Origin of the sequence: Alkaliphilus flagellatus, from assembly GCF_018919215.1 — a bacterium.
In the GTDB taxonomy this organism is placed as follows: domain Bacteria; phylum Bacillota; class Clostridia; order Peptostreptococcales; family Natronincolaceae; genus Alkaliphilus_B; species Alkaliphilus_B flagellatus.
Genome location: NZ_JAHLQK010000005.1, coordinates 115344 through 230686 on the forward strand (window position 1 = coordinate 115344; position 115343 = coordinate 230686).

At 31.0% G+C, this 115343-nt stretch carries 116 protein-coding genes (1 of these 116 only partly in view); 104 read left to right on the forward strand and 12 right to left on the reverse strand.

Features of this window, described 5'->3' with window-relative positions; genetic code table 11:
* From KQI88_RS13260 to KQI88_RS13765, 102 genes are all read left to right on the forward strand, one after another.
* Nucleotides 1–444, forward strand: the 3' end of a protein-coding gene (locus KQI88_RS13260) for a beta-ketoacyl-ACP synthase III (protein ID WP_216418105.1). Its footprint begins 552 nt before the window's first position; only the last 444 of its 996 coding nucleotides appear in the window; its start codon lies off the left edge, out of view; the stop codon is at nucleotides 442–444.
* Between the two features lie 69 nt (nucleotides 445–513).
* Complete coding sequence (gene fabK / locus KQI88_RS13265) at nucleotides 514–1464, forward strand: enoyl-[acyl-carrier-protein] reductase FabK (protein ID WP_216418108.1); 951 nt, start codon at nucleotides 514–516, stop codon at nucleotides 1462–1464.
* A 2-nt stretch (nucleotides 1465–1466) separates the two neighbouring features.
* Entirely contained in the window at nucleotides 1467–2417 is a 951-nt protein-coding gene (gene fabD, locus KQI88_RS13270; RefSeq protein WP_216418109.1) for an ACP S-malonyltransferase, read from the forward strand.
* Nucleotides 2417–3163 (forward strand): 3-oxoacyl-[acyl-carrier-protein] reductase, encoded by a 747-nt coding sequence (fabG, locus tag KQI88_RS13275; RefSeq protein WP_216418509.1) that lies wholly within the window; start codon nucleotides 2417–2419, stop codon nucleotides 3161–3163. The genes fabD and fabG overlap by 1 nt, the downstream gene beginning before the upstream one ends.
* 155 nt (nucleotides 3164–3318) lie before the next feature.
* Nucleotides 3319–3549 carry an acyl carrier protein gene (gene acpP, locus KQI88_RS13280; RefSeq protein ID WP_216418111.1) on the forward strand — a complete coding sequence of 77 codons (231 nt, stop codon included), beginning with the start codon at nucleotides 3319–3321 and terminating at the stop codon, nucleotides 3547–3549.
* Between the two features lie 51 nt (nucleotides 3550–3600).
* On the forward strand, nucleotides 3601–4839 hold the full coding sequence (gene fabF, locus KQI88_RS13285) for a beta-ketoacyl-ACP synthase II (RefSeq protein WP_216418113.1): 1239 nt from the start codon (nucleotides 3601–3603) through the stop codon (nucleotides 4837–4839).
* 143 nt (nucleotides 4840–4982) lie between these two features.
* Nucleotides 4983–5702, forward strand: coding sequence for a ribonuclease III (gene rnc / locus KQI88_RS13290; protein WP_216418115.1), 720 nt, complete (start codon nucleotides 4983–4985; stop codon nucleotides 5700–5702).
* Entirely contained in the window at nucleotides 5695–6741 is a 1047-nt protein-coding gene (locus KQI88_RS13295) for an elongator complex protein 3 (RefSeq protein ID WP_216418116.1), read from the forward strand. The genes rnc and KQI88_RS13295 overlap by 8 nt, the downstream gene beginning before the upstream one ends.
* Nucleotides 6742–6919: 178 nt before the next feature.
* Nucleotides 6920–10504: a chromosome segregation protein SMC gene (gene smc, locus KQI88_RS13300; RefSeq protein WP_216418117.1), complete on the forward strand. Its 3585-nt coding sequence runs from the start codon at nucleotides 6920–6922 to the stop codon at nucleotides 10502–10504.
* 10 nt (nucleotides 10505–10514) lie between these two features.
* A complete protein-coding gene (gene ftsY / locus KQI88_RS13305) occupies nucleotides 10515–11882 on the forward strand; it encodes a signal recognition particle-docking protein FtsY (RefSeq protein WP_216418118.1) in 1368 nt (455 codons plus the stop codon).
* Between the two features lie 85 nt (nucleotides 11883–11967).
* A complete protein-coding gene (gene ylxM / locus KQI88_RS13310) occupies nucleotides 11968–12336 on the forward strand; it encodes a YlxM family DNA-binding protein (RefSeq protein WP_216418119.1) in 369 nt (122 codons plus the stop codon).
* A 23-nt stretch (nucleotides 12337–12359) separates the two neighbouring features.
* Nucleotides 12360–13706, forward strand: coding sequence for a signal recognition particle protein (gene ffh / locus KQI88_RS13315; RefSeq protein ID WP_216418120.1), 1347 nt, complete (start codon nucleotides 12360–12362; stop codon nucleotides 13704–13706).
* Nucleotides 13707–13736: 30 nt separating this feature from the next.
* Nucleotides 13737–13982, forward strand: a complete 246-nt coding sequence (gene rpsP / locus KQI88_RS13320) for a 30S ribosomal protein S16 (protein ID WP_012159320.1) — start codon at nucleotides 13737–13739, stop codon at nucleotides 13980–13982.
* A gap of 23 nt (nucleotides 13983–14005) precedes the next feature.
* A complete protein-coding gene (locus KQI88_RS13325) occupies nucleotides 14006–14236 on the forward strand; it encodes a KH domain-containing protein (RefSeq protein ID WP_212378219.1) in 231 nt (76 codons plus the stop codon).
* A gap of 108 nt (nucleotides 14237–14344) precedes the next feature.
* On the forward strand, nucleotides 14345–14848 hold the full coding sequence (rimM, locus tag KQI88_RS13330; RefSeq protein ID WP_216418121.1) for a ribosome maturation factor RimM: 504 nt from the start codon (nucleotides 14345–14347) through the stop codon (nucleotides 14846–14848).
* Entirely contained in the window at nucleotides 14845–15591 is a 747-nt protein-coding gene (gene trmD, locus KQI88_RS13335) for a tRNA (guanosine(37)-N1)-methyltransferase TrmD (protein WP_216418122.1), read from the forward strand. Before rimM ends, trmD begins: the two co-directional genes overlap by 4 nt.
* Nucleotides 15592–15715: 124 nt before the next feature.
* A complete protein-coding gene (rplS, locus tag KQI88_RS13340) occupies nucleotides 15716–16066 on the forward strand; it encodes a 50S ribosomal protein L19 (RefSeq protein ID WP_212378213.1) in 351 nt (116 codons plus the stop codon).
* Between the two features lie 76 nt (nucleotides 16067–16142).
* On the forward strand, nucleotides 16143–16985 hold the full coding sequence (gene ylqF / locus KQI88_RS13345; protein ID WP_216418123.1) for a ribosome biogenesis GTPase YlqF: 843 nt from the start codon (nucleotides 16143–16145) through the stop codon (nucleotides 16983–16985).
* A 33-nt stretch (nucleotides 16986–17018) separates the two neighbouring features.
* Nucleotides 17019–17630, forward strand: coding sequence for a ribonuclease HII (locus tag KQI88_RS13350; protein WP_216418125.1), 612 nt, complete (start codon nucleotides 17019–17021; stop codon nucleotides 17628–17630).
* Nucleotides 17631–17658: 28 nt separating this feature from the next.
* Entirely contained in the window at nucleotides 17659–18012 is a 354-nt protein-coding gene (locus KQI88_RS13355; RefSeq protein WP_216418127.1) for a YraN family protein, read from the forward strand.
* Nucleotides 18013–18139: 127 nt separating this feature from the next.
* Complete coding sequence (locus KQI88_RS13360) at nucleotides 18140–19672, forward strand: YifB family Mg chelatase-like AAA ATPase (protein ID WP_216418129.1); 1533 nt, start codon at nucleotides 18140–18142, stop codon at nucleotides 19670–19672.
* A 193-nt stretch (nucleotides 19673–19865) separates the two neighbouring features.
* Nucleotides 19866–20963: a DNA-processing protein DprA gene (gene dprA / locus KQI88_RS13365; protein WP_216418131.1), complete on the forward strand. Its 1098-nt coding sequence runs from the start codon at nucleotides 19866–19868 to the stop codon at nucleotides 20961–20963.
* A 74-nt stretch (nucleotides 20964–21037) separates the two neighbouring features.
* Entirely contained in the window at nucleotides 21038–23116 is a 2079-nt protein-coding gene (gene topA, locus KQI88_RS13370; RefSeq protein ID WP_216418133.1) for a type I DNA topoisomerase, read from the forward strand.
* Nucleotides 23117–23470: 354 nt separating this feature from the next.
* Complete coding sequence (gene codY, locus KQI88_RS13375) at nucleotides 23471–24253, forward strand: GTP-sensing pleiotropic transcriptional regulator CodY (RefSeq protein WP_216418135.1); 783 nt, start codon at nucleotides 23471–23473, stop codon at nucleotides 24251–24253.
* Between the two features lie 460 nt (nucleotides 24254–24713).
* Entirely contained in the window at nucleotides 24714–25109 is a 396-nt protein-coding gene (flgB, locus tag KQI88_RS13380; protein ID WP_216418138.1) for a flagellar basal body rod protein FlgB, read from the forward strand.
* 6 nt (nucleotides 25110–25115) lie between these two features.
* On the forward strand, nucleotides 25116–25559 hold the full coding sequence (gene flgC / locus KQI88_RS13385) for a flagellar basal body rod protein FlgC (protein WP_216418139.1): 444 nt from the start codon (nucleotides 25116–25118) through the stop codon (nucleotides 25557–25559).
* Between the two features lie 14 nt (nucleotides 25560–25573).
* Nucleotides 25574–25876: a flagellar hook-basal body complex protein FliE gene (fliE, locus tag KQI88_RS13390; protein WP_212378192.1), complete on the forward strand. Its 303-nt coding sequence runs from the start codon at nucleotides 25574–25576 to the stop codon at nucleotides 25874–25876.
* Nucleotides 25877–25900: 24 nt separating this feature from the next.
* The gene (gene fliF, locus KQI88_RS13395) at nucleotides 25901–27442 is read left to right on the forward strand and encodes a flagellar basal-body MS-ring/collar protein FliF (protein WP_216418140.1); all 1542 of its coding nucleotides are present in this window, start codon (nucleotides 25901–25903) and stop codon (nucleotides 27440–27442) included.
* 10 nt (nucleotides 27443–27452) lie between these two features.
* On the forward strand, nucleotides 27453–28472 hold the full coding sequence (gene fliG, locus KQI88_RS13400) for a flagellar motor switch protein FliG (RefSeq protein ID WP_216418141.1): 1020 nt from the start codon (nucleotides 27453–27455) through the stop codon (nucleotides 28470–28472).
* Nucleotides 28465–29262, forward strand: a complete 798-nt coding sequence (locus KQI88_RS13405; RefSeq protein WP_216418142.1) for a FliH/SctL family protein — start codon at nucleotides 28465–28467, stop codon at nucleotides 29260–29262. Before fliG ends, KQI88_RS13405 begins: the two co-directional genes overlap by 8 nt.
* A 4-nt stretch (nucleotides 29263–29266) precedes the next feature.
* Complete coding sequence (fliI, locus tag KQI88_RS13410) at nucleotides 29267–30580, forward strand: flagellar protein export ATPase FliI (RefSeq protein ID WP_216418143.1); 1314 nt, start codon at nucleotides 29267–29269, stop codon at nucleotides 30578–30580.
* Between the two features lie 11 nt (nucleotides 30581–30591).
* The gene (gene fliJ / locus KQI88_RS13415; protein WP_216418144.1) at nucleotides 30592–31032 is read left to right on the forward strand and encodes a flagellar export protein FliJ; all 441 of its coding nucleotides are present in this window, start codon (nucleotides 30592–30594) and stop codon (nucleotides 31030–31032) included.
* Nucleotides 31033–31043: 11 nt separating this feature from the next.
* Nucleotides 31044–32279 carry a hypothetical protein gene (locus tag KQI88_RS13420; RefSeq protein WP_216418145.1) on the forward strand — a complete coding sequence of 412 codons (1236 nt, stop codon included), beginning with the start codon at nucleotides 31044–31046 and terminating at the stop codon, nucleotides 32277–32279.
* Between the two features lie 137 nt (nucleotides 32280–32416).
* Nucleotides 32417–33859: a flagellar hook-length control protein FliK gene (locus tag KQI88_RS13425; RefSeq protein WP_216418146.1), complete on the forward strand. Its 1443-nt coding sequence runs from the start codon at nucleotides 32417–32419 to the stop codon at nucleotides 33857–33859.
* Between the two features lie 12 nt (nucleotides 33860–33871).
* Nucleotides 33872–34294 (forward strand): flagellar hook capping FlgD N-terminal domain-containing protein, encoded by a 423-nt coding sequence (locus KQI88_RS13430; protein WP_216418148.1) that lies wholly within the window; start codon nucleotides 33872–33874, stop codon nucleotides 34292–34294.
* Nucleotides 34295–34383: 89 nt separating this feature from the next.
* Entirely contained in the window at nucleotides 34384–34776 is a 393-nt protein-coding gene (locus KQI88_RS13435; RefSeq protein ID WP_216418150.1) for a TIGR02530 family flagellar biosynthesis protein, read from the forward strand.
* 81 nt (nucleotides 34777–34857) lie between these two features.
* Nucleotides 34858–36159, forward strand: a complete 1302-nt coding sequence (locus tag KQI88_RS13440; protein WP_216418152.1) for a flagellar hook protein FlgE — start codon at nucleotides 34858–34860, stop codon at nucleotides 36157–36159.
* A gap of 58 nt (nucleotides 36160–36217) precedes the next feature.
* Nucleotides 36218–36436, forward strand: a complete 219-nt coding sequence (locus KQI88_RS13445) for a flagellar FlbD family protein (protein ID WP_216418154.1) — start codon at nucleotides 36218–36220, stop codon at nucleotides 36434–36436.
* A 35-nt stretch (nucleotides 36437–36471) separates the two neighbouring features.
* A complete protein-coding gene (locus tag KQI88_RS13450; protein WP_216418156.1) occupies nucleotides 36472–37257 on the forward strand; it encodes a motility protein A in 786 nt (261 codons plus the stop codon).
* On the forward strand, nucleotides 37257–38009 hold the full coding sequence (locus tag KQI88_RS13455) for an OmpA family protein (protein WP_216418158.1): 753 nt from the start codon (nucleotides 37257–37259) through the stop codon (nucleotides 38007–38009). The genes KQI88_RS13450 and KQI88_RS13455 overlap by 1 nt, the downstream gene beginning before the upstream one ends.
* A gap of 20 nt (nucleotides 38010–38029) precedes the next feature.
* A complete protein-coding gene (locus tag KQI88_RS13460) occupies nucleotides 38030–38446 on the forward strand; it encodes a flagellar basal body-associated FliL family protein (RefSeq protein WP_216418161.1) in 417 nt (138 codons plus the stop codon).
* A gap of 15 nt (nucleotides 38447–38461) precedes the next feature.
* A complete protein-coding gene (fliM, locus tag KQI88_RS13465; RefSeq protein WP_216418162.1) occupies nucleotides 38462–39457 on the forward strand; it encodes a flagellar motor switch protein FliM in 996 nt (331 codons plus the stop codon).
* Nucleotides 39450–40610 carry a flagellar motor switch phosphatase FliY gene (gene fliY, locus KQI88_RS13470; protein WP_216418164.1) on the forward strand — a complete coding sequence of 387 codons (1161 nt, stop codon included), beginning with the start codon at nucleotides 39450–39452 and terminating at the stop codon, nucleotides 40608–40610. Before fliM ends, fliY begins: the two co-directional genes overlap by 8 nt.
* A gap of 108 nt (nucleotides 40611–40718) precedes the next feature.
* Nucleotides 40719–41081, forward strand: coding sequence for a response regulator (locus KQI88_RS13475; RefSeq protein WP_212378158.1), 363 nt, complete (start codon nucleotides 40719–40721; stop codon nucleotides 41079–41081).
* A gap of 1 nt (nucleotide 41082) precedes the next feature.
* Nucleotides 41083–41424: a flagellar biosynthetic protein FliO gene (locus tag KQI88_RS13480; protein WP_216418166.1), complete on the forward strand. Its 342-nt coding sequence runs from the start codon at nucleotides 41083–41085 to the stop codon at nucleotides 41422–41424.
* 46 nt (nucleotides 41425–41470) lie between these two features.
* Nucleotides 41471–42280, forward strand: a complete 810-nt coding sequence (fliP, locus tag KQI88_RS13485) for a flagellar type III secretion system pore protein FliP (RefSeq protein ID WP_216418168.1) — start codon at nucleotides 41471–41473, stop codon at nucleotides 42278–42280.
* Between the two features lie 10 nt (nucleotides 42281–42290).
* Nucleotides 42291–42560, forward strand: coding sequence for a flagellar biosynthesis protein FliQ (fliQ, locus tag KQI88_RS13490; protein ID WP_216418170.1), 270 nt, complete (start codon nucleotides 42291–42293; stop codon nucleotides 42558–42560).
* A 13-nt stretch (nucleotides 42561–42573) separates the two neighbouring features.
* A complete protein-coding gene (fliR, locus tag KQI88_RS13495; RefSeq protein ID WP_216418172.1) occupies nucleotides 42574–43368 on the forward strand; it encodes a flagellar biosynthetic protein FliR in 795 nt (264 codons plus the stop codon).
* A 4-nt stretch (nucleotides 43369–43372) separates the two neighbouring features.
* On the forward strand, nucleotides 43373–44461 hold the full coding sequence (flhB, locus tag KQI88_RS13500; RefSeq protein ID WP_216418174.1) for a flagellar biosynthesis protein FlhB: 1089 nt from the start codon (nucleotides 43373–43375) through the stop codon (nucleotides 44459–44461).
* Nucleotides 44462–44471: 10 nt separating this feature from the next.
* Entirely contained in the window at nucleotides 44472–46502 is a 2031-nt protein-coding gene (gene flhA / locus KQI88_RS13505; protein ID WP_216418176.1) for a flagellar biosynthesis protein FlhA, read from the forward strand.
* A complete protein-coding gene (gene flhF, locus KQI88_RS13510; RefSeq protein WP_216418178.1) occupies nucleotides 46503–47636 on the forward strand; it encodes a flagellar biosynthesis protein FlhF in 1134 nt (377 codons plus the stop codon). It abuts the gene before it with no gap.
* A 4-nt stretch (nucleotides 47637–47640) separates the two neighbouring features.
* On the forward strand, nucleotides 47641–48531 hold the full coding sequence (locus KQI88_RS13515) for a MinD/ParA family protein (protein WP_216418180.1): 891 nt from the start codon (nucleotides 47641–47643) through the stop codon (nucleotides 48529–48531).
* Between the two features lie 10 nt (nucleotides 48532–48541).
* Nucleotides 48542–49204 (forward strand): flagellar brake protein, encoded by a 663-nt coding sequence (locus KQI88_RS13520; protein ID WP_216418181.1) that lies wholly within the window; start codon nucleotides 48542–48544, stop codon nucleotides 49202–49204.
* A 1-nt stretch (nucleotide 49205) separates the two neighbouring features.
* On the forward strand, nucleotides 49206–50291 hold the full coding sequence (locus tag KQI88_RS13525) for a protein-glutamate methylesterase/protein-glutamine glutaminase (protein ID WP_216418182.1): 1086 nt from the start codon (nucleotides 49206–49208) through the stop codon (nucleotides 50289–50291).
* A gap of 4 nt (nucleotides 50292–50295) precedes the next feature.
* The gene (locus KQI88_RS13530; protein ID WP_216418183.1) at nucleotides 50296–52341 is read left to right on the forward strand and encodes a chemotaxis protein CheA; all 2046 of its coding nucleotides are present in this window, start codon (nucleotides 50296–50298) and stop codon (nucleotides 52339–52341) included.
* A gap of 44 nt (nucleotides 52342–52385) precedes the next feature.
* A complete protein-coding gene (locus tag KQI88_RS13535; RefSeq protein ID WP_216418184.1) occupies nucleotides 52386–52823 on the forward strand; it encodes a chemotaxis protein CheW in 438 nt (145 codons plus the stop codon).
* 12 nt (nucleotides 52824–52835) lie between these two features.
* Nucleotides 52836–53453 (forward strand): chemotaxis protein CheC, encoded by a 618-nt coding sequence (locus KQI88_RS13540; protein WP_216418185.1) that lies wholly within the window; start codon nucleotides 52836–52838, stop codon nucleotides 53451–53453.
* Entirely contained in the window at nucleotides 53454–53939 is a 486-nt protein-coding gene (locus KQI88_RS13545) for a chemotaxis protein CheD (protein WP_216418186.1), read from the forward strand.
* A gap of 41 nt (nucleotides 53940–53980) precedes the next feature.
* Nucleotides 53981–54709, forward strand: coding sequence for a FliA/WhiG family RNA polymerase sigma factor (locus KQI88_RS13550; RefSeq protein WP_216418188.1), 729 nt, complete (start codon nucleotides 53981–53983; stop codon nucleotides 54707–54709).
* Between the two features lie 23 nt (nucleotides 54710–54732).
* Nucleotides 54733–56538, forward strand: a complete 1806-nt coding sequence (locus KQI88_RS13555) for a FapA family protein (RefSeq protein ID WP_216418190.1) — start codon at nucleotides 54733–54735, stop codon at nucleotides 56536–56538.
* Between the two features lie 60 nt (nucleotides 56539–56598).
* A complete protein-coding gene (locus tag KQI88_RS13560) occupies nucleotides 56599–57045 on the forward strand; it encodes a hypothetical protein (protein ID WP_216418193.1) in 447 nt (148 codons plus the stop codon).
* A gap of 272 nt (nucleotides 57046–57317) precedes the next feature.
* Entirely contained in the window at nucleotides 57318–58016 is a 699-nt protein-coding gene (gene rpsB / locus KQI88_RS13565) for a 30S ribosomal protein S2 (protein WP_216418194.1), read from the forward strand.
* Between the two features lie 93 nt (nucleotides 58017–58109).
* Entirely contained in the window at nucleotides 58110–58760 is a 651-nt protein-coding gene (gene tsf / locus KQI88_RS13570; RefSeq protein ID WP_216418196.1) for a translation elongation factor Ts, read from the forward strand.
* A gap of 122 nt (nucleotides 58761–58882) precedes the next feature.
* A complete protein-coding gene (gene pyrH / locus KQI88_RS13575) occupies nucleotides 58883–59614 on the forward strand; it encodes a UMP kinase (protein ID WP_246579306.1) in 732 nt (243 codons plus the stop codon).
* A gap of 28 nt (nucleotides 59615–59642) precedes the next feature.
* On the forward strand, nucleotides 59643–60200 hold the full coding sequence (gene frr, locus KQI88_RS13580) for a ribosome recycling factor (RefSeq protein ID WP_216418200.1): 558 nt from the start codon (nucleotides 59643–59645) through the stop codon (nucleotides 60198–60200).
* Between the two features lie 2 nt (nucleotides 60201–60202).
* Nucleotides 60203–60391 (forward strand): hypothetical protein, encoded by a 189-nt coding sequence (locus KQI88_RS13585; protein ID WP_216418202.1) that lies wholly within the window; start codon nucleotides 60203–60205, stop codon nucleotides 60389–60391.
* Between the two features lie 40 nt (nucleotides 60392–60431).
* Nucleotides 60432–61190 carry an isoprenyl transferase gene (locus tag KQI88_RS13590; RefSeq protein WP_216418204.1) on the forward strand — a complete coding sequence of 253 codons (759 nt, stop codon included), beginning with the start codon at nucleotides 60432–60434 and terminating at the stop codon, nucleotides 61188–61190.
* Nucleotides 61191–61200: 10 nt separating this feature from the next.
* Nucleotides 61201–61989 carry a phosphatidate cytidylyltransferase gene (locus tag KQI88_RS13595; protein ID WP_216418206.1) on the forward strand — a complete coding sequence of 263 codons (789 nt, stop codon included), beginning with the start codon at nucleotides 61201–61203 and terminating at the stop codon, nucleotides 61987–61989.
* A 196-nt stretch (nucleotides 61990–62185) separates the two neighbouring features.
* Entirely contained in the window at nucleotides 62186–63331 is a 1146-nt protein-coding gene (locus KQI88_RS13600; RefSeq protein WP_216418208.1) for a 1-deoxy-D-xylulose-5-phosphate reductoisomerase, read from the forward strand.
* A 12-nt stretch (nucleotides 63332–63343) separates the two neighbouring features.
* Nucleotides 63344–64351, forward strand: coding sequence for an RIP metalloprotease RseP (gene rseP, locus KQI88_RS13605; protein ID WP_216418210.1), 1008 nt, complete (start codon nucleotides 63344–63346; stop codon nucleotides 64349–64351).
* Nucleotides 64352–64443: 92 nt separating this feature from the next.
* Nucleotides 64444–65490, forward strand: a complete 1047-nt coding sequence (gene ispG, locus KQI88_RS13610) for a flavodoxin-dependent (E)-4-hydroxy-3-methylbut-2-enyl-diphosphate synthase (RefSeq protein ID WP_216418212.1) — start codon at nucleotides 64444–64446, stop codon at nucleotides 65488–65490.
* Nucleotides 65491–65504: 14 nt separating this feature from the next.
* A complete protein-coding gene (locus tag KQI88_RS13615; RefSeq protein ID WP_216418214.1) occupies nucleotides 65505–66137 on the forward strand; it encodes a glycosyltransferase family 2 protein in 633 nt (210 codons plus the stop codon).
* Nucleotides 66138–66153: 16 nt separating this feature from the next.
* Nucleotides 66154–70479, forward strand: a complete 4326-nt coding sequence (locus KQI88_RS13620) for a PolC-type DNA polymerase III (RefSeq protein WP_216418216.1) — start codon at nucleotides 66154–66156, stop codon at nucleotides 70477–70479.
* Nucleotides 70480–70634: 155 nt separating this feature from the next.
* Nucleotides 70635–71099: a ribosome maturation factor RimP gene (rimP, locus tag KQI88_RS13625; protein ID WP_216418218.1), complete on the forward strand. Its 465-nt coding sequence runs from the start codon at nucleotides 70635–70637 to the stop codon at nucleotides 71097–71099.
* A 14-nt stretch (nucleotides 71100–71113) separates the two neighbouring features.
* The gene (gene nusA, locus KQI88_RS13630) at nucleotides 71114–72151 is read left to right on the forward strand and encodes a transcription termination factor NusA (protein WP_216418220.1); all 1038 of its coding nucleotides are present in this window, start codon (nucleotides 71114–71116) and stop codon (nucleotides 72149–72151) included.
* 13 nt (nucleotides 72152–72164) lie between these two features.
* A complete protein-coding gene (gene rnpM / locus KQI88_RS13635) occupies nucleotides 72165–72443 on the forward strand; it encodes an RNase P modulator RnpM (protein ID WP_216418221.1) in 279 nt (92 codons plus the stop codon).
* Nucleotides 72427–72735 (forward strand): L7Ae/L30e/S12e/Gadd45 family ribosomal protein, encoded by a 309-nt coding sequence (locus KQI88_RS13640; RefSeq protein WP_216418223.1) that lies wholly within the window; start codon nucleotides 72427–72429, stop codon nucleotides 72733–72735. The genes rnpM and KQI88_RS13640 overlap by 17 nt, the downstream gene beginning before the upstream one ends.
* Nucleotides 72736–72760: 25 nt before the next feature.
* Nucleotides 72761–74878, forward strand: coding sequence for a translation initiation factor IF-2 (infB, locus tag KQI88_RS13645; protein ID WP_216418225.1), 2118 nt, complete (start codon nucleotides 72761–72763; stop codon nucleotides 74876–74878).
* Between the two features lie 18 nt (nucleotides 74879–74896).
* A complete protein-coding gene (gene rbfA, locus KQI88_RS13650) occupies nucleotides 74897–75280 on the forward strand; it encodes a 30S ribosome-binding factor RbfA (RefSeq protein WP_216418228.1) in 384 nt (127 codons plus the stop codon).
* The gene (locus KQI88_RS13655; RefSeq protein ID WP_216418230.1) at nucleotides 75273–76235 is read left to right on the forward strand and encodes a DHH family phosphoesterase; all 963 of its coding nucleotides are present in this window, start codon (nucleotides 75273–75275) and stop codon (nucleotides 76233–76235) included. Before rbfA ends, KQI88_RS13655 begins: the two co-directional genes overlap by 8 nt.
* Entirely contained in the window at nucleotides 76232–77140 is a 909-nt protein-coding gene (truB, locus tag KQI88_RS13660) for a tRNA pseudouridine(55) synthase TruB (protein WP_334300611.1), read from the forward strand. The genes KQI88_RS13655 and truB overlap by 4 nt, the downstream gene beginning before the upstream one ends.
* A gap of 2 nt (nucleotides 77141–77142) precedes the next feature.
* Nucleotides 77143–78066, forward strand: coding sequence for a bifunctional riboflavin kinase/FAD synthetase (locus KQI88_RS13665; RefSeq protein ID WP_216418234.1), 924 nt, complete (start codon nucleotides 77143–77145; stop codon nucleotides 78064–78066).
* Nucleotides 78067–78170: 104 nt separating this feature from the next.
* Nucleotides 78171–78434 carry a 30S ribosomal protein S15 gene (rpsO, locus tag KQI88_RS13670; protein ID WP_212378079.1) on the forward strand — a complete coding sequence of 88 codons (264 nt, stop codon included), beginning with the start codon at nucleotides 78171–78173 and terminating at the stop codon, nucleotides 78432–78434.
* Nucleotides 78435–78591: 157 nt separating this feature from the next.
* Nucleotides 78592–80712, forward strand: a complete 2121-nt coding sequence (pnp, locus tag KQI88_RS13675; protein WP_216418236.1) for a polyribonucleotide nucleotidyltransferase — start codon at nucleotides 78592–78594, stop codon at nucleotides 80710–80712.
* Nucleotides 80713–80837: 125 nt separating this feature from the next.
* Nucleotides 80838–81569, forward strand: a complete 732-nt coding sequence (locus tag KQI88_RS13680) for a polysaccharide deacetylase family protein (RefSeq protein ID WP_216418238.1) — start codon at nucleotides 80838–80840, stop codon at nucleotides 81567–81569.
* A 63-nt stretch (nucleotides 81570–81632) separates the two neighbouring features.
* Nucleotides 81633–82892, forward strand: coding sequence for a M16 family metallopeptidase (locus tag KQI88_RS13685; protein ID WP_216418240.1), 1260 nt, complete (start codon nucleotides 81633–81635; stop codon nucleotides 82890–82892).
* Between the two features lie 177 nt (nucleotides 82893–83069).
* Nucleotides 83070–83327, forward strand: a complete 258-nt coding sequence (locus KQI88_RS13690; RefSeq protein ID WP_212378071.1) for a YlmC/YmxH family sporulation protein — start codon at nucleotides 83070–83072, stop codon at nucleotides 83325–83327.
* 180 nt (nucleotides 83328–83507) lie between these two features.
* Nucleotides 83508–84239, forward strand: a complete 732-nt coding sequence (locus tag KQI88_RS13695; RefSeq protein ID WP_216418242.1) for a ClpP family protease — start codon at nucleotides 83508–83510, stop codon at nucleotides 84237–84239.
* 313 nt (nucleotides 84240–84552) lie between these two features.
* Nucleotides 84553–86868: a DNA translocase FtsK gene (locus tag KQI88_RS13700; protein ID WP_216418244.1), complete on the forward strand. Its 2316-nt coding sequence runs from the start codon at nucleotides 84553–84555 to the stop codon at nucleotides 86866–86868.
* Between the two features lie 47 nt (nucleotides 86869–86915).
* The gene (gene mnmH, locus KQI88_RS13705; protein WP_216418246.1) at nucleotides 86916–87962 is read left to right on the forward strand and encodes a tRNA 2-selenouridine(34) synthase MnmH; all 1047 of its coding nucleotides are present in this window, start codon (nucleotides 86916–86918) and stop codon (nucleotides 87960–87962) included.
* Nucleotides 87963–88049: 87 nt separating this feature from the next.
* Nucleotides 88050–88586 (forward strand): CDP-diacylglycerol--glycerol-3-phosphate 3-phosphatidyltransferase, encoded by a 537-nt coding sequence (gene pgsA / locus KQI88_RS13710; protein ID WP_216418248.1) that lies wholly within the window; start codon nucleotides 88050–88052, stop codon nucleotides 88584–88586.
* A 166-nt stretch (nucleotides 88587–88752) separates the two neighbouring features.
* A complete protein-coding gene (gene recA / locus KQI88_RS13715; RefSeq protein ID WP_216418511.1) occupies nucleotides 88753–89799 on the forward strand; it encodes a recombinase RecA in 1047 nt (348 codons plus the stop codon).
* A 402-nt stretch (nucleotides 89800–90201) separates the two neighbouring features.
* On the forward strand, nucleotides 90202–91662 hold the full coding sequence (gene rny / locus KQI88_RS13720) for a ribonuclease Y (protein WP_408629727.1): 1461 nt from the start codon (nucleotides 90202–90204) through the stop codon (nucleotides 91660–91662).
* A gap of 168 nt (nucleotides 91663–91830) precedes the next feature.
* Nucleotides 91831–92091, forward strand: coding sequence for a stage V sporulation protein S (gene spoVS / locus KQI88_RS13725; RefSeq protein WP_212378060.1), 261 nt, complete (start codon nucleotides 91831–91833; stop codon nucleotides 92089–92091).
* 111 nt (nucleotides 92092–92202) lie between these two features.
* The gene (locus KQI88_RS13730) at nucleotides 92203–93021 is read left to right on the forward strand and encodes a PHP domain-containing protein (RefSeq protein ID WP_216418251.1); all 819 of its coding nucleotides are present in this window, start codon (nucleotides 92203–92205) and stop codon (nucleotides 93019–93021) included.
* 44 nt (nucleotides 93022–93065) lie between these two features.
* A complete protein-coding gene (locus KQI88_RS13735; RefSeq protein ID WP_330656236.1) occupies nucleotides 93066–93455 on the forward strand; it encodes a PadR family transcriptional regulator in 390 nt (129 codons plus the stop codon).
* A 92-nt stretch (nucleotides 93456–93547) separates the two neighbouring features.
* Nucleotides 93548–94741, forward strand: a complete 1194-nt coding sequence (locus KQI88_RS13740; RefSeq protein ID WP_216418253.1) for a pyridoxal phosphate-dependent aminotransferase — start codon at nucleotides 93548–93550, stop codon at nucleotides 94739–94741.
* A gap of 619 nt (nucleotides 94742–95360) precedes the next feature.
* The gene (locus KQI88_RS13745; RefSeq protein WP_216418255.1) at nucleotides 95361–95666 is read left to right on the forward strand and encodes a (2Fe-2S)-binding protein; all 306 of its coding nucleotides are present in this window, start codon (nucleotides 95361–95363) and stop codon (nucleotides 95664–95666) included.
* Nucleotides 95663–96763 carry an NAD(P)/FAD-dependent oxidoreductase gene (locus KQI88_RS13750; protein ID WP_216418257.1) on the forward strand — a complete coding sequence of 367 codons (1101 nt, stop codon included), beginning with the start codon at nucleotides 95663–95665 and terminating at the stop codon, nucleotides 96761–96763. Before KQI88_RS13745 ends, KQI88_RS13750 begins: the two co-directional genes overlap by 4 nt.
* A gap of 21 nt (nucleotides 96764–96784) precedes the next feature.
* Nucleotides 96785–97273, forward strand: coding sequence for a 4Fe-4S dicluster domain-containing protein (locus KQI88_RS13755; protein ID WP_216418259.1), 489 nt, complete (start codon nucleotides 96785–96787; stop codon nucleotides 97271–97273).
* Between the two features lies 1 nt (nucleotide 97274).
* Nucleotides 97275–97562: a (2Fe-2S)-binding protein gene (locus tag KQI88_RS13760; protein ID WP_216418261.1), complete on the forward strand. Its 288-nt coding sequence runs from the start codon at nucleotides 97275–97277 to the stop codon at nucleotides 97560–97562.
* A complete protein-coding gene (locus KQI88_RS13765; RefSeq protein ID WP_216418263.1) occupies nucleotides 97555–98703 on the forward strand; it encodes an NAD(P)/FAD-dependent oxidoreductase in 1149 nt (382 codons plus the stop codon). Before KQI88_RS13760 ends, KQI88_RS13765 begins: the two co-directional genes overlap by 8 nt.
* A gap of 84 nt (nucleotides 98704–98787) precedes the next feature.
* Here KQI88_RS13765 and KQI88_RS13770 read toward each other — a convergent pair whose 3' ends face one another.
* On the reverse strand, nucleotides 98788–100407 hold the full coding sequence (locus KQI88_RS13770) for a glycosyl hydrolase family 18 protein (RefSeq protein ID WP_216418265.1): 1620 nt from the start codon (nucleotides 100405–100407) through the stop codon (nucleotides 98788–98790).
* Nucleotides 100408–101170: 763 nt separating this feature from the next.
* On the opposite strand from KQI88_RS13770, the gene KQI88_RS13775 reads away from it, so the two are divergent.
* Nucleotides 101171–102292, forward strand: coding sequence for a tyrosine-type recombinase/integrase (locus tag KQI88_RS13775; protein ID WP_330656237.1), 1122 nt, complete (start codon nucleotides 101171–101173; stop codon nucleotides 102290–102292).
* 87 nt (nucleotides 102293–102379) lie between these two features.
* Nucleotides 102380–103000, forward strand: coding sequence for a transcriptional repressor LexA (lexA, locus tag KQI88_RS13780; protein WP_216418267.1), 621 nt, complete (start codon nucleotides 102380–102382; stop codon nucleotides 102998–103000).
* A 102-nt stretch (nucleotides 103001–103102) separates the two neighbouring features.
* Here the strand turns inward: lexA and KQI88_RS13785 are convergent, their stop codons facing one another.
* The 11 genes from KQI88_RS13785 to KQI88_RS13835 all read right to left on the reverse strand — a co-directional run bounded on the left by KQI88_RS13785 (nucleotide 103103) and on the right by KQI88_RS13835 (nucleotide 115301).
* Nucleotides 103103–104374: a methionine gamma-lyase family protein gene (locus tag KQI88_RS13785; protein WP_216418268.1), complete on the reverse strand. Its 1272-nt coding sequence runs from the start codon at nucleotides 104372–104374 to the stop codon at nucleotides 103103–103105.
* 50 nt (nucleotides 104375–104424) lie between these two features.
* The gene (locus tag KQI88_RS13790) at nucleotides 104425–104604 is read right to left on the reverse strand and encodes a hypothetical protein (protein ID WP_212378033.1); all 180 of its coding nucleotides are present in this window, start codon (nucleotides 104602–104604) and stop codon (nucleotides 104425–104427) included.
* A gap of 10 nt (nucleotides 104605–104614) precedes the next feature.
* On the reverse strand, nucleotides 104615–105175 hold the full coding sequence (locus KQI88_RS13795; RefSeq protein ID WP_216418269.1) for a hypothetical protein: 561 nt from the start codon (nucleotides 105173–105175) through the stop codon (nucleotides 104615–104617).
* Nucleotides 105156–105761, reverse strand: coding sequence for a GTPase domain-containing protein (locus KQI88_RS13800; protein WP_216418270.1), 606 nt, complete (start codon nucleotides 105759–105761; stop codon nucleotides 105156–105158). The genes KQI88_RS13795 and KQI88_RS13800 overlap by 20 nt, the downstream gene beginning before the upstream one ends.
* Nucleotides 105762–106730, reverse strand: coding sequence for an AAA family ATPase (locus KQI88_RS13805; protein WP_330656238.1), 969 nt, complete (start codon nucleotides 106728–106730; stop codon nucleotides 105762–105764).
* Nucleotides 106731–106845: 115 nt separating this feature from the next.
* Nucleotides 106846–107088: an RNA chaperone Hfq gene (gene hfq / locus KQI88_RS13810; protein ID WP_216418271.1), complete on the reverse strand. Its 243-nt coding sequence runs from the start codon at nucleotides 107086–107088 to the stop codon at nucleotides 106846–106848.
* A 40-nt stretch (nucleotides 107089–107128) separates the two neighbouring features.
* Nucleotides 107129–108070 (reverse strand): tRNA (adenosine(37)-N6)-dimethylallyltransferase MiaA, encoded by a 942-nt coding sequence (gene miaA / locus KQI88_RS13815; protein ID WP_216418272.1) that lies wholly within the window; start codon nucleotides 108068–108070, stop codon nucleotides 107129–107131.
* 12 nt (nucleotides 108071–108082) lie between these two features.
* Nucleotides 108083–109933: a DNA mismatch repair endonuclease MutL gene (mutL, locus tag KQI88_RS13820; protein WP_216418273.1), complete on the reverse strand. Its 1851-nt coding sequence runs from the start codon at nucleotides 109931–109933 to the stop codon at nucleotides 108083–108085.
* A gap of 11 nt (nucleotides 109934–109944) precedes the next feature.
* Complete coding sequence (gene mutS, locus KQI88_RS13825) at nucleotides 109945–112575, reverse strand: DNA mismatch repair protein MutS (protein ID WP_334300612.1); 2631 nt, start codon at nucleotides 112573–112575, stop codon at nucleotides 109945–109947.
* Nucleotides 112576–112755: 180 nt separating this feature from the next.
* A complete protein-coding gene (gene miaB / locus KQI88_RS13830; RefSeq protein ID WP_216418277.1) occupies nucleotides 112756–114168 on the reverse strand; it encodes a tRNA (N6-isopentenyl adenosine(37)-C2)-methylthiotransferase MiaB in 1413 nt (470 codons plus the stop codon).
* A 50-nt stretch (nucleotides 114169–114218) separates the two neighbouring features.
* Nucleotides 114219–115301, reverse strand: coding sequence for an HD-GYP domain-containing protein (locus KQI88_RS13835; protein WP_216418279.1), 1083 nt, complete (start codon nucleotides 115299–115301; stop codon nucleotides 114219–114221).
* Nucleotides 115302–115343: the final 42 nt, after the last annotated feature.

Sequence of the window (115343 nt, forward strand, 5' to 3'; positions counted from 1 at the left end):
GGAGCTGATGGTTCCAGTGGGGACTATTTGACACAGCCAGCAGGTGGTTCTCGAATACCAGCATCAATTGAAACTGTTGCAAATAACTTACATTATGTGCAAATGGACGGAAGTGAAGTATTTAAGTTTGCTGTGAGAATAATGGCAAAATCAACATTGCAGGCCATAGAAAGTAGCGGTCTTAAATTGAATGATATAGATTATATGATTCCTCATCAAGCTAATATTAGAATTATAGAAGCTGCTGCAAAGAGACTTAATCTGGATATGGATAAAGTATATGTAAATTTAAATAATTATGGGAATATGTCTGCAGCTTCTGTACCTGTTGCATTGGATGAAGCTGTTAGAAAAGGTAACATTAAAACAGGAGATATAGTGACCTTGGTTGCATTTGGTGGAGGTTTAACTTGGGGATCATCTGTAATTAGGTGGTATAAATAGTTTGTTATTAGAGGGTATATACTCTGTAGTTAAGACGTGAAGCAGGCATATTGTATTGGAGGCAAATATATGATTAAAAATAGACTTTGTGAAATATTAAATATTAAATATCCTATACTACAAGGTGGTATGGCTTGGGTTGCTACTGCGGAGTTGGCAGCTGCTGTTTCTGAGGCAGGGGGATTAGGTATAATTGGAGCTGGCAATGCTCCTGGTGAAATCGTAGAAAAGGAAATTTTAAAAGCAAAAAATATGACAAATAAACCTTTTGGTGTAAATATTATGTTGTTATCTCCTTTTGTTGACGAGGTAGTAGAAGTTGTTTGTAAAAATAAGGTTCCTGTAGTTACTACTGGTGCAGGGAATCCTGGAAGATTTATGGAGAAGTTTAAAAGTGTTGGTACAAAAGTAATTCCAGTTATCCCATCGGTTGCCCTTGCGAAGAGAATGGAGAGTCTGGGAGCAGATGCGGTCATAGCTGAAGGAACTGAAGCTGGTGGACATATTGGAGAAGTTACTACGATGGCACTGGTACCACAAGTTGTAGACATAGTTAGTATCCCTGTTATAGCAGCTGGAGGAATTGCTGATGGTAGAGGTCTATTAGCATCACTATCCCTAGGTGCAGAAGGAGTGCAGATGGGAACGCGATTTATTTGTGCAGAGGAATGCATAGCTCATAATAGGTATAAGGAAATGATAATAAATGCCAAGGACAGAGATGCAGTAGTTACGGCAAGAGTTACAGGTCACCCTGTAAGAGTGTTAAGAAACAAGCTAGTAAGAGAATTTAACAAATTAGAGAAAGGCGGAGCTACTGCGGAGGAAATTGAAGGACTTGGACAAGGAAAACTGAAAATAGCTGTAATTGATGGAGATATAGAAAGCGGATCTGTAATGGCAGGACAAATAGCTGGTATGATTACAAAAATTCAGCCCTGTAAAGAAATAATAGAAGAAATAATTTCAGATGCAAATGAGCAGCTTACTTTAGTAAGCAATCTCAATAGGGAGGCATAGTTATGGGGAAAATTGCATTTGTTTTTCCGGGTCAAGGTGCTCAATATGTAGGAATGGGGAAGGATTTTGTTGAAAATTTCCCAGTTGCAAAGAGTATTTTTGAAGAGGCTAGTGATGAAGTAAATATTGATATGAAGAAACTTTGTTTCGAAGGACCAGACGATGAATTGATGAAGACCGAAAATACCCAGCCAGCTATTTTAACTACTTCAATTGCTATGCTAAAGGTATTAGAAAATGAAGGACTTAATTGTCATATGACTGCTGGTCTAAGCCTAGGGGAATATACCTCCTTAGTTAAGTCAAATGTATTTTCATTTAAAGATGCAGTTAAATTGGTTAAAAAAAGAGGTAAATATATGCAGGAAGAAGTACCAATGGGAATAGGTACTATGGCGGCTATTTTAGGATTGAATAGAGATCAGATACAACTATGTATAGAAAAAGCTAGACAATATGGAATAGTAGAAGCGGCTAATTACAATAGTCCTGGACAAATAGTTATTTCTGGTGAAATAAAGGCAGTTGAGGCTGCTGTAAAAATGGCAGCAGAGCTTGGTGCTAAAAAAGCTGTTATATTACCTGTTAGTGCTCCTTTTCATTGTAGTTTGCTTAAAGGTGCTGGTGAAAAACTTCAACAAGATCTTGAGTTGTTAAAAATAAATGATCCAGAGGTTCCTGTTATAACTAATGTAGAAGCATCGATACTATCATCAAAATTAAAGGTTATACCTTCTTTAGTTCAGCAGGTAAGTAAATCCGTACTATGGGAAGACTCTGTTTCTTTAATGTTAGATGAAGGAGTAGATAATTTTATAGAGATTGGACCAGGTAAAGCCTTATCTTCATTTATAAAAAGAATAGCCAAGACTAAAGAAAAGAAGGTTAATATTTATAATGTTGAAGATGTAAACAGCTTTAAACAAGTATTACAAGTAAAATTGGAGGTGTAATTTTGAACTTAACAGGCAAAACAGCTTTAGTAACAGGGGGATCCAGAGGTATAGGTAGATCAATTGCTTTAGCCCTTGCTAATCAAGGTGCAAATGTTATTATAAACTACACAAGCAATGAAGAAAGTGCAGCAAAGGTTGTAGAAGAGATTGAAAGTTTTAATGTTAAAGCTTTAGCAGTGAAGGCAAACGTTTCAAATGCTGAAGAAATAAACGACATGATGGACAAAATAGAAGAAATGTTTGATGGAATTGATATCCTAGTAAATAATGCTGGAATTACACGCGATAACCTATTTATTAGAATGAAAGAGGAAGACTGGGATCAAGTAATGGATATAAATTTAAAAGGTGTATTCCTATGTACAAAGGCAGTTGTTAGAAAAATGATAAAACAAAAGTATGGTAAAATTATTAATTTATCATCAGTAGTAGGGGTTGTAGGAAATCCGGGTCAAGCAAACTACTGTGCATCAAAGGCTGGTGTTATCGGTTTTACTAAATCTTTGGCTAAGGAAATAGCAGGTAAAAACATTACAGTAAATGCAATTGCTCCAGGATTTATAGAAACCGATATGACAAAGGTTTTACCTGAAAATGTAAAGGAAAGTATGCTGGAAATTATCCCCATGAAGAAATATGGTAAGCCCGAAGACATTGCAAATCTAGTATTATTTTTAAGTAGTGACAATGCTAGCTATATTACTGGTCAAGTAATTCATGTTGATGGCGGTATGGCAATGTAAGTTTTTAAATACTCTAAAATAACAAAGGCTTCTATCGAAACTATTTAAACTAAAGAAGCATTTGTTGAAACGCATTTTACAGAAAGTGTATATTAAGTAGTTTTATACTTTCTTATGCGTTATAAAAAATATAAAACAATTAGGAGGAAATTTATATGTCATTCGAAAAGGTTGTTAAGATTATTGCGGGTCAATTAGGTGTAGAAGACGTTAGTGAAATTACTAGAACCACTTCTTTAATGAACGATTTAGAAGCAGACTCATTAGATGCTGTTGAAATAATTATGGAAATTGAAGATGAATTTGGTATTGAAATTCCAGATGATGAAGCTGAAAAGTTTAAAAATATTGGTGATATTGTTGATTATGTAGAGTTAAATAAATAGTAATATTAAATCCCGATATAATCGGGATTTTGTAATAAAGGAGGTAGCACTATGGAAAGAAGAGTAGTAATAACAGGCATTGGATGTATTACACCTGTAGGTACTGGAAAAGAAGAATTTTGGAAATCATTAACAATGGGTGTTTCTGGCATAGATTATATTACAAAATTCGATACAGAAGATTTTACTACCAAGATTGCTGCAGAGGTAAAAGATTTTAATGTTGAAGATTATATTGATAAAAGAGAAGCGAAAAAGATGGATCGCTTTACTCAATTTGCTGTTGCAGCTGCACAAATGGCGGTAAATGATGGCCAATTAAATATTGAAAAAATAAATGCTGAGCGTTTTGGAGTTATCCTAGGATCCGGCGTAGGTGGAATTGAAACATTGGAAGAACAGAGTAAGAAATTATTTGAAAAAGGTCCGAAGAGGGTTAGCCCATTTTTTATCCCCATGATAATATCTAATATGGGATCTGGCCAAGTATCTATTGCTCTAGGAGCAAAGGGGCCAAACACAACAATAGTTACCGCCTGTGCTGCTTCCACAAATGCTATTGGTGAAGCTTTCCGTACAATTCAAAAGGGTGATGCAGATATTATGATTACAGGTGGAGCTGAGGCTTCTATTACACCATTATCTATAGCTGGATTCTGCTCCATGAAGGCTATGTCAACTAATAATGATAATCCTAAAAAAGCTAGCAGACCTTTTGATGCCAATAGAGATGGATTTATAATGGGAGAAGGGGCAGGGATACTTTTAATAGAAGAGCTAGAACATGCCCTTGAGAGAGGCGCAACTATTTACGGAGAAGTTATAGGCTATGGTACAAGTGCTGATGCATATCATATCACTGCTCCTGCCCCAGGGGGTGAAGGAGGTGCTAGAGCTATGTCTAGTGCATTAAAGGATGCTAATATTAATTACGATAGCATAGACTATATTAATGCCCATGGTACAAGTACACCATACAATGATAAGTTTGAAACTGCTGCAATTAAAACTGTATTTAAGGATCATGCATATAAATTAGCCGTAAGCTCAACGAAGTCAATGACGGGTCATCTTCTAGGTGCTGCTGGCGGAATTGAAGCTATTGCATGTGTTATGGCGATTAAAGAGGGAATTATACCTCCTACAATTAATTATGAAACACCAGACCCAGAATGTGACTTGGATTATGTTGCTAATGTGGCTAAAAAGAGAGAGGTTAATTATGCCCTTTCAAACTCATTAGGTTTTGGTGGTCATAACGCAACTGTTATTTTTAAAAAATATGAATAGCCTTATATAAATATACTTATTATAGGAAGAAGGAAAAACTTCTTCCTATAATTTTTGCAATTTAAACAATATAATAGTACAATTAAAACAAATTTATTGTTGATTGTTATTAATACATATATAAGAAATGGTGGAGGTAAGAAATGAAATTAGATACAAGTCGTCTAGCACAAATAAAAGAATTTCAAAAGATAATAGGATATAAATTTAATGAAATAACTGTGATAAATGAAGCATTGACTCATAGCTCCTATGCTAATGAGAGTCGTAATAGATATATTCATAATAATGAAAGACTAGAATTTCTAGGAGACTCGGTTTTGAGCATTGTAGTTAGCGAGTATATTTATTTAAAATATAATACTTTACCTGAAGGAGAGTTGACGAAGGTAAGAGCTAATGTTGTATGTGAGCCTTCTTTAGCACACCAAGCTAAGAAAATAAAGTTAGGTAAATATCTGTTGTTAGGAAAGGGCGAAGAGGTGACAGGTGGAAGAGATAGAGTGTCCATATTAGCTGATGCCTTTGAAGCGGTTATAGGAGCTTTATATTTAGATGGTGGAATAGAAATAGCACGCAAGTTTATTTTGAACATGTTAGCACATAGTATAGAACTAGCTAGTACTGGAAGTTTATTTAGGGATTATAAAACTGATCTTCAAGAGTTATTGCAAAGAAAATATGATGATAAAATCAGTTATAAAGTAGTAAATGAAACTGGACCTGATCACAATAAAACCTTTGGGATTGAAGTAATATTAGGAGATCGAGTTCTTGGAGCTGGAGAAGGTAAAAGCAAAAAGGAAGCAGAACAAATGGCTGCGAAAAAAGCATTAGAGAAGGTGAATATGGAAGATGAATAAGAATAAGAATAAGAGAAAAATTATTATTCCTATATTTATACCTCACAAGGGATGTCCTCACGACTGCAGTTTTTGTAATCAAAAGAAAATCGCTGGAGAAGGAACTGATGTAACTGCCGATAAAGTTTCTCAAATAGTAAATCTTCAACTTGAAAATTTAAAAAAGGTAGATGGAAGTAAGGAAATAGCTTTTTATGGAGGAAGCTTTACGGGGCTACCAAAAGAACAACAAAGCCAGCTTTTAACAATTGCATATGAAAAGAAAAAGCAAGGACTAGTTAATGAAATTCGTATTTCAACAAGACCAGACTACATTAATGAAGAGATTCTTGATTTTTTACTAGATTACGGCGTTTCAATAATTGAATTAGGTGTACAATCAACAGACGATGATGTGTTAAATTTAAACAATAGAGGCCATTCAAGAAAAGATGTTTTTAGATCAGTATCTTTAATAAGACAAAGGAACATTCAGCTTGGACTTCAAATGATGGTTGGCTTATATGGTGATACGGAAGAAAAACTTCTAAAAACAGCAAGAGATATTATTGATTGCAAACCTGATTTTGTTAGAATATATCCAACAATAGTTATACAGGATACGTTATTAGAAAAATTGTATTTAGATGGAGTATACAAACCAATCAGCCTTAATGAGGCTGTTTATTTGTGCAAACAGCTAGTTTTAGAATTTAACAAAAATAATATACCTATTATTCGTCTGGGGCTTCAAGCAACGGAAGAAATATCTATAGGGAGGGGAATTGTGGCAGGTCCATACCACCCTGCCTTTCGAGAAATTGTAGAAACAGAAGTGTACAAAAATATTATAGAAAATAAAATAACAAAGAATGAGAAATTAGAAGGAATGGTACTAAATATATATTGCAATTCTAAAGACTGTTCAAAGGTTTCTGGTTATAATCAGTCTAATAAGCATTATTTTGAAAATAAGTATGGATTTAGAAAGATTAAAATTTACCCCTTAAGTAATATTCTAGCTGGAGAAGTAAATGTAGAGATAATAGCAGCTTTATGATAAAATAAGACTACATTCAGAGAGAACTTTTTCTCCCACTGAATGTTAAGTCGTTTCGTTCCAGGGTCTAACAATTCTCACTCCCTCTTGTATAAGAGGGAGTCTTAGAGTTGTTAGCTTCAGATGAAATATTTCAGTAACTATAATATGTAGCATATGTAATAATGGGGGGATATCTTTGCATCTTAAAAGATTAGAAATTCAGGGATTTAAATCCTTTGCTAATAAAATAGAAATTAACTTTGAGTCTGGCATAACTGGTGTTGTTGGACCTAATGGTAGTGGCAAAAGTAATATTTCAGATTCTATACGTTGGGTACTTGGAGAACAAAGTGCTAAAACCCTTAGGGGAAGTAAGATGGAGGATGTTATTTTCTCTGGAACTACTAGTCGTAAGCCCTTAGGTATGGCAGAGGTATCCATTACACTGGACAATAGTTCTAAAGCCTTACCGATTGATTATGGTGAGGTAACAATTACGAGGAGAGTCTATAGATCAGGAGAAAGTGAATATTATTTAAATAAGTCTTCCTGTCGTCTTAAGGATGTACGGGAGTTGTTAATGGATACTGGAATTGGAAAAGATGGATATTCTATAATTGGACAAGGTAAGATTGATGAAATACTGAGTAATAAATCAGAAGATAGAAGGCAAATTTTTGAAGAGGCAGCTGGTATAGTTAAGTATAAAACTAGAAAAGATGAAGCTGAAAAAAAATTATCTTCTACAAAGGAAAATTTACTAAGAGTTTTAGATATACTAAATGAACTAGAAGGCCAGTTAGGTCCTTTAGAGAAGCAGAGCACTAAAGCAAAAAAGTTTAAGGTATTAAAAGAAAAACTATTAAAATTGGAAGTGAATCTTTTTATTAAGGAAATAGACAAAATAGATGATGAACTAAAACATATATACGAACAGATAAATGTACTAAAAAAATCTATTGAAGAACAACAGGGACAAAAACAGTTTTATACTTCTAACTTGGAAGATTTAGAAAAGGTAATCAGCCAGTATGATATGGAAATATCTAATAAGCAAGATGAATACTATAATGTCCAAAAAATGATTGAAAAAATAGAAGGGCAGATCAATTTAAAAAAAGAAAAATCTAACAATAATGATTTAAACATAGAAAGAATTAAATTAGAAATAAAGGAGATTCAAGATACTCAAGCTGATGTTTCTAAAAAACTTGAAGAGAAACTAAAAGAGTTTAAAGATGTATGTATCGATTTAGATGATATTAAAGAGCGCCTTAATAATCAAAATAAAGAATATAATAATTTATATAATATCAATTCTCAAAAAGAAAAGGATTTAGAGGATTGTAAAACCTTTATTATAGATACCATTAACGAAATATCTGATCGAAAAAGTGAATCTAAAAGCTTAAAAACTTTGTTAGACACAATGGAAGAACGGATGGAACAAGTAAGCTTGGAGTATAGTGGGCATAAAGAGCAAATTGTAGAAAAAACCAAAGAGCTTAGCCTTCTTAATAATAGTTTACAGGAACTAGAAAAGGATAATAAAAGTATTGGAAATGATGTTATAGAAAAGAGTAATAAGAAAAATAGTTTAATAAAAAAGTTAAATGAAGTTTCAAGTGAGGTTAATGAACTTCAAAACAAAGGCAGGAATAAAGAAACTAGAAAAAATATTATAGAAGATATGGAAAAAGAACATGAGGGTTTTAATAAAAGTGTAAAAAACATCCTAATTGCCTGTGATAAAAACAAGGAACTAGGAAATGGTGTATTTGGCGCAGTAGCAGATCTAATTCAAGTACCAAAAGGATACGAGGTATCAATAGAGACTGCTTTAGGGCCAGCTCTTCAGTATATCGTAAGTGAAGATGAGAAGGATGGAAAGCGATTAATTGAATACTTAAAAAAATATAACTTAGGTAGAATTACGGTTTTACCATTAACAACTGTACAAGAACGATCTATTACTAATGATGAACTAAATATTATTAGAAACTTTAAGGATGCTGAAATAGCTTTTGATGTAATTACATTTGATGAAGAGTTTAAAAACATTTTTTCTAGCCTATTATCAAGGGTGTTAATTGTTCCGAACTTAGATAGAGGAATAGAAATTGCAAAGCTACTTAAACATAAATTTAAAATAGTAACTTTAGATGGAGATGTGTTAAATATTGGAGGTTCTTTAACTGGTGGAAGCATTTCTAGTAAAAGTAATAGTATTTTGGGGAGAAAAAGAGAATTAGAGGATTTAATCATAGAAATAGATATTATTAAAGATAAATTAAATATAAAGACAGAAGAGTATACTAAACTGGACAAAGAAATAAATGTTATCGCAGATGAAATAGATTTATTAAACACAAATTTACAAGAAAACCGAATTAAACTTGCTACTTTGTATAGTAATATAGAACAATGTACCAAAGAGAAAAGTCAATTAGAAAATCTATATAAGCACGCTGAAAATGAAATTGGGCAAATAGAAAATACGAAGAAAGAAACTACAAGCAGATATATAGCACTTGAAAGCGAAATAAAGAATTTAGAACTGGAAATTGAAAGTACTAAAACTAAAGCAAATGAAAATCAACAGGAATTAGTAGAAAAAAAACAACAATTAGACAGTATAAATAGTACACTTACTGAGTATAAGGTACAACTGGCGACTGTAGAGGAGCAAAAGAAGGCCTTTTTACAAGATATCGAACGGTTACAGCAATCTATTAAGAATAATGAAATAGCTTTAGAAAATAAAGAAGATCAATTAAAAGAAAATAACAAAATAAATGTACTTTGTGAAGACGAGATTAGTAGCCTAGCTAGTGAGTTAAATAAATTGTCATTGAAATTAAGAACATATGAAGATGAATTAAAAGAACATAGATCAAATAAAGAAAAATATCAGGTTAAAGAGGTAGAAGTTAAAAGGTTATTAAAACAAGTAGAATCAGTTTTATTAGAATTACAGGAGAGTATCCATAAGCTAGATGTTAAGAGAACTAGGTTAGAGATGCAACAACAGAGTTTTTATACCAGACTGTGGGATGAATATGAATTAACCTATAACGAAGCTTTAGATGTTAAAGAAGAAATTTCAGATATCAGTAATACAAGTAAAGAAATAAAGATATTAAAGGATCAAATAAAGGGTCTTGGCACCGTAAATATAGATTCTATAGATGAATATGAAAAGGTGAAGGAAAGATATGATTTTCTAAAGGGGCAGCAGGAAGATCTTAGTCAGGCACAGCAATCATTAGTTAAAGTAATTAGTGATATGGAACAAACTATGCAGAAACAATTTATAGATCAGTTTAAGATTATTAAGGAGAACTTTAATAATGTTTTTGTTAAGCTATTTGGTGGAGGCAAGGCTGATCTTATCCTGGAGAATGAGGAAGATGTATTAGAATGCGGTATTGATATAATAGCTCAGCCTCCGGGAAAAAAACTGCAAACATTATCTCTTTTATCCGGTGGAGAGAGGGCCTTAACAGCAATATCCTTATTATTTGCAATCTTATTAGTAAAGCCAAGCCCATTCTGTATATTAGATGAGATAGAAGCGGCGCTGGACGATGCTAACGTTTATAGATACGCACAATTTTTAGAAGAACTGTCTGAAGATACTCAGTTTATCGTTGTTACTCATAGAAAGGGAACAATGGAAAGTGCAGATGCACTATATGGAGTAACCATGCAGGATAGTGGTATATCAAGCTTAGTTTCAGTGAAACTCTCAGATAATAAAAAAGATGAAATAGCAAGTTAGGAGGAGTATTATGTTTAAAAAGTTTATTGATAAGCTTACAGGAAAAGATAAGAAAAAAGAATATTTGACTAAAGTAGAAGAAAATAATGAGGTTAATGAAGATAAAAAAAGTGATGAACAAATTGAAGATTATTTTAATAAGGAAGAAGCATTTCAGGAAACAATTGAAGAGAACATGGATGACAAAACTAAGCTAGAGGAGGTTGAAAAAACAGAAGAAACAAATGGGCTTCAAGAAGAAGTGCAGGAAAAAACTGACATACTTCAGTTAGAAGATATAGAGATCGAAATAGAAGATAAAATAGAGTTAAAGGAAGTACAAGAAGTAGAAGAAGAAGTAGAAGATGAAACTGGAAAAGTTGAAGAAGAAATAGAAGAAGAAATAGAAGAGGAAATAGAAGAGGAAATTGCAGAAGTTGAAGAAGAGATAAAAGAAGTAAAGGAAACAAAATCTAAATTTAATTTATTCAAAAGATTAAAAGAAGGGCTTTCTAAAACAAAAAGTGGTATTACGGATAGGGTGGATAATTTACTTAAATCCTATAAAAAAATAGATGAAGATTTATTTGAAGAACTTGAGGAAATTCTAATTACTTCTGATATGGGTGTTCAAACAACTATGGAAATAGTAGATGATCTAAGAGATAGAGTTAGGAAGGAAAAAGTTTCTGATCCTATTCAAGTAAAAGAGCTACTTATGGAAAAATTAACAGAAATATTAGAAGATCTACCAGGCTCCGAAATTAAAATTGAACCGTCACCTGCAATTATACTTGTAGTAGGAGTAAATGGAGTTGGTAAAACAACTTCCATTGGAAAGATGGCTCATCGTTTTAAAAGTGAAGGTAAAAAAGTGTTGTTGGCTGCTGGTGATACATTTAGGGCTGCTGCTATTGATCAATTAAAAATTTGGGGAGATAGGGTTGGAGTCGATGTAATAAGACACCAAGAAGAGGCAGATCCTGCTGCTGTTATATATGATGCTATTCAGGCGGCGAAGGCGCGAAACATTGATGTTCTTATATGCGATACTGCTGGTAGACTTCATAATAAAAAGAATTTAATGAATGAGTTAGGTAAAATATTTAAGGTTGTGGATAGGGAGTATGATGGTGCCTCAAAGGAAATATTACTGGTGCTAGATGCTACTACAGGTCAAAATGCTGTGCAACAAGCAAAAACTTTTAAAGAAGTAGCCCAAATTACTGGTCTTGTATTAACAAAGCTAGATGGAACTGCAAAGGGAGGGGTGGTTGTAGGTATAAGTAGAGAATTAAATGTTCCTGTTAAATTAATAGGTGTTGGGGAAAAAATGGAAGACTTGCAAGAATTTAACCCTCAAACTTTTGTTAAGGCAATATTTGGAGAAGAAGAATAAAATGCTTGACATAGGATTATTTTTATTATAAAATTACATCTGTAAAGTGAATATACTTTACAGATAACTAATAGGAAGTGCTGATATGTTACAAAAAACAGTTGAAATTTCGGTTTTGTATGATTTTTACAATCAAATGTTGACTGAAAAGCAAAGGGATATAGTAGATCTTTATTATAATCAAGATCTGTCTCTGGGTGAAATAGCTGATGAATTTAATATATCTAGACAAGCTGTTTATGATATGTTAAAAAGAACAGAAAGACTCTTATATCAGTACGAAGAAAAACTTGGTTTTATAAAATTATTGCAGACTAAAAATGAAAAAATCTTAACAATATTAGATAAAGTAATTGATTTAGAAAATGGACTAGAACTAAGTTCTTCTTCAGAACAATTACAAAAACAAATTAATGAAATTAAGTATGAATTAGATAGTTTTCTAAATAATTAAGCCCTGAGAAGGGAGGTATAAGGATGGTTTTTGAAGGTTTAGCAGAAAAGCTTCAAGATACATTTAAAAGATTAAAGGGTAAAGGTAAACTAACAGAAAAAGATGTAACAGAAGCTATGAGAGAAGTGAGACTTGCACTTTTAGAGGCGGATGTTAACTTTAAGGTTGTTAAAGAATTTGTAAACAAGGTTAAGGAAAGATCTATTGGATCTGAGGTACTAGAGAGCTTAACTCCAGCTCAACAGGTTATTAAAATAGTAAATGATGAATTAACTGATTTGATGGGGAAAGCTCAAAGTAAGATTAACTTTTCATCTAAGCCACCTACAATTATTATGCTTGTAGGTTTACAAGGTGCAGGTAAAACAACTACTACAGGTAAGTTAGCTGGTATGCTAAAAAAACAAGGAAAGAGACCTCTCTTAATAGCCGGTGACGTATATAGACCAGCTGCTATTAAACAGCTACAAGTTGTAGGAGAGAAGGTAGGAGTTCCTGTTTTTACAATGGGAGACAAACAAAGTCCTGTAGATATTGCTAAAGCTGGTATAGACCATGGTATTAATCATGGTAATGATGTTGTTTTAATAGATACTGCAGGTAGGCTTCATATTGATGAAGATCTTATGGGAGAGCTCCAAGATATAAGATCTACGGTGAAACCTCATGAAATTCTTTTAGTAGTAGACTCTATGACTGGACAAGATGCAGTAAATGTAGCGGAACATTTTAATGAAAAACTGGGTATCGATGGAGTTATTTTAACAAAGTTAGATGGAGATACCCGTGGTGGTGCTGCATTATCTGTTAGAGCTGTTACTAATAAGCCAATTAAGTTTGCTGGACTTGGAGAAAAACTTGATGATTTAGAACCATTTCACCCAGATAGAATGGCCTCAAGAATTTTAGGAATGGGTGATATGCTTAGTCTTATAGAAAAGGCACAGGAAAATTTTGATGCTAAAAAGGCTAAAGAACTTGAAAACAAAATTAAGAATCAGCAGTTTACTTTTGATGACTTTCTTGATCAGTTGCAGCAAGTACAACAGATGGGATCTATAGGTCAGCTCTTAGAAATGATTCCTGGTATGGGTGGTAAGCAACTCAAAAATTTAGATGTAGATGAGAAAGAGCTAGTATATGTTAAAGCAATTATTCAGTCTATGACTAAAGACGAAAGACAAAACCCAAGCATTATTAATGGAAGTAGAAGAAAGAGAATTGCAATAGGTAGTGGAACTTCTGTTCAGCAAGTAAACAAACTACTTAAACAATTTGACCAAACTAGAAAAATGATGAAACAGTTTACTGATATGGGTAAATCAGCGAAAAAAGGTGGAAAGTTTAAGATGCCTTTCTTCGGTAAATAATAAGCTTTATTTTTTAAAGGAGGTGAAAAAATGGCAGTTAAAATTAGATTAAAAAGAATGGGTGCACACAAAAAACCTTTCTATAGAATAGTTGTTGCTGATGCAAGATCTCCAAGAGATGGAAGATTTATTGAGGAAATCGGATATTACAATCCAGTTTCTGAACCTAAAGAAATCAAAATCAACAATGAAAAAGCAGAAAAATGGTTAAAAAATGGTGCGCAACCAACAGACACAGTAAAAGACTTATTTAAAAAGAATGGCATCATTGAGTAATTCCTTAATTAGGGGGTATATAAATGGGTCATTTAGTAGAAGTTATTGCTAAAGGATTAGTAGATAATCCTGACCAAGTGACTGTTACTGAAGTAGAAGGAAATCAATCTATTATTATAGAACTTAAAGTTGCCCCAGAGGATATGGGGAAGGTAATTGGTAAGCAAGGAAGAATTGCTAAGGCAATTAGAACGGTTGTTAAAGCTGCTGCCACAAAACAAAATAAAAGGGTAATTGTTGAAATTATTCAGTAAGGATTAGGGAAACCTAGTCCTTATTATATATATAATATGTTTTAAATATTGACTACGGTGTTTATAATGATACTAAATGATTTATTTGAGAAAAGGGTGTATGTATCTATGAAAAACATGCTACGAGTAGGCAAAATAACTAATACTCATGGTATAAGAGGAGATGTGAAGGTACTTCCTCTTACGGATTATATGGAGCGTTTTGAGGAGCTTGAATGGATTTATATAGATGGTTATAGAGAAAAGTTTTATATAGAAAATATAAAATATAAGCCAACTCTTGTTATTCTATCATTTAAAGGATATGAAGATATAAATTTAGTTGAAAAATTTAAGGATAAATATCTACTTATCGATGAAACACAACGAAGAGATTTGCCAGAGGATACTTATTATATTGCAGATATTATTGGACTTGATGTATATACAGTAAAAGATGAATATATTGGCAAGGTAAAGGATATAATCCAAACAGGTTCTAGTGAGGTTTATATTATAAAAAGTACAGATAATAAGGAAATTATGATACCGGCAGTTAAGGAGTTTATACCTGAAATCTCTTTAGACAAGAGAAAAATAGTTATTGATCCTATTGAAGGAATGATAGAATGATTATAAAGGTTATGACTTTGTTTCCAGAGATGTTTGTAGGTCCCTTGGGAAATAGCATTATTCAACGAGCAAAGGAAAATGGAATTGTTGATATTGCGTATATTAATATGCGTGATTATGCTGATAATAAGCATAAAAAGGTAGACGATTATCCATATGGAGGAGGCCCTGGTATGGTTATGACTCCACAGCCGATTTTTGATTGCTATAATGATATAGTGAACACATTAGTCACAGAAGAAAACCAAAGACCAAGGGTTATTTATCTGTCTCCAAAAGGTAAAACATTTGATCAACAGATGGCAATTGAACTTTCTAAGGAAAAGAGTATAGTAATGATTTGTGGTCATTATGAAGGAATTGATCAAAGAGTAATAGATGAAATTGTAACTGATGAAATTTCTATAGGAGATTATGTATTAACAGGAGGCGAAATACCAGCTATGGTTATTATAGATGCTATAGCTAGATTAGTTCCTGGTGTATTATCTCAAGATCAATCTTTTGAAGAAGAAAGTTTCTATTCTGGATTGTTGGAATATCCACAGTATACTAGGCCAAAAGATTTTAGAGGACTCATTGTCCCAGATATACTTACTTCTGGAGATCATAAAAAGATAGAAGAGTGGAGAAGAAGAAAGTCTTTAAAGTTAACTTTTGAAAGACGACCAGACTTGCTAAAGGGTGTAGAACTTAGTAAAAAAGATAAGGTTTTTTTGGAGAGCATTAAAGAAGAAAAATAAATGAAATATTCGCCAATTATATATTGTTATATTTTTATAACTATGATATAATCTACAAGGTAGAACGGACGGTCCTCTATATAGGATTAATATATGAACGTCTACGATGGAAGGAGGGACAACTATGGATATTTTAAAAACACTTACAAACGAACAATTAAAGAAAGATGTTGCTGATTTTAATACTGGGGATACTGTTAAAGTACACGTTAAAATTAAAGAAGGTAACAGAGAGAGAATTCAGATATTTGAAGGTATCGTAATTAAAAGACAAGGCGGTGGAATTGCCGAAACTTTTACAGTTAGAAGAATAGCTTCTGGTGTGGGAGTTGAGAGAACATTCCCTGTACACTCTCCTAGAGTTGAAAAAGTTGAAGTAACAAGAAGAGGTCAAGTTAGAAGAGCTAAACTTTACTATCTACGTGATAGAGTTGGTAAAGCGGCGTTTAAGATCAAAGAAAAGAAGAAATATTAATGTAAAGGGGCTGATATTCAGTCCCTTTATTGTTTATAATATTATATAATATTGTATTATGGGAGGAGTGGGAGTAATGAATATTAACTGGTATCCAGGGCATATGAAAAAAACTAGAGAGCTAATAAAGGAACAGTTAAAGCTTGTAGATGTGGTCTATGAGTTGCTTGATGCTCGTATACCACTGAGTAGTAAGAATCCTGATATCGATGGAATTATAGGTGACAAACCTAAGGTTATTATACTTAATAAGATTGACCTAGCAGATCCACAAATTACATCTAGATGGGTAAACTACTTTAAAGAAAAAGGTATGACGGTAATACCGGTTAATACTATAACTGGTGAAGGTATAAGGCAAGTAATAGAAGAAAGTCAAAAGGCAATAAAGGAAAAAATGGATGCACTAATCAAGAAAGGTAGAAAGGCGAGACCAGCTAGAATAATGATTGCTGGGATACCAAATGTAGGAAAATCATCATTGATTAATAAGTTGGCGGGAAGAAAGAGCACACAAACCGGTGATAGACCAGGAGTAACTAAAGGAAAGCAATGGATTAGATTAAAAGGTGATATGGAACTATTGGATACACCAGGTATATTGTGGCCAAAGTTTGAAGATCCTATTGTTGCTCAAAATTTAGCGTTTTCTGGGGCTATTAAAGATGAAATAATGGATACTGAAACATTAGCCTACAAATTATTAGAAATTTTATGGAATGATCATAAAGAAAAAGTAATTGAAAGATATAAGATTAACGAAGAATATAATTCGACTATAGATATAATGGACCATATTTCAAGAAATAGAGGTTGTATTTTAAAAGGTGACGAAATTGACTATTCAAGAATATCTAACATTATATTAGATGAGTTTAGGTCTGGAAAAATCGGGCGTATTTCATTAGAACGCCCATAATTCTTAAAAAGTAAATTCTAAAGGGGTGATTACATGCCAACATTAGATATTGAAAGCACAATATGGAATACGGGACATAATTATATAGCCTGTTGTGATGAGGTAGGCAGGGGATGTTTATTTGGTTCTGTTCTAGCTGCAGCAGTGATTATGCCAAAAGGTTTAATTATAGATGGTGTTAAAGATTCTAAAAAGTTATCTCCTAAAAAACGAGAACAGTTGTATGAAATTATTAAAGAGAAATCTATAGCTATAGGAGTAGGAACAGTTTCTGCGGAGATTATAGATAAGATTAATATAAAGAATGCTACTAGATTAGCTATGAAAAAAGCAATTTTGTCTATTAAAGATAAATGTGAAAATAGTATTACTCCAGACTACATATTAATTGATGCAGAGAAAATTGATTTACCTATTCCTCAAATGGCTATTGTTAAAGGCGATGATATTAGTCACGGTATAGCTGCCTCTTCTATAGTAGCTAAGGTACTAAGGGATCGACTTTGTCAAAGATGGCATATGGAGTATCCTAACTATAATATTAAACAAAATAAAGGCTATGGGACTAAGGCTCATAGAGAAGCATTAAAGCAGTATGGCATAAGTCCGATGCATAGAATATCATTTTTGAGTAAGATATTATAGTTGATACTAAAATATGGGAGATAGTATTATGAAAATAAAATTAGGTTTGATAGGGGAACAATTGGCTGTAAATTATATTGGAGATAACGGCTATTATATTCTGGATCGGAATTATCGTACTAGGCTTGGAGAGTTAGATATAATTGCTAAAAAAGATAATATTATTGTATTTATAGAAGTAAAAACTAGAACTTCAAATACATATGGAATGCCCTCAGAAGCTGTTAATTACAGAAAACAGAAAACAATACAAAGACTATCTCAGCAGTATATACTGCATAGAAAGCTGAATAATACTTGTTGTCACTATAGATTTGATGTAATAGAAGTAAAGATAATAGGCAAAAAATACAAAATAGACCATATTGAAAATGCATTTTAATTATAGCAGCTATGCTGCTTTTTTGAAAAAAATTTACAAAAAATTAAGAAAATTAAAGGAAAAAAATTTTATATATAGAATCAGTTTATATAATTTATTGTAAAATAGAAGAATAGGAAGTGGATTTATGTTAGCTAAGGTAAAAACCTGCTGCATAACAGGTCTAATCGTTACTATGATCGAAGTGGAAGTAGATATAGCCAATGGATTACCAAATGTAAATGTTGTTGGACTTCCTGATACGTCTATAAAGGAATCTAAAGAAAGAGTAAGAGCTGCCATAAAAAATAGTGAGTTGGACTTTCCCTTAAAAAGAATTACAATTAACCTATCACCAGCAGATACTAAAAAAGAAGGAAGTCATTTTGACCTGCCTATTGCCTTAGGAATTTTAGGTGCATCTATGCAAATTCCTTTAGATGAATTAGATCATACATTGGTACTTGGAGAACTATCTTTAGATGGAAAAATTAATAAAGTAAGTGGTGTGCTCCCTATGCTATTACAAATGTATCGCGAGGGTATTAAAAGAGTGATAGTTCCTAATGGAAATCTAGAGGAGGCAAAAATTGTTGATGATATAGAAATAATTGCCGCTAAAAATTTAAACGATATAGCACTCCATCTTAAACAAGAAGATAGAATATATAGTTGTAAGGGATCTTCCGACTATGAGTATAAGACAGAAATTGTCACTGAAGACTTTAAAGATCTCCAAGGGCAGGAAAATTTTAAAAGGGGATTAGAAATAGCTGCATCTGGAAATCATAATTTACTAATGATAGGTCCACCCGGGTCTGGTAAAACAATGGCGGCTAGAAGATTACCATCAATACTTCCTAAATTAACCTTTCATGAGGCTCTAGAAATTACTAAGATATATAGTGTTGCTGGGTTACTTAATTCTGACGAAGGGTTAGTCAGTGATAGGCCCTTTCGTTCTCCACATCATACTAGTTCGCTAGTTGCTTTAACAGGTGGTGGAAGAATTCCTAAACCAGGAGAGGTTTCTTTGAGTCATTACGGTGTTCTATTTCTTGATGAATTACCAGAATTCAATAAATCAACTTTAGAAGTATTAAGACAGCCCTTAGAAGATAGAACTATACACATATCAAGAATAAATGGATCCTATACCTATCCAGCAGATTTCATGTTGCTAGCTGCAATGAACCCTTGTCCATGTGGCTACTATGGCACTAATTCTGGTCAGGAGTGTAGTTGTACCCCTTATCAGATAAATAGATATGTAGGTAAAATATCAGGCCCTCTTATGGATCGTATAGATATAATTGTTGAAACTTCAGCTGTAGACTATAATGACTTGATTAGTGATAAAAATGTAGAATCATCTAAGGATATAAGATTTCGTGTAGAGAAGGCTAGAGAAATTCAACTAGAAAGATATAAAAAGACTAAGTATTTATTTAATTCTCAACTAAATGGAGCATCAATAAAAAAATACTGCTCATTAACGCCTTCTTCAGAACGATTAATGAATTTAGCTTTCGATAAAATGAAATTAAGTGCTAGAGGTTATAGTAGAATTTTAAAGGTAGCAAGAACTATCGCAGATTTAGGCGACAGCGATGTTATTTGTGAAGATCATTTGGCTGAAGCTTTACAGTATAGAAATCTAAATGGATTAATATTCAAATAATTATGTTGAGAAAATAGAATGGCTATACATTATTATGCAAATTCAGCACAATAGATTTATTATTTTTTCTATATAGTATATAATTAATACTGTATAAAAAACAGTTTAAACCTTCAAAAGCATCACTTATTTCATTAAAATCATAGATTTAAAAGAATCTGTTTCAAACAAAGCAATATTTGGGGGAAATAGTATGGAGTTGAAAGAAAAAGAAATTATTGTATGGTTAAGTTATATAGAAGGCATTACTAATAAAGATATTAGAAACTTAGTAGATTATTTTCATAACCTTGAAGATATTTGGGTAGCAGACGAAAAACATATTAGTAATGCATTGAATAAACGTGGAATAATTATGGATAAAATTATAAAAAATAGGAATGAGCAATTTATCACTAAAATTTTTAAAAATTTAGATGATAACAATATACTTCCTTTAACAATTTTAGATGATAAATATCCTTCTAAACTTAAAAACATATATGATCCTCCCTATGTAATATATATAAAAGGAAATAAAATAAAATTTGACATACCTTTAATAGCTATAGTTGGTGCTAGGAAGTCCACACCTTACGGTAGATGGGCAGCCTATCAGTTTGCAAGAGAGCTAACAAAATGGGATGTTGGAATTATAAGTGGATTAGCTTTAGGTATAGATACATATGGACATAAGGGAGCATTAGAGTCTAATGGCTATACTATCGGTGTTTTAGGATGCGGATTAGATCAGTGTTATCCAGCTTCTAATAGAAATTTAATGGATAAGATGGTTGTAGATGGTTGTATTATTTCGGAGTATTGCCTAGGAATGCCACCATTAAAGTATAACTTTCCAGCAAGAAATCGAATTGTTAGCGGGTTATCTGATGGTGTAATAGTAATTGAAGCATCTGAGAACAGTGGAGCATTAATTACTGTAGAATATGCGTTGGATCAAGGAAAAGATGTTTATGCTCTACCTGGTAATATTAATAATATGCAAAGTAAAGGATCTAATAAACTGATTAGGGATGGTGCTAGAATCTTACTTGAGGTTGATGATGTGATTGAAAATCTTAAATATAAATACTCATTAGGAAAAAAGAGTTTAGAAGAATCCTCAAAAATAGAACTAAGTAAATTAGAATCCTTGATATATGAAATAATAAAAAGAAGACCCATAAATATTGATTTAATTATAAATGAAACAGGAATTAAAGCATCTGAGTTGAATCCAATCTTAACTATATTAGAAATTAAAGGTTATATAAGTCAGATGCCAGGTAAGACATTTACAGTATCGAAATAAATTGATATAATGTAAAGACTTGATTTTGTCTAATAATTCCAGAGGAAAATCACAGCATAATGGAGGTGTATGAATTGGCAAAATCTTTAGTAATTGTTGAATCACCAGCAAAAGCAAAAACCATAGAAAAGTTCTTAGGAAAAAATTATGTTGTAAAAGCATCTGTGGGACATATTATTGATTTACCTAAAAGTAAACTTGGAGTTGATATAGATAATAATTTTGAACCGCAGTATATTACTATAAGAGGTAAAGGACCTGTTTTGAAGGAAATTAAGACTTTGGCTAAAAAGTCAAAGAATGTTTATTTAGCAACTGACCCCGATAGAGAAGGTGAGGCTATTTCATGGCACTTAGCAAGAGCTCTAGGTATAGAAGAGGATACATCCTGTAGAATCGAATTTAATGAAATTACAAAAACAGCTATTACTAATGCAATAAAGAAGCCTAGAGCGATTAATCGCGATTTAGTAGATGCTCAACAAGCGAGAAGAGTTTTAGACAGGTTAGTAGGATACCAAATTAGCCCTCTACTTTGGAAGAACGTTAGAAAGGGACTTAGTGCTGGTAGAGTACAGTCTGTGGCTACAAAGCTTATTATAGATAGAGAAGAAGAAATTAAAAATTTTAAACCTGAAGAGTATTGGAGTTTAAATCTAAATGTAGAAAATTCTAAAAAAGAAAAGTTTCAAGTTAAGTTTCAAATTGATAATTTAGGGAATAAAGAAATACATAGTGAGAAAGAAGTAAATAGGATTTTAAACACTGTAGGGGATAATAAGTTGACTGTTACAAGTGTTAGAAAAGGTGAAAAAAAACGAAATCCTAATTTACCATTTACAACTAGTACCCTACAGCAGGAGGCTGCAAACAAATTAGGTTTCTCTACTAGAAAAACGATGTCTTTAGCACAACAACTATATGAAGGAATTGATATTGGAAAAGAGGGCACAGTAGGTTTAATTACTTATATTAGAACTGACTCCACTAGAATATCTAATGAGGCTACTGAATTAGTTAAAAAGTATATTAATGAAGTTATCGGCGATAAGTATGGGAATAAGGAAGCTAAGAATCAAAAAGAAGCTAAGAGTAAAAAAAGTGTTCAAGATGCCCATGAAGCTATTAGACCTACTTATGTTTATAAACATCCTGATATTATTAAGTCTTCATTAACAAAGGATCAACACCTACTTTATAAATTGATTTGGGAGCGATATGTTTCTAGTAATATGGCTCCAGCCTTATATGATACGTTATCTGTGGATTTAAATATAAATGAAGTGATTTTCAAAGCCACAGGATCTAGGCTGAAGTTTGATGGGTTCCTAAAAGTATATAGCTATGCTAATACATCAGAAAATGTAGATTTGCCTATTTTGAACGAGGGAGAGAAAATTAGTATTCTTGAAAAGTTGCCTAAACAACACTATACACAACCGCCAGCTAGATATACAGAGGCATCTTTGGTTAGAACAATGGAGGAATTAGGAATAGGAAGGCCTAGTACTTATTCCCCAACTATATCTACAATACTTTCTAGAGGATATGTTGAAAAAGAAGGCAAAAATTTAGTTGCTACTGAATTGGGATATATTATAAATGAAATATTAGAGGAATATTTTTCTAAAGTTATTGATGTTAATTTTACAGCGGACCTAGAGCAAAGTTTAGACCACATAGAAGAAAATGGACACGATTGGAAAAAACTTATTTCAGAGTTTTACAATGAATTTCATATAATGTTGGTCTATGCGGAAGAGCATATGGAACAAATTGATTTTGTAGAGGAAAGCGATGAAGAGTGTAAAAATTGTGGAGCTATAATGTTAATTAAACATGGTAGATATGGAAAATTTTTAGCTTGCTCAAACTATCCTGAATGCGAGGAAACAAAACCTTTTCTTCATAAAATCGGAGTAAGTTGTCCGAAATGCGAAGATGGCGAAGTGATAGAGCGAAGATCAAAAAAAGGGAGACTTTTTTATGGATGTAGCAATTTTCCAAAGTGTAGATTTGTATCTTGGAGCAGACCTATTGATAAAAAATGTCCTCAGTGCAACAATATATTGGTACACAAGAAAAATAAAAAAAGTGAAAAAATTATGTGTAGCGATAAAGATTGTAAATATGAGTATAGGATTGAAAATTAAAAATTTTCTTATTTAACAAAATATATATTGAAACAAAATAATAGTTGTGATAATATTGCTAATGTGCTTATATTCAAACTGTTATGGAAAGATATGGGGATATTTTAAAAAATCTATAATTTAACTAACTGTGTTATATTTATTGTTAAATATTAATTAAATAAATTTAAACAAGTACAGTGAGTATAGAAAGTCGATTTTTAGAAAAAGCTATAAATAATATAACCAGGTTAGTAATTTGTATTATATAAAGAGTTATTGTATTATGATTAGATTATTTCCTACATAGGATAAAAGCATAGACTAATATTAAACTATAACATTTAAAATGAAGTTTTCTAAGGAGGAAGAATAATGAGTAGTGGTACATTATTAGAAAAAACAAGAAGAATTAACAAAATTTTGCAACAATCAGGAGACGTTACTATTTCATTTAATGAATTATGTAGGATTTTAAGTGAAGTTTTAGATGCAAATGTATATGTAGCTAGCTCAAAGGGTAAAGTACTAGGTGTTAGCTTAACAGATACTTCAGATTGTCCTATTATTGTTGATGAGAAAACAGGTGAAAAAAGATTTCCAGATGAATACAACCAGCAGTTATTATCTGTAAATGAAACCAAATCCAATATTACTAAAGATGAACTTCTAACATTCTTTAAGTACGATATTGATAGTTACGAAAAGTTAGTGACTATTGTTCCTATAAATGGTAGTGGTCAACGTCTTGGTACTCTTGTTTTAGCTAGATTCGATAGAGCCTTTAATGAGGATGATCTAGTAATGGCTGAGTATAGCTCAACAGTAGTAGGATTGGAAATTATAAGATCAGAATCTGATGCTATTGAAGAAGAAGCTAGAAAAAAAGCAGTAGTTCAAATGGCAATAGGAACGCTATCTTATTCAGAACTAGAGGCGGTTGAACACATATTTAATGAATTAGAAGGAGAAGAAGGATTATTAGTGGCTAGCAAAATTGCTGATCGTGTTGGAATTACACGTTCTGTTATAGTAAATGCCCTAAGAAAATTCGAAAGTGCTGGAGTGATCGAATCAAGATCCTTGGGTATGAAGGGAACCCATATTAGAATTTTAAATGATCATCTTATTAACGAATTAAGAAAGTTAAAAAGATAGTTAATATATATCTTAATTAAATGAAATTAAAACATGAAAATACTAGCTGTGTATATTTAAAAACAGCTAGTATTTTTATGTTTTAATACAATAATGAATCCTATATTGTTTTAGTACATTGTTCTATTAATCTATATATGCATAAAAATAATGTAACTTTCCTACATCTAAATTATTAGGCCTAAATTTTAACAATCTTGCGGTAGTACTCGGGTCCTAAAAGTTGAAAAACCTAAAAAAAAAGAGGATTTTAGCTGATTTTGTCAAATAAATTATGTATAATCAATATGAGGTTTTAAACAATGGTCTATAGGGATGATGCATTTAATCATATTTCATATGTCCGTTACTCTGTAAAATCTTTATTATTGTTATAAGATGATGTATACTTAGCTAAAAAGAAAGTTGGTTAAATGATACAAAACATGAAAAATATCGAAATATATCGATGGAGGGAAATATGTATAATAATATTAATGTTTTATCAAAAGCTTTAGATGCTTCATGGAAGCGTAATGAAATAATTACAAATAATATTGCTAATGCAGAGACACCTAACTTTAAAAAGTCACAAGTAGTTTTTGAAGATATTTTAAAAGATAGTTTGGCAGAAAAAAAATTAAAAGGAGCTGTTACAAACCCAAAACATATACATATAAACGGGGGAAATATTAAAGAACTAAAATATAAAATAAAAACTGAAGATAGTTTTAGTACTCGAAGAGATAAAAACAATGTGGATATTGATGTGGAAATGGCAGAGAGAGCTAAAAATGAAATTTTATACAATACTTTAACAAGTAGAATGCAAAGTGGATTTCAAAAAATAAAATTTGTTATTAATGAAGGGAGGTAGGTATTAGTGTCAATTTTCAACTCAATTAATATTAGTGCTTCAGGATTAACAGCAGAAAGATTAAGGATGGATATAGTTACAAAAAATATAGCTAATGCTAATACAACAAGAACAGCTAATGGCACTCCATATAGAAGACAAGTGGCTATATTCAAAAGTAAGGATAACAACATGCCTTTTTCTGAGTATCTTAGACGATCAAATGGACAAGCATCAAATTTAACAGGAGTAGAGATATCATCAATTCAGAATGATTCGTCACCATATAAAAAAGTTTATGAACCTGGGCATCCAGATGCTGATGAAAGTGGATATGTATTAATGCCAAATGTAGATATAGTTACTGAAATGGCGAATATGATTTCAGCAACTAGAGCATACGAGGCCAATGTTACAGCATTAAATGGAACAAAAAGTATGGCTCTTAAAGCTTTAGAAATCGGTAAATAAAGGAGAAACATACAATGAAAATTAATAATATTAGTCAGCTTAATACAGTAAAGCTTGGATCTATAGACAATTATTCAGAAGAAACATCAAAAAGCACAGTATCTTTTTCTACATTTTTAAATGAGTCTTTGGAGAAAGTAAGCTCACTTGAAAAAGAATCAGAACAATATAGCTTAAAGTTAGCAACAGGTGAATTAGAAAACATACACGAGGCTATGATAGCAGCCCAAAAAGCTGATATTGCCCTTCAGCTAACTATGCAAATTAGAAATAAAGTTTTAGATGCATATAGAGAAATAATGAGGATGCAGATTTAATCGTAGCAGAAGAGAGGTGAGTTAATGTCAGATTCTTTAAGTCAGATTAAAAATCAACTAAATGACTACTTCCATGGGCTTGAAAAAAAACAAAGGATTATGTTTTTCTCAGCCACGATTTTTACATTATTAGCACTAACTGGAATAATTTATTATTTTACCCGACCAGAATATATAGAATTATATAGAAATCTTGCTCCAGAGCAAACCGGTGCAATAATGGAAACATTAGAGGGTAATAATATACGAGCTAAGATTGGTCAAACTAGTGGGACTGTTTTGGTGCCTAAGGCCGATGAAAAAAGAGCTCAAGTTGTAGTAGCTACTCAAGGATTACCATCAGCGAAGTTTTCCTTTGAAGATGCATTTTCTGGCAACTCGTTTATGATGACAAGTGAAGAACGATCGAAGCGTTACATATATGCTCTACAAAATTATCTGTCTAGTATAATAGAAGAAATACGTGGAGTTAAAAGCGCAGATGTCGCGTTGGTTGTGCCAGAAAAATCAGGCTTTATTATTAATAATAATCAAAGTGGAGCAAAAGCATCTGTAAGGCTAGACCTCGAAGGCAATGCCGTTTTAGATAGCAATAGTATAAATGGCATTGCTATTTTAGTGTCAAATGCTGTTGAAGGCCTTGAACCAGAAAATGTTACGATTCATGGAAGTGATGGTAGAGTATTAAATCAAAGTGTAGAAGAAAATTCAGATGTATTTAATTCAAATAGCAATATAGCATTGCAACAAAGTGTTAAAAATGAGCTTGAACGAAGTATTACTAATTTTTTATCTAATGTTTATGGACATGGAAATGTAGTTGTTATGGCTAATGTTAAATTAGATTTTGATAGTGAAGTAACAGAGATAAAAGAATTTGCACCACCAATTGAAGGTGAAACCACAGGTATACCAAGAAGTATGCAGGAACTAAGACAAAATGTAAAAAATGGTGGGAATGGTGGAGCACCTGGAACTGATACTAATACAGAAGATATTCCTGAATATGTAGAGGGTGATGAAGATTACTCAACCTATTCTGAAGCAAGTAAGACAATTAACTATGAGATTAACGAGTTGTATAAGAAAATTGTTAAGGCTCAAGGTCAGGTTAAGGATGTTACTGTAGCTGTTTTTCTTAATAGAGCAGCTCTAGCCGATGGGGATTTAACTGTAGAAGAAAAACAAGATTTAACTAATATAATATCAGCAGCCGCTGGATTGGATACAAAGGTAGTACAGGTTGGTGTTCAGGAGTTTAAAAATGCTTTTGATAGTATCGGAGATGATAACTTGTCAAAAACAACATCTGCAATGCCACCACTATGGGCAATAGGAATTATATTAGCTACTATTTTAGGCGCTACATACTTTATAGTAAGTAAAAATAGAAGATCTAAAGAAGAAATTATAGAACCTATTGAAGAAATGATTATACCAGATACTATACAAGAAATAGATTTGGAATTATCTGGATCTCAAGTTAAGCAGCAGATTGAAAAGTTGGTAAATAAAAAACCCGATGCGGTTGCACAACTTTTAAAGAATTGGCTGAATGAAGATTAGAGGTGAACATATGGCGAGAAGAGTGTCTAAAGGAGATATTACTGGAAGAGAAAAAGCTGCAATATTATTAATAAGCTTAGGACCAGAATACTCTGCTCAAATTTTCAAACATTTGAGTAATGAAGAAATAGAAGAACTTACATTAGAAATCGCAAATATGCGAAAAGTATCTCCTGAAGAAAAAGACAGGGTTTTAGATGAATTTTATGAAATATGTCTAGCACAAGAATATATTTCTGAAGGCGGTATTAATTATGCTAAGGATGTGCTTGAAAAGGCTTTAGGGTCTCAGAAGGCAATGGATATTATAAATAAGCTAACAGCCTCTTTACAAGTTAAGCCATTTGATTTTGCTCGAAAGGCTGATCCGAGCCAATTGCTGAATTATATTCAAAATGAGCATCCACAAACAATTGCGCTAATACTTGCGTATTTATCCTCATCCCAATCAGCACAAATATTATCTGCTTTGCCTCAAGGAAAGCAGTCGGAAGTAGCGCAAAGAATTGCTACTATGGATAGAACTTCACCTGAAATCATTAGGGAGGTTGAAATGGTATTAGAAAGAAAACTGTCTTCTTTAGTTAACCAAGACTACACATCGGCAGGGGGTATACAGTCAATTGTGGATATACTTAACTCCGTTGATAGGGGTACAGAGAAGAATATTATGGATACATTAGAAATTCAAGATATAGAATTAGCTGAGGAAATTAGAAAAAGAATGTTTATATTTGAAGACATCATTGGCTTGGATAGTACATCTATTCAAAGATTTATTAGAGATACTGACAATAAAGAATTAGCAGTGGCATTAAAGGGAGCAACCAAAGAAGTCGCCGATGTTATTTATGCTAATATGTCAAAACGTATGGCAGAAATGATAAAGGAAGATATGGACTTTATGGGACCTGTTAGACTAAGAGATGTAGAAGAAGCACAACAAAAAATAGTTAATATTATTAGAAGATTAGAAGAGGCAGGAGAAATCATCATTTCTCGAGGTGGGGGAGATGAAATAATTGTCTAAAGTATATAAAAGAAATGAAATTGTTTTAGGTGAAGAAAAATTGATTAAGCTTCAAATCAATCAAATAGTAAAGCATAATGAAAATGAAAATTTAGACAAACAAAAAGATGATCAAGTACAAGTAAATGAACAAATGAGTAAAGATGCTGAAGCAATAATTGATAAAGCCAAAAAAGATGCAGATAGCTTGCTAGAGAATGTAGAGTTAGAGTGCAATGAAATTCTTAGTAAGACCCAAGAAGAAAGAGAAGCTATAATTGCAGAAGCTTATACAAAAGCTAGTGAAATTCTAGAGGCTGCAAGAGAAGAAGGATATAGCAAAGGGATAGTGCAGGGTCAAGAGATAGGGCTAAAAGAAGTAGACTCTATAATTGAGGAAGCTAAAGAGATAAAGGAAAATGCATTGTTAGAGAAAAAAGCTATGGCTAAATCTTTAGAAAATGAAATAGTAGAATTGGTAATTTCCTGCGTTAAGAAAGTTTTGAATTATGAACTAGAAAGAGAACATTCTTTATTGCTTAATCTTGTTGAAAAAGGTATTGAAAAGTGTACATATACAGATAGCTTAATAATTCGTGTAAGTACAAATGATCATGAAATAGTTAATTCATCTAAAAACAAAATATATATGATGACAGAAGGAATAGACACTATAGAAGTGAAAAAGGATCCAGCACTGGAAACTGGTAGTATTATTATTGAAACAACTTCAGGTACAGTAGATGCAAGTATTCAAACCCAAATAGCACAAATTGAACAAACATTTCATGATATTCTAAAAGGCGAGTGATAGGATGCACACTATTTCATTAGAAAAATATGAAAATAGACTTTTAAAGTTAGATTTAATTAAATATACTGGCTATGTTTCTCAAGTTATAGGATTAACAATCGAATCTATAGGACCAGCTGTAAAACTGGGTGAAATATGTAAAATATACACACTTAAAGGCACAGAACCCATTTTGGCAGAGGTGGTTGGATTTAAAGAAAAAAAAGTTCTACTTATGCCATTAGGTGAAATGGAAGGGATTGGTCCAGGTAGCAAGGTGGAGGCCTTAGGAACTACTATGGAAGTAAATGTTGGAGAATCATTGCTTGGTCGTGTTCTAGACGGCTTAGGAAATCCAATAGATGGGAAAGGTCCTTTAGATAGTTGCAAAACATATCCTGTTATGGCATCACCACCAAACCCGTTGCTTCGTACTAAAATAGAGGAACCTTTAGCATTAGGAGTTAAGGCAATTGACGGTTTATTAACCTGTGGAAATGGACAAAGGATAGGTATATTTGCAGGTAGTGGTGTTGGTAAAAGTACATTGCTTGGAATGATAGCCAGAAATACCCAAGCAGATATAAATGTAATAGCTTTAATAGGAGAACGTGGTAGGGAGGTTAGGGAGTTTATAGAAAACGACCTACAGGAAGAAGGATTAAAACGATCCGTTCTTGTTGTAGCAACCTCAGATCAGCCAGCCCTTATTCGAATGAAGGGAGCGTTGTTAGCCACATCAATAGCTGAATATTTCAGAGATCAAGGAAAAAATGTAATACTAATGATGGACTCATTAACAAGATTTTCTATGGCTCAAAGAGAGGTTGGATTGGCTATTGGAGAACCACCTGTAACTAGAGGATATACTCCTTCAGTTTTTGCAGTGTTACCTAAGTTGTTAGAAAGATCGGGAACATCCGATAAAGGTTCTATAACAGGATTATACACTGTATTAGTAGATGGGGATGATATGAATGAACCTATAGCGGACACGGTTCGTGGAATATTGGACGGGCATATTGTTTTGTCAAGAAAAATTGCCAACCGTAATCATTATCCAGCTATAGATATTTTAGCTAGTGTAAGTAGGGTAATGCCAAATGTAGTTAGCAAAGACCACACTCAGTTGTCTAATCAAATTAAGGAACTATTATCTATATATAATAGTTCGGAAGATCTAATAAATATAGGGGCCTATATTAAAGGAACAAATAAAAAAATAGATGAAGCTATTAGTAAAATTGATAGTATAAATGCATTTTTGCAACAGGAAAGACAAGATAAAACTAGTTTTGATGATGCAGTTAAGGTTATGCAACAAATTTTAGCATAGGGAGGATAATAATGGAAAAATTTATCTTTCGATTTGATACTATTTTAAATACTAAAGAAAAAATTGAAGAAGATAGAAAAAACAAACTTGGTATTTCAATGAAGAAACTAGTAACTGAGCAGGAGCACTTACAAAGATTATTTCAGAAAAAAAATGATATGGTAAATCAATGGCAAGAAAAGTCAAGTAAAATAGTAAAAATAAGTGAACTTAGAAGTATATCTAATAATTTAGATATAATGCAAAACATTATAGATAAACAGTTAAATGTGGTAGAACAATCGGAACTAGAAACAGAAAATAGAAGAAAACAACTGCTGGAAGCTTCAAAACAGAAAAAGGTGTTTGAGAAATTAAAAGAAAAAGACTATGAAGAGCATAAATACAATCAGCTAAAAAAAGAAGATGCTTTAACTGATGAAATTGTATCCTATAAAGCTGTGTGTAGATAAAGGGGGATCCAATGGCTATAAATAGAGAAGAATTTAAAGAAAAGTCCTTTATTAAAACTTTGTCAATTATGCTTATATCCTTCATTGCTTTACCATTAATAATCATGGGTATAATGTATTTCGGCAATGAAAATTTTAAAGATAATGCCAATAAGATTTTATCTGGATTACCTGGGAGTATAGGAAGTTACTTTCAATCTATACCTACAAAAAATGAGAGAGAACAGCTTAAGAAAAATATTGCTAAGCATTATGTAGATTTGGATCAAAGTAGAATTGTAGATAAGCTGCTTATTGTAAAGGGAGAGGACGAGGAACTATTTAAGGATTTATTAATCCTAATGAGTAAAGAGAATCCAAATAAAATGAAAAAAGTAAAAGAAGATTTGAGGTTATTAAACTTAAAAAATGATCCTATAAATAGAATTTTAAGCGAGATCGATAAAGATAGTGAAGAAAAAATAAATTCGTTGCAAAAGTATTATACATCCTTAACTCTCTCTAAAGGTGTACAGGAAATAGAAAGAACCTATGCAAGCAATGAAATATCAGTAGATGAATTAGTTAACCTGTTTCAAAATTTAAAGCCTGATCAAGCATCTAAATATCTATTTTATTTAGATGTAGAGTTAGGAAGGCAAATTAAATATAAGTTACCTAGTAGTTCATTAAGAAATATTGAAAAAAAACTTCAGGAATTAGAAACAAAACAACAAAAACTATTTGACCTAGCTCTAGCATATGAAAATAAATCTCTTGATGAGGCTGTAGCTGAATTAGGAAATTTAAAAACATATAGTATAGAGGAACTAGCTTTCATATTTAAAGAGTTAACAATTGTAAAGTCATCTAGAATATTATCTAAAGTTGACGATAATGATTTTATGTTAACTTTATTCGATGAGATTAATCAGTTACAAGAGTTATTAAAAGAGACTCCAAATATTTCTCCTGCAATTATAAAAGGAGTTGGGATTTATAAAGATTATGATAAAAAAATAATGGAATTAGCTTCTGTATATGAAAAAACATCCACTGATGAACTAGCAAAAATGCTAGAGACTATGTTAAACAAAAATGAGGTATATCAAAAATATAGTTTAAGTGATACTGAAGATATTGTATTTAATGAAGCACAATTGGTGATTGATGTCTTAAACAAGTTAAAAGCAAATAAGGTAGCAGAAGTGATACAAAGAATGAGTGAAAAAAACAGGGTTGTTCTTTCTAAAAAACTATTAGATTAAAGTTTAGAACAAAGGCTTTTGAATAAGTCTTTTAAATGAAATAAGCCTTTGTTCTAATGGATTTTATGGAAAGTGTATATTAAAGAGATTTATAGTTTTTATGTATTATAAAAAAATAGAAAGGAGGTGAAATTAGAATGATGAATATAGCAGGGATACACAACCTACTTAGTCAGAAAAACACTATTGTAGCTAAGGATCAAATATCTACCGACAAAGACAAACAACTCTTTTCAGATGTTTTCGACAATGAAAAGAAAAGTTTGATTTTCAAAAGGCAAGATAAGAAAACACAAGCTGTGAATAATAGCCAGAATGCAACCAACAATACAAGCAAACAAGTAGAGAGCAGCTCAACATCTTCATCTAACAAAGCTTCTAATAAGGAGACAAAACCTACTAATAAAGATAATAAAGTTTTAGACTCTAAAGAAAATGGACAGTTAGAGCTTGAAGATGGTGAATCTATAGACAAAGATAAGGATGAACTATTAGACCATATTCTTTCTTTGCTTCAAAGTTTAATTGCTAGTATTCAAGTAGATATATCTAAAATAGAAGATGGTTCTAAGGTTGATAGGGAACTAAGTATAGTTGAGATGGAAAGTTTGGCTGATTTAAATAATCAATTGAATCTCTTATTAGATACAATAGATATTGAAGCAGGCGAATTACTTAAAGAGAATATCGACACAACACTTTCAACTATAACTAGACTAGCTGACCAAACACTATTGGATAATAAAGATATAATATTTACACAAAACGAAAATGTAAGTGAGGTATTAAGCAACTTAGAGGAACTTAAAAATAATATAGAACTTGCTTTAACTAATGTTAATTCGGCCAAGAATAATGATCCACAAAAACTAGAAATAAAAAGTGAACTTGACTTAGTGGATGAGGAAACAAAAAACATATCTGAAAATGATACAGCAATAGTTGATGCAGTTGCTATAGATGAAGAAGGTAATACTGAAGCTAAAAAATTATATAAGCAAACTCCACCTGATGCTAAAGAAAAGGATGACTTCTTCAAACAACACGAGAGATATGAAGACATAATAATTAATGATAATGTTTTAGTATCTCAACAAGAAAAATTTGATCAAAAGATTAATGTAAGGGTTATAAAAAATGAAATTATTGATCCAAAGCAATTTGTTGGTGAGATTGCTCAAAAAGCTGGTGCATTTTTATCCAAGGATAGAAATGAAATGAGTATACAGCTAACTCCTGAAAATCTTGGAAAGATATCTATTAAAATAGGATTGAATGATGGAACACTGACGGGAAAAATTTATGCCGAAAACTATTCAGTCAAAGAAATAATAGAGACAAATCTAAACCAACTTAGAGATGCTTTGGAAGAAAAAGGACTTAGTATTTCAGGACTTGAAGTTCATGTAGGTGATAATTCTCAAAATTTTGGAAGTAGGTTATTCCAATCAAGATTAACAAACAAGCAAAAATCTAAAGAAGTTTCTACTGTATCTAATAATACTTTTTTAACATTAGAACAGGAAGTTAACGAAAAAAACCCATATTTAGTTTCAAGTCAATTTGATGGTTTAGTTTAAGGAGGTAAAACAATGCCAAATGTTTCAGAGATAGAAAATAGGTATAGATATTATAATAACGAAAATAACGCACAGCAAAAAACACAATCTAGTAATTTAGATAAGGATGCTTTTTTAAAGCTTCTAGTTACCCAAATGCAGAACCAAGACCCATTAAATCCGATGGAAGATAGAGACTTTATTGCCCAGATGGCTCAGTTTAGCTCATTAGAGCAGATGCAAAATTTAAATGATACATTTACTCTAACACAGGCTACGATGCTAGAGCATATTGCACAAATGAATAATAACTTAGTCAAAAGTCAGACCAATATAGTGGAGCAATTAGAAAAAATAAATGAAGGTCTAAAAAAGTTAAATGGTGAAGATGTTGAAGAACCAGGAGATATTGAAGAGCCAGGAGATGTTGAGGATGGCGAAGTAGTAGAACCTTAAGTTGAATTTGCCGATAAAACCAATAATAGTACTAAAGGCAGTAACGAAGCGTCAGCTTAGGAACAACACTTCTAAAGGAGGGAAGTGAATTGTATCCAATTAAAATTAATCAAATCCGTATTAACCAAAATATTAATCCAAATCAAAATCAAAATAGAAATGTAAATACTATAAACAATCAAAAGGTTACATTTGAGGCATTACTACAAAAAGAAGTACATAAAAATAATAACCTCAAGTTTTCAAAACATGCTTTGGAGAGGTTAGAGGAAAGAAAAATAGAGTTAACTACTCAAGAGGTAGATAAGCTCAACAATGCTATTACGAAGGCAGCTGAAAAAGGTATTAAGGAAACCTTAATTATAATGGACAATAAAGCTTTTATTGCCAGCGTGCCAAATAGAACAGTCATTACAGCTGCAACAGATAAGCAGCTAAAGGAAAATGTATTTACTAATATAGATGGTGCTATATTCGCATAGGCTGGACCCCTAGTGGGAGGCCTTCCGTTTCTGAAAGATAGATGAAATTGGGCACCAAAATAAGAGGAGGTTTATTTAACTATGATGCGTTCAATGTATTCAGCAGTATCAAGCTTAAGAGCTCACCAATTAAAGATGGACGTAATTGGAAATAACATCGCCAATGTTAATACAGTAGGCTATAAAGGATCTAGGGTTACTTTCCAAGAAGTTTTTAGTCAAACATTAAGGGGAGCAGGTAGACCACAGGAAGGTGGACGAGGAGGAACAAACCCTCAACAGGTAGGGCTAGGTGTTGCTGTAAGTTCCATGGATACCTTCCATATAAGAGGAGCTGTAGAGACTACAGGATATAATACAGACCTTATGATAAATGGCGAAGGGTTCTTTATAGTTTCAGATACAGCAGGTGGAGCTAATAAAAGTTATACAAGGGCAGGTAATCTTGGACTAGATACAGATGGTAACCTTATAACACCAGATGGTTATTATGTACTTGGGTACGAATCAGATGGAAAGGGTGGGTTTGTTGAAAGTTTAACAGGTCTTAAAATTTCAAAGTCAATTACAAACCCTCCTAAGGCTACAGACAAAGCTATTTTTGAAGGTAATATTGATAGTAAATTAAAAGCACCAGATAATACTGATCCAGCAAATCCTATTCTTGGTGAAAAATTTAGTACTGTTATGAAGATATACGATAGCTTAGGGAATCCACATAATATTGAAGTGACCTTTGAAAGAACAGATGATGGAAATGGTGCAACAAGAGAATTTGATGTGAACATTACTAAAATTGATGATGTTGAACAAACTGACAATCTAATTGATTTAAAACTTGAATTCAACTCTGAGGGAAAATTGATTTCGACAACTAAATCGATTGATCTTGAGGTACAGGACCCTGCTAATAGTGGGGTATTCCAAGGAGCTAATCCTTTAAATATAAACTTAGATTTTTCAGCTTTAACAAGTTACGCAGAAAAATCCGATGCAGCAGCCCTTAATATAAATGGTTATGGAAGTGGAAAACTAGATGATTTTACAATAGCAGATAATGGAGAAATAGAAGGAGTATTTAGTAATGGACAGATTCAGATTTTAGGAAAAATTAGATTAGCTAACTTTAAAAACCCTGCAGGGCTAATTAAAACAGGATCAAATATGTATAGAGAAACATCTAATTCTGGTGAAGCTATGTTTGGAGATGCAGGTATGGGCGGATTTGGTAGCTTAAGGGCTGGCGCACTTGAAATGTCTAATGTAGATCTATCTAATGAATTTACTAATATGATTACAACACAAAGAGGTTTTCAAGCTAACTCAAGAATTATTACAACAAGTGATGAAATGTTACAGGAAGTAGTTAATATAAAAAGATAATATAATATAACAATCCCTCTCCCTTGATCATATATCAAGGGAGAGAAAGGATGATAAAATGATATATTTGAAGAGAATGAATAATAAGGAGTTTGTCTTAAATGTAGATTTAATAGAAACAATTGAAGAGACTCCAGATACAGTTATTACATTAACCAATGGACACAAAATGATTGTAATAGAAAGTGCAAATGAAGTTATACAAAAAATTATAGAATATAAAAGAAATATATATATTGAAAATATAGATAAAGTAAAACCAAATAAATTAATATAAATTATTAATACTTACATAAGAATTGAGGTGTAGAAGTGGATATAGCTACGATACTTGGTATAATTATTGGTTTAGCATTTGTTATTGGTGGAATATTAGCAGATGGAGCTTTAATGGACTTTGTTAACTTAGCTTCTATTTTGATTGTATTTGGTGGAACAGTTGCATCTACCTTAGTAGCCTACCCTTTAAAGGGAGTAATGGAGGCAGTTAAAATTGCAGCGAAAGCTTTTTCAAACAAAGCAGAAGATCCTAACCAAATAATTGCACAAATTAACACACTTGCAAATATTGCAAGGAAAGAGGGACTATTAGCCTTAGAAGAAGCCTCTGGAGAGATAGACGAACCATTTTTGAAAAAAGGTGCTATGTTAATTGTAGATGGAACAGACCCAGAGTTGGTGAGAAATTTATTAGAAACAGAATTATCTTTTATTGAAGAAAGACACAAAAATGGACAAGGCATATTTGAGGCTATGGGATCATTTGCCCCAGCCTTTGGTATGATTGGTACTTTAATTGGATTAATAAATATGCTTCAAAAACTAGATAATCCTGATGCAATTGGACCAAGCATGGCTGTTGCATTAATTACAACATTCTATGGATCATTATTAGCAAATTTAGTATTTATTCCAATAGCTAATAAACTTAAATTAAAGAGTCGAGAAGAAATTTTAAGAAAAGAGATCATGGTAGAGGGATTACTATCAATACAAGCTGGGGAAAATCCAAGAATTATTGAAGAAAAGCTAAAGGCATTTTTACCACCTAAAGCTAGAGAGGGTTTTCACGGTAAACAGGAAGGTGTGGGAGCATAATGGCAAGAAGAAGATCAAGCCAAGAAGAGCCTAAGGCTGGCGCACCAGAATGGATGACTACCTATGGTGATATGGTTACCTTACTACTTTGCTTTTTCGTTTTACTGTTTTCATTTTCTACTGTAGATGCTCAGAAGTTTCAAGCTATAATGCAATCTTTTCAAGGATCATTAGGTATATTAGATTCAGGTACTGCAATTGAAACGGATCAATTTATAACTGAGGCAATGAAGGAAGATTTAACTACAAATCAAAGACAAGAATTAGAAGATTTTAGAAAACTTCAAGAAGTTTTAGAAGAGTATTTGGAAAGTTATAATCTAGAGTCTGATGTTTTAGTATCTCAAGAAAATGCAGGTCTTGTGTTACGTTTTCAGGACAATGTTTTATTCGATCCTGGAAAGGCTGAATTAAAACCAAGATCAAAACAAATTTTAGAAGATATTTCTGCATTTTTACAAACTCCAGAGTTTCTAGAAAAGTCTATCCGTATAGAGGGACATACAGATACGGTTAAAGTTAACCCGAGTTTATTATACCCTACTAATTGGGAACTATCGGCGGGCAGAGCTTCTAATGTAGTTAGATATTTAATAGAAGATTTGAGTTTGGCACCAGAGCGTTTTTCGATATCTGGTTATGGAGAATACCATCCTATTGCTCCTAATGATACTGCAGAAAATAAATCAAAAAATAGAAGAGTGGATATTGTAATATTAAGATCAGAATACATTACTTCTAAACCTAAATAATATGAAAATGGGGGAAGATTATGGGTCTAAAAAAAATAATTATATACATATTAATTGGCTTTATAGTATCAGGTCTCTTTTTTGGAGTAATGTTTTATTTCATGAATAATAGACAGCCTAGAGAAGTTGCAATAACCTATAAAACATATGAATATAATGCAGGTGAATTCTCTACTAATCTAGGAAGCACAAGAAGTTATTTTAAAGGCTCTATAATAATAGAAACAACTGATAAAAACTTATCAACTAAATTTGAAGAAAAAAATGCTGAACTTAGAGATAGCATTATATCAACTTTAATTGGAAAAAAAGCAGATGAAATATTAGATACTAATGGACAATTAGAGCTAAAAAATGAAATTCTGAAAGTAGTGGCAGACATTGTTAATTCAGATAAAATTACTAATATATATTTTGTTGACTACATTATTCAATAAACAGGAGGTGAAGAAATGTCAGATATTTTATCCCAAAATGAAATTGATGCCCTACTTAATGCATTAAATACTGGTGAAGTTGATGTAGAGGAAATAAAAGAAGATAAATCTGAAAAAAAAATTAAGAGATATGATTTTAAAAGTCCTAAAAAATTAGCTAAAGATCAATTAAAAACACTGCAAATTATACATGAAAACTTCACAAGAACCTTGAATACCTTTTTATCTGGCTATCTTCGTACCTATGTTCAGGCAGAAGTTATAAGTGTAGAGGAACTATCATACTATGAGTTTAGTAACTCAATCGTAAACCCAGCTGTCCTTTCAATTATTGACTTTTATCCTTTAGAGGGACAAATAATTATTGATATGTCATCAGCTATAGCTTTTACACTAATTGACAGAATATTAGGAGGGCAAGGTAGAGCATTAGAAGAGAGTCGTTCTTTTACAGAAATAGAGCTGACATTGATTAGAAAAATTATAAAACAGTTAACCACGTTACTTGTAGATCCTTGGGAAAATGTAATAGAGATTCAACCTAAATTAGATAAAATTGAAACAAATTCTCAGTTTGCACAAATAGTTTCACCAAACGAGACTACAGCACTAATTACTTTACATTTAAAAATAGGTGATATTCAAGGCTATTTAAACATATGTATTCCACATATTGTAATAGAGCCAATTCTTCCAAAGTTAAGCACAAAATTTTGGTTTTCTAACATAAATAAACAAGCAACTGAAAAGGATAAAAATATTTTAGAAAAAAGGTTAACAAATAGCTCTGTTGATGTCGCTGTTGAACTTGGTCACACCTATATAACTGTTAAAGATTTTTTAGAGTTACAGCTAGGTGATGTAGTTGTATTAGATAATAACCCAAATAAAGAATTAGAAATAAAAGTTGGAACCAGACATAAATATTTTGGAGCTCCTGGTACTATTAAAAACAATGTGGCTGTTAAAATTACTAGAGTAGAAGAGAAAGGAGATGAGCTATATGAGTGATATGTTATCTCAAGAGGAAATTGATGCCCTATTAACTGGGACAGACACTCCTAGCAGCAATGAAAGTTCTATTGGATTTACAGAAGAAGAGAAGGATGCCATAGGTGAAATAGGCAATATTAGTATGGGGACTGCGGCTACCACCCTATCTACTCTTTTAGGTCAAAAGGTAACGATTACTACACCTAAAGTAGAAGTTTTAACTCTTGAACAGTTATCAAATGAATATCCTCTTCCATTTGTAGCTGTTGATGTTAAATATAAAGAGGGGTTAGAAGGCACAAACTTACTTATATTAAAGGAAGAAGATGTAAGCATTATTACCGATTTGATGATGGGCGGAAATGGAAACATACAATCAGGTGAATTAACAGAGTTACACTTAAGTGCTATTGGTGAAGCTATGAATCAGATGGTTGGATCATCTTCAACATCATTATCAGAAATGTTGGGTAAAAAAATAGATATAAGTCCACCTGAAGCTTTCATTTTAAATTTATCTGTAGATAATCTATTAGAACATTTTTCAGATTACACAGATTCTGTAGTTAAGATCGCTTTTCGTATGGTAATTGGTGAACTAATAGATAGTGAAATTATGCAACTTATGCCTATTGATTTTGCTAAGGAAATTGTTGAAGGATTATTCAATGACATGACAGATACATCAAACAATACTACTAGCAGCGCTAAGGAAAATTTAAAAAGCGATATATCGATTCAAACTAAGCCCACTAACTTAGGAGAGATAAGAAATACAGAGAGCGCCTATACGTATGAAACTAATAGTTACAATAATGATAAAAGAATAAACCAAGCCAATGAAAAAGTAAATATAAGACCTGTACAATTTCAGTCCTTCGATGAATCATCTATTAAAGCTGGAATGCCTGAAAATATTTCATTAATACAAGATGTGCCATTAAAAATAACTGTTGAATTAGGTAGAACAGTAAAAAAAATAAGTGAAATTTTAGAGTTTGGTCCGGGAACTATTATAGAATTAGATAAGCTAGTAGGTGAACCTTTAGATATACTAGTTAATGGTCAATATGTAGCTAAGGGAGAAGTAGTGGTAATAGACGAAAACTATGGAATACGGGTTACTGATATTGTTAATCCTGTCAAACGTCTTTCTAAGGCATATGAATAATTTAGATAGATTTGAAACTATATAAATTGACTTATCCTATATTCTGTTGGTAATATATACATATATCTACTACCTGATTACTATCTAAATGAAAGAGGAGGAAAAATAATGTCTAATGGAATTTTAATTGTTGATGATGCGGCATTTATGAGAATGATGATTAAAGATGTGCTAACTAAAAATGGCTTTGACGTAGTAGGCGAAGCTGAAAATGGTGCTAGAGCGATTGAAAAGTATAAGGAACTACAGCCTAACCTAACTATTATGGATATAACAATGCCTGAAATTGACGGTATACAAGCTGTAAAAGAAATAAAAAAAATAGATCCGAGTGCAAAGATAATTATGTGTTCTGCTATGGGGCAACAAGCAATGGTTATTGAAGCTATTCAAGCAGGTGCAAAGGATTTTATAGTTAAGCCATTCCAAGCTGATCGTGTAATAGAAGCTGTTAAAAAAGTGATCGGATAAAATGAATAATACTCTATCTGGACTTTTTTTATTGATAGCTACAGTTATTACTATTGTTTTTGCCTATTATATTACTATTATAATAGGCAAAAAAACAAATAAGTTAATGAAGGGACGATATACTCAGGTTTTAGAGAGAACAATGATAGGTTTGAACATAAGCATTACGCTTGTAAAAATAAATAAAAAAATATATATTATTGCTTTGCAAGGAAAGACAATTAAACTTTTAGATGCAATTGATGAATCAGAATGGAGCTTTTTAACTACTGGAAATGAAAATTCATTTGAAATTAACAATAGGATAAATAATTTATTTAAAAATAGATTATTTAAGAAATAAAAATTTTTTTAAAATAAAAGATAGGGCTAGAATGGTAGTGTGAATAATGAAAAATCTAAATTGTAAATTCAAACAAATAATTAATATGAAAAATAAAAATATTATATTACTATGTTTAATAATAGTCTCTTTTTTTCTATTGGGATCAACTAGGGCATTTGCTCAAACTAATATTAGCATACCAAATGTACAATTGAATATTGATGGGGCAAGTAGTCCTGAAGAAACTGCTAGCTCGTTACAGTTACTGGGTTTGTTAACTGTTCTATCATTAGCACCTGCTATTTTGATTATGGTTACAAGTTTTACAAGAATAATAATTGTTTTATCTTTTTTAAGAAATGCAATTGCAACACAGCAAACTCCTCCAACTCAAGTACTTATAGGACTGGCTCTGTTTTTGACATTCTTCATTATGAGTCCTATTGCTTCAGAAATCAACCAAAATGCATTGCAGCCATACTTGAATGAGGAAATTACTCAATCTGAAGCAATTGAAGAAGCTATGGAGCCGTTAAGACAATTTATGTTTAGGCAAACTAGAGAAAATGATATAGCCTTATTTTTAGAAGCCAGTGGTACCGAATTATCAAGTGATCCTCAGTTAGATGATATCCCTACAACTTCACTCATTCCGGCTTTTATTATTAGTGAACTAAAAACTGCCTTCCAAATGGGATTTGTATTGTTTATTCCATTTATAGTATTAGATATGGTTGTTTCAAGTGCATTAATGTCAATGGGAATGATGATGCTGCCACCAGCAATGATTTCACTACCATTTAAACTTCTTTTATTTGTAATGGTAGATGGATGGAATGTTTTAATTAAGTCCTTATTATTAAGTTTTAAATAGAGGTGAAAAAATGAATGAAGCAATGATTATTGAATTAGGCCAGCATACAATGTTTACTATTTTAATTCTATCTGCGCCGATGTTAGTAATTGGTCTAATAGTTGGATTAGCTGTTAGTATTTTTCAGGCCACAACTCAAATTCAAGAGGCAACATTAGCTTTTATTCCTAAAATTATAGCGGTTTTGGGATCTATAGTGGTTTTCGGACCATGGCTTTTATCAATAATTATTAACTTTACATTAAAACTATATACAAATTTAAATAATTTTATTCAGTAAAGAGTGATTAAATATGACAGGTGATTTAATAAGTTTTATACTAGTAAATTTTCAACTGTTTATCCTAATATTGGTTAGAGTAACTGGCTTATTTGTTATATCTCCAATATTTGGTCGTAATAATCTTCCCACAATCATGAAAATTGGTTTATCTATTACAGTAGCATTAATATTACTTCCATTAAAAATTAATGGCTTTTATTTAGAAATTGATAATATGAGAACATTAATGTTTTGGTCAATATCTGAATTTTTGATAGGTATTATTATTGGCCTTATTGCATTTATATATTTTAGTATTGTATACCTTGCGGGTACAATAGTTGATATTCAGATGGGGTTTGGTATGGTAAACATTATGGATCCTCAAACAAATGCACAGATGCCTCTAATGGGAGGGTTTTATAATATATTACTTACCTTGGTATTTTTAACTATTAATGGTCACCATCAAATGATAAAAAGTTTGATATATAGTTATGAAATACTTCCAATAGGGTTTAATATCTCGGTAAGTGAGAGTTTAATCAACTATTTAATAAAAATTTTTACAGACACATTTATTTTAGCATTTCAATTAAGTGCACCTATTTTGATTGCTATTTTTTTGGCTAATGTAATCCTAGGGATTTTAGCACGTACAATGCCTCAAATGAACATTTTTATTGTAGGATTACCTTTGAAAATTGCTATAGGTATTATTATCATATTGCTATCTTTAAGATTTTTTATACCCTACTCTGAAAGTTTGTTTGATAAAATGTTTCAATCCATATATGAACTAATGCAAATTTTGTCTAGAGGATGATTCTATGGATTTTAAAATTAATCTACAGCTTTTTTCTGAAGAAAAAACAGAACAGGCAACCCCCAAAAAGAAAAAGGAAACTAGGGAAAAGGGGAATGTTCTACAGAGCAAAGAAATAAATTCGGCTTTTGTTCTTTTAGCAACATTTATAATGATAAATGCTTTTGCTACATTTATTGGAATAACTCTTAGAAATACGACAAGCTATATTTATGATCAATATTTAGCTTTAGACTTCATATTTTCATTAAAAAACCTCCAAACTCTTTTAATTAATGCTATAATAAGTTTTTTTATTATTGTAGCACCTATAGCCTTAACTAATTTGGTAGTTGGTGTTGCAGCAAGCTATCTACAAGTTGGAGTTTTGTTTACCACAAAACCTTTAGCTATTGATATTAAAAAAATAAATCCAATTGAAGGATTTAAGCGAATGTTTTCTATGAAGTCTATTATAGAGCTTTTAAAGGCACTGATTCGAATTATAGTTATTGGTTATATATCTTATAATTACGTTAAAGGACAAATAGTCACTATTTTAGAGACTATAGGAATGGACATAGGAACAATATTAAAATTAATTTTAAAGATGTCAATAAGTATTGGAATAAAAGCAGGATCAATATTAGTTGTACTTGCCGCCTTAGATTATTTTTATCAAAGATATGAATATAATAAAAATTTAAAAATGTCTAAACAAGAAATTAAAGAAGAATATAAACAAACTGAAGGAAATCCACAAATAAAATCAAAAATTAAAGAGAAGCAAAGACAGATGTCGATGCAAAGAATGATGCAAGATATTCCGAAGGCAGATGTAATTATTACAAACCCTACTCACTTTGCCATCGGAATTAAATATAATCCTAAAGAATTTGATGCTCCAAGGGTTATTGCAAAGGGGCAAGACCTTATAGCACAAAATATTAAGAAAATTGCTTTAGAAAATAACATTCCAATTGTTGAGAATAAGCCATTGGCTAGAACCTTATATGATAGCGTAGATATAGGGCAATTTGTACCACCTGAGCTTTATCAGGCTGTTGCGGAAGTATTAGCTTACGTTTATCGTATTAATAATAAGATTGAATAGGGGAGAGAACATGAAGAAGTATGGAGACATTGTAGTTACACTTGCAATAATAGCTATTATAGTAATTATTATTATACCTGTTCCACTAGGTGCTCTTGATGTTTTGTTAAGTTTTAATATTTCTCTATCCTTGTTGATTTTGATTAAAGCTATGTACACAGAAGAAGCTTTGGAATTTTCAATTTTTCCATCTCTTTTGTTAATTACTACCTTATTTAGATTAGCCCTCAATGTTACTACTACTAGATATATATTATCTACTGGCTCTGCTGGTGGATTAATTGATACTTTTGGTAGCTTTGTTATGCAAGGAAATGCAGTTGTTGGATTTGTAATATTTTTAATAATAATAATTATACAATTTATGGTAATCACTAAGGGCTCTGAAAGAGTTTCAGAGGTGGCAGCTAGATTTACATTAGATGCAATGCCTGGAAAACAAATGGCGATAGATGCAGATCTTAATGCTGGTCTTATAGATGATCAAGAAGCTAGGGAAAGAAGAAAGAAAGTACAAAGAGAATCTGATTTTTATGGAGCTATGGATGGAGCAAGTAAGTTTGTTAAAGGTGATTCTATTGCAGGTATTATTATTACTATCATTAACATTATTGGAGGATTTGCAATAGGTATGTTAGCTGGCGATTTGAGTTTTGGAGAGGCCCTTCAAAAGTATACTATATTAACAGTAGGGGATGGACTGGTTAGCCAAATTCCTGCTTTGTTAATTTCGACAGCTACTGGTATAGTTGTAACAAGAGCTGCATCTGAAGGAAACTTAGGTAATGATTTAATTAAGCAGTTATTTAATAATCATAAAATAATGTTTATAATTTCTGGGGTTTTAGTTGTATTTGCTATTGCAGGATTACCACGGGTACCATTTATATTACTAGCTTTATTATTTTTATATCTAGGTATGAATTTAAGAAAAGCTGTAATCAAAGCTGAAACAGAAGTAGTACCAGATAAAATTACCGAAACAGTGGATGAAAAAAGAAAACCAGAAAATGTTATACCTTTGCTTAATGTAGACCCTATTGAGTTGGAATTTGGATACGGGATTATACCACTAGCCGATGCTAGCCAAGGTGGAGATCTTTTTGATCGCTTAGTTATGATTAGAAGACAATGCGCTCTTGAACTCGGAATTATAGTTCCAATGTTTAGGCTTAGAGACAATATTCAATTAGAGCCTAATCATTATATAATAAAAATTAAAGGTGTTGAAATTACGTCAGGTGAAATAATGTTTGATCATTATTTAGCGATGAATCCAGGAATGGCTGATGGTGAACTAGAGGGTATTGATACGGTGGAACCAGCCTTTGGATTACCAGCTAAATGGATAAACGAGCAAGAACGAGAAAAAGCAGAGATATTTGGATATACCGTGGTAGATCCTCCTTCAATTATAGCAACCCATTTGACTGAAGTAGTTAAAAAACATGCCTACGAATTATTAGGTAGACAAGATGTTAAAAAGTTAATAGATAATGTTAAAGAAAGTCATCCTGCTTTAGTAGAAGAGCTAATTCCTGCTCAAATGAGTCTGGGAGAAATCCAAAAAGTATTATATAATCTATTAAAAGAAGGTGTTTCAATAAGAGATATGGTTACTATTCTTGAAACATTGGCGGATTATTCAAATATGACTAGAGACGCAGATATGCTCACAGAGTATGTAAGACAAGCTTTAAGTAGAGCCATTACTAAACAATTTATACCTAACCAACCTGCAAAAGTAATAACGGTTGATCAGCAACTAGAACAAAAAATTATGGAATCTATTCAACAAACTGATAGAGGTACATATATTGCAATGGATCCAGATTTAATTCAATCGATTTTAAACAATTTATCTTATCAATTACAAAAATTAATTAATCTAGGTGAACAGCCTATTATTATTACTGCTCCAATTGTTAGGCTGTATTTAAAGAGATTAACGGAGCAACTTACTTCTGACTTAGTTGTTTTATCTTACAATGAAGTTGATCCATCTGTAGAAATCGAATCTGTTGGGATGGTGAGAATATAGATGAAAGTAAAAAAATTTTATGGTGTTGATAACCATGACGTTATAACTAAAGTAAAGAGTGAGTTAGGATCAAATGCTGTAATTCTTCATCAGAGAAAAGTTAAACCCAAAGGTATATTTGGTTTCTTAAAAAAATCAGTTGTAGAAGTGGTAGCTGCAATTGAAGAAAATGAAATAGCTACAACAATGACTAATATAACCAATATGGCTAAGGCTCAAGAGATAAATCTAAGAGAAAGAGCAACGTTAAAGTCTAAAGATAAGGAACTACAAATGGAAATAAATGATATTAAATCTATGCTAGGTACTGTAGTCAACCAAATGCAAAGTATTAACTTATCAAAAGCAACCGATGACTTAAATAGTAAAAAAAATAGTTACATATATAACGTGTTGCGTGAAAATGAAATAGATGAGGAATTAATTAATGAACTTTTAAATAATTGCGATATTGATATTAATGATTTAGAACTGAAAGATAAAGAAACTATCAAAAAAATCCTGGCACAGATTATACCAACAACTATTAATAATAATATAGACTTTAATTCAAAGGTTATATTTTTTGTCGGTCCTACAGGTGTAGGTAAAACAACTACAATTGCGAAAATTGCTGCAAACTATAATTTGGAAAAAGGTTTAAATGTTGGATTAATAAGTGCAGATACATATCGGATAGCTGCTGTAGAACAATTGAAGGTTTATAGTGATATTTTAAATATTCCATTGGAAGTAATTTATTCGCCTAAGGAAATTCATACTGCTCTTGAACGTCTTAGTAATAGCGATATAATCATGATTGATACTGCTGGCAGAAGTCATAAGAATAGTGAACATGTAGATGAATTAGCTTTACTTTTAAATGAAGTAAAAAATAAAAGCGTTTATTTAGTAATTAGCTCGACCACTAAGAATAGTGATTTAAAAGATATTTTAAAAACATATAGTTTTATAGAGGATTATAAAATTATTTTTACAAAATTAGATGAAGTTAGCACCTACGGACCGATTTTAAATATTGCTATGAGAGAACCTGAATATATTTCCTATGTAACTACTGGACAAAGTGTTCCTGATGATATTGAAGTGGTAACTTCAAATAAAATTTTAGATATGTTACTGAAGGAGATATAATAAGATGGACCAAGCCGCCAAATTGCGAGAGTTAATTAATAGTAGAAGAATGTATTCTAAACAAATTGCCGCACATAATGAGAATATCACTAAGGATGCTAGAATAATATGTGTTACTAGTGGAAAGGGTGGGGTTGGCAAAACAAACTTTACAATTAATTTAGGTATGGAATTGACTAAATTAAATAATAGAGTAGTTATTATAGATGCAGATTTAGGCCTAGCTAATATTGATGTAGTTTTAGGAACAGTCCCTAAATATACTTTACTTGACGTTATTCATAATGATAAATCCTTAGATGAAGTTATGATAAATGGCCCTAATGATATAAAGATTATATCTGGTGGATCTGGAGTCCTTGAGTTAGTAGATATGTCTTTAGCATCTATACAGCAGTTAATTGAAAAACTCAACTCTATAAATAATTACGCAGATATTATTTTGATTGATACAGGAGCAGGTTTATCTAACTCAGTTCTATCTTTTGTTCTTTCAGCTCAAGAAATTATAATTGTTACTACGCCTGAACCAACATCTATAACAGATGCATATGCTATGATTAAAACTATAAATTTAAAAGATAAAAATAAAAAAATAAAGGTTATAGTTAACAGAGTGGAGAATATAACTGAAGGTAATATTGCTTTTGAAAAACTAAACAATGCGTCTAAACGTTTTCTATCAATGGATTTAGAAAAATTAGGTCATATTTTTGATGATAATAGTGTTAGTAGATCTGTAAAAAAACAAAGACCTTTTACAATGGAATATCCTAATAGCATTGCTAGTAAAAACATTAAAAATATTGCTATAAAACTTGTAAATGATGTTACATTTGAAAGTAGCAATGTTTTTGATAACTTTTTTAAAAAGCTAGTTAATTTTTTAAGATAGGAGGATTAATATGAATATATTCTCTGAGTTGAAAATTGGAGATAAATTAAGTGTAGAGTTTTGTGATGAAGATACTAATCAGGGACAAAACAATATGCTTAATACTCAACTTATTGATATAGATATAAATGATAATTGTTTACATATTTCATCTCCAATTTATAGAGGAAAAAGATACTCCCTCTATGAAGGACAAAAAATTACTATGTTTTTTTATCGTAAAAAAGGAGTATACCAATTTGATGCGAAAGTAATAAAAAAAATAGAATCAAATATCGTAACCTTTGTACTTAAGCTTATAGGAGATGTACAAAAGATTCAAAGAAGAAATTATTATAGGCTACCCATCGTTACTGATGCTATCTTAAAAAAACATAAAAATGATAAAATTCTTGAGTTCGAATGTGTCACTAAGGATTTAAGTGGTGGTGGAGTTAAAATTGCTTGTAAAAATGAAGTGGAAAAGTCAGACAATATTACAATTGACATTTATCTTGATGAAGATCAGGTAATTACTATGGACGGAGAAGTAATTCGTATTACTAAAGATTTAGATAATAATCTTTATGAAATAGGAATTAAATTTAAAGAAACTAACGAAACAGGCACAGATAGAATATTTAGTTTTATTTTTGAGAAACAAAGATTAATGCGTAAAAAAGGATTGATATAGAATGAGTTCTAACAATAAAAAAGTTAAGGTGCTTGTTGTAGATGATTCTGCTTTTATGAGAAAAATCTTAGCAGATATATTAAGTAGTAATGAAACAGTAGAAGTAATAGGCATGGCTAAAAATGGAGTAGAAGCTATAAGACTTATACAACTTTTAAAGCCTGATGTAGTTACTATGGATATTGAAATGCCTATTTTAAATGGAATAGATGCCCTAAAAGAAATTATGAAGACTAATCCAGTTCCGGTAATAATGCTAAGTAGTTTAACGTCAGATGGTGCAGAGGCAACTTTAACTTGTTTAGATATTGGAGCTGTCGATTTTGTTCAAAAGCCTTCTAGTGTTTTTAGAATTAATATAGATGATCTTAAAAAAGAATTAGTTAATAAAATTAATATTGCTTCAAAAGTAGATTTGACTTTTAAGAATAGAAAGCAATCTGTAAAAAACAATAAATTAGAATTAATTCAAAACTCCAACAAAACATCTACTCACAATAGAAAAGACAAACATTATTTTATTGTTATAGGGACTTCTACTGGAGGGCCTAGAGCCTTGCAACATGTACTTCCATTAATGCCTAAAGATATTCCAGCAAGTATTTTAATTGTTCAACATATGCCACCAGGCTTTACAAAATCTTTAGCTGAAAGATTAAATAGTATGTCAAATATTGCTGTAAAGGAAGCCGAGGATGATGAAAAAATTCTCCCTGGCTATGCCTATATTGCACCAGGGAATTATCATTTGGAGATAAAAACAAAGTCTAACAGTGATATTTTTATTAAACTATCACAGGAAGAACCCGTTTCAGGACACAGACCATCGGTCGATGCACTATTTAAATCTGTTGCGAATAATATTGATGAAAATATTATTGCTGTTATTATGACTGGAATGGGAGCAGATGGTTCAAATGGTGTAAAGGAACTTAAAGATAATACGGACTGTTATGTTATTGCACAGGATGAAGATACGAGTGTAGTTTATGGTATGCCAAAAAGTGCAGTAAATATGGGAGTTGTAGATGACATTGTTCCATTACATGAAATTACAAACTATATATTAAAAAAGTTGGGAGTGTAATTCTATGGATATAAATCAATATTTAGAAATATTTATTGAAGAATCAAAGGAGCATTTACAAAACATGAATTCGAATTTATTGTATTTAGAAAATCATCCCGAAGATACAAATACATTAAATGAGATTTTTAGGGTAGCTCATACATTAAAAGGTATGTCTGCAACTATGGGCTTCAATAATATTGCACATTTGACTCACGAGATGGAAAATGTTTTAGATTATATCCGAAGAGGAAATATGAAAGTCAACACAGAAATAACAGATCTCTTATTTGAATGTTTTGATAGATTGGAAGGGTATATAAATAATGTTGAAGCCAATAGTGAAGAAGGAAATGATTCTGCATTAGAATTGATTGATAAGTTGCAAATATCTAAACTAGTTGATATAAATGCTAATGATAAAGATCAAGATGAAAAGAAAATAAAACTTAATGCTAACAAAACAATAAAATCAACTATTGAATTCAATGAATATCTGAGTAATGTTGTTTCTACAGCTATAAAAGATGGACTTAATGTTAACTTAATAAAAATAACATTAGATGGTAATTGTATGTTAAAGTCAGCAAGAGCTTATATAATTATAAGTACACTTGAAAAATTTTCAGATATAGTTCAATCTAATCCTAGTATAGAAGAGATTGAAGATGAAAAATTTGATCTATCTTTTGAATTAGTATTAATAACAAAACACAATGAGGAGTTTATTAGAAAGGAACTAAGTTCTATATCTGAAGTTGAATCTATAGAAATAAGTCCAGTGCTATCAGAAAATATTGATATATCTCAAAAAAATGATGTTGTTAATAATACTGACAAGATACAAGTAGTAGAGGAAAATAAGCAGCAAGAAAATGAAGAAGCGAAAAATAAAAAATCAAAAACAAGTAAAACTGTAAGGGTTGATATAGATCGTTTAGATAACTTAATGAACTTAGTTAGTGAGCTTATTATAATAAAGACCCGATTAGAAGATGCTGGAGATGAAAGAGGTAGACAAAATACGAGTGAAGCTATTGAATACCTCGAAAGGATAACAACAAACTTACATGATGCAGTAATGAAAGTAAGAATGGTTCCGATTGAAAGAGTATTTAATCGTTTCCCTCGAATGGTAAGAGATCTATCTAAGGATTTAGGAAAAGATATAACATTGATTTTGTCGGGGGAAGAAACTGAGGTAGATCGTACTGTAATTGACGAAATAGGGGATCCTCTTATTCATTTAATACGTAACTCCATTGATCATGGTATTGAAGAGATCGATAAAAGACTAGAGTTAGGAAAACAAAGAACTGGAACCGTTAAACTTTCCGCATATCCTGATGGTAACAGTGTAGTAATTGAAGTAGAAGATGATGGTAGCGGAATAAATATTGAGAAAGTAAAAAATAAAGCAATTGAGAGAGGAATAATTACAACTCAGGATACACAATTAATGGACAATAAAGAACTTATACAGCTATTATTTAGTCCAGGATTTAGCACGGCTGATAAAATATCGGATATTTCTGGACGTGGCGTGGGACTTGATGTAGTTAAAACGAAAATAGAGTCCTTAGGTGGAATCGTTGAAGCAGATACAACTTTAGGAAAAGGAACAAAGTTTATTATTAGACTTCCCCTTACACTAGCTATAATTCAAGCATTGTTAGTTGTAGTTGGGTCAGAAAAGTATGCTATACCTTTAAATTCAATAAAAGAAATTACAACTATAGAAAAAAGTAGTATTCGTAGAGTTCAAAAAAACGAAGTTGTTTTATATAGAGATTCAACATTACCTATATTAAGACTTTCTGAGTTACTGAATGTACCTAATACGAATAGTGATATTGATAGTGATAATTTTGATGAGGATGTAATTGTAGTTATCGTAAAAAAGGGAGATAAGGATGCAGGCCTAATTGTAGACAAGCTAATAGGACAACAGGAGATTGTGATAAAATCATTAGGTAAATATCTTTCAACAATTCGGTCAATTGCAGGCGCTACAATTTTAGGTAATGGATCAGTAGCTTTAATTGTAGATACTAATTCTTTCTTTTAATTCTTATAGTCTAATAAAGGATAATTTTTCAAGGGGTGAATAATATGAGTTCGATAAATCAATATGTTGTATTTAAGTTAAATAATGAGAGCTATGGATTATTAATTGAGTATGTCGAAACAATTGAAAAACTTACTGAAATAACTAGAGTTCCTAGTGCGCCATACTACATAAGTGGAGTAATAAATTTAAGGGGAGAGGTTATACCAGTAGTAGATCTTCGAAGGAGATTTCAGTTAGAAAATGTTAGTAACACAGATGAAAATAGGATTATTGTACTTTCTTTTGAAGAGATGAATGTAGGGATACTAGTAGATTCATGTTCTGAGGTTGTTACATTGGATACGAACCAAATTGATAAAGCCTATGATCTAATAAGTTCCTTTGAGGATGACTATATTCAGGGCATTGGTAAGTTTGATGAAAGAATGATCATTATAGTAGATATTCCTAAACTTCTAATAAATAATATTACTGGGTAAGGGGGAATATTATTGGATTTATCAATAGAGGACTTAAATAATTTGCATTTAGATGTATTAAGAGAAATTGGTAATATTGGTGCTGGAAATGCAGCTACAGCCTTAGCTGGATTGATTAATAAAAGAATAGATATGAATGTACCATCTGTAAAAATTTTAGATTTTAATGACGTAAGTGCAGTTTTAGGCGGAGAAGAAATTGTTGTATCTGGTGTTTATTTTGAAGTTGAGGGTGATATTGAAGGTAATATTATGTTTTTACTTGACTTAAGATCTGCAAAGGTTTTAACAAATATTTTAATGGGTAGGGAAGATCCTAGCAATGAATTAGATGAAATGGATCATTCGGCTCTACAGGAAATAGGAAATATTTTATCTGGAGCCTATATATCTTCACTGTCATCTTTAACTAATTTAAACATTAAAATATCTATTCCATCATTATGTATAGACATGGCAGGGGCAATAATCAGTGTACCCGCAATACAATTTGGATATATGGGAGATAAAGTTTTATTAATTGAAACAATACTCCAAGATGGTAACGACACAGTAAAAGGTAATTTTTTTCTCATTCCAGAAGCTAAATCTTTCAAAACTCTATTAAATAGTCTAGGAGTGTATATTTAAATGCAAACGATTACTAAGGTTGGTATGGCTGATATGAATATAGTTCAAGATCCGGGGGTCATTACAACTCTAGGACTAGGATCTTGTGTAGGTATTATTCTATATGACAAAGCCATTAAAACTGCTGGTTTAGTTCATATTATGTTACCAAGCAGCAAACATATTAAAAATAATGAGAACAAAGCTAAGTTTGCGGACACTGGTATACAATTATTACTTGATAAAATGATGGAAAGAGGTTGCAATAAGTCTAGAATTACAGCAAAAATCGCTGGAGGTAGTCAAATGTTTTCATTTCAAACTAATAATGAAATAATGAAAATAGGTGAACGAAATGTATTAGCCACTAAGGAAATATTACAATTACTAAATATACCTATAATTGCAGAGGATACTGGTGGAAATTATGGTCGAACTATTGAATTTTATTCTAATAATGGAAAACTTATTATTAAAACTATAGGACATGGTGTACATGAAATTTAATATTCTTATTATAACAATAAATAAAGCCAGGAGGTTTGAAAATGGAGCATAGAACCCTATGGCATAATTACAAACAGAATAATGATATACAAGCGAAAACATTACTCATAGAAGAGTATGTTAGACTAGTAAAAGTTATTGCTGGCCGATTATATACATCTTATGGCACAAATATAGAATATGATGACTTAGTTAGCTACGGTATTTTTGGCTTAATAGATGCTATAGAAAAATTTGATTTAGATAAACAAGTTAAGTTTGAAACATACGCACAAATACGTATAAGGGGAGCGATCATTGATCATTTAAGAAACTTAGATTGGGTTCCAAGATCTGCTAGACAGAAATCCAAGCAAGTTGAAGATGCTTATTGTAGATTGGAAAACCAACTAGGACGATCAGTTTCTGACTTAGAGGTAGCAAGAGAATTGAGGATTACGGTTAAGGAGCTACAAGAAATTATGCTACAAACAGCCTCCTTTAATGTAATCTCATTAGAGGAGGCTGTTTTCGAAGGATATACATTAGGAAAAATAGAAAATGAAAAACAATTACCTGAAGAGTTAGTGTGTAGCCAAGAGACATATGATACTCTCAAAAATAATATAGTACAATTACCTGAACGTGAGAAACAGGTTATATCGCTATATTATTATAATAATTTAACATATAAAGAAATAGGACAGGTACTAGAAATATCCGAATCAAGAGTGTCTCAATTACACTCTAAAGCCATCTCAAGATTAAAATCTAAATTAACCGTAAAATAGCGCATGATCAAAGGGGGAGAATCATGACAAATGAGTATATTGTTGTTGAAGGTGAGACTTATAATGATGCTTTAACTAAAGGATTAAAAAGTTTAAACTTAACAGATGATCAAGTTAAAGTCGAAGTTTTAGATGAAAAGAAAGGTTTTTTATTTAAAAAAGGATTATTTAAATTAAAAATAACGCCTATATCAATTAGTTATGACACCGATATACAATCGGACAAAAATATAAATGATACAAAAAAAAGTGAATTTTACCTAGATTATCGTCCAGATGGAGTTTATCTCACTATTACAGAGATACCATCAAAAGTTGGTATAGGAAATATATTAGATTTCTTAACTAAAAAATATGTAAAAGACTATGATTATGAGAAAATCGCTCGGTGTTTAGAAAATAAAAATGGCGATCCGGAGAAAATTGCACCTTCTCAAGATGAATTTTTAATTGATAGCAGTTTGCAAATAGATGTGTCTAAAAATAAACTAGAAGTAACAATATTACTGACAGAGCCAAGTGGCGGGAAAATATTATCTGCTACTGAAATTGTAGACAACTTAAATAAAAATAATATTAAATTTGGAATTATCAATAAAAAAATAGAAGAAGTAGTTAATAGACAAGTATTTAATCAATCTATTTTAATAGCACAAGGTAAGGCAGCTATAAGCGGAGAAGATGGACAAATTATTTATCCTTTTAATGATGAAACAGAAAGTAGAAATACAATTATTGATGAAGATGGAAGAATTGATTATAAAAACTTGAATAGAATACGGAATGTGAATGCAGGTACTTTACTTATAGAAATCATTCCTCCTACTGAAGGTATAAATGGGATGGATGTCTATGGAAATGAAATAGTTGCTAAAAACGGTAAAGAAGTTCTTATAAAAAAGGGAAAAAATGTAGTAGAAAGTGAAGATGGTTTGAAAATTTATGCTGCTAAAGACGGAGAGGTACATTTCATAGATGGTACTATATATGTAGATGAAGTTATAAATATCAATGGGGATATAGATAACGAAACAGGCAATATCCAATTTAATGGTAAAATTAATATTAAGGGAAATGTACAGTCAGGGTTTAAGGTTGAAGCAGAAGGAGATATTGAAATTTGGGGAGTAGTAGAAGGTGCTACCTTAATTTCTAAAGGAAATATTATTATTCACAGAGGAGTACAAGGCAATAACCAAGCTTATCTACAATGTTCTGGAAATTTAAACGCAAAATACCTTGAAAATGTAAGAGTAAAATGTGGCGGCAATGTTGTGTCAGATGCTATATTACACAGTGATGTTACTACTAAGGGAAAAATTATAGTTTCGGGCAAAAAAGGCTTGATTGTTGGTGGAGATATAAAAGCTGGTAAGGAAGTAAGGGCTAATGTAGTAGGATCTAATATGGGAACTATTACTAGAATAGAAGTTGGAATTGATCCTGAGGAAAAAAAATATTATGAACAACTTAAAGTTGAAATGCTAGATATTGAGAAAAACATTGATAATTCCAAAAAAGCTATTGAACTATTAAATAAAATATCGAAAAAACAGCAGTTGACTAATGAAAAGCAAGAATTATTAGTTAAATCATTAAAGACATATAAGGTTTTAAATGCTAAGTATGACGATGTTACTAAAGAATTGCAAGAATTATCAGCAAGATTCAAGGAGCCAAATAACGGTAAAATTCATGTTGTAACAACTATTTATACTGGTGTAAAGGTAACTATAGGCAGTAGCTCTCGACAAATTTACGATGAATTATCAAATTGTACCTTATATGTAAAAGATGGTGACGTCTCAATCGGCCCATATGAAAAGTAATTTTAATTTAGTTAATCTGTTTTTGTTAAAATATATTAATGAAAACAAAAGAGGTGTATTATGGAAAGAAGCAATATTTTATTATTAGTAGGCGGGATTGTATTAATAGTGCCGTTATTTATATCTTTTATACTTAAAAATAAGAGAAATTATAATAAACTTGAATTCTATAAAAAAGAAGGAAAATATAGTTCAGAAATAAATAAAGGATCTAAAGTAGAAAATGAAATTATAGTCGAAAGAATAAAGAGATTGGAACAGGAAGTTTTGATATTGAAGCAAGAGAATAATAGGATAATAGAAGAGCATAGAAAAAATAATAATTTAATTAATCAAAATAATCTAAAAAATAACAGTTTTAAGCCTGTATTAAACTATAACTTATTTAAAGAAAAAAATAGTACTATTATTGATTTATATGAAAAAGGTATATCTAAAGAAGAAATAGCTAAAGTTTTAAATAAGAGTATAAGAGAAATAGATATGGTAATAAAATTAGTTAAATAAAGTGAAGTTTTTGATAAAGATATAAATACTAAAAAGTATATATATTATGATAGGTATCTGACCAAATAATAAGTATCGCATGAATAGTTAAGAAAAAAAAGGAAATAATATAGCAGAAAATACAATTTTTAAAATAAACTATTGATTCATACTGGTCTCTATGTTAGAATATTTAAGGTGAGATAACACACATCTTATAATCTACTTAGTAGTGCCTAAATGGTCCTAAGTAGAAATGATTAAGATGGAGGAAAAACTAAGGAGGTAGTAACATGTCAGTAATCTCAATGAAACAATTATTAGAAGCTGGGGTTCACTTTGGACACCAAACTAGAAGATGGAACCCTAAAATGGGTGAGTACATTTTTACAGAAAGAAATGGAATATATATTATAGACCTTCAAAAAACTGTAAAAAAAGTAGAAGAAGCTTATAGTGCTATGAAGGAAATTGCTTCTGAAGGAGGAACAATTTTATTTGTAGGAACTAAAAAGCAAGCGCAAGAAGCTATTGAAGAAGAAGCTAAGAGAAGTGGAATGTTCTATGTTAACCAAAGATGGTTGGGTGGAATGTTAACTAACTTTAAAACTATCAAGAAGAGAATTGAACGTCTTCATGAATTAGAAAAAATGGAAGAAGATGGAATATTCGAAGTATTACCTAAAAAAGAAGTTATTAAGCTTCGTCATGAGCAAGAAAAACTTGAAAAGTTTTTAGGTGGTATTAAAGACATGACTGAGATGCCAGATGCTTTATTTGTAGTAGACCCTAGAAAAGAAAGAATTGCTATCCAAGAGGCTCATACTCTAGGAATTCCTGTTATTTCAATTGTTGATACAAACTGTGATCCAGATGAAGTAGACTATGTTATTCCTGGGAATGATGATGCTATAAGAGCTGTTAAATTACTTACTGCTACTATGGCAAACGCTGTAATTGAAGGAAAACAAGGGGTTCAAACAGAGGCATAAAATAATATAAAACAACTAAGTTATAGAAGGTAAGGGCTACAAGGGATTTTCCCTTACTCCTTACCTTTAATAATATGCTAGGAGGAGTTAGATATGAGTATAACTGCAGCAATGGTTAAAGAATTAAGAGAAAAAACAGGTGCTGGTATGATGGATTGCAAAAAGGCACTAACTGAGACAGATGGGAATATGGACAAGGCAGTTGAAGTTCTTAGGGAAAAAGGTCTAGCTGCTGTTGCTAAAAAAGCAGGTAGAATAGCAGCTGAAGGTTTAGTTGAAGCTTACATACACGGAGGTAGAATTGGAGTATTAGTTGAAGTTAACTCTGAAACTGACTTTGTTGCTAAAAATCAAGAATTTAAAGATTTTGTAAAAGATGTTGCTCTTCAAGTTGCAGCTGCAAATCCTCAATACGTAAGCCGTGATCAAGTAGATCAAGAAATGATTGAAAAAGAGAAGGAAATTTTAAAGAAACAAGCATTAAATGAAGGTAAACCAGAAAAAATTGTTGATAAGATGGTTGAAGGAAGAATTGAAAAATTTTACAAAGAGATATGTTTATTAGAGCAACCATTTGTTAAGAATCCTGATATTACAATTGGGGAATTATTAACAGAAAAAATATCTAAAATCGGAGAAAATATCACTATTAGAAGATTTACAAGATATGAAGTAGGCGAAGGAATAGAAAAGAAAGAAGAGAATTTTGCAGAAGAAGTTGCTAAGCAGATAGGTAATAAGTAATTATTTTTTGTATATTTGTATAAAAGAGAACACAGATGTGTTCTCTTTTACAATAATTAGTCATATAAATTAAATATTTTTATTGTAAAATGAAGGTTTTTTGTTGCAGTTGGCGAATATTAATGTGTGAAGGAGGACTGAGTGTGTTACAACCTCAATACAAAAGAGTTCTATTAAAATTAAGTGGAGAAGCTTTAGCTGGAGATAAGGGCTTTGGTTTAGATTCGAATATAGTTAGCAGTATTGCTGCTCAGATTAAAGATATTGTGAATATGGGAGTTCAGGTAGCTATAGTAGTTGGCGGTGGAAACTACTGGCGAGGTCGAACTGGTGAAGGTATGGATAGAACTACTGCTGATTATATGGGAATGATGGCAACTGTCATTAATGCCCTTGCTCTTCAAGATTCATTAGAAAATTTAGGTGTATTAACAAGAGTTCAGAGTGCTATAGAAATGAGACAAATAGCAGAACCATATATTAGAAGAAGAGCTGTTAGACATCTTGAAAAAAATCGTGTAGTTATATTTGCTGCTGGCACAGGAAACCCATATTTTTCCACAGACACTACAGCAGCTCTACGGGCTGCTGAAATTGAAGCCGAAGTAATCTTATTAGCTAAAAAGGTAGATGGAGTATATTCTGCTGATCCATGTCTTGATAAAACCGCTACGAAATTTGATGAATTAGCATATATAGATGTCTTAAAGATGGGACTAAAGGTAATGGATTCGACTGCAACATCATTATGTATGGATAATGGAATACCGATTAAAGTTTTTGGATTAGAAGAACCTGAAAATATTAAGAAGGTCATATGTGGAGAGAAAATAGGTACATATATTTATAGTTAATATAAATTTATTATAAGGAGGAGATAGAATGAAGTTAGAAATTCATAAAAATCTTGAGGACAAAATGACGAAAACTGTTAATGCGCTTAAAGAGGATTTTGCAAGCATTAGAGCTGGTCGAGCTAATCCATCAATGTTAGACAGGGTTGTTGTAGAGTATTATGGCACACCTACTCCAATTAAGCAGATAGCTTCTGTAACGGCTCCTGAGCCAAGAATTATTACAATACAACCATATGATCAATCATCTATCAACAATATTGAAAAAGCTATTTTACAATCAGACTTAGGAGTTAACCCTTCTAATGATGGCAAAATTATTAGAATTGTTATTCCTCAATTAACAGAAGAAAGAAGAAAAGATCTCACTAAAGTGGCTAGAAAAACAGCTGAAGATAGTAAAATAGTTTTAAGAAATGAAAGACGTAATACAAATGACCGTTTGAAAAAAATGCAAAAAGATAATGAGTTAACTGAAGACGAATTAAAAACTGCACAAGATGAAGTTCAAAAAATAACTGATAAATTTATTAAAATTGTAGATGAACTTACTGAAAAGAAAGAACAGGATATTATGGAGGTATAAATTTGAATTATATTCCAGATGTTACAGGTTACAGACTAGAATCAGGTTTACATATATTGAAGGAGTATAATTACGAAATTATTGTTAGAGAAACATTTGGGAAAAAAAATGTGAAATCTGAGGAAGCAAGAATTGTAAGACAAACAATTTACAAAGATAATAAGTTGCAATTAATCATAGCATATTTTTAAGCCCCCTAACTGGGGGTTTAAAAATGATTGGGGTGGAAAAATGCTTAAAAATCTATGGAATAGTTCTAACAACAATAAAATACCATCTAATATCAATATGGCTTCAATACCTAAGCATATAGCGATTATTATGGATGGAAATGGTAGATGGGCAACAGAGCGTATGTTACCAAGAAATCTCGGACATAGGGCTGGAGTAGAAGCTTTAAGAGATGTGATAAAGACTGCTTCTAATATTGGAATAAAGCATTTAACCCTTTATGCTTTTTCTACAGAAAATTGGAAAAGACCTGCATCCGAAGTCTCATTATTAATGAAGCTTCTAATTGAGTATTTAAGAAAAGAAATAACAGAACTACATGATAATAATGTTAAGATTCAAACTATAGGAGATATTAATAAACTTCATGATGAAGTAATTGAAGAAATAAACAAAGCGACTATTAAAACAAAGGATAATAATGGACTTTGTGTTAATATAGCTTTGAACTATGGTGGTCGTTCAGAAATTATTAATGCTGTAAAAAAAGTTGCTGAAAAAGCTAAAAGCAATGAAATACAAATAGATGAAATAGATGAGGTATTAATTAGCTCTTTACTATATACTGCAAATGTACCTGATCCAGAATTATTAATTAGAACAAGTGGAGAAATCAGATTAAGTAACTTTTTGTTATGGCAATGCGCATATTCAGAATTTTGGTTTACTGATGTATACTGGCCAGATTTCAGAGGAGAGCATTTACTTATGGCAATATCTGATTACCAAAATCGCAAAAGAAGATTTGGTGGAATATAGGGGTGATAAAATGCTCAAGAGAATAGTTAGTGCAATTATTGGATTACCATTTTTATTAGCTATAATATTTATAGGAGGTATGCCTTTATTTATTGCTATTTTAATTGTATCATTAATTGGATTAAGAGAGTTTTATAATGCATGTAAGAACAAATCTTTATTCCCTGTTGAAGTAATAGGATACCTCGGTTCTATAGCTTTAATCGTACTAGTGAATTTTTCCTATAGTCCATCCTATATTTTTTTATTATTTTTTATTTTAATTTTCCTATTAAATAGCATACAATTAATATATGGCAAATATAACTTTTTAGATATTAGTGTTACATTATATGGGTTAGCCTATGTTCCTTTACTTTTGAGCTGTATTTTGCTTATTAGTAAACAACCAAATAATATAGTTATATGGTTGGTATTTACCACTGCTTGGGGTACAGATACATTTGCATATTTTTCAGGATACTTTTTTGGAAAAAGAAAATTGTGTCCATCAATTAGTCCTAAAAAGACTGTTGCAGGAGCAATCGGTGGTGTTTTAGGAAGTATTAGTATATCAGTATTATTTGGATATTTCTTTTTACAAGACTATATAATTGTTGTTGCATTTATTGGTGCTATTGGTAGCATTGTTGCGCAAGTTGGTGATTTAAGTGCTTCTTTAATTAAACGACATACTGGTATCAAGGATTTTGGAAATCTTATACCTGGGCATGGAGGAGTATTAGATCGCTTTGACAGCATACTTTTTACAGCTCCGACAATTTATTTTATTTTAAATTTTGTAATTAACAGGAGATAAATAAGCATGATACTAGCATGCTTATTTTGTAGTCTAAGAAATGAAATGTTTTAATTATTTAAGGATTTTAAAGAAGTAGTAGGCCAGTAGTATTTTTAGCACTTCGAATTTTAAATGAAGGTTAAGAGTTCAAGTGTACCATGAATTGATGAGATAGTATTAGACGAATTTTTATTGAATCATATGAGGTGATAATTTGAAAAATATTAGTATATTAGGATCTACTGGATCAATTGGAAAACAGACACTTGATGTTGTAAAAAACCATAGAGAAAGATTTAAGGTTGTCGGATTATCAGCACTAGAGAATATTGATGAAGTTGAGAAACAGATATATGAATTTGATCCTGAAATCGTTGCTATTTTTAATCAAGATAAAGCTGAAATTTTATCTAATAGAGTCGGTAGGAAGATTAAAATTGTTTCTGGAATTGATGGATTAATTGAGGTAGCTACATTAAATTCAGCAAATATAGTTGTAACATCAGTTGTGGGGAGTATTGGATTGATACCTACACTTGAGGCTATTAGATGTAATAAGACTATAGCTTTAGCTAATAAGGAAACCTTAGTTGTAGCTGGTGAGTTAGTTATGAATGAAGCTCAAAAATACGGGGTTGAAATAATTCCAGTAGATAGTGAACATTCTGCTATTTTTCAATGTCTACAAGGAGAAGATATAAAAAATATATCAAGAATTATTTTAACTGCTTCAGGTGGCTCTTTTAGAGACTGGACAAAGGAAGAAATAGAAAAAGCAAGTGCAGAAGATGCCTTAAGACATCCAACATGGAATATGGGACAGAAAGTTACTATTGATTCTGCTACTTTAATGAATAAGGGATTAGAAGTAATTGAAGCACGATGGTTATTTAATTTAGAACTGGATAAAATAGATGTTATAGTTCATCCACAAAGTATAATCCATTCAATGGTTGAGTATAAAGATAATTCAATCATTAGTCAAATGGGACTGCCAGATATGAGAACACCAATACAATATGCACTCTCTTATCCAGAACGAATTAATAGCAATGTTGAAAAACTTGACTTTAATAAATTAGAAGAATTAACTTTCATGGCTCCAGATACTAATAGATTTCCATGTTTATCCTTAGCTTATGAAGCATTAAAAATAGGAAAAACAATGCCATGCGTATTAAATGGAGCAAATGAAGTTTTAGTTGAATACTTCTTGAAAAATAAAATTAGATTTTATGATATACCAGAGCTTATTGAAAAGGCAATGTCGGTACATGAGCCATTTTCATATAAAACCGTTGATGAACTTTTAGAAGTGGATAAATGGGTTAGAAGCTGGATTAAAAATCAACTAAAATAGGAAGGTGGTTTTATGGCAACTGCTTTAGTGGCTATTATTGTTTTTGGTATACTAGTTTTGATTCATGAGTTAGGTCATTTTACAGTGGCAAAGCTAGTAGGAATTAAAGTTCATGAATTTGCTATAGGCATGGGGCCTAAGCTTATTCAAGTTAAAAAAGGTGAAACTTCGTATTCAATTCGAGCCTTACCACTTGGTGGATATGTTAGAATGGAAGGTGAAGATGAAAAATCTGATGATTTAAGAAGCTTTAATAACAAATCAGTTTTAGCTCGTATATCTGTTATTTTTGCTGGACCCTTTATGAACTTTGTTTTAGCTATAGCATTATTTTCAATTATTTTTTATTCAATAGGAGCACCAACTACAAGAATACAAGAGGTTATGGATCAATCTCCTGCACAAACAGCTGGAATACAGAGCGGAGATATTATTTACTCTATTAATGGAGAAAAAATGGATACTTGGCAAAATATTATAGACACTATCGGAAAATCACAGGATAATTCGATACATATTACTATTGTTAGAAATGGTGATAAAATTGAGAAAACTGTAAAACCTACTAGGGATATAGAGACTAATCGGGCAACAATTGGTATCAAAACTACTATAGAAAAATCTATAGGTGCATCGATTCGAAATGGATTTGTAGCAATAAAAGCTATAACAACTGGTATATTAGGTTTTCTAAAAGGATTGATTACTAGAGAATCTAATGCTGCGGCGGAAATTATGGGACCTGTAGGAATTATAAACTTAGTAGGACAGGTGGCTAGAACAGGATGGATAGATGTAGTTAACTTGACAGCTGTGTTAAGTGTAAACTTAGGATTAATGAATCTATTACCGATACCTGCATTAGATGGAAGTAGAATTTTATTTCTATTAGTTGAAATGCTAAGAGGAAAACCCGTTGATCCTGAAAAAGAAGGTATGATACATTTAATAGGTTTTGGTCTTTTGATAACTCTAATGTTATTTGTTACTTATCAAGATATATTAAAACTATTTAGTTAATTTAATTAGAGGAAGTATATAATTAAATTTTCAAGTATACAAGATTAACTATTTAATAATAAAAAATATTGAAAATCATAGAAGGTGAACAAATGAGAAGAAAAACTAAGGTTATTAAGTGCGGAAACGTATATGTCGGTGGTGACAATCCAATTTCAGTTCAGTCTATGACTACAACTGACCCTAGAGATGTTATTAGTACAGTTAATGAAATACGACGATTGGAAAATGCAGGATGTGATATTGTTAGAATCGCTGTTCCTAATATGGAGTCTGCTCAATCTATACATAAAATCAAATCTCAAACCAACATACCTATTGTGGCTGATATCCATTTTGATTATCGGTTAGCCTTAGAATCTATTAAGCAGGGGGTTGATGGTTTGAGATTAAACCCTGGAAATATCGGTGAAACTACAAGGGTTCAGGAGGTAGTTAGAGCAGTTAAGGAAAAAAACATACCTATTAGAATTGGTGTAAATGCAGGTTCATTAGAGAAATCTATATTAGACAAATATGGACATCCTACTGCTGAGGGGATGGTTGAAAGTGCTCTAAGGCATATATCTATTTTAGAAGGTATGGACTTTACAGATATTGTAGTATCTTTAAAAGCAAGTGATGTTAAGCTAACTGTAGATGCTTACAAATTAATGTCAGAGCAGGTTGATTACCCTCTACATTTAGGAATTACTGAAGCTGGTACAATATGGACTGGTACAATTAAATCGTCAGCAGGCATAGGTGCTTTATTATTAATGGGAATAGGTGATACAATACGGGTTTCCTTAACTGGTGATCCAGTAGAAGAAATTAGAACTGGAAGACAACTTCTTAAATCCTTAGGAATAATTCAAAATGAAGTAACTATTATATCTTGTCCTACCTGTGGTAGATGTCAAATAGACTTAATAAATGTAGCTAATCAAGTAGAAGAAAAGTTAGGGAAGCTAAAGAAGCCTATTAAGGTTGCAGTTATGGGATGTGCAGTTAATGGTCCAGGAGAGGCTAGAGATGCTGATATTGGAATCGCAGGAGGCTCAGGATCAGCACTTTTATTTAAAAAGGGAGAAATTATAAAAAAGATAAAAGAGGAAGAAATTTTAACAACATTGATAGAAGAAATTGAAAAGATGTAGTGGGAGGGAACATTGTGAAGGTGACTGCCATCATACCTGCTTACAATGAAGAAAAAAGAATTGAAAAGGTAATTGATCCTGCTTTAAAGACCGATATGTTATCAAATATAATTGTAGTTGATGATGGTTCGGAAGATTTGACTTCTAATATTGTATCTAAGTATAATGTTGACTTAATAAAAATGCCTCAAAATAGTGGAAAAACTGCGGCAGTTAAAGAAGGAATAAAATACTGCAAAGATAAAAGTGATATTATAGTTCTATTAGATGCCGATTTAATAGGTCTAACTCCAAATCATATTAAATCATTAATTTTACCATTATTGGAAGAGCACTTTGATATGACAATAGGGATTTTTAAGTCTGGAAGATATGTGACAGATTTAGCACAATATATTGCACCTAACTTGTCAGGACAAAGAGCAATAAAAACACATCTTGCTGATGAAATTTTGAATTTGGATATCACAGGCTATGGAATAGAAGTAGCTCTTTCTAAATTGACTAGAAAGCATAAGCTTAGAGTAGAAAATGTAATATTAGAAAATGTAACTCATACAACAAAGGAAGAAAAAATAGGGTTTGCCAAGGGAGCAATTTGGCGAATTAAAATGTACAAAGATATAATTAAATATTGGATACATTAAAAAAGGGAGGGATTTTATGACTCCTTTGGGAGGTCTTAATTTTAATTATTTTTTAAATGGTTTTGGAATACCACAAAATCCATCCTATGAATCTTGTTTAATAGAGAAAGTACAATACTTCAAGCAAAGTAAAAAAATTTCGATTCACTTAGTTGGTAAGGAAATACTAGATCATGAAAATGTACATAATTCTTTAAACCAGTTAAAAACGGTCATAGAAGAAAAGTTAGGTTTTAGTATGGAAGTATTTTTTGTCTACGATGTAGAATATACCTCTTTAGAAGAGTTAATTAATATGAATTGGAAGAACATACTATATATTTTACAAAAAAATGTTCCTTCTTTTAATTTAATTGAAGGTGTAATTAATAATGAAATTACAGATTCTACTCTAAAACTCATTTTTAATTCTAGTATTATTACTAAAAAAATGAGGGAAAGAAGAGTAGATTCACAGATTGAAAATTACTTTCTAAAGCAATTTAAAATATCTATTAAATGTAATATAAATACGAATGTAAATAAAGAGTTTGTTCTAGAAGACTATGAACAACAAAAAGAGAATGAAAACTTAGCTCTAATTAGCCAAATTAAGAAACAAAATCCAATGGATAATACTGTACAAAATAAAGATCAATCAAAGGACAAAATTTTTGAACATAAATCTCCATTATCTTCTTCTGTTTTATTAGGGAAAAATTTTTCTGGAGAGATTAGTAAACTTATTGATATTAGAACTGACTCTGGAAGAGTTATTGTAGAAGGAGAAATATTTAGTATCGAAATTAAAGAACTTAGTGGTGGTAAAAAACTGGCTATAATAAATATTACAGATTATACAAACTCCATAACAGCAAAAATTTTTGAAAGAAAAAATCAAACAGTTGCCTTAGAAGAAATGTTCGTCAAAGGACAGGTGGTTAGAGTCCGAGGTGATGTTGTATATGATAAATTTATTAGAGAAAATATTATTATGTTAACTGATGCAATACAAATAGAAAAAGTAGAAAAAGATGATATCTATGAGAACAAAAGAGTTGAATTGCATTTACATACTCAAATGTCAGCTATGGACGGTACTGCTAGTATTACTGATCTAATCAAAAAGGCATCTAAGTGGGGACATAAAGCTATAGCTGTAACTGATCACGGGGTAGTGCAGGCTTTTCCTGAGGCTATGGATGCAGGTAAGAAATATGGTGTTAAAGTAATATATGGAATGGAAGGATATTTGGTAGACGATGAAGTAAACTTGATAGAAGGAGAAGAAGAGTATTCTTTAGATGATGAATTTGTTATTTTTGATATTGAAACTACTGGTCTTTCAAGTAAAAATGATGAAATAACAGAAATAGGAGCTGTTAAAATAAAAAACAATATGATTATTGATAGCTTCTCAGCTCTAATAAATCCTGAGAAAAGTATTCCAGAAAAAATTGTAGAATTAACTGGTATTACTAATGATATGGTAAAGGATAAACCAACTATAGCAACAGTTCTTCCAGAGTTTTTAGAATTTATTGGAAATAGTCCTGTAGTTGCACATAATGCTGATTTTGATACTGGCTTCATTAGAGATAAGGCTAATAGATATAATATGAAGTTTAACAACATAACTATTGATACTTTAAAGTTAGCACGTGTTCTTTTGCCAAATCTAAAAAGACATCGATTGAATGTTATTGCTAAAGAGTTAAATATATCTTTAGAGAATCATCATAGGGCTGTAGATGATGCTAAGGCTACAGCAGAAATGTTTATAAAGTTTATTGAAATGATGAAAGAAAGAAATATAGTATCCTTAAAGGATATAAATACTCACTTAAGTACAAAGATTGATTTTAAGACATTGAAAACCTATCACATTGTTATTTTAGCAAAAAACTATACAGGTTTAGAAAATCTATATAAGATTGTTTCCGAATCCCATTTAAACTATTTTTATAAAAGGCCTCGTATACCAAGAAGCTTATTAAATAAATATAGAGAAGGGCTTATTTTAGGCACAGCTTGTGAAGCAGGTGAACTTTTTCAAAGTATTCTTTCTAACAAGCCAGTAGAGTATATTGAGAAAATAGCTAAGCGCTACGATTATTTGGAAATACAGCCTATAGGTAATAATAAATTTTTAATTGAAAAGGGTCTTGCTAAAGATAATAATGATCTTAGAGAGTTAAATAGAAGAATAGTAGAATTAGGTGAAAAGCTAAACTTACCTGTTGTAGCTACAGGTGATGTACATTTTCTTGATTCTAAAGATAGTGTATTTAGAAAGATATTAATGGCTGGGCAAGGCTTTAGTGATGCTGATGATCAAGCTCCACTATACTTTAAAACTACCGATGAAATGATTGAAGAGTTTTCTTATTTAGGCAAAGCTAAATCAGAAGAAGTAGTTATACAATACCCAAACAAAATTTGTGATGAGATTGAACATATGTTACCAATTCCTGATGGCACATTTCCACCAGAAATTGAAGGATCTGAAGAAGAACTACGAAGAATGTGCTATGAAAAGGCAGAGCGAATTTATGGTAAGAATATACCAGAACTAGTAAAAAATCGATTAGATAAAGAATTAAATTCAATAATTAATAATGGATATGCTGTAATGTACATTATTGCACATAAATTAGTTGCAAAATCTTTAAGTGATGGATACTTGGTAGGGTCTAGAGGATCAGTAGGTTCTTCCTTTGCAGCTACTATGAGTGATATAACAGAAGTAAATCCACTTCCGCCACACTATGTATGTCCAAAATGCAAATACTCCGAGTTTATACTAGATGGATCTATTGGATCTGGTGCTGACTTACCAGATAAAGATTGTCCTAAATGTGGAGAGATACTTATTAAAGATGGTCACGACATACCATTCGAAGTTTTTCTTGGCTTTGAGGGAGACAAGGAGCCTGATATCGATTTAAACTTTGCTGGAGAATATCAAAGTGAAGCCCATAAATATACAGAAGAGCTTTTTGGTAAAGGTAAGGTTTATCGAGCGGGAACAATAGGAACTGTTGCTGACAAAACAGCCTATGGCTTTGTAAGGAAATATATTGATGAGAAACAATTACATTATAATATGGCTGAAATAAATAGATTAACCGCAGGATGTACTGGAATCAAAAGAACTTCTGGACAACATCCTGGTGGCGTTATGATTGTACCTGCGGCATATGATATACATAAGTTCTGCCCTATTCAATATCCTGCCAATGATTCGAAATCTGGGGTAATTACAACTCATTTTGACTATCATTCAATTAGTGGGCGGTTATTAAAATTAGATATATTAGGTCATGATGTTCCAACAATAATAAAAATGCTTGAGGATTTAACTGATATGAATGCTCAGAAGATTCCTTTAGATGATAAAAAGACAATTGGTATTTTTACTAGTACTGAGCCTCTAGGAATTTCATCAGAGGAAATTGAATGTGAAGTTGGTACATTAGGTATACCTGAGTTTGGAACTAAATTTGTTAGACAGATGTTAATTGACACCCAACCTAAAACTTTTGCCGAACTAGTTCGTATAAGTGGATTATCTCACGGTACAGATGTTTGGCTTAATAATGCACAAGATTTAGTACGAAACAATATTGCCGAATTAAAGGATGTTATTTCCACTAGAGATGACATTATGAACTATTTAATTTTAAAAGGGTTACCTCCAAAAACCTCATTTAAAATCATGGAGAATGTAAGAAAAGGTAAAGGATTAACTCCAGAGAATGAGCAGGAAATGAAAGAGCATAATGTGCCAGACTGGTATATTGACTCTTGTAATAAAATTAAGTATATGTTCCCTAAAGCTCATGCCGCTGCATATGTTATGATGTCTTTCAGAATAGCATATTTCAAAGTTAATTATCCAGAAGCATTTTATGCTACTTATTTTACTACAAAGGCAGAAGATTTTGACGCAGATTTTATTATAAAAGGAGAAGATGCTATTAGACTTAAGATAAAAGAATTGGAGTCTATTGGAAATGATCTAACTGCAAAAGAGAAAAACTTTCTAACTGTATTAGAAGTAGCTTTAGAAATGTACTGTAGAGGAATTCATCTATTACCTGTAGATTTATATCTCTCAGATGCAGATAGGTTTATGATAGTTGATGGAAAATTATTACCTCCTTTAAAGGGTTTGCAAGGAGTAGGGCAAAATGCTGCAAAAAGTATAGTTGATGCCAGACAAGAAGGAGAATTTATATCATTAGAAGATTTAAGGAATAGAACGAAAGTTACAAAAACTGTTATAGAAATGTTAGTTAGTCATGGTTGTATTAAGGATTTACCCGAAACTAATCAACTCTCATTGTTTTCACTTGCATGATTTTACCATATGTGTTATACTGTAACAAACAACATATGATATTCTTGAAAGAGTGGGAGTTTCCCACTCTTTCTATTATATAGTATGCATATAGTGGTATAAAGTTTAAATAAATAACAAAAACTACAATAAAAACTGAATATAGGAGGTATATAATGGCAAAAAATCGTGTTGAAAAGATTGCAGAAAAATTAGTAATACCAATTATAGAAAATGAACAATTTGAATTAGTAGATTTAGAATATAAAAAAGAAGGCTCTAATTGGTATTTAAGAATATATATAGATAAACCCGGTGGTATTACATTGGATGACTGCCAAAAGGTTAGTGAGCAGCTAAGCGATGAACTTGATAGAGAAGATCCTATAAAAGAGAATTATTTCTTAGAAGTATCATCACCAGGACTTGATAGACCATTAAAAAAAGAGGCTGATTTTATTCGTTTCAAAGGTGAGATAGTAGAAGTGAAACTATATGAACCATTAAATGGAAACAAGATTATAGAGGGTGAGTTAGTAGGGTTAGAGAATAATATTATTAAAGTCAATGTGGCTAATGTTGGATTAGTAGAGTTGCCTAAGGATAAGGTAGCTTTAACAAGATTGGCTATTAAATTTTAGGGAGGTTAGTAGGGATGAATGCTGAGTTTACAGAGGCTCTTGAGCAGATTGAAAAAGACAAAGGTATTTCTAAAGATATTTTAATTGATGCAGTGGAGGCTGCTTTAATTTCTAGTTATAAAAGAAATTTTGGTTCTGCTCAAAATGTAAGAGTTGAAATTAATCGGGATAACGGTGAGGTTCATGTATACGCTCAAAAAAAGATAACTGATGACGTAATAGATGATTTATTAGAAATTGATATCGAGGATGCTAAGAAAATCAATTCAAAATATGCGATTGGAGATATTTTCGAGAGTGAAGTTACTCCTAGAAACTTTGGACGAATAGCGGCTCAAACAGCTAAGCAAGTGGTTGTACAAAGAATTAGAGAAGCTGAAAGAGGTATTGTTTATGAAGAATTTATAAATCGGGAATCAGAGATTATTACTGGAGAAGTTTCTAGAGTTGCAAAAGGTAATGTTTATATTAGCTTAGGTAGAACAGAAGCAATTTTAGGACCTGGTGAACAAATTCCAAATGAGGAATATCAACACGGGGATAGAATTAAATGCTATATAGTAGAAGTTAAGAAGACCACAAAAGGTCCACAAATACTCTTATCCAGAACTCACCCTGGGTTAGTAAAGCGTTTATTTGAGCTTGAAGTGCCTGAAATTCATGATGGGACTGTAGAAATAAAGAGTATTTCAAGAGAGGCAGGCTCACGTGCTAAAATAGCAGTTGATTCTAAGGATTCAAATGTGGATGCAGTTGGTGCCTGTGTAGGACCTAAAGGAGCAAGGGTGCAGACTATAGTAGATGAGTTAAAAGGTGAAAAAATTGATATAATTAAGTATAGTGAAGATCCTAGAGAATTTATTTCTAGCTCATTAAGTCCTGCAAAGGTATTACAATGCGAAGTTAATATTGAAGAAAAGACAGCAAAAGTTATTGTTCCTGATTATCAACTTTCTTTAGCTATTGGCAAAGAAGGTCAAAATGCTAGACTTGCTGCAAAGCTAACAGGATGGAAAATTGATATAAAGAGTGAAAGTCAAGTCAATGGTTAATTGAGGTGATTAAATGAAAAACAAGAAGATTCCTTTAAGAAAATGTTTAGGATGTAATGAAATGAAACCTAAAAAGGAGCTATTAAGAGTAGTTCATAATTCACAAGGCAGTATAAGTGTGGATACTATTGGAAGAGCTCAAGGAAGAGGAGCATATATTTGTAACTCTAAAGAATGCTTTGATAAAGCTAAAAAAACAAAGGCCTTTAATAGAGCTTTTCAGTCAAATATTCCTGAAGAGATATATGAAGATCTCATAAAGGAGCTTGTTATAAATGAATATAAAAATTAAAAATTTATTAACCTTGGCTGCGAAATCTGGAAATATTGTATCTGGTGATGAAACTTGCATTAATTACTTAAAAAAGAATGCTATTCATTTAATAATACTAGCTGAAGATGCTTCAGAAAATACTAAAAAAAAATTTAAAGACAAAGCAGCCTATCGGGATATCCCAATTCGTTTTTGGCAACAAAAAGAAGAATTGGGTAATACTATCGGAAAAACTTCTAGAACAATTATAGGTGTTATAGATAAAGGTTTTGCTGAAAAAATATTAAAATATTTAGATGAATTGCTTTAGAGAAAATAATTAGGGGGTGATTTATTTGTCAAAGATAAGGGTATATCAATTGGCAAAAGAGTTAGAAATTAGTAGTAAGGAATTGATCGAAAAGTTAAAGGAGTTATCTATTGAAGTAAATAGCCATATGAGTACATTAGAAGATGAAAATGCAAATATACTAATTGAATTATTTACTGAGGAAAGTAAACCAAAGACAATATCTAATACAAAAGAAAAGCCACCTAATCAAGAACAACATGATGAAAATAAATTAGAAACATTAGATAATAAAGAAGATATTATAGTTAATACAAGGAATAAAAAAGAGAAGAGAAATAAAAATAAAAACAAAAGAAATAAAAATTCTATGGCAGATAATTATGACGATAGGGTAGAAAGTAAAGGTGAGCGAGTGATACAATTAAAAAGCAAAGTAACAGTAAAAGAATTAGCTGAAATTATGGATAAAAATGTTAGTGAAATAATTACAAAGCTTATTGGTTTAGGTATAATGGCAACTATTAACCAAGAATTGGACTATGATACAGCCCAAATTATAGCTTCAGAATTTGGTGTTGAAGTTGAGCCATTGGAAGATGTAACTATGGACGATGTTATTGATGATATTGAAATAGAGCCTGACAGACCTGAAGATTTAAAACCAAGGTCTCCTGTAGTTACAGTTATGGGTCATGTTGACCACGGAAAAACATCTTTATTAGATGCGATACGTAAAACTAAAGTAACCTCTAGAGAAGCTGGAGGAATTACACAACATATAGGTGCTTCAGAAGTAAAAGTTAATGATAAAAAGATAGTACTTTTAGATACACCTGGTCATGAGGCATTTACATCAATGCGTGCAAGAGGTGCAAAGGTAACAGATATAGCTATTTTAGTAGTTGCTGCTGACGATGGGGTTATGCCACAAACAATTGAGGCTATTAATCATGCTAAGGCCGCTGAAGTTCCTATAATAATAGCTATTAATAAAATGGATAAACCTAGTGCTAATCCAGATAGAGTAAAGCAAGAGTTAGCAGACCATGGTATTTTAATAGAAGAATGGGGTGGAGATGTTATTTCTGTTCCTGTTTCTGCTCTTAATGGTGAAAATATCGATACTCTATTAGAAATGATTTTATTAGTTGCAGAGATGGAGGAGTTTAAAGCAAATCCAAATCGTAAAGCAATAGGTACTGTTATAGAGGCCCAACTAGATGTAGGTAAGGGTTCTGTAGCAACTATTTTAATACAAAATGGAACTTTAAAAATAGGCGATTCTGTAGTAATTGGTACTACCCATGGTAGGATTAGGGCTATGATGAACGATAAAGGAAAGAGAGTTAATGTAGCAGGTCCTTCTACAGCTGTAGAAATTACAGGATTATCTGAAGTACCTGAAGCTGGGGATCAGTTATTTGCAGTAGAGGATGATAAAATAGCTAGGGCAATTGTTGAGAAAAGAATTAATAAGATAAAAGCAGAGCAGTTAAAAGCAAGTCAAAAAATTTCTTTAGATGCGTTATTTAGTCAAATGGAACAAGGACAAATTAAAGATTTAAACCTGATTGTAAAAGCAGATGTACAAGGTTCTGTAGAGGCTGTTAAACAATCACTTATTAAATTATCAAATGATGAAGTAGTTATAAATCCAATACATGGCGGTGTAGGAGCAATTACAGAAACAGATGTAAATTTAGCTGCAGCATCAAATGCTATAATTATTGGTTTTAATGTTCGGCCTACTGCTAGTGCTGATTCATTAGCAAAAAAGGAAAATGTGGATATAAGAAGTTATCGCGTTATCTACAAGGCTATTGAAGATATTGAGGCTGCTATGAAAGGTATGCTTGATCCAGAATTTAAAGAAGAGGATTTAGGTAAAGCAGAAGTAAGAGCTACATTTAAGGTTCCAGGAGCAGGTACAATTGGTGGATGCTATGTAATAGAAGGTAAAATTTTGAGAAATGCAAAGGTTAGATTAGTTAGAGATGGTATAATTATTCATGAAGGTACGATTGATTCTTTAAAAAGATTTAAGGATGATGCAAGAGAAGTTGCAACTGGATATGAATGTGGTATAGGTCTAAGTCAGTTTAACGACCTTAAAGAAGGAGATATTATAGAAGCATACCAGATGAAAGAAATAGAAAGATAACTAGGAAGGGATGAGGATATGTCATATCCTAGAGTTAAACGTTTATCAGAAGAAATAAAAAAAATAGTAAGTAATATAATTAGAAATGAATTAAGAGATCCTAGAATTGCACCTATGACCAGTATAGTAGAGGTAGATGTAACTAGAGATTTAAGATATGTTAATATTTATATCAGCGTTCTAGGGACTGAAAAAGAAAAAGAAGCTACTATGGAAGGATTAATAAAGGCAAGTGGTTTTATTCGGAGAGAAATAGGGCAGAAAATTAAGGCTAGATATACTCCAGAAGTAATTTTTAAATTAGATGAATCTATCGAACGAGGAATCCACATGTACAATGTAATTACAAAGGTTAATGAGCAAAATTCTACTACTTCTGATGAGGATAAGACAGATGAATAAGCTAATAGAAATTGCTTCTAACAGTAATAATATTGCCGTTACATCTCATGTTGATCCTGATGGAGATAGTATAGGTTCTATACTTGCCTTAGGACTAGCATTAAAACAGAAGTATAAAAATGTAGAGATATTCACTGCTGATCCATTACCAGCTAGATATGACTTTCTAGTGGAGTCAAAATATATCAAAAGATATGAAGATGTTAAGGATAAAGCTTTTGATTTGTTTTTTGCATTAGACTGTGGCGATGAAAACAGACTAGGTAAAAGTATAGACGTTATGAAAAAAAGTAAAACAGTTGTTAATATAGATCATCATATTAGCAATACACAGTTTGGTGACATTAATATTGTAAATATAAATTCATCATCTACTTGTGAAATGATTTTTTCCATTATTAAAGATATAGGACTAACAATAGATCAAGAGATAGCCACCTGTATATATACTGGTATTGTTACCGATAGTGGAAACTTTATGTATGATAATGCTACTGATAAAACCCACTTAATAGCAGCAGAGCTAATAAGAGCTAATATAGATAAACAGAAAATTATGTATAACCTGTACCAAAAAAAATCTATAAAAAACTTAAGATTTTTAGGGTATTGCTTAACTAATATGGAGATAGAGCTTGATGGCCATCTTGCAATATTCGAAATTACATCTACGTTATTAGATAAGTTTGATATACCTTCTGCTGATATTGAAGGAATTGTAAACTATGGAAGAGATATAGATGGTGTTGATATATCAGTAACTATACGAGAAGAAAGCGATAGCAAACTTAAACTTAGCTTTAGGTCAAAGCATGATGATGTAGATGTTAGAAAATTGGCGGAGCTCTTTAATGGTGGTGGACATAAAAAAGCATCGGGTGCTACATTAAATGCTTCTTTAGATGAAGCAAAGGCTCTAATTATAGAAAATGCAAAACAATTTATAAGACGGTGATTTATTTGAATGGTATTTTAAATATTTTAAAACCACCAGGAATGACATCACATGATGTTGTATCTGTTGTTAGAAAAAAGTTAAATATTAAAAAGGTAGGGCACACTGGAACATTGGATCCCAATGCTGCAGGTGTTCTGCCTATTTGTGTTGGACAAGCTACAAAGATATCGCAATTTCTTCTTGATGGTAAAAAAAAATATCGTACCGAATTAACTTTAGGTATAGAAACAGACACTGAAGATATATATGGAACAATTACAAATAGATCTTCAATAGTGCCTGAAAATGAGGATATTGAAAGAGTTATATTAAGCTTTATTGGAACTTATGATCAAATTCCTCCTATGTATTCAGCACTTAAGGTTAAAGGAAAAAAGCTTTACGAACTAGCAAGAGCAGGTATTGAGATAGAAAGAAAATCGAGACAGGTAACAATTTATAGCATTGATATTATTAAAATTGATAATGGTAAAATAATGTTTGATGTATTATGCTCTAAAGGCACTTATATACGTACATTATGTAAGGATATAGGGAGAACTTTAGGCTGTGGAGGGGTAATGTCTTTTCTTCTTAGAATAGAAGCTAGCGGCTTTGATTTAAAGACAGCCATTACAATAGAGGAACTAAAGGAAATAGAAGATGTTAAAAGCTTACTATTGCCCTTAGACTTCCCTCTTAATCATATACCTAAAGTTATTGTAAAATCATCCTATACTAAACAGGTGTTGAATGGAAATCGAATTTTTCCATATTATTTAGTTGGTAATTTAGATATTCCTTTAGAAACAGAAGTGCGTATTTATCTAGAAAAACAATTTGTTGGCTTTGGTATTGTTAAATGTGATGAGGATGGGCAAAATTATATCAAATTTTTAAGGCTTTTATTTGAAAGGGAGTAAATATGAAAACAATTAAACAATACAATCAATTAGATAAAAGTGTACAAAGAGGAGTTGCACTTGGAAACTTTGATGGAATTCATATTGGCCATCAAAAATTAATTACAACCTTAATTGAAAAGTGCAGAGCAAATGGTTTAGAATCATGTGTTTACACGTTTGGTAATCACCCTCTAGCAGTTATTACTGGAAGAGAAGCTCCTCCTCAAATTACAAATATAAATATGAAAAAGAAAATTCTAGACTCCTTAGGAGTTGAACTTTTATATTTGGAAGAGTTTAATAAGAATTTAATGGTCTTAAGTCCTGAGGATTTTGTTAAAAATATTTTAGTAGATAGGTTAAATTGTAGGATAGTAGTTGTTGGATTTGATTATAATTTTGGATATAAGGCTCAAGGAAATGTGGAACTTTTAAAGAAAATGGGGCAAAAACATGGATTTGAGGTTTATGAAATTCATCCTGTAACTATAGATAATAAAAAGGTAGGAAGTTCAACTATTAGAGAGTATATTAAAAATGGAGATATAGAGGATGCTAATGTGTTTTTGGGAAGACCATACTCTATCTATAGCAAAGTGGTTCATGGAAAAGGCAGAGGGCATAAATTAGGATATCCTACAGCTAATATTTTAATAGAGTCCTCTCATTTAGTTCCTAAGGAAGGTGTTTATGCTACATTTATTAAAATAAACAATTCTATATATAAAGGAGCTACCTGTGTAGGAACAAATCCAACCTTTGGTGCTAATAGTATTTCGATTGAAACTTTTATTATCAATTTTAACGAAGATATATATGATCAATATATCGAATTACAGTTTATTAAAAGACTAAGGGATCAAATTAAATTTAATAATGTAGATGATCTAATCAAACAAATGAACCAAGATGCAAATAATGCAAATATATATTTACAATTATAAGTAATTATGTTAGAATAATTAATGTGTTAAAGAACCTATTCTCAGTGATTTGAATCACCGACAGTTACTTAGAATTAGGGGATACAAAATGAGGAGGTGAAATAATGCTACAAGAAAATAAAAAAGTAATTATTGATAGTTTTAAAACTCATGAAAATGATACTGGTTCTCCAGAAGTACAAATTGCTTTATTAACTGAAAGAATTAATCATTTAAATGAGCATTTAAAATCTCATAAAAAAGACCATCACTCAAGAAGAGGACTTCTAAAGATGGTTGGTAAGAGAAGAAACCTATTAAATTATCTTAAAGATAGAGATATCGAAAGATATAGGGAAATAATAGAAAAATTAGGATTAAGAAAATAATAAAGAGCGGGAAATCCCGCTCTATTATTTAATTATTTATTTAACTAAGCCATAAAGGCTTTTTATTTTATGCTTTTATAGGAATTTTTTAACTTTTGAAGGAAATAATATTAATATTGTAGAAAACAATATACAAATGAAGGGAGGATAATAAACAATGGTTAAAGTTTTTCAAAAAGAAATTGGTGGAAGAACTTTAGAAGTAGAAGTTGGAAAATTAGCTCAACTTTCCAATGGTTCTTGTTTACTAAAGTATGGAAAGACTGCTGTTCTTGTTAATGCATGTGCATCAAAAACCCCTAGAGAGGGAATCGATTTTTTTCCTTTAAGCGTTGATTATGAAGAAAGAATGTATGCAGCTGGAAAGATTCCTGGAGGTTTTATTAAAAGAGAGGGTAGACCTAGTGAAAATGCTATACTGACTTCTAGGTTAATAGATCGTCCGATTAGACCCTTATTTCCAGAAGGATATAGAAATGAGGTTCAAGTAATTGCAACAGTATTATCAGTAGACACAGATTGTAGTCCAAATATAGTTGCAATGATAGGATCTTCTGTAGCACTATCAATTTCTGATATTCCATTTCAAGGACCGACAGCTTCTGTACATATTGGCATGATAGATGGAAATTTATTAATTAATCCTACAAGTGATCAAAGGGAACACAGCGAACTTGATCTAGTTGTTTCTGGTACAAAGGATGCTGTAATGATGATTGAAGCAGGTGCCAATGAAGTTACAGAAGAACAAATGCTGGAGGCTATTTTATTTGCTCATGAAGAAATTAAAAATATTGTTTCATTTATAGAAGAAATTGTTAAAGAAGTTGGAAAAGAAAAGCAAGAAGTTATACTTTTTGAAGTTGATAAAGATTTAGATTCTGAAATAAGAGAATATGCAACTAGTAAAATAGCTAACGCAATTAGAACTGTAGAGAAGTTAGAGAGAACAGAAAAAGTAGAGTTAGCTAAGAGAGAGACAATAGAGTATTTTATTGAAAAATATGAAGAAGATTTAGATTTAAAGCAGGTAGGTTCTATATTGGATGCAATTATGAAAGAAGAGACTAGACACTTAATTCTTCATGAAAAGGTAAGACCTGATGATCGAAAGCATGAGGAGATTAGACCAATATCTTGTGAAGTATCTCTACTTCCAAAGACTCATGGTTCAGGATTATTTACAAGAGGTCAAACACAAGTATTATCAGTAGTAACTTTAGGTGCAATAGGTGATGTACAAATTATTGATGGACTTGGTGAAGAAGAGTCTAAAAGATATATGCATCATTATAATTTTCCACCATATAGCGTAGGCGAAACTAGATTTTTAAGAGGACCAGGAAGACGTGAAATTGGTCATGGAGCCTTAGCAGAAAGAGCATTAGAACCAATGATACCTTCACAGGATGATTTCCCCTATGCTATTCGTGTAGTTTCAGAAGTTTTAGCTTCTAACGGATCTTCTTCACAAGCCAGTGTTTGTGGTAGTACTCTATCATTATTAGATGCAGGAGTGCCTCTAAAAGATATGGTTGCTGGTATTGCTATGGGATTAGTTAAAGAAGATGATGCAGTAGCTATTTTGTCAGATATACAAGGTATGGAAGATCATTTAGGTGATATGGACTTTAAAGTTGCAGGAACGTCTAAAGGAATAACAGCTATACAAATGGATATTAAAATTAAGGGAATTGATAGAACTATTTTAGAAAATGCTCTAGAACAGGCTAGATTAGGTAGACTATATATTTTAGATAAGATGAAAGAAGCAATTAGCTCTCCAAGATCAGAATTATCTCCTTATGCTCCTAGGATGTTAAAAACTAAAATACATCCAGATAAGATTAGAGAAGTTATAGGTACAGGTGGAAAAACTATAAATAAAATTATTGAGGATACAGGTGTTAAAATTGATATTGAGAACGATGGTACTATATTTATAGCTGCTCTAACACAAGATGCAGGGGAACGTGCCCTTAAAATAATTGATAACATAGTTCGTGACCCTGAAGTGGGAGATACATATAAAGGAAAAGTTATAAAGATAATGAATTTTGGAGCTTTTGTAGAGATTCTCCCAGGTAAAGAGGGATTAATACATATATCTAATATTGCCCATGAAAGAGTAAGCAAAGTAGAAGATGTATTAGCAGTAGGTGATGAGGTTGACGTTAAAGTAATGGAAATAGATCAGCAAGGAAAAATAAACTTATCTAGAAAAGCCCTTCTACCTAAGGAAAATGATAAAAAACAAGATGAACAGCCGAAAGCATAAACCTACTGTGGTTTATGTTTTTTTATTATCTAAGAGTATATAAATTTTTATCCACATTGATTGCATAACTAATTTATTTTCGAATAATATATTACCAACATCTTAATTAAGTTAGGAGGCAAGTTATGGTAATTATTATAAACAAAAAATTTGCAAGGCTGGTAATTGCATTTATTCTAATCACTTTAATAATAACAATAGGATTCGTAACATTAAGACGTGGAAACACAGAAGTATTTAGTAATTATAACTACACTACGGTAAAGCCAATAGATAGGGGGAGTGAAGATAGTAAATATATTGCATTTACATGTAATGTTGATTGGGGGAATGAGGTACTTCCAGATATATTGGAAACATTAGATAAAGAGAAAATAAAAATTACATTTTTTATAACTGGAAGATGGGCTAAACAGTTTCCTGATTTAATGCAACAAATTGTAGACGCTGGACATGAAATTGGTAGCCACGGTTATCAACATCTAGACTATGGATCCTTGGCATTAGATAAAAACGAAGAACAGATACAAAAAGCAGATGAAATACTGTCTAAATATACTATGGAAAAAATCTCCTTGTTTGCCCCCCCTTCTGGATCTTATAATGAAAACACATTGATTGCATCAAATAAATTAGGATATAAGACAATACTATGGACAATTGATACCATAGATTGGAGAGCAGGAAGTACAAAAGATGTTATTATAGATAGAGTACTTAAAAAGGATAAATTTAATGGAGCAATAGTATTAATGCATCCTATGCCTGAAACTGCAAAAGCTTTACCAAAATTAATTGAGGCCATGCGTGAAAAAGGACTAGAGGTTGGTAGGGTTAGTGATGTTCTGGCGGAATAAGCTTGCATAGTATTATTATGTCAATTATAATGTATATGAAAATAGGAAATCTAGGAGGAAAAAATGTATAAGAGATATACTTTAGAAAATGGACTAAGAGTTGTAACAGAGTATATTCCTTTTGTAAAATCAGTATCTATAGGTGTTTGGATTGAAGCTGGATCTAAGCATGAAAATACTATAAACAATGGAATATCACATTTTATTGAACATATGGTGTTTAAAGGTACTGATAAAAGAACTGCAAAGGATATAGCTGATATTATAGATAGTGTAGGCGGACAAATTAATGCATTTACTAGTAAAGAATGTACTTGTTATTATACAAAGGTGTTAGACAGTCATTATGATCTAGCAATAGACTTGTTGTCAGATATGTTATTTAATTCTAAATTCGATCCGATTGAAATAGAAAAGGAAAGAAGTGTAATATTAGAGGAAATTAATATGTATGAAGACTCACCTGAAGATTTAGTACATGATATTCTTTCGCAAACTTTATTTAAAAATAATTCTTTGGGTATGCCTATTTTAGGTACAGAGGACACCCTTCATAACATTGATCGTGAAATGATCCTACAATATATGGATGAATATTATGTTTCAAATAATGCTGTATTATCTATAGCTGGTAACTTTGATGAGAAGAAATTACTAGAAACAATAAATGATAAGTTTAGCACTTGGAGTAATAATAATAACTTAAACAAAGCATATGAAACAATTAATTATAATTTTGAAGTTGTATCTAAATATAAAGAAATTGAACAAACACATCTGTGTATAGGATTTAAAGGAGCTGAGTTAGATAGTAATGATGTATATCCATTATTAATACTTAATAATGTCCTAGGTGGAAGCATGAGCTCTAAACTCTTTCAAAGTGTAAGAGAGGAAAGAGGTCTAGCTTACTCAATATATTCCTATCCATCTATTTATAAAAATGGAGGATCTTTAGTTATATATGCTGGTACGAATCCTAATCAGGTAGAAGAAGTAACAAAAATTATCTACAATGAAATTAAGGATATAATTAGCAACTCACTAAGTGAAGATGAGATAAATAAATCAAAAGAACAATTAAAGGGAAATTATATACTAGGATTAGAAAGTACCAGTAGTAGAATGACATCAATAGGTAAATCAGAACTGCTACGTAATAGAATATACAGCCAGAAGGAAATAATAGATAAAATTGATTCTGTAAACTCAGCAGACATACAAAGAGTAATACAACGTATATTTAAATTAGATGAAGTAACTATAACAACAGTAAGCAAAGATAATATTATAAAAACAATAAAAAATATTTTTGAATTATAAAGAAAGCCTTTAAATGGGCTTTTTTTTAATTACACATATCATATAAAATGTTATCATAATAGATAACCAATAATTAGAATAAAACCCGTCCTACTCAATATAATTATAATAACTAAATTATTTAATTTTAAATAAACCATTAATACTATATAGTTCAAAATAATAGGAGGGGTAATTATGCGTTTAAGCACTATAGGTGGAAAAGAAATTGTTAACTTGTGTGATGGTAGTAGATTAGGTATAATAGCCGAATCTGATTTGTTAATTGATGAAAAAACTGGGAAAATACATGCTCTTTTAATACCTGAATCAAAAGGATTTTTTAGTTTTTTTTCAAATGATTCTTTAACAGAAATTCCTTGGGAAACTATAAGGAAAATAGGAAATGATATGATTATAATTGAATTGGAAAATAACCACAAAAAAAAGTATTAATGATAGTGAAGAATAGATGAGGTAAAATAGGTAAGAATAATGTTAGTACTTAAAGTAAAATTTTGCTGAGATAATTTCAGTAAGATTTATTATAGAGATTATAGGATGTTTATTGAACGTCTAATAAATTTTATAATTGTTTATGAATCATTAAAAATGTACTAACATAGGAGTGAAAAAATGATAAATAATTTTACTAATCAACAATATTCTCAGTTTTTAACGAACAATCAAAGTCCTACAAATCAAAATGAAGGTACTAATAAGCAGGCAGAGAATATACAAGCATTTGGAGCAAACAGCTTACCCGAAGCTAGCCAAAATATCCATACAATAAATATTATAGGACACATAGAGGGACATATGGTAGCACCTCCTCAAAACAAATCAACTAAATATGAACATATTATTCCTCAGTTAGTAGCTGTTGAAGAAAATCCAAATATTGAGGGATTATTAATTATTTTAAACACTGTTGGAGGCGACGTAGAAGCTGGTCTGGCAATTTCTGAATTAATATGTAGCCTATCTAAACCTAAGGTCACTTTAGTAATTGGAGGCGGCCATAGCATAGGTGTTCCTTTGGCTACTGCAGGTGATTACTCATTTATTGCACCTACAGCTACAATGACCATTCATCCAATAAGGATGAATGGATTAGTGATAGGAATTCCACAAACCTTTAAGTACTTTTCAAAAATGCAAGAAAGAATAGTAAACTTTGTTTTACGCACTTCAAAAATAGACAGAGATGTTTTTATACGATTAATGAACGCTACGGATGAATTAGCTAGTGATGTAGGTACAATTCTGATAGGAGAAGAAGCAGTAAAACATGGCTTAATCGATGAGGTTGGAGGCCTAAATAAGGCGATATCTAAACTAAATGAATTAATAAAAGCTAGTAAATAGAATTTTTATGCTCTAATATAATTTACATTATAATAGAAAGTGTATAATACACTTTCTATTATTTTTTATGCTTTAACAGAGTATATTTTTATAGAATATAGAATAAGGAGTTAGACAGATATAACCTTATACAGTATTTAAAATTTTATATACTTTTATTACAATGTTTGTAGGTTTTATTAATTTAGTGTAGAATATATTATTGAGTTAAGTTATAATCATTTAAATTTAGTATAATTTATAATTTACTTAGACACATATTCTAAAATAACAATATACTAAATTTATTAAAATCTTTAATGGAGTGATAATATTGGGCAGAAAGCATCGCAAAAAACAAAGTCAAAATATTGATATTATAGCAAAGGAGTTTAATAATGAGATATATGGCATTTTTACTATCGCAATCGGATTGATTTTACTAGTAATTATACAAGGCAATAGCGCAGGGAAGGTTGGAGATTTTATAAGATTCATTCTGACAGGATTATTTTCAAGTACAACAGTTATTTTACCATATATAACAATTTTATGTGGTGTCTTTATTTTTATTAATAAGTCATTATTAAAAGAAAATAAAACCATATTATTTTATTCTTTAGTATTTATTTCAATTACAATACTTAAATCTCTTAGAAGTTTTGGAACTATTGATAGTATTGTTGCATCTAATACTACTGAGTGGTTTCAACAAATATTTGCACTTGGTACTCAAGGTATTGGAGGAGGTATTATTGGAATTAGCTTAACAAAACTATTAGTTAACCTCTTTGGAATAACGATTACATATATTATAATTTTAACTTTATTACTTATATCCTTAATTTTATATACAAAAATATCTTTACTAACTATGATAGTTAAATTAAAGAATCAACTTATACTAATTTCAAGTAAAATTAAAAATCAAATCTTAAATTTTGTTTTTGTTCCTGTAAAAGATACAAAACCTAAAAATAAAAAGAAAGATAGTAAAAATTTATTAACTATGGATTTAGAAGAAAATATACACTTAGAAAAAGATCCAGGTATAGAAGAAAAGATTAAAATACTTGATTTTACAACAATTGATTCAGATGAACCTTTGGAAAATGGAAAAAATATTGATGATAAAGCCGATATAATCAATCAAGAGAATAATGATAAAAAATTTAGTAAATCTATTGATTCAAGCACAATTATTAATTATAACCAAGAAACCCCAAAAATTGAATATGAATTTCCTAACATTGATCTTCTTAATCAGATAGTTTCCCAATCTAGTAAAGATGATAAAAGAAAAATTATATCTAATGCAAAAATATTAGAAGATACATTGCTTAATTTTGGTGTAGAGGCTAAGGTTATACAGGTAAATAAAGGACCTACTATTACACGTTATGAATTACAGCCTAGCGCTGGAGTAAAGGTAAGTAAAATTGTTAATTTAAGTGATGATATTGCTTTAAACTTGGCCGCCCAAGCAATTAGAATTGAAGCTCCTATACCTGGCAAAGCTGCTATAGGTATAGAAATACCTAATGAGGATGTTTCTACAGTTGCTCTTCGGGAAGTGATTGATAGTCCTAACTATAAAAATTCTAATTTAAATTTACCATTTGCTTTAGGTAAGGATGTTTCGGGAGCACCTATCATTACAGATATATCTAAAATGCCTCATCTTCTAGTAGCTGGAGCTACTGGTTCGGGAAAAAGTGTTTGTATTAATACATTAATATTAAGTATTTTATACAATTCAAGTCCTGATATGGTAAGGTTAGTTTTAATTGACCCTAAAGTTGTAGAATTAAGTCAGTACAATGGCATTCCACATCTACTTATACCAGTTGTAACTGATCCTAAAAAAGCAACAAGTGCTCTTAACTGGGCTGTACAAGAAATGTCTAAACGCTATAAAATGTTTGCAGAAAATGGCGTGAGAGATATTGATGGATATAATAAGAAATTTCAAGAAAATAAAATTCCATATATCGTTATTATTATCGATGAATTAGCTGATTTGATGATGGTTGCTCCAAATGATGTGGAAGATGCAATATGCCGTTTAGCCCAAATGGCTAGAGCGGCTGGATTGCATTTAATTATAGCAACCCAGCGACCTTCTGTAGATGTAATTACAGGGGTTATAAAAGCAAATATACCATCAAGAATTGCCTTTGCTGTGGCTTCTCAGGCAGATTCAAGAACAATTTTAGATATGGGTGGGGCAGAAAAACTTTTAGGTAAGGGGGATATGTTATTTTATCCTGTTGGTTCTAGCAAACCTGTTAGGGTGCAGGGAGCTTTTATTTCTGAAAAGGAAGTAGAAAGGGTGGTAACCTTTATTAAAGACCAAGTTGAGATACCTAATTATGAGGATGAAATAATAGATCAGCTTGACCAAAATAATATTAATATGTCTACAGATGTAGATGAATTGTTTAATGAAGCATTAAAAATAGTAATTGAAGGCCAACAAGCTTCTATTTCTATGCTTCAAAGAAGATTAAGAATAGGATATAATAGAGCTGCAAGATTAATTGATGAGATGGAGTCAAAAGGTTTTGTAGGTCCTCATGAAGGAAGTAAGCCAAGACAAGTATTAATAGATAATGAGTTTTTTGAACAAAATATAAAAGAATCAATATAAAATTATACATACTATTATTAATAGACTAAAACTAGAAGGTGAAAAATTTGTTTGCAAAAATAACTGTTGAAGAAGCGCTTAATATGGAGGATAAGATTTTTATTGATGTTCGTTCTCCACTAGAATTCATGGAAGGCTCTATACCTGGTGCAATTAATATTCCTATTTTAGATAATGATGAGAGGGTTGTTGTAGGGGTTACTTATAAGCAAGCTAGTCCAGAAGAAGCTAAGATGAAAGGAATCGAATATGCGTCTGCCAAACTCTCCTCTATCTATAATGAAATTTTTTTATTGACAAAGAAGTATAAAAATATTGTGTTATTTTGTTGGCGCGGAGGATTAAGAAGTGCTACAGTTTCAAACTTTTTAGCTTCCTTAGGAATGAATATTTATCAATTAGAAGGAGGGTACAAGCAATATCGCAAACATGTCATTGAATATTTTGATAAGGACCAATTTAAACATAGTTTTATTGTACTTCATGGATATACGGGAGTTGGAAAGACTGAAATACTTGAAAAACTTAAAAAACTTAATATTCCAGTGCTTAACCTAGAGCAATTAGTTAAAAACAGCGGATCTGTGTTTGGAGCAATCTGTTATCAGGATGCAAAACCAATAACACAAAAAATGTTCGATGCACTTGCATTTGAAACTTTAAGACTAAGCAATAGCAAATACATTATAGTAGAAAGTGAAGGACAACGGTTGGGAGGAATTTCATTGCCCGAAGGTCTCTTTGAGTCAATAGTTAAAGGAAAACATATTTTAATAAATACATCTATAGAAAATCGAATAGAACGATTAGTAAGTGATTATGTAGATAATATTTCTAACTGTGATGCTCTATTAGAAAATGCTATTCTAAATCTAAAAAAACGGATTGGATTAGAAAAAGTCAATCAATGTATTGGTTGGATTGAAGAGAAAGAATATGATAAAATTGCAAGAGAATTAATTATAGAATACTATGATCCTTTATATATACACTCTATGAAAAAATATAATTATATGATGGAAATTAATTATATTAGTATAGAGGATGCTTTAGAAAAGTTGGTTAAACTGTATTATAGTTTAGAAAATAATTGAGTATAATATAAAATGATTAAATATCAATTAAGCTTCAATTTATATTTATATATATTTTAGAGTATAAATTAATGGGGGAGAGTATAAATGAATCTAGCCAATAAACTAACTATATTAAGAATTTTTTTAGTTCCTATTTTTATGATATTTCTTTTAAGTAAAATACCTTATGGGGTACCAATAGCTGCAGGAATATTTATTGTTGCTGCTATTACCGACACATTAGATGGATATGTAGCAAGAAAAAGAAATGAGATTACTAACTTTGGTAAGTTTATGGATCCATTGGCGGATAAACTCCTTGTATCAGCTGCACTTATTTCTCTTGTTCAAATGGGTAGACTTTCTGCTTGGATGGTAGTTGTAATTATAGCTAGAGAGTTTACTATAAGTATATTAAGAGCTGTAGCCGCGGCTGAAGGAATAGTTATAGCTGCAAGCTGGTGGGGAAAAGCTAAAACTATCACACAGATTATTGCTATAATAGCAATTTTATTAGATAATTTTCCATTTAAATATATTAACTTTCCTTTTGATATGATTATGATGTGGGTTTCTGTCATATTTACTATAATATCAGGAATTGATTATATAATTATAAATAAACATGTACTCAAGTATTAAAGAGCTTTATCACAAATATTAGAATAATATTTTAATATTCCAAATGGTCAAACTATATTTTTAAAATATAGTTTGACCATTTATATATTATAAGATATAATGTTTTTAGAACGTCTGTTCGAGATATTAAGGAAGGCAGGTGAGCCAGACTATGTCTGGTAATAGTATGGAGAAAAAAAAAGCTTTAGAGATGGCTATTAGTCAAATAGAAAAACAGTTCGGTAAGGGATCTATCATGAAGTTAGGCGAGGATTCTAAAATGAGCTTTGAAAGCGTTTCTACAGGCTCCATTGGCCTAGATTTAGCTTTAGGAATTGGCGGAATACCTAAAGGAAGAATTATTGAAATTTATGGTCCAGAATCTTCTGGTAAAACAACAGTTTCCCTTCATGTAATAGCAGAGGCACAAAAGACAGGTGGTACAGCTGCATTTATCGATGCTGAACATGCTCTTGATCCAGTATATGCAAAAAAATTAGGCGTTGATATTGATAATTTAATTGTTTCACAACCTGATACAGGAGAACAGGCCCTTGAAATTGCAGAAGCACTTGTGCGAAGTGGTGCTGTTGATATAATTGTTGTAGATTCTGTTGCTGCTTTAGTGCCTAAGGCAGAGATTGAGGGAGAAATGGGAGATTCTCATATGGGATTACAGGCTAGATTAATGTCCCAGGCATTAAGAAAACTAGCTGGATCAATTAACAAATCAAAAACAGTTGCTATTTTTATAAACCAACTTAGAGAAAAAATAGGCGTGATGTTTGGTAATCCTGAAACTACTACAGGAGGTCGTGCGCTTAAATTCTATGCTTCTGTACGTTTAGATGTAAGAAGAGTTGACTCCATTAAACAAGGTAATGATGTTGTAGGAAACAGAACAAGAGTAAAAGTTGTAAAAAACAAAGTTGCCGCTCCCTTTAAACAGGCTGAATTTGATATAATGTATGGGGAAGGTATTTCAAAAACAGGAGATATATTAGATGTAGCCACTTCACTAGATATTATTGATAAATCTGGTGCTTGGTATAGTTATGGTGATCACAGACTTGGACAAGGTCGTGAAAATGGAAAACAATTTTTAAAAGACAATCCTGAAATTGCATTAGAAATAGAGAATAAAATAAGAGAACACCATAATCTACCTCTTGCTACTGAAATAAACAAAGTTGAATCACAAAATGCAATTTTAGAATCTGATGATGAAAAATAATGAGTAAAATTATCTTATATTTTAAAAAAGAGACTATTAATATAAATTTTTATTAGTAGTTTCTTTTTTATTATATAATTATACTCCTATATTTTATTACATTATCCAGCAAGTATCGTCTAAGTATAGCTAGGTTATTTATGGTAATAATTTAAATGTTATATATACATAATTCCCATACCTATATTCCAACTTGACACCTGTAAAAAAAAGATATAAAATAAAAGCAAATCATGGGTGTATCTATTGATAAAAGCTATTAATATCAAATTGAAAATGGGAATTTTTAAAACTTAATAAAGGAGGTGTCCACATATTCAAAATATACTTGTTTTAAACGGACTTTTAATTTTAGTTGGTATTTTAATCGGATGCCTTGTCGGCTATTTTTTTCGAAAACATATTGCGGAGGGAAAAATCAATAGCGCCGAAGAATTAGCAAAAAAAATTGTAGAAGATGCTGAAAGAGATGCTGAAACCACAAAAAAAGAGCTATTATTGGAAGCAAAAGAAGAAGTGCATAAACTTCGTAATGAATTAGAAAGAGAGAGTAGAGAAAGGCGTAACGAATTACAAAGGATAGAAAGAAGATTGATACAAAAAGAAGAGGTTTTAGATAAAAAGTCAGAATCCTTAGAGCATAAAGACGAAAAATTAGTGAAGAAGCTCAAGGAACTAGATAATAGGGAATTGGAAATTAACGACCTTTATCAAAAGGAAGTTGAAAAACTTGAAGAATTATCTGGTTTAACTTCTGAACAAGCACGTCAGCTTATATTAAGCGATATTGAAAAACAGACAAAATATGAAGCTGCGATGATGATAAAAGATATTGAATCTAAAGCTAAAGAAGAAGCAGAAAAGAAAGCAAGAGAAGTAATCGCTTATTCCATTCAAAAGTGTGCAGCAGATCATGTTGCAGAAACTACTGTATCAGTTGTGCAACTTCCTAGTGATGAAATGAAAGGTAGAATAATTGGTAGAGAAGGTAGAAATATTCGTACATTAGAAACATTAACGGGTATTGATTTAATTATTGATGATACACCAGAAGCAGTAATTTTATCTGGCTTTGACCCAATTAGAAGAGAAGTAGCACGTATTGCATTAGAAAAATTAATTGTCGATGGAAGAATTCATCCAGCAAGAATTGAAGAAATGGTAGAAAAGGCTAAAAAAGAAGTAGATAATATTATTAAAGAAGAAGGTGAACAAGCTACCTTCGAAACAGGCGTTCATGGATTGCACCCTGAACTTATAAAATTGCTTGGTAGATTAAAATATAGAACTAGTTATGGACAAAATGTATTAAACCATTCAATAGAGGTCTCATATTTAGCAGGAATTATGGCAGCCGAATTAGGTGCAGATGTTAAGCTTGCAAGAAGAGCAGGATTACTTCATGATATTGGTAAGGCTGTTGATCATGAAATAGAAGGAACCCATGTTGAGATTGGTATGGAACTTCTGAAAAAATATAAAGAATCTAAGGATGTTATTCATGCTATGTCCACACATCACGGTGATTATGAGCCTGAATCTATAGAGGCAATATTGGTTACTGCTGCAGATGCTATTTCAGCCGCAAGACCTGGTGCTAGAAGAGAAACCTTAGAGTCTTATATTAAGCGACTAGAGAAGTTAGAAGAGATCGCAAACGATCATGAAGGTGTTGAAAAATCCTATGCTATTCAAGCTGGTAGAGAAATTAGAATTATCGTTAAGCCTGAAGTGTACAACGACGAGGAGATTTTTATGCTAGCTAGAAACATAACAAAGAAAATTGAGTTTGAACTGGAATATCCAGGACAAATAAAAGTTAATGTAATTAGGGAAACAAGAGCAATAGAATACGCTAAATAAAAAACTGCAAATGCAGTTTTTTTATTTTCATAAATTAAATTCCTTTTAAAAAATTAATAAACTTTAGAAAATTTTACTATATATGCAGGGATTTTTGAAATTAAGTAGAATACTATAAATTGATAAAACAATATATATACAAGTATATTATAAGGGGGATTTAATAGGATGGAAGTATTAAAAGTATCAGCAAAATCAAATCCAAATTCTGTGGCTGGAGCCTTAGCCGGAGTTCTTAGAGAACGAGGATCAGCTGAAATTCAAGCTATTGGCGCAGGTGCTCTAAATCAAGCAGTTAAAGCAGTGGCAATCGCACGAGGATTCGTAGCTCCTAGTGGATTAGATTTAATCTGTATCCCTGCTTTTACTGATATTGAAATAGATGGTGAGGAGCGAACTGCAATTAAATTAATTGTAGAGCCAAGATAACATTTATGGAATTAATACAAAAGATCTGCTAGTAAGCAGATCTTTTTATATTAATTTTAAATTTTGGATATAATTGTTATATGCGTTTAATAATAAAAGGAGAATATTATTATGAATTTTATAGATATGCATACTCATTCTACAGCCTCTGATGGACTATATTCACCTAGCAGATTAGTCGAATATGCTCTAGAAAAAGGATTGTCTGGTATTGCAATAACAGATCATGATACTATTGGTGGAATTGAAGAAGCAATACAACAGGCAAGTTACTACAAAGATTTTATTATAATACCAGGTATTGAACTAAGCACTGAGTATAATAATGAAGAGATCCATATATTAGGCTATAGGATTGATTATAAGAATGAAAATTTACTAAAAGTACTACAAAGCTTACAGGTCGACAGAAATATGCGCGCACTCAAAATTGTTGATAAACTAATAAGCCTAGGTCTTGAAATTAGCTATGAGGATATAACACAAATTGCAGGACAAGGAGCTGTTGGGCGTCCTCATATTGCACGAGTTTTAATTCGAAAAGGTTATGTAGAGAATAATGAAGAAGCTTTCAAAAAATATCTAGGTAAAGAATCTCCAGCATATGTACCAAAACAAAAATTGACACCTATAGATGCAATTGATATTATAAGAAGTGCAGGGGGAATATCGGTTGCAGCTCATCCTGGTTTGTTAAAATCTATAACTACTTTAGAATATCTAATCGAAATAGGTATTGAAGGAATTGAAGTATATCATTCTGATCATACGATAGATAAGTCTTTAAAGTATTTAGAACTAGCTAAAAAGCATCATCTCCTTATAACAGCTGGATCTGACTTTCACTATCCACCTCATAACAATGACTATCATGGTGATTTGGGTAGTATTAAAATTCCATTAAAAAACATTCAGAAACTATTAGAATAACTTTACTAAAAACTTTAAACTGATTTTATTTAATTATTAAAGGGGTGATTAAAATAACTGCATATAAAGGCGAACGAAATCGGCAATTCCCGTCTAAAATTAGTACAACTCAATTTGTTAAATTATATATTCTTCATTTACTTATTGAGAGAAGCTATTATGGAAATGAGTTAATAGATGAAATTAAAAAAAGAATGAATTATAAATGGGAGCCAAGTCCTGGTATGATTTATCCTCTATTAAGAGAGCTAGAAAGTAATAATTATATCAAAGGATGGTGGGAAGAACCTGACAAACGATCTATTAGACATTATAGAATCACAGATGATGGTTTAGATAACTATAAAAAAACTAAACTCCTTTATAAGCCAGCTATTGATGATTCGCTAACAATAATTCAAAATACACTTAAAGATATATATGGATATATATAGAATTGTTTTGATAAATTTGTTACAATGATTATGATGTAAAATAGAGGTTTAAATTTACATTAATATTTAATAAATCTATGGAGGGAATGTCGATGAACATAGCACTTTCAACAAAAGCACAAAATGTTTTGCCATCAATAACACTTTCAATTGATGCTAAAGCAAAACAAATGAAAGCAGATGGAATTAATGTAATAAGTTTTGGGGTAGGAGAACCGGATTTTACCACACCACAAAACATCAAAGATGCTGCTATAGAAGCAATTAGAAAAGGCTTTACTACATATACTCCTGCTTCAGGACTACCTCAACTTAAACAAGCAATATGCGCTAAATTAAAGACTGAAAACAATTTAGAATATAAACCTGAAAACATAGTTGTATCTAATGGAGCAAAGCATTCCTTATATAATATTTTTCAAGCTATATGTAATCCTGGAGACGAAGTAATTATACCAGTACCTTACTGGGTAAGCTATCCAGATATGGTTAAAATGGCAGATGCTAACCCTGTATTTGTGAATTGTACAGAGGAAAATGAGTTTAAAATTAAAAGAGATGATCTTCTAAAAGCTATAACAACCAAAACAAAAGCTATTATACTAAACAGTCCGTCTAATCCAACAGGTTCAGTTTATACAAAATCTGAATTAGAAGAAATTGCAAAAATTGCCATTGAACACAATATTTTTATTGTAGCTGACGAAATATATGAAAAATTAACCTACGAAGGTGAAAAACATATTAGTATCGCTTCTCTAAATAATCAAATAAAAGACCTAACAATTGTAGTTAATGGCATGTCTAAAGGTTATGCTATGACAGGATGGAGAATCGGATATACTGCAAGCCATGCAACTATAGCTAAGGCCATGGGTAATATGCAAAGTCATGCTACATCCAATCCTAATACTATTGCTCAACATGCTAGTATTGAAGGATTAACTGGAGATCAATCATCTGTGGAAGAAATGAGAATCGCATTTGATGAGAGAAGAAAATATATGGTACAAAGAATAAATGAGATTAAAGGTTTATCATGTATTACTCCTAAAGGTGCTTTCTATGTTATGATGAACATCAAGCAACTAATTGGCACTACTATTAAAGGCATTGTTATTAATAGTTCTATGGACTTATCGGAGTTATTACTCGAACATGCAAATGTTGCTGTTGTGCCAGGTGTTGCTTTTGGTACTGACGAATTTATTCGTCTTTCCTATGCAAATTCACTTGAAAATATTAAAGAAGGACTTAATAGAATTGATAGTATTTTAAATAGCTAGTTTATAACAGCTATAATAGGAGCTTTTACCCTTATGGTATAGGTGTTCTGTCATGTAATGCTTTAAAAATATCAGCTTTATGTTAGAAAAAAATAATAATTTTGAAAAAAAACTCATTGTAAATACAATGAGTTTTTTTTCAAAATTATTTATATTACATTAAAAAACAAATGTACTTAATATTTTGTTTACTGCATATGTATAAATCAGTAGACAAGTAATCAATTTTAAAAAGCTAATACACATATTTAATCAATTAAATTTTTCAAAAAAAATTAGTTTTAGTAAAGGAATATTGTAGTAGATGTAGTATATATATTAAGTGAAATATTTGTAATTTTCTGAATAATAACATTAAAAATCTATGAATACCCTATTTGTTATATTTTTTTTATATTCGACTAATCCTTAAATCATCAAGTATAAAATATTAAGGAGGGATACAATGAGTGAAAAAAAGGAACAATGGGGTAGTCGGTGGGGATTTGTTGCCGCTGCTATTGGAATGGCCATAGGTACAGGTACTTTCGTTAAGTTCAAGTGTAGTTAAATCTACACCTGAAGGACATATATTAATAAATTTCATGAACATACCAAGACCATAATGGAGGTGCTAAAAATGAGAATTCAAGAACACCCTATACTAACTTTAAAAAGAGGTGCTTTAATTAGTTTTACTTATAATGGACTCCAATTAGAAGGATATGAAGGAGAAACTATTGCTGCAGCTTTACATGCTGCGGGCATAAAAACCCTTAGTCGTAGTCATGAAAATCATAGAGCGAGGGGATTTTTCTGTGCAATAGGAAACTGCTCATCTTGCCTAATGAAGGTTAATGGCAAACCAAGTATTAGAGTATGTGTTGAGCCATTAAAAGATGGGATGGTAATTAATACTCAAGAGGGGAGAGGAGAACTAGTATGAAGGAGGTTGAGATATTAATTATCGGTGGTGGTCCAGCTGGCATGTGTGCTGCAATTAGCGCTGCAGAAGCTGGAGCAAATGTGATGTTAGTTGAGAGAGATAGATCGCTTGGAGGACAACTTGTAAAACAGACACATATGTTTTTTGGTTCAGAAAAACAATATGCTTCTAATCGTGGAATCGATATAACTAATATTTTATTAGATAAACTTAAAAACTTTGATAATATTATTGTTAAACTTGACACAACTGTACTCGGTATATATGAGGATGGTATTGTTACCTTGGAAGAAAATGATAAATACTTAAAAATTAAACCAAAATCTATAGTTGTCTCAACTGGTGCTAGCGAAAAAACCTTAGCTTTTCCTAATAATGACCTTCCTGGTATATATGGCGCAGGTGCGGTGCAAACGCTAATGAATGTCTATGGAATTAAACCAGGAAATAAGGTATTAATGGTTGGTTCTGGTAATATAGGTCTAATTGTAAGTTATCAGCTGATGCAAGCAGGTATAAAGGTAGTTGGCATTGTTGAAGCATCTCCTAATATTGGTGGATATTTAGTACATGCATCTAAGGTAAGAAGATTAGGTATCCCGATCTATACTCAACATACAATAAAAGAGGCTTTTGGCGATGATTATTTAGTTGGAGCAACAATATGTAAACTCGATAATGATTGGAACCAAATACCTGGTACAGAGATTGAAATTGATATTGATGTTATGTGCATTGCCATTGGACTTTCACCTTTATCGGAGCTACTTTGGCAGGCAGGTTGTCAAATGAAATTTCTCAACGAATTAGGTGGCTTTGTACCATTAAGAAATGAGAACTTAAAAACTACAGTGGATGGTATTTATGTAGCTGGCGACATTGGAGGTATAGAAGAAGCTAGTAGTGCTATGGTGGAAGGATACTTAGCTGGTATTTCAACATCCTTTGCTTTAGGTTATTTTTCTAAAAATATGGAAAATAAAAGACTAGATTATATGCAGCAGTTAAATTCTCTCAGATCTGGACCTACCGGTGCAAAAATAAGGAAAGGACTTTCACATCTATTAATAAATGTAGAAACTACGGCTTTAAAATAATAATTACAAGGGGGGTTACTTATGTTATCTCAAACAGGAGTACCAAGTATAGAAGACCTAAATAAAGTATTCCCAAGTGATGAAAGGCTTAATAAGGGACCAGTTGCAATTATAGAATGTTTTCAAAATATACCATGTAATCCTTGTTATACTGCCTGTAGTAGAAATGCAATAAAGCCATTCAAAGATATAAATGACTTGCCTAACATTGATCATCAAGAATGTAATGGATGTGGTCTGTGTATAAGTAAATGTCCTGGACTTGCTATTATGGTTTTAGACATGGTATTTAGTGATACTGAAGCATTAATAAAAATTCCTTACGAATTTTTACCTCTACCTAATAAACAAGATATAGTAATGGGATTAGATAGAGAGGGTAGCTATGTGTGTGATGTTAGAGTTGAAAATGTTTTAAATACAAAATTTTTAGATAGAACACCGATTATTTCTATAGTGGTAAAAAAAGAGTTTGCTAAAATTATTAGAAATATTAGGATGGGGGATTAGGATGAAGGATAATACTATTATATGTCGTTGTTCAGATTTAACTTTATCCGAAATAAGAAGATTAATTCAAGAAGGTTATACTTCCTTCGATGAAATAAAGCGTATTAGTAGGGCAGGTATGGGGCCCTGTCAGGGTAGAACATGCAATCAACTTATATTAAGAGAAATTTCTATTATAACAGGTAAGCCTATATCTGAATTAGTTCAAGGTACATACAGACCTCCTGCTAAGGCTATTAAGTTAGGTGCAATAGCAGAATATGCTTTGGGTGGTGATGAGATTGATTAAGACAGCTGATATAGTCATTATAGGCGGTGGAATCTCTGGTTGTTCGATTGCATATAATTTAGCTAAAAAAGGTGTTAATAATATTATTATTTTAGAAAAAAATTATTTAGCAAGTGGAGCAACTGGAAGATGTGGCGCCGGTATTAGACAACAATGGGGCACTGAGATGAATTGTAAAATTTCTAAATTATCCTGCGAGTTTTTTGAAAATGCTGAAGAGGAACTACAATATAAAGGTAATTTAGAGTTTAAGCAAGGTGGATATTTAATATTATCAAGTACAGAAAAAGAACATGATCAATTCAAAAAAAATATACGGTTACAGAATAGTCTTGGGATAGATTCTAAGCTTTTAAGTCTAGATGATGCAAAACAAATAGTTCCTTCATTAAATACTGAAGGATTAATTAGTGCTACTTTTCATCAAAAAGATGGACATCTTAATCCTTTTCACACAACGCAGGCATATGCCGATGCTGCAAAAAAATTAGGTGTGCAAATATATACCTTTACAGAAGTGACTGGAATAGAGGTAGAGGCTGATAAAATTAAAGGGGTACACACAAATAATGGATTTATATCTACAAATATAGTAGTAAATGCAGCTGGTGGATACTCAAAGCAAATAGGAAATATGGTTGGATTAGATTTACCTGTATATTCGGAACGACATCAGATTCTAGTAACCGAACCAGTAGAACCATTTCTTGATCCAATGATTATGTCTTTTTCATTAAATCTTTATTGTCAACAAGTGCCTCATGGTGGTGTCATTATGGGTAGGGGTGATGATAAGGAACCTAGAGATTTAAGAATTACATCTAGCTGGCATTTTCTGGAGGAAATGTCCAAAACAATGACAAAGGTTTTACCACCATTAAAAGATATAAGAGTAATAAGACAGTGGGCTGGACTATATAATATGACACCTGACCGGCAACCGATTTATGGATCAGTTGATGAAATAGAAGGTTTCTATTTGGCCATAGGATATAGTGGCCATGGATTTATGTTTGCTCCAGCTACTGGCTTGTTAATAGCAGAGAATATATTAGGTGAGAAAAATACAATTAATATTGAATCCTTGCATTTGAACAGATTTAAGAAAGGTGAATTAATTTTTGAACCTTCAGTAGTATAATTTAATAATTAATATAGTTATACTCAATAAATACATAATAGAGGATAGGTTAAAACCTATCCTCTATTATGTATTTATTAATATTTAATTTAATTGATTTGATAATCTATCCATTAATGTAGCCATCTCTGCTCTGCTAATTTGCTTTATAGGTTTAAATGTTCCATCCTCATACCCACTAAAAAGGCCTCGTTCGCTTGCAAAGACTATATACTTATAAGACCACAGTTGTGGGTTCACATCTTTGTATTGATAAGGTATACCTAACTTTTCACTACTGTTATTGTCTTCTTTTTCAAATATCCTAGTTAGAATAGTTGCCATTTGTTCTCGTGTTAAAGGCTTATCAGGTTGAAAATCATTGCTTGAGACACCTGTCATTAGCCCGTGGTAACTTATAATATCAATGTACTCCTCAGCCCAATGTGATTTAGGAACATCCTTATAAGATGTAGATATGCTATTCTTTTCTGCTTCTAGTCTTAAATCAAGAGCTCTAACTATAATAGTAGCTGCTTCTGCTCTAGTTAATGATTTATCTGGAGAAAATTGATTAGCGGAAGTACCCACCATCCAACCTTTGTTAACCATTGAAAAAACATGTTGTTCTGACCAATGATTTTGAGTGTCTGTAAAATATTTACTATTTAACCATAAATCAAAATAATCCCATGTATTTTTTGATTCTTGACCAATACTCCAGCTTCCTGTACCCTTAAGATCATATTTTTGGACTAATTTAAGTTTTTCTTTAATAGATCTTTCGTTTTCAAACCATACTGTGTAGTTACCTTCATTTAATGTAGTATTATATCCAACTGTAATTTCTTCACCCTTTGGAATACTAATAGTTCCTTTAGGAGACTGGTTCTTCGTATCAAAGATTACCTTTCCATTGTATTTCTTAATTAAATTGTCAATTTGATTATTTGAAACACCTCTTCCGTTAAACGTACCATCAGATTTCCATATACGGCCATAGAAGGGGATACCTAGTACTACTTTATCCTTACTAACACCTTGAGAAAGTATTTGTTGTATTGATTGCTCCACAAATCCAATACTTGCAACTGGACCTGAATTACTACCTTCCCAGCTCTCGTCATATGCCATCAACATTAAGTAATCTGAATATATTGCTAAGTTCTTATAATCATAAGACCCATGCCATCCTATTTTTAGATTCTTAGGATTAGCTGCAACAGCAACAGAAACTTGCTTTTCCTTAGGAAGTTTCTCTCTTAACAGCTTAATAAAGGCAGTATGATTATCCTTATCAGTATGGGATAAATTTTCGATATTTACATTAATACCATCTAAATTATACTTATCTATTGCTTTAACAATATCATTAACAAGCTCTTCTTTATTAATTAAAGCTTTTTGTCCAATAGCACGATTCCAATGATTACTTAAAAAAGGTACTACTTTTTTTCCTTCTTTGTGCATCTCTTCGATAAATGATACTTCTAGCTTAGAGGTAATTTTTAATGACCCATTTTCATCGATATCAAAATAGCTAGGAGAAATAATATTAACACTGTTATTTGTACTTTTAATAATATTCACATAGTCTTTTGGATCCCCGAAATAAAGGTATCCCATATTAACACGATTTGTACCTTCAGCAAATAGATTACTAGTAGTAGATAGTGTTAATATAATTGAAAGAATCAAGAAAACATTTAATATTTTTTTATTCATTATTATAACTCCTCATATGTAGTTTATATCTTTATATATGAGTTTAACAGAATTCAACAATTGCAACAATCCAATAAATACTGGATTTAAGCCCATTATATGGTATATACGTTATATATCATATGTGAAATTTATTACATAGAAATAAGAGAGAATAATACATTAATCTTTATATGATTTTGTATGGGAAATAACCATGTGATAATTATTATCAATAGATAAAATCATTTATTGTTGCATATTGTCAAATAAAAAGGTATTAATAATTAAAAATTGTCGAATTATATGAAATGATAAATCGACAATCTTTATAATATATTTATTTGTTTGACTTATAGAATTAATTTGTAGAATACAATCTGAAATAATCAATATTTAGTATATAAATTTAATAATTAGAAATCAAAGATTTTAGCTATATATAAATAACTTTTTATATACATTGCAAATATTAAATTATAATCGTTAATTTTAACTAAAGTATCTATATAAAATGAATAAATTAATTATATTGGTTTTATAAATTACACTATTATAGAGTAAGTATAAAAATGGTTATTTTATGAAATTATTGACTAGACATGCCAGAAGAAGTGGTTTATAATCAGATTAACAACTATTCTTTAAATGTATATTTAGGGAATAGTATGCATTATAAAAAAATATAACTATTAATTCCATTATACCCTTACCCCTGCTATACTTAGTATTAGATTACTTCTGCTAACTTTAATATATAATATAAAAAGGAGTTGATGATAAAGTGGCAAAACGTCCATCAATAAGTGTACATAATAAATCGGATAAGCCGGATAATATTGTTATTAAACAAAACCATCTTATTGAAAAATGTTTAGAAATCGAACAACAGCTTCCTAGCTTTATGAAAGACTTCTCAATATACCTAAAAAATGGTGTCGCTCTTTCTACTAGATTAGCCTATTTAAGTGATATCTTATTTTTTTGCAAGTACTTAATTAATGAAACTGATATTACCACTGCCAGCCAAGTTACTGATATTACAGTTGAAGATTTTAATAAAATTACAGCTAAAAACATTAATAGATTTATCGGAGACTACTGCTCAAGATATACAGTTAAAGATGATACTTCTATAAAGATTATGGAAAATGATAATCGTGCTTTGGGAAGAAAAAAATCTTCTTTATCTGTATTATTTAAATTCCTTTATAGAGATGAAATTGTTAAAAATAATATTACAGATGGTTTTAATCCTATTCGTCTACCTAAGCCCCAACCAGATGCAATAAAGAGATTGGAAATTGATGAAGTGGCTATAATGCTAGATATAGTAAGCTCTGGAGAGCACTTTACTGAAGGCGAAAAAAAATACTGGGAAAAAACTAAGTTAAGAGATAAAGCAATTCTTGTGCTCTTTGTTACATATGGTTTACGTCTAAGTGAATTAGAACAGTTAAATATATCTTCATTTAATTTTAATAGAGGGGAATTTAGAATCTATAGAAAACGTGGAAAAGAAGTTGTTATGCCTATTAATAAAACATGTGAAACTGTAATTAAAGATTACATAGAAAATGAACGTTCTGCTAGTAGTATATTAGATGATGAACATAAAGATGCACTATTTCTTTCATTACAAAATAAGAGGATGACAACAAGGGCCATTAGAAATCTTGTAAAAAAATATACTTCAATAGTATTAGGTACGAGTAGAGAAAATGGTTATAGTCCCCATAAACTAAGGGCAACCGCTGCTACTTCTCTAATTCAGCAAGGTTTTTCTATATATGATGTTCAAAATTTATTGGATCATGATAATGTGACGACAACTCAACTATATGCTGCTCACAAGAAAAATGTCAAAAGAGAAATTGTTAAAAACTTCGAGTGGATTGATGATTAGTTTGCTCACGAACAAATGTTTGATATTTGAAATAATATATGATATACTTTATTTATATAAAAAACCGTTATAGAGAGGAGTTTTCTAATGTATGAGGATTTAAGTAATAAACAATTAGAGATACTAAACTACATGAAAGTAGAAATAAATAAAAAAGGATACCCTCCCTCTGTAAGAGAAATATGTGAAGCTGTAGGTCTTAGATCAACTTCTACAGTACATGGACACCTGTCCAAATTAGAGGATAAAGGTTATATTCGCAGAGATCCTACTAAACCAAGGGCAATTGAAATCTTAAATAATGATCCATTTAGCGATTTATCCTATAATAAAGAAATTGTTAATGTACCAATCGTTGGTAAAGTAACTGCTGGCCAACCTATTTTAGCTGTTGAAAATATTGAAGATACATTTCCGCTTCCTATGGATTTTATAGATCATGGTAATACTTTTATCTTAAATGTTAAAGGTGAGAGTATGATTGAGGCTGGTATACTAGATAATGACTATGTAATAGTTAGACAACAATCTTTTGCTTCAAATGGTGATATCGTAGTTGCACTAATTGATGAAGAAGCCACAATAAAACGATTTTACAGAGAATCTAATCATATAAGACTACAGCCTGAAAACAGCTTAATGGAACCTATACTACTTAATGACGTAGTTATTTTAGGAAAAGTAACTGGGGTGTTTAGAAAGTTATAATAATAAAAATAAAGAAGAATCTTTTAAGATTCTTCTTTATTTTTATTATTTATTGTTTTTATTATTATTGTATTATTTTAAACTTATCTAGTTTTGCTTATATTAATTCATATTATTTATGTTTTGCAATGCTATTAAGGCACCTAATTTAGCGTGTTCATATGTTAATCCACCTTGATAATAAACAATATATGGAGGCCTAATAGGTGCATCAGCACTTAATTCTATAGACGAACCTTGTATAAATGCTCCAGCCGCCATAATCACAGGACTATCATAACCAGGCATAGACCAAGGTTCTGGAGTTACGAAAGCGTCTACTGGTGCTGCTGCTTGAATTCCCTTACAAAAAGCAATTACTTTCTCAGCACTTCCTAATTTAACCTGTTGTATAATATCACTTCTATTTTCATTATATTTAGGCTTAACTTCATATTCCATTTCTTCAAACAGTTTAGAGCAAAAAATAGAGCCTTTTACCGCTTCACTTACAATATGTGGAGCTAGAAATAAACCTTGAAACATTTGTCGTGATAAACCAAATGTTAATCCACATTCTTTGCCTATCCCAGGAGAAGTTAATCTATATGAAATTTCCTCAATAAGATGTTGCTTTCCAACAATATAGCCACCAGTTAAAACAATGCCCCCTCCAGGGTTTTTAATTAAAGAACCAGCAAGCAAATCTGCACCCACCTCTGTAGGCTCCTTCTCTTCCAAAAATTCACCATAACAATTATCAATCATACATATTGCTTTACTATTTTTTCGTTTAACTATATTTACTAATTTTTCTATTGTATTAATATCTACTGCTGGCCTAAAACTATATCCAGTAGACCTCTGAATATACACTAGAGTAGTTTTATCAGTAACTTCTTTCTCAATTGTATCGAAGTCTACTCTACCATCATCCATAAAATCTACTTGTTTATATGTAACTCCTATATTTTTTAAACTTCCTTTATAATCTCCCCTTATTCCTATTAACTCATCTAATGTATCATATGGTTTACTAGTTACTGATATCATCTCATCACCAGAATGAAGTAATCCAGATAAACATAAGCTTAGAGCATGGGTTCCATTAGCAATAGTTGGCCTAACGATGGCATCCTCTGCTGAAAAAACCTTTGCATATATTTCTTCTATTTTTTCTCTGCCAATGTCATTATATCCATAGCCAGTTGTCCAGTTAAAATGTTGGTCACTTAATCGTGCTTCTTGCATTGCATTAAGTACCTTGTATTGATTATATTGCTTAACCTTATCAATCTCTTTAAATCTTTCAATTAAAACTTCCTCTATTTCAATCATCTTATTAATTAAATTTTCTTCTATTCCAAAAGTATCTCTCAACATCTTATGTATCATTTCCTATCTCCTTTCAAGTTTTTAGTATATTAGCTATTATATAGTTTTACTTAATATGGTTTTCTTTTACAAAGAGGACAAATATCATTATAGTAACTTTCTAATTTTAAGGAAATAGAATTTAATGCTACTCCCCTTTTTATACCTTCTTTTATGCCTATCCTTCTCCCTGTAACATATCCAACTAAAAATAATATACTAGAAATAATAATTATGTATCCATATAGCATTATACCCCCCCTAGCCTCTTGAATACAAGTAATTAATAAAAAACCAAGTTGAAAGAATTAAGACAGTGTTTACGCTAGATATCATAAGAGATGCTGTAATTAAAATTACACTTATAATTAATACTTCTCCTATTCCATATTTATTAGCAAAATTAAAATATCCGTAGGCCGAATCATACTTTATATCGAGTAAATCGTCTAGCATCTGAATAAGTATAATTATAACAAAACTATGGATAAATACTTTGTGCGATATAGATATTAAATTAATAATAATTAAAATAATAATTTCTTGATATGATTTTATCTTCAATGGAAGTTTTCTATTAATAAAATTAAACATACCGATCATGTATGCGCTTGAAAATAGACCGAAGGAATATTCTTTATCTAGTAGCATCGCAAAGGTCAATATTATTAAGCTATAAGGAAACTTATACTGTTCAATTTCATTTAATATACCTATGGTATATTCGTTTCTACTGTCTTCATCTACTTCATTATCTAGTAGCTTGATTACAATGCCTATCAAAAATAATGCTAAAATTCTTCTACAAATTTCTACCCACAAAAGCTTTCACCTCTTTAAAACCAGTTCTATCTACCGTTGAAATAGGAATAATGTAATTTTCTTTAAACTTATCTCTGATAATATCTAATCCTTTTTGACTATTATCCTTATCCATTTTATTTACCAAGATACAGTAACATCCCTGTTGGCTGCCAAACTCCTTTATCTGATAGTCTATTTCACTAATTCCGCCTTCTTTTTTATAATATATATATTGAGCATCAAACATATGCAGTATTATTTTAGCCTGACTCAATTCTTTTAAAGTTTGTGCCATTGATTTCCGTATTTCTTCGACTTCATTTATACCATCCGTTACTCCAGCAGTATCAACTAATATCAATTGTTCGTAGCCCTTATACACAGGAATAGTTAATTTCATTTTATAAACATTTCTTGTTTTAAATGGACTTGTACTTACTAAATATTTTCTTGCAAAATTTACTGAAATATTTTTAACTAATACCTTTCCATAAATATCTGTAATTTCAACTTCACACCTATTAACTCCTAAATATTCTGCAAGAGAAAGAAAAAAAGAGGTTTTTCCTACATTTGGATTTCCAATAATTATACAAGTTTTCATTTATTCTTCACCACCCATAAAATCCTCTCTGCTTAATGTAATTAAATCCTCTCTATTATATATACGGCTGCGGTTAAGTCTTACAGCCTGTTTTCTGATTGCCCTCTCAATTAAATTACGAACTAAACGTGCATTTCCAGAGTGATTTCCATCCCTTCTTCTTATTAGTGACAATATATTAAATAATTTAGCTGTAGCTGATTTAGAAAGCTTATACTCTCTCTTTTCGACCATCAATTCTGCAATTAATACTAATTGCTCTATAGTATAATCTTCGAATATAATATGTATAGGAAATCTTGACCTTAATCCAGGATTTGTTCTTATAAAATCCTCCATTTCTTCATTATAACCTGCTAAAATTAATATTAAGTTATCCTTATAGTCTTCCATACCTTTAACTAATGCATCAATTGCTTCCTTACCAAAATCTTTCTCGCCTCCTCTTGCTAATGAATATGCTTCATCAATAAAAAGAATGCCTCCGACAGCATTTTTCACCTGCTCCTTTACCTTAATAGCAGTATGCCCTATATATTCTCCAACTAAGTCAGCTCTTTCTATCTCTATTAAATGACCCTTTTCTAATATTCCCATAGCTTTATACAGTCTTCCTAATAATCTTGCCACAGTTGTTTTCCCAGTGCCTGGATTACCTTTAAACACCATATGCATAACTAAAGGATCTGTCCTTAATCCTTCCGCATTTCTCCATCTTTGAATTTCAGAATAGGCCATTATTTCATTAATCAATACCTTAACTGATTCTAGACCTATTAATTCATTTAATTCAATTAATATACTCTCAACAGATTCTTCTCTATTTTTTTCAAAAATTTCTTTTGAACTTTCTTTAAAGTTATAATTTAAAATTAGATGTTTCATAGCATCATTCGTGGACATACTCCCATTTCCCATTAGTTCATAGCAGCTTCTATTATTAAATTTATTAAAATTAATTTTCTCCATACTCTTTATCACCTCATTAAATAATATTTATATAAAATAATATTAATGAGGAAAAAATTAAAAACTTCCTAATTTATTAAATGAAATAGGAAGTTTTTAATATCTTTTTATCTAATTATTCATTAGTCTTTCTCATATTTAAGTTAAAATTAACTGGTGAATTGGGTGATATAGTAGAAATTGCATGTTTATAAATCAATTGCTGTTTTCCATCCGAATCTAAAACTATAGTGTAATTATCAAATCCTTTAACCATACCCTTTAATTGAAATCCATTGACTAAAAATATTGTAATCATAGTGTTTTCTTTCCTCACTTGATTTAAAAATACATCCTGTAGATTAATATTATTTTTCATATTCTATTCCCCTCCCGTAAACTCTAATTATATTATTATTCTATAGCAAGCTAAAATGTCCTTCAAAATCCTTAATAATATCCTCTGCCAATTTTTCACTGGAAGAATAGTTAGATATATTATACCAGTTAATATCACTATACCTCCTAAACCAAGTTAACTGACGTTTAGCATACCTTCTTGTATCACGTTTAAGGATATTTACAGCTTCATCTAAATCATATTCTTCTTCCAAATATCTAATAATCTCTTTATAACCTAACCCTTTAAAAGATACTAACTCCTTAGAATATCCTAGATCAAGTAGTTTTTTTACTTCTTCTATTAATCCCTGCTCTATCATATTATCTACTCTCATATTTATTCTATTATAGAGTTCTTCTCTATCTCTTATTAATCCTACTAAAAAAAATTCATACTCGTCATTTTGATTAATATCTTTGCTGAAGTCTCCTATTTTATCTCCGGTTTCATAGTATACTTCAATAGCACGTATTACTTTTTTGAGATTGTTAGGATGTATTCTATTTGCTGCATTAAGATCTATATCCTTAAGCTTATTATACACGAATTCATTTCCCATCTCGTTAGCTTCTTTCTGTAACTGTTCCCTAAGCTGCCAATTAGAAACTGACTGTGTAAAATCCATATCATAAATAAGAGAGTTAATATATAATCCGGTACCACCTGCTATAATTGGAAGTTTTCCATTTAGAACTAACTCATCAATTGTACACTTAGCTATTTTTTGAAACTCGGCTACAGAAAAACTTTCATCTGGCTTAACAACATCAATTAAATGATGTGGTACTCCTTTTCTTTCTTCTAAAGTAGGTTTAGCTGTACCTATATCCATATGTTTATAAATCTGCATTGAATCTGCTGAAATTATTTCACCGTTTAGTTTATTAGCTAATATTATAGCTGTATCCGTCTTACCAACAGCAGTTGGACCTGCTATAATAAGTAGTCGTTTCTTCACTTAACTTCCTCCCTATTGTATCCGTTTAAAGTGTTTTTCAATCTCATATTTACCCATAGTTAAAATAATTGGTCTGCCATGAGGACAAGTTAAAGGCGGTGTAAGAGTATAAATTTCATCAATCAATTTTTTAATTTCAGAATAATCTAATCTATCTTTCGCCTTAATTGCCTCTTTACATGCTCTTTTAATAATCGTATCTTCAAAATAATCATCAATATTATTATTGTTTCTTACTTCATCTAATATTTCATAAATAAAAGAAAAATTTTGAGGTTTTCCTAAAATCATAGGTACCTGTCTAATTATTATTGCATTAATTCCAAAATCCTCCATTTCAAAACCTAGTTTTCTAAATATACTCATATTATTAGATAGTAACATATAATCCTCACTAGATAACTCTAATACCTTAGATTCTATTAGTCTTTGAGATACAACCTTTTCATTTTTAATTTCCTCTAAAAACTTATTATAAAGCAATCTTTCATGAGCTGCATGTTGATCAATTAAATACATTGATTGATCTTTCTCTAATACTATATAAGTATTAAATATTTGTCCCACAATCTTATACTGATCTAGCAATGTATTTAAAAAAGAAAATTGCACTATATCTTCTTCTAGAGAATTGATCTGAAGTTGTTCTTCATTATTCTTGTCATCAATAAACTGGCTAATCTCTCCAGTATTTGAGTCTTGAATATATTTTCCCTGGGTTTCATTTATTAATACATTTTTAATAGCACTAGCGTTTTCGCTAATATTTTTTTGTTTTTGATATTCTACTGGGGTTACTGGAACAAAATTTTGTCTAATATCTATGTAATTTTCAGGTTTTGACTTTACTGCTATTAAATTAGGTATGGTTGTATTTTGCTGCAATGCACTAATTATAGATTTATAAATAAAGTCATATATTTGCTCTTCTGCTTCAAACTTTACTTCTGTTTTTGCAGGATGAACATTTACATCTATTAGGGATGGATCAATATTTAAGTTTAAAATACAAACAGGATGTTTATTTATAATAATTTTTTCTTTATAAGCCTCTTCTATAGCCTTACTAATTAACTTATTTTTTACATATCTACCATTTACATAAATAATTTGTAGATTTCTATTTCCCCTTACAAAGCTAGGCTGTCCAATATAACCGTGTAACTTCATATTTAATTCATTTTGTTCTAGAGAAATTAAATTTTTAAAAGTATCTTTATCAAATACAGATAATATTGCTTGTGACAATATATTGTTGCCCGGTGTGGTAAACATAATATTATTATTGTTAATATATTTAAATGCTATACCAGGGTTACTAAGTGACAAACGTATAATTATTTCGGTAATTTTCATTGTTTCAGCATTGTTAGATTTCATAAACTTTAATCTTGCTGGTGTATTGAAAAAAAGATTTTTTATAATAATTGTAGTTCCAACTGGACAACCTACTTTTCTTATAATTTCTGTTTTGCCACCTGTAATTTCTATTAATATTCCATATTGCTGCTCATCTGGCCTTGTTATCATCTCTGCTTGAGAAACAGCTGCAATACTTGCTAGAGCCTCTCCCCTAAAACCCAATGAATTAATATTGTTTAAATCATCTATATTAGTTATCTTTGATGTACTATGCCGCATAAAAGCCTTTTCCACATATTCTTCTTTAATTCCAGCTCCATTATCCGTTATGCGAATATACTTTTTTCCTCCATCTTTAATTTCCAAGGTTATTGTAGAAGCACCTGCATCAATAGCATTTTCAACCAACTCCTTAACTACTGAATAAGGGGCTTCTACTACTTCACCAGCTGCTATTTTATTAATTGTTAAATCATCTAATATATCAATTTTTCTATTCATTAATAACCTCCTTAAAGCTGTGTAGCCTTTTTATGAAGCCTATATAATATATTTAATGCATCTATAGGTGTAGTTTCTAATAAATTTATGTGTTTTAAATCCTTTATTATCCCAAGTTCTACAAGATCTTCAAGTTTAAGTTGTTCTTCTTTATTAATATCAATATTATTACTGGTCAAAGCCACCTCTGATTCTTTTGATACGTCATTTGAATGATTATCTTCATCACTGTTTTTTCTCTCAAGATCTATTAGTATATCATTTGCACGATTTATAATGTCTTTCGGCAATCCTGCTAATCTGGCAACTTGGATACCATAGCTTTTATCTGCACTACCTTTTAGAACTTTATGCAAAAATATGATCTGATCTTTATCTTCCTTAACTGAGACTCTATAATTTTTAATTCCTGTATAGGTTTCTGATAGCTGGGTTAATTCATGATAATGAGTAGAAAAAAGAGTTTTAGATCCCAGGGTTTTACATATATACTCTGCAACAGACCATGCAATACTCAAACCATCAAAGGTGCTTGTACCTCTACCTATTTCATCTACTATTAATAAACTTTTTTTAGTTGCTAAATTTATAATACTAGCCATTTCACTCATCTCTACCATAAAAGTACTCTGTCCTTGAGATAAATCATCATTAGCTCCTACTCGAGTAAAAATTCTATCTGTTATACCAATAATTGCACTATAAGCTGGAACAAATGATCCAATCTGTGCCATTAAGACAATCAATGCCACTTGTCTCATATATGTTGACTTACCTGCCATATTAGGACCAGTAATGATTAAAAGCTGTTCATCTTCAGTATTAATATAAGTATCATTTGAAATAAACATATCATTTTCTAATACTTTTTCAACTACTGGATGGCGTCCTTCCTTAATATCTATTACTTCACTATCATTAACCGTTGGCTTAATATAATTACTTTCTCCAGCAACCTCTGCAAAGGAATATAGAACATCTAATTCTGCTATTGCGTTAGCTGTTCTTTGTATACGCTCTATTTCAAGTGAAAGTATATTACGAATTTCAATAAACTGTTCGTACTCAATATCGACAATTTTTTCTTCAGCTCCTAATATTTTAGTCTCTATTTCTTTTAATTCTGGAGTAATATACCTTTCACAGTTAGCCAATGTTTGCTTTCTTATATAACTCTCTGGTGCTAGATGTAAATTTGATTTTGAAATTTCAATATAATATCCAAAAATTTTATTATATCCCACCTTTAAAGATTTAATACCTGTTCTATCTTTCTCTTGCTGTTCTAGTTTTGCAATCCAATGCTTGCCCTCTTTAGAAGCTCTCTGTAATTCATCTAAATCCTTATTGTATCCTTCTTTAATAATTCCACCATCCTTTAAATTTAAGGCTGGTTCCTCCAATATTGATATATCAATAAGATTCTTAATATCATCTAATGGATCAATATTAGTTAAAAGTTCTCCTAACAAACCTGCAGTTTTATTATCAAATAACTGTTTAATTATTGGTAAGAAGTATATGGATTTTTTTAATGCAACTAAATCTCTCGGATTAGCAGATCCAAAAGCAATTTTTCCTGAAAGTCTTTCTAAGTCATAAATTTGTTTTAAGCTCTCTTTCAGTTCTCTTCTTAATAAAATATCCTCTTTTAACACTTCAACTGCTTGGAGTCTTTGGTTTATGATTTCTACATTCAGTAGTGGTTCTTCAATCCATCTTCTAATCATCCTACCACCCATTGCAGTTAAAGTTTTATCTAAAACCCATAACAAAGATCCTTTTTTATTTTTCCCGCGAATCGTTTCTGTTAGTTCTAAGTTTCGCCGAGTAAATGTATCTAAAATCATTTTTTCTTTGAATGCGTATAAGTTAATCTTATTAATATGAGTAAGTGATCTTTTTTGAGTTGATTTTAAATAGTAAAGTAATGATCCTGTAGATTGAATACCTAAATGATTAGAATGAAATCCCAGTCCTTCTATACCTACTATATTAAACTGATCTTTTATTTGATTTATTCCATGATCTTTCTCAAAACTCCATGAATCATATATAGAGATATATGTACTAAATCTTTTTTTTATATCTTCTATTAAATTACTGCTGATTGATCCTTCTTCAATAAAATAAATGATTTCAGTAGGTTCTATTTTGCTAATTTCATCAATTATTTTTTGCTCTATTTCATCTCCAATTATTTCAGTACAAAGAAATTCTCCTGTAGAAATGTCAACATAACTTAATCCACATCCTACAGTTGAAATGTATAACGAAAGTAAATAATTATTTCTTTTATCCTCTAATAAGTTTGTATCAATCAATGTACCTGGGGTAATCACTCTTATGACATCTCTTTTAACAATTCCCTTAGCTTCTGATGCATCTTCTACTTGTTCACATATTGCAACCTTATATCCTTTTGAAACTAATCTATCTATATAGCCATCGGCAGCATGATATGGGACACCACACATAGGAGCTCTATTTTCTAGTCCACAGTCTCTAGCAGTTAAAGTGATTTCAAGTTCTCTAGAAGCTATTTCTGCATCCTCAAAAAATAATTCATAGAAGTCTCCCAATCTAAAAAACATTAAACAATCTTTATGTTTTTGTTTTATTTCCATATACTGTTGCATCATAGGAGTTAGCTTACTCAAATTTATTCCTCCTCTTATCTTTTTAGTCTATTTATTAATTATATCAAATAGTTAGATTGAATTTTAGTATATAGTTCTTTTTATTTTAAAAAGGACTCAAAATATTATACAACAATTAAAATAGAATGCTAATAGCATTCTATTTTAATTGTCTGCATTCATTTATTCGATAACTTCTCCATTTAAAGAAAATGTTCTAGGTTCTATAATTTTTACATTAACTAACTTTCCAATTAAAGTTTCATCGCCATCAAAATTAACCAATTTATTCTCTCTTGTTCTACCCATTAGTCTAGTTGCATCGGTCTTACTTGGTCCTTCAACTAGTACTTCTACAACCTTATTTAAATAGCTTTGATTAATCTCTGCACTTATTTCATTTACTTTATCAACTAGACGATTGAACCTTTCTTGTTTTGTTTTTTCATCTATTTGTTCCTCCATCTTTGCCGCTGGAGTGCCTTCACGAATAGAGTATAAAAAGGTAAACGCAGAATCATATCTAGCTTCTTCCACTATATCAAGTGTGTGCTGGAAATCTTCCTCGCTTTCTCCAGGAAAACCAACAATAATATCTGTAGTTAATCCAATATTAGGCATTTTATCTTTTAATTTTTTAATTAAACTTAGGTATCTTTCTTTTGTGTAATTTCTGTTCATAATCTTTAAAATACGGTCACTTCCTGATTGAAATGGTAGATGGAAGTGTTCACAAACCTTATCACAATCTGCCATTGCATCGATTAATCTATCTGATAAATCTTTAGGATGTGAAGTCATAAATCTAATACGCTCAATCCCATCAATCTTATTCAACTCTCTTAGTAAATCAGCAAAATCAGTACTTTTATCTAGTGTTTTTCCATATGAGTTTACATTTTGTCCAAGTAGGGTAATTTCTTTTGTACCATTTTTAGCAAGGTCGGTTGCTTCCATTACTATATCTTCAACCTCCCTACTTCTTTCTCTTCCTCTAGTATATGGAACTATGCAATAGGTACAGAAATTATTGCATCCATACATAATATTAATAAATGCTTTTAATCCATATTTACGATTAGCTGGTAATCCTTCTACTATATCTCCTTCTTGGTCCCATACTTCAATAAACATACCTTCAGATTCCATAGATTTTAACAAAAGCTCCGGAAATCTAAATAAGTTATGGGTTCCAAAAACTAAATCAACATGTTTATATTTCTTTTTTATTTCCTTTACTACCTGAGGTTGTTGCATCATACAACCACATACAGCTATAGTAAGATCATCTCTTCTTTTTTTAAGATTCTTTAATGCCCCTAAATTTCCATATACTTTTAATTCTGCATTTTCTCTTACGCAACAAGTATTATATATAATTAAGTTTGCTTCTTCTTTGTTAGTTGTAGCTGTATAACCCATTTTTTCAAGCATTCCTGATAGAGTTTCTGAATCGTGCTCATTCATTTGACAACCATAAGTAGTAATAATATATTTCTTATTTTTACCACTATTATATATTTTAAGTTCTTCAACAATATCTTGTTGTTTTTTTATTTCTTCTGGTGAAACAGTTATTTTTTCTCTTTTGCTCATTTTTATCCTCCTGCAATTACATTTTATTTTACAATACCTATAGTATATAATTATATATTATATACTATATCTTCAACAACTATAGTATTTTCCTTAGTTAAATCAATAATATATTCAGAACAAATTTTTCCTTTTTCTTTAATTATTTTAACAGTTGGTCGCAATGGGAAATCTAAATTTACATTCTCAACTATACCTATAACATCATTGCTTAATTTTATAAAAGTACCTATGGGATATGGTACAACTTTCTTTACAAAGGCCTGGACCAAGTTAAAATCAAATAACCTCCCACATCCACCCATAATATATTCTAAAGCCTCATGTACTGGAATTGCTTTTCTATAGATTCTATCAGAAGTTAATCCATCATATACATCGGCAATGGATACAATTTTAGAAAATAAATTAATTTCCTTATCTTTTAATTTGTATGGATATCCTGTTCCATCTACCTTTTCATGGTGCTGTAATGATATTATTCTAGACCTAGCATTTATGTTTAACTCATCTTTCATGTAATTAAACCCTCTTAAGCTATGCTCTTGTACGATATTAAATTCATCTATAGTTAATGCACCAGGCTTTTTTAATAAATTTTCTGGTATAAACATTTTACCTATGTCATGAAGAAGAGCCCCTAATGCTAAATCATAAAGATCATTTTTATTTAAACCATAAGATATACCAATAACTAAAGATAAAATAGCCACATTTACTGAATGAGAATAGGTGTAATTATCTAAATTTCTAATATCTACCAATTGAATCATTATACTTTTTTCAGCGAACATTTCATCCACTATGCCATCTATCATATTTTTCAAATCAGTAACTGTGTCATTAAGCCGTTTTTGTGAGTTTATACCGTTTTCCTGAGCTATAGCACTATAGATTTTCTTTATAGAAACAATTGCTTTCTGTCTAATCTCCGGTTTAATCACATCATTTATAACCTCTTCATCTTTATTATCATTTATATATAGATATAAAAATCCAGCTTCTTTTATTTTAAAAATTAATCTATTATTTAACATAACTCCTTTAGACAAGAGAATTTGTCCATTATCATTAAATAAAGGCTGTGCCAAAAAATTTCCTTCTCTTGCATATTCAATAGGTACTAGTCTCAATTAATTATCCCCCTAAGTTTCTAATTCCTATAAACCTATTTA

What these genes read in the sequence shown, in the direction of transcription:
- KQI88_RS13550 (WP_216418188.1), top strand. Translation starts at nt 53,981, where the DNA reads ATGGAGCATAGAACCCTATGGCATAATTACAAACAGAATAATGATATA.
- KQI88_RS13325 (WP_212378219.1), top strand. Translation starts at nt 14,006, where the DNA reads ATGGGTCATTTAGTAGAAGTTATTGCTAAAGGATTAGTAGATAATCCT.
- KQI88_RS13425 (WP_216418146.1), top strand. Translation starts at nt 32,417, where the DNA reads ATGATGAATATAGCAGGGATACACAACCTACTTAGTCAGAAAAACACT.
- KQI88_RS13515 (WP_216418180.1), top strand. Translation starts at nt 47,641, where the DNA reads ATGGACCAAGCCGCCAAATTGCGAGAGTTAATTAATAGTAGAAGAATG.
- KQI88_RS13295 (WP_216418116.1), top strand. Translation starts at nt 5,695, where the DNA reads ATGAATAAGAATAAGAATAAGAGAAAAATTATTATTCCTATATTTATA.
- KQI88_RS13460 (WP_216418161.1), top strand. Translation starts at nt 38,030, where the DNA reads ATGGGTCTAAAAAAAATAATTATATACATATTAATTGGCTTTATAGTA.
- ffh (WP_216418120.1), top strand. Translation starts at nt 12,360, where the DNA reads ATGGTTTTTGAAGGTTTAGCAGAAAAGCTTCAAGATACATTTAAAAGA.
- KQI88_RS13770 (WP_216418265.1), bottom strand. Translation starts at nt 100,407, where the DNA reads ATGAATAAAAAAATATTAAATGTTTTCTTGATTCTTTCAATTATATTA.
- fliY (WP_216418164.1), top strand. Translation starts at nt 39,450, where the DNA reads ATGAGTGATATGTTATCTCAAGAGGAAATTGATGCCCTATTAACTGGG.
- KQI88_RS13360 (WP_216418129.1), top strand. Translation starts at nt 18,140, where the DNA reads ATGTTAGCTAAGGTAAAAACCTGCTGCATAACAGGTCTAATCGTTACT.
- KQI88_RS13655 (WP_216418230.1), top strand. Translation starts at nt 75,273, where the DNA reads ATGAATAAGCTAATAGAAATTGCTTCTAACAGTAATAATATTGCCGTT.
- KQI88_RS13640 (WP_216418223.1), top strand. Translation starts at nt 72,427, where the DNA reads ATGAATATAAAAATTAAAAATTTATTAACCTTGGCTGCGAAATCTGGA.
- KQI88_RS13740 (WP_216418253.1), top strand. Translation starts at nt 93,548, where the DNA reads ATGAACATAGCACTTTCAACAAAAGCACAAAATGTTTTGCCATCAATA.
- KQI88_RS13785 (WP_216418268.1), bottom strand. Translation starts at nt 104,374, where the DNA reads ATGATACATAAGATGTTGAGAGATACTTTTGGAATAGAAGAAAATTTA.
- KQI88_RS13355 (WP_216418127.1), top strand. Translation starts at nt 17,659, where the DNA reads ATGAAAATAAAATTAGGTTTGATAGGGGAACAATTGGCTGTAAATTAT.
- KQI88_RS13750 (WP_216418257.1), top strand. Translation starts at nt 95,663, where the DNA reads ATGAAGGAGGTTGAGATATTAATTATCGGTGGTGGTCCAGCTGGCATG.
- ispG (WP_216418212.1), top strand. Translation starts at nt 64,444, where the DNA reads ATGAGAAGAAAAACTAAGGTTATTAAGTGCGGAAACGTATATGTCGGT.
- KQI88_RS13800 (WP_216418270.1), bottom strand. Translation starts at nt 105,761, where the DNA reads ATGAAAACTTGTATAATTATTGGAAATCCAAATGTAGGAAAAACCTCT.
- acpP (WP_216418111.1), top strand. Translation starts at nt 3,319, where the DNA reads ATGTCATTCGAAAAGGTTGTTAAGATTATTGCGGGTCAATTAGGTGTA.
- fliM (WP_216418162.1), top strand. Translation starts at nt 38,462, where the DNA reads ATGTCAGATATTTTATCCCAAAATGAAATTGATGCCCTACTTAATGCA.
- fliQ (WP_216418170.1), top strand. Translation starts at nt 42,291, where the DNA reads ATGAATGAAGCAATGATTATTGAATTAGGCCAGCATACAATGTTTACT.
- pnp (WP_216418236.1), top strand. Translation starts at nt 78,592, where the DNA reads ATGGTTAAAGTTTTTCAAAAAGAAATTGGTGGAAGAACTTTAGAAGTA.
- fliE (WP_212378192.1), top strand. Translation starts at nt 25,574, where the DNA reads ATGAAAATTAATAATATTAGTCAGCTTAATACAGTAAAGCTTGGATCT.
- rpsB (WP_216418194.1), top strand. Translation starts at nt 57,318, where the DNA reads ATGTCAGTAATCTCAATGAAACAATTATTAGAAGCTGGGGTTCACTTT.
- KQI88_RS13690 (WP_212378071.1), top strand. Translation starts at nt 83,070, where the DNA reads ATGCGTTTAAGCACTATAGGTGGAAAAGAAATTGTTAACTTGTGTGAT.
- flhA (WP_216418176.1), top strand. Translation starts at nt 44,472, where the DNA reads ATGAAGAAGTATGGAGACATTGTAGTTACACTTGCAATAATAGCTATT.
- fliG (WP_216418141.1), top strand. Translation starts at nt 27,453, where the DNA reads ATGGCGAGAAGAGTGTCTAAAGGAGATATTACTGGAAGAGAAAAAGCT.
- fliP (WP_216418168.1), top strand. Translation starts at nt 41,471, where the DNA reads ATGAAAAATCTAAATTGTAAATTCAAACAAATAATTAATATGAAAAAT.
- KQI88_RS13595 (WP_216418206.1), top strand. Translation starts at nt 61,201, where the DNA reads ATGCTCAAGAGAATAGTTAGTGCAATTATTGGATTACCATTTTTATTA.
- fliF (WP_216418140.1), top strand. Translation starts at nt 25,901, where the DNA reads ATGTCAGATTCTTTAAGTCAGATTAAAAATCAACTAAATGACTACTTC.
- KQI88_RS13695 (WP_216418242.1), top strand. Translation starts at nt 83,508, where the DNA reads ATGATAAATAATTTTACTAATCAACAATATTCTCAGTTTTTAACGAAC.
- fabF (WP_216418113.1), top strand. Translation starts at nt 3,601, where the DNA reads ATGGAAAGAAGAGTAGTAATAACAGGCATTGGATGTATTACACCTGTA.
- KQI88_RS13535 (WP_216418184.1), top strand. Translation starts at nt 52,386, where the DNA reads ATGAGTTCGATAAATCAATATGTTGTATTTAAGTTAAATAATGAGAGC.
- hfq (WP_216418271.1), bottom strand. Translation starts at nt 107,088, where the DNA reads ATGAAAAATAATATTAATCTACAGGATGTATTTTTAAATCAAGTGAGG.
- KQI88_RS13790 (WP_212378033.1), bottom strand. Translation starts at nt 104,604, where the DNA reads ATGCTATATGGATACATAATTATTATTTCTAGTATATTATTTTTAGTT.
- KQI88_RS13665 (WP_216418234.1), top strand. Translation starts at nt 77,143, where the DNA reads ATGAAAACAATTAAACAATACAATCAATTAGATAAAAGTGTACAAAGA.
- dprA (WP_216418131.1), top strand. Translation starts at nt 19,866, where the DNA reads ATGGAGTTGAAAGAAAAAGAAATTATTGTATGGTTAAGTTATATAGAA.
- KQI88_RS13530 (WP_216418183.1), top strand. Translation starts at nt 50,296, where the DNA reads ATGGATATAAATCAATATTTAGAAATATTTATTGAAGAATCAAAGGAG.
- ylxM (WP_216418119.1), top strand. Translation starts at nt 11,968, where the DNA reads ATGTTACAAAAAACAGTTGAAATTTCGGTTTTGTATGATTTTTACAAT.
- KQI88_RS13455 (WP_216418158.1), top strand. Translation starts at nt 37,257, where the DNA reads ATGGCAAGAAGAAGATCAAGCCAAGAAGAGCCTAAGGCTGGCGCACCA.
- mutL (WP_216418273.1), bottom strand. Translation starts at nt 109,933, where the DNA reads ATGAATAGAAAAATTGATATATTAGATGATTTAACAATTAATAAAATA.
- flhB (WP_216418174.1), top strand. Translation starts at nt 43,373, where the DNA reads ATGGATTTTAAAATTAATCTACAGCTTTTTTCTGAAGAAAAAACAGAA.
- KQI88_RS13760 (WP_216418261.1), top strand. Translation starts at nt 97,275, where the DNA reads ATGAAGGATAATACTATTATATGTCGTTGTTCAGATTTAACTTTATCC.
- KQI88_RS13440 (WP_216418152.1), top strand. Translation starts at nt 34,858, where the DNA reads ATGATGCGTTCAATGTATTCAGCAGTATCAAGCTTAAGAGCTCACCAA.
- fabD (WP_216418109.1), top strand. Translation starts at nt 1,467, where the DNA reads ATGGGGAAAATTGCATTTGTTTTTCCGGGTCAAGGTGCTCAATATGTA.
- KQI88_RS13480 (WP_216418166.1), top strand. Translation starts at nt 41,083, where the DNA reads ATGAATAATACTCTATCTGGACTTTTTTTATTGATAGCTACAGTTATT.
- KQI88_RS13445 (WP_216418154.1), top strand. Translation starts at nt 36,218, where the DNA reads ATGATATATTTGAAGAGAATGAATAATAAGGAGTTTGTCTTAAATGTA.
- trmD (WP_216418122.1), top strand. Translation starts at nt 14,845, where the DNA reads ATGATTATAAAGGTTATGACTTTGTTTCCAGAGATGTTTGTAGGTCCC.
- rnpM (WP_216418221.1), top strand. Translation starts at nt 72,165, where the DNA reads ATGAAAAACAAGAAGATTCCTTTAAGAAAATGTTTAGGATGTAATGAA.
- KQI88_RS13680 (WP_216418238.1), top strand. Translation starts at nt 80,838, where the DNA reads ATGGTAATTATTATAAACAAAAAATTTGCAAGGCTGGTAATTGCATTT.
- KQI88_RS13620 (WP_216418216.1), top strand. Translation starts at nt 66,154, where the DNA reads ATGACTCCTTTGGGAGGTCTTAATTTTAATTATTTTTTAAATGGTTTT.
- ftsY (WP_216418118.1), top strand. Translation starts at nt 10,515, where the DNA reads ATGTTTAAAAAGTTTATTGATAAGCTTACAGGAAAAGATAAGAAAAAA.
- KQI88_RS13755 (WP_216418259.1), top strand. Translation starts at nt 96,785, where the DNA reads ATGTTATCTCAAACAGGAGTACCAAGTATAGAAGACCTAAATAAAGTA.
- frr (WP_216418200.1), top strand. Translation starts at nt 59,643, where the DNA reads ATGAAGTTAGAAATTCATAAAAATCTTGAGGACAAAATGACGAAAACT.
- pyrH (WP_246579306.1), top strand. Translation starts at nt 58,883, where the DNA reads ATGTGTGAAGGAGGACTGAGTGTGTTACAACCTCAATACAAAAGAGTT.
- rimP (WP_216418218.1), top strand. Translation starts at nt 70,635, where the DNA reads ATGGCAAAAAATCGTGTTGAAAAGATTGCAGAAAAATTAGTAATACCA.
- pgsA (WP_216418248.1), top strand. Translation starts at nt 88,050, where the DNA reads ATGAATCTAGCCAATAAACTAACTATATTAAGAATTTTTTTAGTTCCT.
- flhF (WP_216418178.1), top strand. Translation starts at nt 46,503, where the DNA reads ATGAAAGTAAAAAAATTTTATGGTGTTGATAACCATGACGTTATAACT.
- KQI88_RS13350 (WP_216418125.1), top strand. Translation starts at nt 17,019, where the DNA reads ATGCCAACATTAGATATTGAAAGCACAATATGGAATACGGGACATAAT.
- KQI88_RS13685 (WP_216418240.1), top strand. Translation starts at nt 81,633, where the DNA reads ATGTATAAGAGATATACTTTAGAAAATGGACTAAGAGTTGTAACAGAG.
- KQI88_RS13590 (WP_216418204.1), top strand. Translation starts at nt 60,432, where the DNA reads ATGCTTAAAAATCTATGGAATAGTTCTAACAACAATAAAATACCATCT.
- mutS (WP_334300612.1), bottom strand. Translation starts at nt 112,575, where the DNA reads ATGATGCAACAGTATATGGAAATAAAACAAAAACATAAAGATTGTTTA.
- codY (WP_216418135.1), top strand. Translation starts at nt 23,471, where the DNA reads ATGAGTAGTGGTACATTATTAGAAAAAACAAGAAGAATTAACAAAATT.
- lexA (WP_216418267.1), top strand. Translation starts at nt 102,380, where the DNA reads ATGTATGAGGATTTAAGTAATAAACAATTAGAGATACTAAACTACATG.
- rimM (WP_216418121.1), top strand. Translation starts at nt 14,345, where the DNA reads ATGAAAAACATGCTACGAGTAGGCAAAATAACTAATACTCATGGTATA.
- rseP (WP_216418210.1), top strand. Translation starts at nt 63,344, where the DNA reads ATGGCAACTGCTTTAGTGGCTATTATTGTTTTTGGTATACTAGTTTTG.
- tsf (WP_216418196.1), top strand. Translation starts at nt 58,110, where the DNA reads ATGAGTATAACTGCAGCAATGGTTAAAGAATTAAGAGAAAAAACAGGT.
- rpsP (WP_012159320.1), top strand. Translation starts at nt 13,737, where the DNA reads ATGGCAGTTAAAATTAGATTAAAAAGAATGGGTGCACACAAAAAACCT.
- spoVS (WP_212378060.1), top strand. Translation starts at nt 91,831, where the DNA reads ATGGAAGTATTAAAAGTATCAGCAAAATCAAATCCAAATTCTGTGGCT.
- KQI88_RS13545 (WP_216418186.1), top strand. Translation starts at nt 53,454, where the DNA reads ATGCAAACGATTACTAAGGTTGGTATGGCTGATATGAATATAGTTCAA.
- KQI88_RS13420 (WP_216418145.1), top strand. Translation starts at nt 31,044, where the DNA reads ATGGCTATAAATAGAGAAGAATTTAAAGAAAAGTCCTTTATTAAAACT.
- KQI88_RS13805 (WP_330656238.1), bottom strand. Translation starts at nt 106,730, where the DNA reads ATGGAGAAAATTAATTTTAATAAATTTAATAATAGAAGCTGCTATGAA.
- rbfA (WP_216418228.1), top strand. Translation starts at nt 74,897, where the DNA reads ATGTCATATCCTAGAGTTAAACGTTTATCAGAAGAAATAAAAAAAATA.
- KQI88_RS13555 (WP_216418190.1), top strand. Translation starts at nt 54,733, where the DNA reads ATGACAAATGAGTATATTGTTGTTGAAGGTGAGACTTATAATGATGCT.
- KQI88_RS13520 (WP_216418181.1), top strand. Translation starts at nt 48,542, where the DNA reads ATGAATATATTCTCTGAGTTGAAAATTGGAGATAAATTAAGTGTAGAG.
- fliI (WP_216418143.1), top strand. Translation starts at nt 29,267, where the DNA reads ATGCACACTATTTCATTAGAAAAATATGAAAATAGACTTTTAAAGTTA.
- fliR (WP_216418172.1), top strand. Translation starts at nt 42,574, where the DNA reads ATGACAGGTGATTTAATAAGTTTTATACTAGTAAATTTTCAACTGTTT.
- KQI88_RS13730 (WP_216418251.1), top strand. Translation starts at nt 92,203, where the DNA reads ATGAATTTTATAGATATGCATACTCATTCTACAGCCTCTGATGGACTA.
- rnc (WP_216418115.1), top strand. Translation starts at nt 4,983, where the DNA reads ATGAAATTAGATACAAGTCGTCTAGCACAAATAAAAGAATTTCAAAAG.
- KQI88_RS13525 (WP_216418182.1), top strand. Translation starts at nt 49,206, where the DNA reads ATGAGTTCTAACAATAAAAAAGTTAAGGTGCTTGTTGTAGATGATTCT.
- fabK (WP_216418108.1), top strand. Translation starts at nt 514, where the DNA reads ATGATTAAAAATAGACTTTGTGAAATATTAAATATTAAATATCCTATA.
- KQI88_RS13430 (WP_216418148.1), top strand. Translation starts at nt 33,872, where the DNA reads ATGCCAAATGTTTCAGAGATAGAAAATAGGTATAGATATTATAATAAC.
- rpsO (WP_212378079.1), top strand. Translation starts at nt 78,171, where the DNA reads ATGCTACAAGAAAATAAAAAAGTAATTATTGATAGTTTTAAAACTCAT.
- flgB (WP_216418138.1), top strand. Translation starts at nt 24,714, where the DNA reads ATGTATAATAATATTAATGTTTTATCAAAAGCTTTAGATGCTTCATGG.
- recA (WP_216418511.1), top strand. Translation starts at nt 88,753, where the DNA reads ATGGAGAAAAAAAAAGCTTTAGAGATGGCTATTAGTCAAATAGAAAAA.
- miaB (WP_216418277.1), bottom strand. Translation starts at nt 114,168, where the DNA reads ATGAGCAAAAGAGAAAAAATAACTGTTTCACCAGAAGAAATAAAAAAA.
- KQI88_RS13560 (WP_216418193.1), top strand. Translation starts at nt 56,599, where the DNA reads ATGGAAAGAAGCAATATTTTATTATTAGTAGGCGGGATTGTATTAATA.
- KQI88_RS13475 (WP_212378158.1), top strand. Translation starts at nt 40,719, where the DNA reads ATGTCTAATGGAATTTTAATTGTTGATGATGCGGCATTTATGAGAATG.
- nusA (WP_216418220.1), top strand. Translation starts at nt 71,114, where the DNA reads ATGAATGCTGAGTTTACAGAGGCTCTTGAGCAGATTGAAAAAGACAAA.
- fliJ (WP_216418144.1), top strand. Translation starts at nt 30,592, where the DNA reads ATGGAAAAATTTATCTTTCGATTTGATACTATTTTAAATACTAAAGAA.
- ylqF (WP_216418123.1), top strand. Translation starts at nt 16,143, where the DNA reads ATGAATATTAACTGGTATCCAGGGCATATGAAAAAAACTAGAGAGCTA.
- rplS (WP_212378213.1), top strand. Translation starts at nt 15,716, where the DNA reads ATGGATATTTTAAAAACACTTACAAACGAACAATTAAAGAAAGATGTT.
- KQI88_RS13745 (WP_216418255.1), top strand. Translation starts at nt 95,361, where the DNA reads ATGAGAATTCAAGAACACCCTATACTAACTTTAAAAAGAGGTGCTTTA.